109 protein-coding genes and 1 tRNA gene (2 of these 110 running past the window's edge) are annotated in these 115,343 nt (G+C 46.5%); 47 read left to right on the plus strand and 63 right to left on the minus strand.

What is annotated here, in order from left to right; translation table 11 throughout:
- Positions 1-234 carry the beginning of an aldehyde dehydrogenase family protein gene (locus LVJ86_RS06635; protein ID WP_047761799.1) on the minus strand. Its footprint begins 1,110 nt before the window's first position, so the window shows 234 of its 1,344 coding nt (coding positions 1-234); it begins with the start codon at positions 232-234; its stop codon lies off the left edge, out of view.
- 462 nt (positions 235-696) lie between these two features.
- Here LVJ86_RS06635 and LVJ86_RS06640 point away from each other — a divergent pair, with 462 nt between their 5' ends.
- Positions 697-2,721, plus strand: a complete 2,025-nt coding sequence (locus LVJ86_RS06640; protein ID WP_047761785.1) for a site-specific recombinase — start codon at positions 697-699, stop codon at positions 2,719-2,721.
- A gap of 100 nt (positions 2,722-2,821) precedes the next feature.
- On the opposite strand, the gene argB is transcribed toward LVJ86_RS06640, so the two are convergent.
- On the minus strand, positions 2,822-3,712 hold the full coding sequence (argB, locus tag LVJ86_RS06645) for an acetylglutamate kinase (RefSeq protein ID WP_047761784.1): 891 nt from the start codon (positions 3,710-3,712) through the stop codon (positions 2,822-2,824).
- A 365-nt stretch (positions 3,713-4,077) separates the two neighbouring features.
- On the opposite strand from argB, the gene LVJ86_RS06650 reads away from it, so the two are divergent.
- The 4 genes from LVJ86_RS06650 to LVJ86_RS06665 all read left to right on the plus strand — a co-directional run bounded on the left by LVJ86_RS06650 (position 4,078) and on the right by LVJ86_RS06665 (position 8,150).
- Positions 4,078-4,153 (plus strand) — tRNA-Ile (locus tag LVJ86_RS06650).
- 492 nt (positions 4,154-4,645) lie between these two features.
- On the plus strand, positions 4,646-5,983 hold the full coding sequence (locus tag LVJ86_RS06655) for a sodium-dependent transporter (RefSeq protein ID WP_047761783.1): 1,338 nt from the start codon (positions 4,646-4,648) through the stop codon (positions 5,981-5,983).
- A 264-nt stretch (positions 5,984-6,247) separates the two neighbouring features.
- Positions 6,248-6,910, plus strand: coding sequence for an isochorismatase family protein (locus tag LVJ86_RS06660; protein ID WP_047761782.1), 663 nt, complete (start codon positions 6,248-6,250; stop codon positions 6,908-6,910).
- 370 nt (positions 6,911-7,280) lie between these two features.
- Entirely contained in the window at positions 7,281-8,150 is an 870-nt protein-coding gene (locus LVJ86_RS06665; protein WP_047761781.1) for a pirin family protein, read from the plus strand.
- Between the two features lie 92 nt (positions 8,151-8,242).
- On the opposite strand, the gene folB is transcribed toward LVJ86_RS06665, so the two are convergent.
- The gene (gene folB / locus LVJ86_RS06670) at positions 8,243-8,605 is read right to left on the minus strand and encodes a dihydroneopterin aldolase (protein ID WP_047761780.1); all 363 of its coding nucleotides are present in this window, start codon (positions 8,603-8,605) and stop codon (positions 8,243-8,245) included.
- Positions 8,606-8,665: 60 nt separating this feature from the next.
- Between folB and plsY the strand changes: the two genes are divergently transcribed.
- Positions 8,666-9,280, plus strand: coding sequence for a glycerol-3-phosphate 1-O-acyltransferase PlsY (gene plsY, locus LVJ86_RS06675; RefSeq protein WP_152667077.1), 615 nt, complete (start codon positions 8,666-8,668; stop codon positions 9,278-9,280).
- A gap of 132 nt (positions 9,281-9,412) precedes the next feature.
- On the opposite strand, the gene LVJ86_RS06680 is transcribed toward plsY, so the two are convergent.
- The 6 genes from LVJ86_RS06680 to gatC form a co-directional block, all read right to left on the minus strand.
- Positions 9,413-9,838, minus strand: coding sequence for a membrane protein (locus LVJ86_RS06680; protein WP_047761779.1), 426 nt, complete (start codon positions 9,836-9,838; stop codon positions 9,413-9,415).
- A gap of 94 nt (positions 9,839-9,932) precedes the next feature.
- Complete coding sequence (gene holA, locus LVJ86_RS06685) at positions 9,933-10,937, minus strand: DNA polymerase III subunit delta (RefSeq protein ID WP_047761778.1); 1,005 nt, start codon at positions 10,935-10,937, stop codon at positions 9,933-9,935.
- On the minus strand, positions 10,937-11,413 hold the full coding sequence (locus LVJ86_RS06690) for an LPS-assembly lipoprotein LptE (RefSeq protein ID WP_047761777.1): 477 nt from the start codon (positions 11,411-11,413) through the stop codon (positions 10,937-10,939). The genes holA and LVJ86_RS06690 overlap by 1 nt, the downstream gene beginning before the upstream one ends.
- Positions 11,414-11,570: 157 nt before the next feature.
- The gene (gene gatB, locus LVJ86_RS06695) at positions 11,571-13,001 is read right to left on the minus strand and encodes an Asp-tRNA(Asn)/Glu-tRNA(Gln) amidotransferase subunit GatB (protein WP_047761776.1); all 1,431 of its coding nucleotides are present in this window, start codon (positions 12,999-13,001) and stop codon (positions 11,571-11,573) included.
- 196 nt (positions 13,002-13,197) lie between these two features.
- Positions 13,198-14,649, minus strand: coding sequence for an Asp-tRNA(Asn)/Glu-tRNA(Gln) amidotransferase subunit GatA (gene gatA / locus LVJ86_RS06700; RefSeq protein ID WP_047761775.1), 1,452 nt, complete (start codon positions 14,647-14,649; stop codon positions 13,198-13,200).
- A gap of 108 nt (positions 14,650-14,757) precedes the next feature.
- Positions 14,758-15,048, minus strand: coding sequence for an Asp-tRNA(Asn)/Glu-tRNA(Gln) amidotransferase subunit GatC (gatC, locus tag LVJ86_RS06705; RefSeq protein WP_047761774.1), 291 nt, complete (start codon positions 15,046-15,048; stop codon positions 14,758-14,760).
- A gap of 208 nt (positions 15,049-15,256) precedes the next feature.
- On the opposite strand from gatC, the gene LVJ86_RS06710 reads away from it, so the two are divergent.
- From LVJ86_RS06710 to prmB, 7 genes are all read left to right on the plus strand, one after another.
- Positions 15,257-16,297 (plus strand): rod shape-determining protein, encoded by a 1,041-nt coding sequence (locus tag LVJ86_RS06710; protein ID WP_047761773.1) that lies wholly within the window; start codon positions 15,257-15,259, stop codon positions 16,295-16,297.
- Between the two features lie 17 nt (positions 16,298-16,314).
- A complete protein-coding gene (mreC, locus tag LVJ86_RS06715) occupies positions 16,315-17,199 on the plus strand; it encodes a rod shape-determining protein MreC (protein WP_047761772.1) in 885 nt (294 codons plus the stop codon).
- Positions 17,196-17,696: a rod shape-determining protein MreD gene (mreD, locus tag LVJ86_RS06720; RefSeq protein WP_047761771.1), complete on the plus strand. Its 501-nt coding sequence runs from the start codon at positions 17,196-17,198 to the stop codon at positions 17,694-17,696. Before mreC ends, mreD begins: the two co-directional genes overlap by 4 nt.
- Complete coding sequence (gene mrdA, locus LVJ86_RS06725; RefSeq protein ID WP_047761770.1) at positions 17,696-19,738, plus strand: penicillin-binding protein 2; 2,043 nt, start codon at positions 17,696-17,698, stop codon at positions 19,736-19,738. The genes mreD and mrdA overlap by 1 nt, the downstream gene beginning before the upstream one ends.
- Before the next feature lie 32 nt (positions 19,739-19,770).
- Positions 19,771-20,835 (plus strand): rod shape-determining protein RodA, encoded by a 1,065-nt coding sequence (rodA, locus tag LVJ86_RS06730; RefSeq protein WP_047761797.1) that lies wholly within the window; start codon positions 19,771-19,773, stop codon positions 20,833-20,835.
- A gap of 74 nt (positions 20,836-20,909) precedes the next feature.
- Positions 20,910-21,557, plus strand: coding sequence for a MarC family protein (locus LVJ86_RS06735; protein ID WP_047761769.1), 648 nt, complete (start codon positions 20,910-20,912; stop codon positions 21,555-21,557).
- A gap of 117 nt (positions 21,558-21,674) precedes the next feature.
- Complete coding sequence (gene prmB, locus LVJ86_RS06740; protein WP_047761768.1) at positions 21,675-22,574, plus strand: 50S ribosomal protein L3 N(5)-glutamine methyltransferase; 900 nt, start codon at positions 21,675-21,677, stop codon at positions 22,572-22,574.
- A 115-nt stretch (positions 22,575-22,689) separates the two neighbouring features.
- Here prmB and LVJ86_RS06745 read toward each other — a convergent pair whose 3' ends face one another.
- Entirely contained in the window at positions 22,690-23,343 is a 654-nt protein-coding gene (locus tag LVJ86_RS06745) for an IS1595 family transposase (protein ID WP_244702552.1), read from the minus strand.
- Positions 23,344-23,474: 131 nt separating this feature from the next.
- On the minus strand, positions 23,475-24,515 hold the full coding sequence (locus LVJ86_RS06750) for a zinc-dependent alcohol dehydrogenase family protein (RefSeq protein WP_047761573.1): 1,041 nt from the start codon (positions 24,513-24,515) through the stop codon (positions 23,475-23,477).
- A gap of 199 nt (positions 24,516-24,714) precedes the next feature.
- Between LVJ86_RS06750 and mutY the strand changes: the two genes are divergently transcribed.
- On the plus strand, positions 24,715-25,773 hold the full coding sequence (gene mutY, locus LVJ86_RS06755; RefSeq protein ID WP_047761572.1) for an A/G-specific adenine glycosylase: 1,059 nt from the start codon (positions 24,715-24,717) through the stop codon (positions 25,771-25,773).
- A 289-nt stretch (positions 25,774-26,062) separates the two neighbouring features.
- Here the strand turns inward: mutY and LVJ86_RS06760 are convergent, their stop codons facing one another.
- Complete coding sequence (locus tag LVJ86_RS06760; protein WP_047761571.1) at positions 26,063-26,488, minus strand: 2-thiouracil desulfurase family protein; 426 nt, start codon at positions 26,486-26,488, stop codon at positions 26,063-26,065.
- A gap of 144 nt (positions 26,489-26,632) precedes the next feature.
- Entirely contained in the window at positions 26,633-28,636 is a 2,004-nt protein-coding gene (locus tag LVJ86_RS06765) for an LTA synthase family protein (RefSeq protein ID WP_047761579.1), read from the minus strand.
- A 463-nt stretch (positions 28,637-29,099) separates the two neighbouring features.
- On the opposite strand from LVJ86_RS06765, the gene narH reads away from it, so the two are divergent.
- From narH to narI, 3 genes are read left to right on the plus strand one after another with little or no spacing between them, the layout of a single operon-like run.
- Positions 29,100-30,659 carry a nitrate reductase subunit beta gene (narH, locus tag LVJ86_RS06770; protein WP_047761570.1) on the plus strand — a complete coding sequence of 520 codons (1,560 nt, stop codon included), beginning with the start codon at positions 29,100-29,102 and terminating at the stop codon, positions 30,657-30,659.
- A complete protein-coding gene (narJ, locus tag LVJ86_RS06775) occupies positions 30,659-31,327 on the plus strand; it encodes a nitrate reductase molybdenum cofactor assembly chaperone (RefSeq protein ID WP_047761569.1) in 669 nt (222 codons plus the stop codon). Before narH ends, narJ begins: the two co-directional genes overlap by 1 nt.
- A complete protein-coding gene (narI, locus tag LVJ86_RS06780; protein WP_047761568.1) occupies positions 31,324-32,007 on the plus strand; it encodes a respiratory nitrate reductase subunit gamma in 684 nt (227 codons plus the stop codon). The genes narJ and narI overlap by 4 nt, the downstream gene beginning before the upstream one ends.
- Positions 32,008-32,176: 169 nt before the next feature.
- Here narI and clpA read toward each other — a convergent pair whose 3' ends face one another.
- Both clpA and clpS read right to left on the minus strand, forming a co-directional pair.
- A complete protein-coding gene (gene clpA, locus LVJ86_RS06785) occupies positions 32,177-34,459 on the minus strand; it encodes an ATP-dependent Clp protease ATP-binding subunit ClpA (RefSeq protein WP_047761567.1) in 2,283 nt (760 codons plus the stop codon).
- Complete coding sequence (gene clpS, locus LVJ86_RS06790; RefSeq protein ID WP_047761566.1) at positions 34,460-34,777, minus strand: ATP-dependent Clp protease adapter ClpS; 318 nt, start codon at positions 34,775-34,777, stop codon at positions 34,460-34,462. It lies immediately after the preceding gene.
- 253 nt (positions 34,778-35,030) lie between these two features.
- Here clpS and LVJ86_RS06795 point away from each other — a divergent pair, with 253 nt between their 5' ends.
- From LVJ86_RS06795 to LVJ86_RS06835, 9 genes are all read left to right on the plus strand, one after another.
- Positions 35,031-35,234 carry a cold-shock protein gene (locus tag LVJ86_RS06795; RefSeq protein WP_003682902.1) on the plus strand — a complete coding sequence of 68 codons (204 nt, stop codon included), beginning with the start codon at positions 35,031-35,033 and terminating at the stop codon, positions 35,232-35,234.
- 186 nt (positions 35,235-35,420) lie between these two features.
- Positions 35,421-35,642 (plus strand): DUF1653 domain-containing protein, encoded by a 222-nt coding sequence (locus LVJ86_RS06800; RefSeq protein ID WP_047761565.1) that lies wholly within the window; start codon positions 35,421-35,423, stop codon positions 35,640-35,642.
- Between the two features lie 112 nt (positions 35,643-35,754).
- The gene (gene smpB / locus LVJ86_RS06805) at positions 35,755-36,201 is read left to right on the plus strand and encodes an SsrA-binding protein SmpB (RefSeq protein ID WP_047761564.1); all 447 of its coding nucleotides are present in this window, start codon (positions 35,755-35,757) and stop codon (positions 36,199-36,201) included.
- Between the two features lie 119 nt (positions 36,202-36,320).
- Positions 36,321-36,656: a hypothetical protein gene (locus LVJ86_RS06810; RefSeq protein ID WP_047761563.1), complete on the plus strand. Its 336-nt coding sequence runs from the start codon at positions 36,321-36,323 to the stop codon at positions 36,654-36,656.
- A 960-nt stretch (positions 36,657-37,616) separates the two neighbouring features.
- The gene (locus LVJ86_RS06815; protein ID WP_047761562.1) at positions 37,617-37,880 is read left to right on the plus strand and encodes a DUF4212 domain-containing protein; all 264 of its coding nucleotides are present in this window, start codon (positions 37,617-37,619) and stop codon (positions 37,878-37,880) included.
- 3 nt (positions 37,881-37,883) lie between these two features.
- Complete coding sequence (locus LVJ86_RS06820) at positions 37,884-39,653, plus strand: sodium:solute symporter family protein (protein WP_047761561.1); 1,770 nt, start codon at positions 37,884-37,886, stop codon at positions 39,651-39,653.
- A 195-nt stretch (positions 39,654-39,848) separates the two neighbouring features.
- Complete coding sequence (locus LVJ86_RS06825; protein WP_047761560.1) at positions 39,849-40,346, plus strand: hypothetical protein; 498 nt, start codon at positions 39,849-39,851, stop codon at positions 40,344-40,346.
- A gap of 251 nt (positions 40,347-40,597) precedes the next feature.
- On the plus strand, positions 40,598-41,788 hold the full coding sequence (gene coaBC, locus LVJ86_RS06830) for a bifunctional phosphopantothenoylcysteine decarboxylase/phosphopantothenate--cysteine ligase CoaBC (protein WP_047761559.1): 1,191 nt from the start codon (positions 40,598-40,600) through the stop codon (positions 41,786-41,788).
- Between the two features lie 111 nt (positions 41,789-41,899).
- A complete protein-coding gene (locus LVJ86_RS06835) occupies positions 41,900-43,417 on the plus strand; it encodes a phospholipase D family protein (RefSeq protein WP_047761578.1) in 1,518 nt (505 codons plus the stop codon).
- Between the two features lie 215 nt (positions 43,418-43,632).
- Here the strand turns inward: LVJ86_RS06835 and ileS are convergent, their stop codons facing one another.
- Positions 43,633-46,413 (minus strand): isoleucine--tRNA ligase, encoded by a 2,781-nt coding sequence (ileS, locus tag LVJ86_RS06840; RefSeq protein ID WP_047761558.1) that lies wholly within the window; start codon positions 46,411-46,413, stop codon positions 43,633-43,635.
- Between the two features lie 186 nt (positions 46,414-46,599).
- The gene (gene ribF, locus LVJ86_RS06845; protein WP_047761557.1) at positions 46,600-47,529 is read right to left on the minus strand and encodes a bifunctional riboflavin kinase/FAD synthetase; all 930 of its coding nucleotides are present in this window, start codon (positions 47,527-47,529) and stop codon (positions 46,600-46,602) included.
- Between the two features lie 312 nt (positions 47,530-47,841).
- On the opposite strand from ribF, the gene LVJ86_RS06850 reads away from it, so the two are divergent.
- The gene (locus tag LVJ86_RS06850) at positions 47,842-48,591 is read left to right on the plus strand and encodes an amino acid ABC transporter permease (protein WP_047761556.1); all 750 of its coding nucleotides are present in this window, start codon (positions 47,842-47,844) and stop codon (positions 48,589-48,591) included.
- 278 nt (positions 48,592-48,869) lie between these two features.
- On the opposite strand, the gene LVJ86_RS06855 is transcribed toward LVJ86_RS06850, so the two are convergent.
- From LVJ86_RS06855 to LVJ86_RS06875, 5 genes are all read right to left on the minus strand, one after another.
- Entirely contained in the window at positions 48,870-49,898 is a 1,029-nt protein-coding gene (locus LVJ86_RS06855) for a sulfate ABC transporter substrate-binding protein (RefSeq protein WP_082131264.1), read from the minus strand.
- Positions 49,899-50,278: 380 nt separating this feature from the next.
- Positions 50,279-50,770: a hypothetical protein gene (locus LVJ86_RS06860; RefSeq protein WP_047761555.1), complete on the minus strand. Its 492-nt coding sequence runs from the start codon at positions 50,768-50,770 to the stop codon at positions 50,279-50,281.
- 36 nt (positions 50,771-50,806) lie between these two features.
- Positions 50,807-51,994, minus strand: coding sequence for an acetylornithine/succinyldiaminopimelate transaminase (locus tag LVJ86_RS06865; protein ID WP_047761554.1), 1,188 nt, complete (start codon positions 51,992-51,994; stop codon positions 50,807-50,809).
- Positions 51,995-52,201: 207 nt separating this feature from the next.
- Positions 52,202-53,335 carry a glycerate kinase gene (locus LVJ86_RS06870; RefSeq protein ID WP_047761553.1) on the minus strand — a complete coding sequence of 378 codons (1,134 nt, stop codon included), beginning with the start codon at positions 53,333-53,335 and terminating at the stop codon, positions 52,202-52,204.
- A gap of 133 nt (positions 53,336-53,468) precedes the next feature.
- Complete coding sequence (locus LVJ86_RS06875; RefSeq protein WP_047761576.1) at positions 53,469-53,894, minus strand: hypothetical protein; 426 nt, start codon at positions 53,892-53,894, stop codon at positions 53,469-53,471.
- Between the two features lie 89 nt (positions 53,895-53,983).
- Here LVJ86_RS06875 and LVJ86_RS06880 point away from each other — a divergent pair, with 89 nt between their 5' ends.
- Positions 53,984-54,610 (plus strand): 4'-phosphopantetheinyl transferase family protein, encoded by a 627-nt coding sequence (locus tag LVJ86_RS06880; protein ID WP_047761552.1) that lies wholly within the window; start codon positions 53,984-53,986, stop codon positions 54,608-54,610.
- A 67-nt stretch (positions 54,611-54,677) separates the two neighbouring features.
- Here the strand turns inward: LVJ86_RS06880 and LVJ86_RS06885 are convergent, their stop codons facing one another.
- The 18 genes from LVJ86_RS06885 to LVJ86_RS06970 all read right to left on the minus strand — a co-directional run bounded on the left by LVJ86_RS06885 (position 54,678) and on the right by LVJ86_RS06970 (position 70,469).
- The gene (locus tag LVJ86_RS06885; protein WP_047761551.1) at positions 54,678-55,916 is read right to left on the minus strand and encodes a beta-ketoacyl-ACP synthase; all 1,239 of its coding nucleotides are present in this window, start codon (positions 55,914-55,916) and stop codon (positions 54,678-54,680) included.
- Positions 55,910-56,638 carry a 3-oxoacyl-ACP reductase FabG gene (fabG, locus tag LVJ86_RS06890; protein WP_047761550.1) on the minus strand — a complete coding sequence of 243 codons (729 nt, stop codon included), beginning with the start codon at positions 56,636-56,638 and terminating at the stop codon, positions 55,910-55,912. Before fabG ends, LVJ86_RS06885 begins: the two co-directional genes overlap by 7 nt.
- 25 nt (positions 56,639-56,663) lie before the next feature.
- Positions 56,664-57,152 (minus strand): hotdog family protein, encoded by a 489-nt coding sequence (locus LVJ86_RS06895; RefSeq protein ID WP_047761549.1) that lies wholly within the window; start codon positions 57,150-57,152, stop codon positions 56,664-56,666.
- Position 57,153: 1 nt separating this feature from the next.
- Positions 57,154-58,362, minus strand: coding sequence for a beta-ketoacyl-ACP synthase (locus LVJ86_RS06900; protein WP_047761548.1), 1,209 nt, complete (start codon positions 58,360-58,362; stop codon positions 57,154-57,156).
- A 33-nt stretch (positions 58,363-58,395) separates the two neighbouring features.
- Positions 58,396-58,917, minus strand: coding sequence for a hypothetical protein (locus LVJ86_RS06905; protein WP_053008355.1), 522 nt, complete (start codon positions 58,915-58,917; stop codon positions 58,396-58,398).
- Positions 58,918-58,955: 38 nt separating this feature from the next.
- Positions 58,956-60,194 carry an NAD(P)/FAD-dependent oxidoreductase gene (locus LVJ86_RS06910; RefSeq protein ID WP_047761547.1) on the minus strand — a complete coding sequence of 413 codons (1,239 nt, stop codon included), beginning with the start codon at positions 60,192-60,194 and terminating at the stop codon, positions 58,956-58,958.
- A gap of 58 nt (positions 60,195-60,252) precedes the next feature.
- The gene (locus LVJ86_RS06915; protein ID WP_047761546.1) at positions 60,253-62,589 is read right to left on the minus strand and encodes an MMPL family transporter; all 2,337 of its coding nucleotides are present in this window, start codon (positions 62,587-62,589) and stop codon (positions 60,253-60,255) included.
- Positions 62,590-62,713: 124 nt separating this feature from the next.
- A complete protein-coding gene (locus LVJ86_RS06920; RefSeq protein WP_047761545.1) occupies positions 62,714-63,307 on the minus strand; it encodes a LolA family protein in 594 nt (197 codons plus the stop codon).
- A gap of 25 nt (positions 63,308-63,332) precedes the next feature.
- Positions 63,333-63,770, minus strand: coding sequence for an acyl-CoA thioesterase (locus LVJ86_RS06925; protein WP_047761544.1), 438 nt, complete (start codon positions 63,768-63,770; stop codon positions 63,333-63,335).
- Positions 63,763-64,695, minus strand: coding sequence for a lysophospholipid acyltransferase family protein (locus tag LVJ86_RS06930; protein WP_047761543.1), 933 nt, complete (start codon positions 64,693-64,695; stop codon positions 63,763-63,765). The genes LVJ86_RS06925 and LVJ86_RS06930 overlap by 8 nt, the downstream gene beginning before the upstream one ends.
- Positions 64,696-64,700: 5 nt before the next feature.
- Entirely contained in the window at positions 64,701-65,438 is a 738-nt protein-coding gene (locus tag LVJ86_RS06935; protein WP_047761542.1) for a glycosyltransferase family 2 protein, read from the minus strand.
- A gap of 1 nt (position 65,439) precedes the next feature.
- Positions 65,440-67,170: an ApeI family dehydratase gene (locus LVJ86_RS06940; RefSeq protein WP_047761541.1), complete on the minus strand. Its 1,731-nt coding sequence runs from the start codon at positions 67,168-67,170 to the stop codon at positions 65,440-65,442.
- Between the two features lie 271 nt (positions 67,171-67,441).
- A complete protein-coding gene (locus LVJ86_RS06945; protein ID WP_161796061.1) occupies positions 67,442-67,618 on the minus strand; it encodes a hypothetical protein in 177 nt (58 codons plus the stop codon).
- 287 nt (positions 67,619-67,905) lie between these two features.
- Entirely contained in the window at positions 67,906-68,445 is a 540-nt protein-coding gene (locus LVJ86_RS06950) for a COG4648 family protein (protein WP_047761538.1), read from the minus strand.
- Entirely contained in the window at positions 68,446-68,694 is a 249-nt protein-coding gene (locus tag LVJ86_RS06955; RefSeq protein WP_047761537.1) for an acyl carrier protein, read from the minus strand. It lies immediately after the preceding gene.
- 13 nt (positions 68,695-68,707) lie between these two features.
- Complete coding sequence (locus LVJ86_RS06960; protein ID WP_047761536.1) at positions 68,708-68,968, minus strand: phosphopantetheine-binding protein; 261 nt, start codon at positions 68,966-68,968, stop codon at positions 68,708-68,710.
- Entirely contained in the window at positions 68,965-69,723 is a 759-nt protein-coding gene (locus LVJ86_RS06965; protein WP_047761535.1) for a lysophospholipid acyltransferase family protein, read from the minus strand. Before LVJ86_RS06965 ends, LVJ86_RS06960 begins: the two co-directional genes overlap by 4 nt.
- A complete protein-coding gene (locus LVJ86_RS06970) occupies positions 69,723-70,469 on the minus strand; it encodes a beta-ketoacyl synthase chain length factor (RefSeq protein ID WP_047761534.1) in 747 nt (248 codons plus the stop codon). The genes LVJ86_RS06965 and LVJ86_RS06970 overlap by 1 nt, the downstream gene beginning before the upstream one ends.
- A 308-nt stretch (positions 70,470-70,777) precedes the next feature.
- On the opposite strand from LVJ86_RS06970, the gene LVJ86_RS06975 reads away from it, so the two are divergent.
- Positions 70,778-71,845, plus strand: coding sequence for a sulfate ABC transporter substrate-binding protein (locus tag LVJ86_RS06975; protein ID WP_414629264.1), 1,068 nt, complete (start codon positions 70,778-70,780; stop codon positions 71,843-71,845).
- 255 nt (positions 71,846-72,100) lie between these two features.
- Here the strand turns inward: LVJ86_RS06975 and aspS are convergent, their stop codons facing one another.
- From aspS to rpsT, 4 genes are all read right to left on the minus strand, one after another.
- Complete coding sequence (gene aspS / locus LVJ86_RS06980; protein ID WP_047761532.1) at positions 72,101-73,909, minus strand: aspartate--tRNA ligase; 1,809 nt, start codon at positions 73,907-73,909, stop codon at positions 72,101-72,103.
- Positions 73,910-73,993: 84 nt separating this feature from the next.
- Entirely contained in the window at positions 73,994-74,710 is a 717-nt protein-coding gene (locus tag LVJ86_RS06985; protein ID WP_047761531.1) for a DUF502 domain-containing protein, read from the minus strand.
- Positions 74,711-74,855: 145 nt separating this feature from the next.
- The gene (locus tag LVJ86_RS06990) at positions 74,856-76,001 is read right to left on the minus strand and encodes a phospholipase A (protein ID WP_047761530.1); all 1,146 of its coding nucleotides are present in this window, start codon (positions 75,999-76,001) and stop codon (positions 74,856-74,858) included.
- Positions 76,002-76,180: 179 nt separating this feature from the next.
- Positions 76,181-76,444: a 30S ribosomal protein S20 gene (gene rpsT / locus LVJ86_RS06995; RefSeq protein WP_047761529.1), complete on the minus strand. Its 264-nt coding sequence runs from the start codon at positions 76,442-76,444 to the stop codon at positions 76,181-76,183.
- Positions 76,445-76,771: 327 nt separating this feature from the next.
- Here rpsT and LVJ86_RS07000 point away from each other — a divergent pair, with 327 nt between their 5' ends.
- Positions 76,772-77,929, plus strand: coding sequence for an extracellular solute-binding protein (locus LVJ86_RS07000; protein WP_047761528.1), 1,158 nt, complete (start codon positions 76,772-76,774; stop codon positions 77,927-77,929).
- A gap of 142 nt (positions 77,930-78,071) precedes the next feature.
- Here the strand turns inward: LVJ86_RS07000 and LVJ86_RS07005 are convergent, their stop codons facing one another.
- The 3 genes from LVJ86_RS07005 to gyrA all read right to left on the minus strand — a co-directional run bounded on the left by LVJ86_RS07005 (position 78,072) and on the right by gyrA (position 82,525).
- Positions 78,072-78,425 carry a SpoIIAA family protein gene (locus LVJ86_RS07005; protein ID WP_047761527.1) on the minus strand — a complete coding sequence of 118 codons (354 nt, stop codon included), beginning with the start codon at positions 78,423-78,425 and terminating at the stop codon, positions 78,072-78,074.
- 146 nt (positions 78,426-78,571) lie between these two features.
- Complete coding sequence (locus LVJ86_RS07010) at positions 78,572-79,465, minus strand: DMT family transporter (protein WP_047761526.1); 894 nt, start codon at positions 79,463-79,465, stop codon at positions 78,572-78,574.
- 279 nt (positions 79,466-79,744) lie between these two features.
- Positions 79,745-82,525 (minus strand): DNA gyrase subunit A, encoded by a 2,781-nt coding sequence (gene gyrA, locus LVJ86_RS07015; RefSeq protein WP_047761525.1) that lies wholly within the window; start codon positions 82,523-82,525, stop codon positions 79,745-79,747.
- 741 nt (positions 82,526-83,266) lie between these two features.
- Between gyrA and earP the strand changes: the two genes are divergently transcribed.
- Positions 83,267-84,427, plus strand: a complete 1,161-nt coding sequence (gene earP / locus LVJ86_RS07020; protein ID WP_047761574.1) for an elongation factor P maturation arginine rhamnosyltransferase EarP — start codon at positions 83,267-83,269, stop codon at positions 84,425-84,427.
- A gap of 45 nt (positions 84,428-84,472) precedes the next feature.
- Positions 84,473-85,033, plus strand: coding sequence for an elongation factor P (gene efp, locus LVJ86_RS07025; RefSeq protein WP_047761523.1), 561 nt, complete (start codon positions 84,473-84,475; stop codon positions 85,031-85,033).
- 205 nt (positions 85,034-85,238) lie between these two features.
- Here efp and trhA read toward each other — a convergent pair whose 3' ends face one another.
- The 7 genes from trhA to puuE form a co-directional block, all read right to left on the minus strand.
- On the minus strand, positions 85,239-85,865 hold the full coding sequence (trhA, locus tag LVJ86_RS07030; RefSeq protein ID WP_047761522.1) for a PAQR family membrane homeostasis protein TrhA: 627 nt from the start codon (positions 85,863-85,865) through the stop codon (positions 85,239-85,241).
- 112 nt (positions 85,866-85,977) lie between these two features.
- Positions 85,978-86,631: an IS1595 family transposase gene (locus LVJ86_RS07035; RefSeq protein ID WP_244702555.1), complete on the minus strand. Its 654-nt coding sequence runs from the start codon at positions 86,629-86,631 to the stop codon at positions 85,978-85,980.
- 188 nt (positions 86,632-86,819) lie between these two features.
- Positions 86,820-88,307: a nucleobase:cation symporter-2 family protein gene (locus LVJ86_RS07040; protein WP_047761517.1), complete on the minus strand. Its 1,488-nt coding sequence runs from the start codon at positions 88,305-88,307 to the stop codon at positions 86,820-86,822.
- Between the two features lie 252 nt (positions 88,308-88,559).
- Positions 88,560-89,072 carry an ureidoglycolate lyase gene (locus LVJ86_RS07045; RefSeq protein WP_047761516.1) on the minus strand — a complete coding sequence of 171 codons (513 nt, stop codon included), beginning with the start codon at positions 89,070-89,072 and terminating at the stop codon, positions 88,560-88,562.
- Positions 89,073-89,185: 113 nt separating this feature from the next.
- Positions 89,186-90,226 carry an allantoicase gene (gene alc, locus LVJ86_RS07050; RefSeq protein ID WP_047761515.1) on the minus strand — a complete coding sequence of 347 codons (1,041 nt, stop codon included), beginning with the start codon at positions 90,224-90,226 and terminating at the stop codon, positions 89,186-89,188.
- Positions 90,227-90,316: 90 nt separating this feature from the next.
- A complete protein-coding gene (gene uraD / locus LVJ86_RS07055; protein WP_047761514.1) occupies positions 90,317-90,835 on the minus strand; it encodes a 2-oxo-4-hydroxy-4-carboxy-5-ureidoimidazoline decarboxylase in 519 nt (172 codons plus the stop codon).
- A gap of 90 nt (positions 90,836-90,925) precedes the next feature.
- Positions 90,926-91,867, minus strand: coding sequence for an allantoinase PuuE (gene puuE, locus LVJ86_RS07060; RefSeq protein ID WP_047761513.1), 942 nt, complete (start codon positions 91,865-91,867; stop codon positions 90,926-90,928).
- Positions 91,868-92,082: 215 nt separating this feature from the next.
- Between puuE and uraH the strand changes: the two genes are divergently transcribed.
- Positions 92,083-92,436 (plus strand): hydroxyisourate hydrolase, encoded by a 354-nt coding sequence (gene uraH / locus LVJ86_RS07065; RefSeq protein WP_047761512.1) that lies wholly within the window; start codon positions 92,083-92,085, stop codon positions 92,434-92,436.
- A 174-nt stretch (positions 92,437-92,610) separates the two neighbouring features.
- Positions 92,611-93,828, plus strand: coding sequence for a urate hydroxylase PuuD (locus LVJ86_RS07070; protein WP_047761511.1), 1,218 nt, complete (start codon positions 92,611-92,613; stop codon positions 93,826-93,828).
- Between the two features lie 145 nt (positions 93,829-93,973).
- On the opposite strand, the gene LVJ86_RS07075 is transcribed toward LVJ86_RS07070, so the two are convergent.
- Together LVJ86_RS07075 and bioA are read right to left on the minus strand one after the other, a co-directional pair.
- Entirely contained in the window at positions 93,974-94,513 is a 540-nt protein-coding gene (locus LVJ86_RS07075) for an NUDIX hydrolase (RefSeq protein ID WP_047761510.1), read from the minus strand.
- 70 nt (positions 94,514-94,583) lie between these two features.
- The gene (gene bioA / locus LVJ86_RS07080; RefSeq protein WP_047761509.1) at positions 94,584-95,879 is read right to left on the minus strand and encodes an adenosylmethionine--8-amino-7-oxononanoate transaminase; all 1,296 of its coding nucleotides are present in this window, start codon (positions 95,877-95,879) and stop codon (positions 94,584-94,586) included.
- A 140-nt stretch (positions 95,880-96,019) separates the two neighbouring features.
- Between bioA and ygfZ the strand changes: the two genes are divergently transcribed.
- The 5 genes from ygfZ to LVJ86_RS07105 all read left to right on the plus strand — a co-directional run bounded on the left by ygfZ (position 96,020) and on the right by LVJ86_RS07105 (position 100,756).
- Positions 96,020-96,877 (plus strand): CAF17-like 4Fe-4S cluster assembly/insertion protein YgfZ, encoded by an 858-nt coding sequence (ygfZ, locus tag LVJ86_RS07085; protein ID WP_047761508.1) that lies wholly within the window; start codon positions 96,020-96,022, stop codon positions 96,875-96,877.
- 201 nt (positions 96,878-97,078) lie between these two features.
- On the plus strand, positions 97,079-97,570 hold the full coding sequence (locus LVJ86_RS07090; RefSeq protein WP_047761507.1) for a DUF4442 domain-containing protein: 492 nt from the start codon (positions 97,079-97,081) through the stop codon (positions 97,568-97,570).
- A 386-nt stretch (positions 97,571-97,956) separates the two neighbouring features.
- On the plus strand, positions 97,957-99,225 hold the full coding sequence (locus LVJ86_RS07095) for an ATP-binding protein (protein WP_047761506.1): 1,269 nt from the start codon (positions 97,957-97,959) through the stop codon (positions 99,223-99,225).
- 1 nt (position 99,226) lies between these two features.
- A complete protein-coding gene (locus LVJ86_RS07100) occupies positions 99,227-99,757 on the plus strand; it encodes a response regulator transcription factor (protein ID WP_047761505.1) in 531 nt (176 codons plus the stop codon).
- 90 nt (positions 99,758-99,847) lie between these two features.
- The gene (locus tag LVJ86_RS07105; RefSeq protein WP_047761504.1) at positions 99,848-100,756 is read left to right on the plus strand and encodes a Dyp-type peroxidase; all 909 of its coding nucleotides are present in this window, start codon (positions 99,848-99,850) and stop codon (positions 100,754-100,756) included.
- Between the two features lie 362 nt (positions 100,757-101,118).
- Here LVJ86_RS07105 and trpB read toward each other — a convergent pair whose 3' ends face one another.
- The 4 genes from trpB to LVJ86_RS07125 form a co-directional block, all read right to left on the minus strand.
- Positions 101,119-102,321: a tryptophan synthase subunit beta gene (gene trpB, locus LVJ86_RS07110; protein ID WP_047761503.1), complete on the minus strand. Its 1,203-nt coding sequence runs from the start codon at positions 102,319-102,321 to the stop codon at positions 101,119-101,121.
- Positions 102,322-102,461: 140 nt separating this feature from the next.
- Positions 102,462-103,166 carry a phosphoribosylanthranilate isomerase gene (locus LVJ86_RS07115; RefSeq protein ID WP_414629262.1) on the minus strand — a complete coding sequence of 235 codons (705 nt, stop codon included), beginning with the start codon at positions 103,164-103,166 and terminating at the stop codon, positions 102,462-102,464.
- A complete protein-coding gene (truA, locus tag LVJ86_RS07120; RefSeq protein ID WP_047761501.1) occupies positions 103,102-103,932 on the minus strand; it encodes a tRNA pseudouridine(38-40) synthase TruA in 831 nt (276 codons plus the stop codon). The genes LVJ86_RS07115 and truA overlap by 65 nt, the downstream gene beginning before the upstream one ends.
- A gap of 339 nt (positions 103,933-104,271) precedes the next feature.
- On the minus strand, positions 104,272-106,605 hold the full coding sequence (locus LVJ86_RS07125; protein ID WP_047761500.1) for a motility hub landmark protein FimV: 2,334 nt from the start codon (positions 106,603-106,605) through the stop codon (positions 104,272-104,274).
- A 305-nt stretch (positions 106,606-106,910) separates the two neighbouring features.
- Between LVJ86_RS07125 and LVJ86_RS07130 the strand changes: the two genes are divergently transcribed.
- From LVJ86_RS07130 to LVJ86_RS07165, 8 genes are all read left to right on the plus strand, one after another.
- Complete coding sequence (locus LVJ86_RS07130; RefSeq protein ID WP_047761499.1) at positions 106,911-107,444, plus strand: septation protein A; 534 nt, start codon at positions 106,911-106,913, stop codon at positions 107,442-107,444.
- Positions 107,445-107,446: 2 nt separating this feature from the next.
- Positions 107,447-107,737 carry a YciI family protein gene (locus LVJ86_RS07135; RefSeq protein ID WP_047761498.1) on the plus strand — a complete coding sequence of 97 codons (291 nt, stop codon included), beginning with the start codon at positions 107,447-107,449 and terminating at the stop codon, positions 107,735-107,737.
- A 5-nt stretch (positions 107,738-107,742) separates the two neighbouring features.
- Positions 107,743-108,018 (plus strand): BolA family protein, encoded by a 276-nt coding sequence (locus LVJ86_RS07140; protein WP_047761497.1) that lies wholly within the window; start codon positions 107,743-107,745, stop codon positions 108,016-108,018.
- Between the two features lie 23 nt (positions 108,019-108,041).
- Positions 108,042-108,917, plus strand: a complete 876-nt coding sequence (locus tag LVJ86_RS07145; RefSeq protein WP_047761496.1) for a peptidylprolyl isomerase — start codon at positions 108,042-108,044, stop codon at positions 108,915-108,917.
- Between the two features lie 82 nt (positions 108,918-108,999).
- Positions 109,000-109,761, plus strand: coding sequence for a peptidyl-prolyl cis-trans isomerase (locus LVJ86_RS07150; protein ID WP_047761495.1), 762 nt, complete (start codon positions 109,000-109,002; stop codon positions 109,759-109,761).
- 152 nt (positions 109,762-109,913) lie between these two features.
- Positions 109,914-110,663, plus strand: a complete 750-nt coding sequence (gene rlmB, locus LVJ86_RS07155) for a 23S rRNA (guanosine(2251)-2'-O)-methyltransferase RlmB (RefSeq protein WP_047761494.1) — start codon at positions 109,914-109,916, stop codon at positions 110,661-110,663.
- A 333-nt stretch (positions 110,664-110,996) separates the two neighbouring features.
- The gene (locus LVJ86_RS07160) at positions 110,997-111,422 is read left to right on the plus strand and encodes an NfeD family protein (RefSeq protein WP_047761493.1); all 426 of its coding nucleotides are present in this window, start codon (positions 110,997-110,999) and stop codon (positions 111,420-111,422) included.
- A gap of 24 nt (positions 111,423-111,446) precedes the next feature.
- Positions 111,447-112,397, plus strand: a complete 951-nt coding sequence (locus tag LVJ86_RS07165) for an SPFH domain-containing protein (RefSeq protein ID WP_152667066.1) — start codon at positions 111,447-111,449, stop codon at positions 112,395-112,397.
- A gap of 298 nt (positions 112,398-112,695) precedes the next feature.
- Here LVJ86_RS07165 and LVJ86_RS07170 read toward each other — a convergent pair whose 3' ends face one another.
- From LVJ86_RS07170 to pflB, 3 genes are all read right to left on the minus strand, one after another.
- Positions 112,696-113,592, minus strand: coding sequence for a pirin family protein (locus tag LVJ86_RS07170; protein WP_047761491.1), 897 nt, complete (start codon positions 113,590-113,592; stop codon positions 112,696-112,698).
- Positions 113,593-113,769: 177 nt separating this feature from the next.
- Complete coding sequence (gene pflA, locus LVJ86_RS07175) at positions 113,770-114,576, minus strand: pyruvate formate lyase 1-activating protein (protein WP_047761490.1); 807 nt, start codon at positions 114,574-114,576, stop codon at positions 113,770-113,772.
- A gap of 194 nt (positions 114,577-114,770) precedes the next feature.
- On the minus strand, positions 114,771-115,343 hold the 3' end of the coding sequence (gene pflB, locus LVJ86_RS07180) for a formate C-acetyltransferase (protein ID WP_047761489.1). The gene runs 1,710 nt beyond the window's last position; only the last 573 of its 2,283 coding nucleotides appear in the window; its start codon lies off the right edge, out of view; its stop codon occupies positions 114,771-114,773.

Consider the following 115,343-nt stretch of genomic DNA (forward strand, 5'->3'; position numbering starts at 1 on the left):
TTCGCGCAAACAGCGGCCAACTTCTTCACAAATCATTTCCGCCAAACGCTCTCGGTGGCAACTCAGTTTGTCAGCCAACTTCGACAACAAAGCAGTACGCGGCGGCACGGATAAACTTGCATACTCTTGCTGCTTTACACGCAAATGGTGAAACTGCTTGAAAAACGCCTGCCACGTTTGCGGCTCACGCTCAAACAAAACCTCACCACTCACTACATTGATACTGCGAAACACGCCTGCTCCCTTACACAACATAACCGGAAGTCAAGCAATTCCTTCCGGCCCTATTCCCCGCCGTTTTTTTTCTACAGCAACCGGCCATATCAAAATATCCCAATGGTTTAAAAAAAACAGCTTGTAAAAAATTAACTTGTTATTATGAACACTTACTTTAAATATGCAAGTTATCATGATGAAAATCATAGCCAAATGCCGTCTGAAAACTAAAACTGTTGTTTCAGACGGCATTTGGCTATAAAAATACAGCAATCTAAATAATAATATACAAAAAACTTAGTAACAAAATATTTATCAACATACTTTATATTATCTTTTATATTATCTAAAGTGCACTGAATAAATACGTTTATATAACAATAAAACCCTCAGATACGATATAACAGCAGCCCTTAGGGTTGTAAATCATTACCGCCACCCCAATATCACATCAATAGTTTTTAACTTGTTAACCTGCCAATGAAAAAAAACGCATCCGCCCACCTGAAAAACTTATTGGTCGATTCTCTCGCACAACCCGAGTTTGCCGACACCTTGAAACATATAATCAGTTTTCTACGCCGCGGGAAGCCTACACAGGCCAATGAGCGTTTCGACATACTGTTAGAAATTCTGCAAAATAATCACGAAATCGGCACATGCTTCAGCGAACGGTTGCACCAATGGCTGTCAAGTATCCACGTTTATCCGGCCTTAGTCGGCTTGGGTATTTTTTCTCGCAACGGTTTCGGGCGCGAAATGGCGATGCGACTTTACGAACGCTTCTCCCCTTCATTTAAAGACTTGAAAAACCTCAAAGACGTTTTTCTATACCTTTTCCGTTCCGGCGACGATCAATGGTTACAAAATACCGGCTTGCGCCAATGGCTTAATCTTTACACGCTCGTTCATGAAAAAGCCGCCCCCTCACTAATCGAATCCAGCCGGCGCCAAATCACCCAGTCACGGTTGCATGCTTTGGAAATGCTCTCCATTTGGATAGCTGCCGAAGCATTGGAACCCGATCTGATCCGCTTAGAACCTAAGCTGTTGGAAGTTAACTCTGCATTTTTGGCACTTCAACACGAAGTCAACGATTTGATAGACCACTACCAACATAACGACACGCCTTACGATACCGCACATATCGAAGTTATGCTTCAGCAAAGCCGTGATACCGTTGCCCGGCTACGCCGAAAAGGCGCTGGAGCGGGTGCCGGGTCTTCCGTGAAAGTCGCCCACCTGCTTGAGCGTCTGTCCCAAACACTTGACCGCCTCAATCTACTGCTCGGCATTCAAACCCAAACGGATGATAGTAAGCGTATGCGCTTGAGCCTGCAGCTGCTCGACAACCTTACCATTGCAGCCGTAGAGCAGCACAGTACCTCTCTCTTGCGCCGCCGTAGCATCAAAATGCTGGCAAAAAGTATTACCGAAAATACCAGCGGGCGCGGAGAAAACTATATTACGCGCAACCGTAGCGAATATTGGCGGATGCTGCGATCGGCGGCAGGCGGCGGTGTTTTAATCGCTCTGATGGCATTAAATAAAATGCACATCGGCAATATGGGATTCGGTGAATTTACCACCTCGTTTCTGAGCGGCTTGAATTACGGGTTAGGCTTTATGCTGATTCATATGCTGCATTTTACGGTTGCTACCAAACAACCGGCAATGACTGCGGCAAGCTTTGCCGAAGAAGTTGAACGTACTGAAAAAGGCCGGGCAGTCGAACAAAGACTTTCCCGCCTATTGATAGACGTAGGCCGCTCGCAAAGTATCGCCGTATTTGGCAATGTCAGTATTTCTATCATTTTAGCTGCGCTCATCGCGTTTACTTTTGCTAAAACAACAGGCACTGCACTTCTTGATGAAAATGCGGTAGCTTATCAAATCAAGTCGATTCAACCCTTTACCCAGCCGACACTACTTTATGCGGGTATTGCCGGCATTTGGCTTTTCTGCTCGGGTATCATTTCCGGCTTTTTCGATAACCGTGCCAATTATCTTGACTTACGCCGCAGATTGACCGTGCAACCACTATTGCGCAAGCTGCTTCCGTCACGGCCTCGTGCCAAACTGGCCGATTACCTCCACCGCCAATACGGTTCGCTTGCCGGTAACTTTATTTTCGGTATGCTTTTGGGCATGACCGGGTGGGTAGGCCATATTTTAGGCCTCCCGCTAGATATTCGTCATGTGGCCTTTTCTTCAGCCAATATCGGCTATGCCGCTGTCAGCGGCAATATCGGCTTCTTGGCCTTTTTATGGAGCTTATTGGGGGTATTACTAATCGGGGTGGTCAATCTCTGGGTCAGCTTTACTCTCGCATTATGGGTTGCCCTTCGCTCACGAGATGCCAAAATCGACAGCCTTTCCAAATTACTAAAAACCGTTTGGGCCCAAATCAAAGCCAATCCGCTTAACCTTATTTTTCCGGTACATGCTGCAGGGCAACTGGTGAAAAATACCAAACAAGAAAACCATACAGCAGATAAATCTTAAACTAGTAATTACTCCTATGGTTTTCTACCAATCGAAATGCCGTCTGAAAATATATTTTCAGACGGCATTTTCACTTATCACCAATCATTAACCGCAGGTTTTATTCGTCTTGCCCTAAAATCATCGAACCTACACCTTTATCGGTGAAAATTTCCAGCAACAAAGCGTTCAACTCCCGCCCATCAATGATATGTACGGCTTTCACACCATTGGTCGCCGCCTCAATCGCAGAACTGATTTTCGGCAGCATTCCGCCGTAAAGCGTACCATCGGCAACTAAATCATCAATACGTTTCGGAGTCAGATTGGTAAGCAGATTACCTTCTTTATCCATGACACCAGTAATGTTAGTCATCATCACTAATTTTTCAGCATTGAGTTCTTCGGCCAATTTTCCGGCAACTAAGTCGGCATTAATATTGAAAGCCTCACCTTGCCTGCCTACACCAATCGGAGCCACTACCGGAATATATCCGCGCTCTACCATTCCCTTGATCAAAGAGGTATCAATACTCTCGACAATCCCCACTTGGCCAATATCAACACCGTTTCGTTCCGGCGTATTGATAAATAGCTTTTTCGCTTTGATAAAATGATTATCGCGCCCGGTGATACCGACCGCTTTCGCACCATGCTTATTCAGAAGTGAAACGATTTCTTTATTCACATGGCCGCCCAGCACCATTTCGACAATCTCCATTGTTTCCGGATCAGTTACCCGCATACCTTGGACAAACTCCCCTTCCTTGCCCACCCGCTGCAACATATTATTAATCTGCGGCCCGCCTCCGTGCACGATTACCGGATTGATACCGACAAGCTTAAGCAGGGTAACATCTTTTGCAAATCCTTCTTTCAAGTGCTCCTCTGTCATCGCATTACCGCCATATTTAATCACAATGGTACAGCCTGAAAAACGACGGATATATGGTAGGGCTTCTGAAAGAATTGCAGCCTTGGCACTTGGTGAAATATGCTCGCCTTCGCTCATATGTGTGTACTCCTCTTAAGAATAAAAAATGTTGACGGCCAAATCAGTTTCAGCCTAAAAATCTTTGCGATCAAAACAAAAAACGTCATCTAACGATAAAATTTCCTTACTTGATCTCCAAAATATGGTTATCAGCCATAGTAATACCAATACTTATAGGAAACAAGCAGATAAATTATTCTAATTATGCCGCTGCATACCCCGGTACATATCACTTCGATACTACCCTATTATTCTATTTTTTATTTGTATTGTGCCTTCATCGGCTAAAGTGGCTTATTATTTTCTGATATAGAATAACAAAATAACATTGTCGGATTTATTTTTTTATATTATACTAACAGTCTTTAGCGTAAAACTTAAAAGGGTCTGTAGCTCAGGGGTTAGAGCAGGGGACTCATAATCCCTTGGTCGTGGGTTCGAACCCCACCGGACCCACCAAACAAAAACCGCATGAAACTTAGCTTTCAGGCGGTTTGTTTTTTATTTTAGTTTTATTTTTGTTCTAAAACTTTAACTGCGGCCTATAATTTCAAATTCTTTAAAATACTTATCTAAAACTCTTTCCTTCAACTCCCCACTCATATCTTAAACATTCCGGCTATTTTATTTATCACGATATATCCCTCTCTTTTAAAGCGGTCGTCTGAAAACATTCAAGCATCAAACAACAAGCGCCATTAAATAACAAATTTACATAAAAAGCTTACATTTATTTAATCAGTTTGTTACAATTTCAAACTTTTATACCAATAGAAATAACCAAAATAGATATAAAGCCCCTCAGCTGCTTTAAAAAATTCAGGAAAAGCAAAAGCATATAGAATAAAGCAAAACTATTCTATCAAACTACTATGCTCCTCTGACAATTGAGTCTGCTTTATAAAATAACCATACTAATAACAACTTTGAATTTACCCTTTTAATTTAATTATGATGAAATCTGTTTCGTGGTCCTCAAAAATCGGCTTTATATTATCTGCGGCCGGCTCAGCAATCGGCCTAGGTGCCATTTGGAAATTCCCTTATACCGCAGGCACTAACGGTGGTGCGGTATTCTTATTATTATTCTTAATTTTTACCATCTTAATTGGCTTGCCCGTACTATTGGCAGAATTCTATATTGGGCGAAAAAGCGGAAAAAATGCAATTGATGCATTCAAAATGCTTGCTCCAAACAGTATGTGGCCTTGGGTAGGAAGAATAGGAGTAACCGCTTGCTTTATCCTACTCTCTTTTTATAGCGTAGTGGGCGGTTGGGTATTAGCCTATTCTATTCATGCCTTAAGCGGCAATATTGGTGCCAATACAGATTTTGGTCAATTATTCGAACACACTATTACCCACCCAATCGCAGCTCCTGCTTATCAGGCTTTATTTATGCTCATTACCGTATGGGTGGTGCAAAACGGTATTTCAAACGGTATTGAAAAAGCCAACCGCTATCTGATGCCGGCTTTATTTCTTTTGTTTCTCTTGCTGGCAGTACGCTCACTCACCCTACCCGGAGCAATGGAAGGGGTATATTTCCTATTTACCCCGGATTGGCAATACCTTAATCCGCAAACGATGCTTATTGCTCTGGGGCAAGCCTTCTTTGCATTAAGTATCGGCGTATCGGCCATGATTACCTATGCCGCTTATTTGAATGATAAACAAGATACCTTCCGTTCTGCACATAGCATTATGTGGTTGAACCTTTTGGTATCTGTTCTTGCCGGTTTGGTTATTTTTCCTGCCGTATTCGCTTTCGGCTTTAAACCTGATCAAGGCCCCGGTTTGATTTTTATTGTTTTACCTGCCGTATTTCAAAAAATTCCATTCGGAAATATAGCATTTGCCATTTTTATCCTCTTGGTGCTTTTTGCTACCCTCACATCTGCTTTTGCCATGCTAGAAACCGTTATTGCCGCTCTCACCCGTAATGATGAAAGCAAAAGACGCAATACCACCCGCTGGATAGGGGCGGCAATTTACCTCATTGGGATCCCCTCGGCATTGTCGTTCGGCCTGATGAAAGATTGGCAACTTTTCGGTAAAACCATTTTTGATTTATGGGACTACCTGATTACAGCCTTGATTATGCCTTTGGGTGCGCTGCTTATTGCGGTTTTTGTCGGCTGGTTCCAACCCAAATCCGGTGTACTGGCACACATGAAACGCGGCACAACAACCCCCTCTTGGTTAGCTGATCTCTGGCTGGCAATCGTCCGTTTTTTGGCTCCGTTGGCTATTTTATTGGTCTTTGTACATACACTTGGTTGGTTGTAATCTACCAAAAATGAAAAAACAGCAAATCAATTACAAAAGCTTCATGCAAAATGCAAAAAAATTATCATTCATTTCAATAAAATATGAAATATAAAAAAATGCGTTTACAATTGATAGCTATTTGCAATTTTTAGTTATTATTTGTTTAAAAATAATTATTAGAGTAATTGAAATTGTATTGATAATATACCGCTAATCTAAAAAAAATACCGCTAATCAGAATTACTTTAGCAGAATACAATCTTCAAGAGGGACAATCTCATCATGACTATAGTTGCCATTGACATCCAACCACAATGTCGGTTTGCCTGCCAAGCAGCAAACGATATGCCAGCTATTTCACACCCGGAACAAATCGTACCCGAGCTCAACCGCCAAGCGAAATTGGCAGATAAGCGCATTTTGGTAGAAAACCGCTCAAAGTTTCCGGGCACAACTTTATGCGATACCTTGTTGGAGAACTATCACCGCTCCCATCCCTGCCATAACAGCAAAAGCAGTTTCTTTCAGCGCATTTACGAATGCCGCGGTCAAAATTTGTTTCCTGGAATTCCGTGCTCTGCGGATTACGATCAAGTTATTGAAACTCACACTTCGACTACCCGTAGTGCCTGTTTTTATGATGCATTAAAACATCACAATACCGATCTTTTCCTATACCTTATCCGTAGTCGTGCACACACGGTCATCATTGGCGGCCTAGCTACTGAATTCGCCGTACGCAATACCGCATTGGATTTGGCAAAATCAGACCGCTGGCAAGTAATCGTTAACTTATCGGCCTGCAGAGGCTATGCTCCCGATGCAGTTATAGAAACCATTGCCACTTTGCGCCGCCATGGTGTAAAAGTAGTTACAGATACCAATGAGCTGACGCGGCTTTTAGAAAAAAACCAAACTATGCAACAATGTGCTAAAGCTTCTTAAGTTTCCTTCGCAACTAACCTTACCGTTTAGTGTGTGACAAGCCGTTTGTTTCAAACGGCTTTTTTTTATCTTTTTATGATTAGTATCCAATCACAAAACGTTTTTACCAACTGCCTCCAACTATCAATAAGGTTATGAGGCCATCTGTAAAACAGCAGGAAACTTTTACCTGATAAATAACTGTTTTACCACAGTATCATTTTTGTGCGTACTTACCCGATAGAAAACATATTGATACAATTAATTCAACTTCAAAAAGTAATAAATACTGTATAAGAGTGTTTTCATCTCAAATACACAAAATTTAAAAAACATGAACTTAAAAAGCCGCCCGAATTTTCAGACGGCATCTAAAAGAAAGGCTTGAATCATGCGTAATATCCGTTCTATATACAATGCACCTCAAACCCATTGGGTAGGCAACGGCTTTCATGTATCCCCTTTGTTTTCACATATGGGCGAAGACAAACAAACCAGTCCTTTTTTAATGTTCGACTACGCCATGCCTATGGAATTTTCGCCGAATGCCGCCTCTCCCCGCGGTGTGGGCGCTCACCCCCATAAAGGGTTTGAAACCGTTACCATTGCTTATCATGGCGAAGTGGCGCATCGGGACAGTACCGGCGGAGGCGGCGTCATAGCCCAAGGAGACGTACAATGGATGACAGCCGGCTCCGGCATCATCCATGAAGAATTTCACTCAGAGGCATTTAGCCGCCAAGGAGGCGTATTTGAAATGGCCCAACTTTGGGTGAATCTGCCCAAAGCCCATAAAAATACGCCGCCACGCTACCAACACATTCCTGCCGACTCTATCCCGGTAGTAGAACTCGATAACGGTAGCGGCCATATCCGTATCATCGCCGGTGAATATGCCGGCCGGCGGGGTCCGGCAGATACTTTCACCGAAATGAACGTATGGGATATATCACTAAGTGCCAATCACGAAATCACCCTTACCTTGCCCGCACATCATAACCTGATGATTACCGTACGGCGTGGTACAGTGGAATTTAACGGCCGGTATCGCGCTGTCGACACCCAATTAGCCAGCTTTGAAACCGAATCCGGTGATATTAATATCAAGGCCCTGCAAAACAACGCCGAACTTCTGCTACTCAGCGGAGAACCTATTAATGAGCCAATTGCCGCTTACGGTCCTTTCGTGATGAATACCCGTGATGAATTGGTACAAGCAGTCGAAGATTTCAACAATGGAAAATTCGGTGAATTGAAATAAAATATTTGGGGCAAACTCAACATAGTTTGCCCCAAATATTTTTGATTACTATTAAAACCTACCGATTTTTTCAGACGGCCTCGTTTCCATTACTATCCGTTATCTTCAGAAGCTGTCCGCTCTATCTCCACTCCTACTTCGCGCACATCGGCTAGAATTCCCGGCTTTATCACACGCACACGCACACTCAATGCGCCAAAATCTTGTAAAACCAACTCGGCAATGTGCTCCGCCAAAGCTTCCAGCAATAAAAAACGTTGCTCTCTCAAACTCTTGCGGACAGCATTACATACATCACCATAATGAACCGTATCATCAATATGGTCTGAATGCGCCGTTTTTTCCGGCACGCCGATTTCCAAATCAATCGATAATGTTTGCAGCTGCTCGCGCTCCCAATCGTAAACACCGATAAGGGTATCTGCCTTCATACCGTATAAGAAAATTTTATCCATTTTGTTTTTAACCGTTTCACGTTAAAATCTCCGCTTCATTCTAAAACAAAAGTCTTCACTATGCTGCTAAATTTATTTGTAATTCTGGCCGCCTACCTGATCGGTTCACTCTCTTTCGCGGTGATCGTTTCCAAATTCTACGGCATGGACGACCCCCGCACCTATGGCTCCGGCAATCCCGGAGCTACCAACGTCTTGCGCAGCGGTAAGAAAAAAGCAGCCGCACTCACTTTACTGGGAGACGCACTCAAAGGCCTACTCGCCGTATTAGCTGCCCGTTGGCTGCAAGATTCGCTGGAATTAAGCGATACCACTATTGCTGCCGTTGCCGTTGCCGCATTGATCGGACATATGTGGCCGATATTTTTTGGTTTTAAAGGTGGCAAAGGTGTTGCTACCGCCTTAGGCGTTTTACTTGCCCTTTCATGGCCGAGCGCTCTGGTTTGCGCACTTATTTGGCTGGTAATGGCTTTTGGCTTTAAAGTATCCTCACTCGCAGCCTTGGTGGCCACTGTTGCAAGTCCTATTGCCGCCTACTTTCTGATGCCGGCCGGTTCGTGGGTTATCGCTACAGTTATTATTGCCTTGTTAGTGTTGTACCGCCATAAAAGCAATATCCAAAATCTGTTGCAAGGCAAAGAAAGTAAAATTGGCGACAAAGCCAAAAAGGAATAAATCATCCCCACATAACCCAATGATTTTAATAAAACTATATTCGCTAAAATCTCATCCCTATACGGAATTCTGATATAAAAAATAAATGCCGTCTGAAATTTCAGACGGCATTTATTTTAACAACACAAATAATTAACGACGCATGCGGGGCTGACGCATGCCCTTTTGCATCTCACGCATCTGCTGCATTTGTTCTTGTTTTGTCGGGCGTTTTTTAAACATTGCATGAGCCTCCGCAACCGAACATTCCCGAGAAAGACAGATAATGGTAACAGCATCTTTTTGAGCCTGCCCACCGCTATGATACATACGGCGCAGATTTGCTTCGTTCACACGACCGTTTTCAGGATCGATATCAAATTTTTTCAACCGCTCGATAAATTGGCGTTGCTGACGTTTTGAGTACCAAAAGAAACCGGCAGTAGCCGCCCCCATTACCACAATCGCAATCGCAATCGCAATCGGCCATGAATTGGTAAACAATACCAAAATCAAACTTAATACCGCCGTAGCCAAAATAATCAATCCCGCCAAGCGGATTTTGGTTTTTTGATCCATATTTTTATTTCCTTCGTTTTACTTAAAATAGGCCGTCTGAAACCTTGTCAAACAGCCAGAATTTTTGCACACAATATCAAGTGTATATTTTGCTTTAAGCTGCCAATCCACTAACCAGATTTTTAAATTCAGCCCAGGCATTTCCCTCTTCCGCACCTTTAATGATTCTGTCTATTTTGGCACAATCCTGTAATGCGGCCAGCAACCTACCGATATTGATACGCTTTACTGCCATAGGTGCAAGGGTTTGTTTGTCTCCCCACAAACGTAAGCTATTGCGTACCGACTGTACGCTTTGGCCTTGCTTGAGTGCAGCTGTCAGGCGGATAAGGCTACGGATATCCTCGACTACAGCCCACAAAAGCAAAACCGGCTCTTCACCATCTGCTTCCAAACCCTCTAACAGGCGCGAAACCCGCGCGGTGTCACCACTCATCCATGCGCCGGCCAATTGAAATACATCAAAGCGCGCCACATTGGCCACCGCAGCTTCGGCATCTGCCATGTTGACCAAATGCCCGGGAGGGTGCAATAAAGCCAGTTTGTCTATTTCCTGCTTCGCGGCCAGCAAATTACCCTCTACCCGCTCTGCAAACAAGGCCAAAGCATCCGCTTCTATTTCTAAATTCTGCTGCTGTAAACGCCCGCGAATCCAAGGTGCCAGCGCAGCTCCGTTGACGGCTTTAGCCTCTAAAACCACTCCGTGTTGTGCTAAAGCCCCAAACCATTTGGCTTGTGTTTGTACACGCTCTAATTTTGGCAGAACCACAATCACTGTTGTATCTTCAGGAAGATTTTCGGCTAATGTCTGTAAAGCATCACCGCCGTTTTTTCCCGGCTTGCCATTGGGAATATGGATTTCCAATAATTTCAAATCGGCAAACAATCCGACACTACCTGCCGATTGAAGTAATTCGTTCCAATCGAAATTTGCAGAATCAGCAGTATATACCTCACGGTTTAAATAGCCTTGCTGCTTAGCCGCCAAGCGTAAGGTATCCAAAGCCTCTATACGCAGTAAATCCTCTTCACCGTGTATCACATACAAAGGCCTAAGCGGTAAAGAGGAATTAAGTTGGCCGATATCCATCACCGACATCAGTCAGCTTTCAAAAAAGTCAATCGGCGTATAATTTGCTCGGCGGCATCAGTACGCATCTCAGCCCAGATAGTCGCCTCTTCTTCTTGTTTACCGAGTACTTCACTATCGGCATATTCCATAGGGCGTTGGATAACCACTTCGATCGGTTCACCCAATTTCTCACCGTTACGGCTTACTTCTGCCACAACCCGTAGGGCTAGCAAATATTCATTGATTGCAGCCGCTTGCGTGATTGTATAGATATCCTTACGCATATCTACATTCACAATTCTAATCTCTGCTTGTGCATCAGGAGCTGCAACAGGTTTGCCGTCTGCGCGATGCAACGCCGTTTCCAAAACTTGCTGTAATGCACCGCCGTCTACATACCAAGTTTGGTAAGGTAAAGTCGAAGGCATACCAATATGGCCTTTTAGATGAAATCCGCAGGCAGAAAGCATAAAGGCTACAGCAAGCATCAGAATTTTATTCATAACCGTATCTTCAAAGATAAATTGCGCCAATTATAACGCAGCTGATAGCGGATTGTCAGTCAAAGGGTACAGGCCGTCTGAAAATTTCAGACGGCCTGTACGACTACCGTATTAAGTTTGCAGACATCTCTTTCATTACGGTATGCTTTGTGTATGATTATGCCAATTTAGCCTTCATTAGCTCCTGCACTTGTGCCGGATTGGCCTTGCCTTTACTGGCTTTCATCACCTGACCTACCAACGCATTCAAAGCTTTCTCATTACCGCTCTTAAACTGCTCTACGGCTTTTTGGTTATTAGCCAACACTTCATCTATCATGGCTTCAATGGCACCGGTATCGGTAATTTGTTTCAGGCCTTTTGCTTCAATCACCTGTTCGGCACTCACCGCAGTATCCGCCCACATAGCTTCAAATACCTGCTTGGCCAATTTGTTGCTCAACGTACCATCGGCGATTTTTTCAACCAACCCCGCCAAACGCTCAGCCTGAATCGGGCTATCGGCCAATTCGATACCTTCTTTATTTAAGGTAGCGGCCATCTCGCCGTTCATCCAGTTTGCCACTAACTTGCCTTGCTTACTTTTGAGCGCAGCCGTTTCAAAAAAAGCAGCCTGTTGACGGCTTGCTGTCAGCAAACGGGCATCATAATCACTAACACCGTATTCAGCCACAAAACGCGCTGCCATTTCTTTAGGCAACTCAGGCATTTCCGCTTTTGCTTGGTTTAACTGGCCATCTGAAATAATTACGGGAAGCAAATCAGGATCGGGGAAATAGCGGTAATCGTGTGCATCTTCTTTCAAACGCATCACACGGGTTTCACCCTTATCAGGGTCGAACAACATGGTAGCCTGCTGTACCTTACCGCCGTCTTCGATAATTTCGATTTGGCTTTCCACCTCATAATTAATTGCCTGCTCCAAGAAGCGGAACGAATTGAGGTTTTTGATTTCACGACGCGTACCGAACTCAGCTTGGCCTTTCGGGCGTACAGACACGTTCGCATCAATACGGAACGAGCCTTCGGCCATATTACCGTCGCAAATATCCAACCAAGTAACCAAACCGTGCAAGGCTTTGGCATAAGCCACCGCTTCCGCCGCAGAACGCATTTCCGGCTCTGAAACCACTTCAAGCAAAGGCGTACCGGCACGGTTTAAATCAATACCGGTTGCACCGTTTAAACCTTCATGCACCGATTTACCCGCATCTTCCTCCATATGCGCACGGGTAACATTGATGGTTTTCACTTCGTCGCCTACCACGATTTCCAGCTTACCGTGCTCTACAATCGGCAAGTCCAACTGGCTGATTTGATAGCCTTTAGGCAAATCGGGGTAAAAATAATTTTTGCGGTCGAACACGTTTTTTTGATTAATTTTGGCATCCAAGGCCAAGCCTAATTTAATGGCTTTCTCAACCACCTCGCGGTTCATCACCGGCAATACACCCGGTAACGCGCATTCCACCACGCTGGCATGTGCGTTCGGTTCCGCTCCGAAAGCGGTTGACGCACCGCTGAAAATTTTGGATTTGGTGTTTAATTGGACGTGGATTTCCAGTCCGATTACGGTTTCCCAAGTCATAAAAATTCTTTCATTTAAACGCTAAATTAAAGCAAATAGATACTAGTTATTACTAAACCTTTTATTTACAGCTTGATTTTATTCAGCCTAATATATAAAGGCCTAATCGTTTAGTCATAAAAAATTTTTTTAAATACCCTTAACAACAATTCTTAAATATTCAAGATATAGGTTCTTAAAGCTATTTTTATTTACTTTAAAAAGCAGGTGTTTTGGTATGCCAATCACTATTGAGCTGAATTTGATGCGCCACGCCCAGCAATTTGGCCTCTGTAAAATAGTTACCGATCAGCTGCACGCCGACGGGCAGTCCGTCCGAAGAAAATCCGGCGGGCAGACTCATTCCCGGCAAACCAGCAAGGTTGAGCGCAATCGTATAGATATCGCTCAAATACATTTGCACGGGATCATTAATATCGCTACCCAATTTCGGAGCGGCAGTAGGCGCAACAGGGCCTAAGATAATGTCGCATTGTTGCAAGGCCGTCTGAAAATCGTTGGCGACCAAGCGACGCAATTTTTGGGCTTTCAGGTAATAAGCATCGTAATAACCGTGTGAAAGTACATAAGTACCCATCATAATCCGGCGCTTCACTTCGCTTCCGAAACCTTCGGCACGGGTGTTGCTATACATTTCTTCCAAATCGCCGAACTGGGCGGCACGGTGTCCGTAGCGTACGCCGTCGTAACGCGACAGATTGGTACTGGCTTCTGCCGATGCCAAAACATAATAAGCAGGAATGGATAGCTCGGTTTGCGGCAGGCTAACCTCTACCATTTCCGCACCTTGGGCTTGAAGCAAATCGATAATGTTTTGCAAGGCCGTCTGAACGTCGGCACTGTTGTTGGCTCCGAAATACTCTTTGGGCAAACCGACTTTTAAGCCTTTCAATGGCTTGTTCAAATCACGGGTATAATCTTCTTTTTCACGCTCCAAGCTAGTGGAGTCGCGTTCGTCAAAACTGGCCATTGCGTTCAATAGCAACGCACAATCTTCGGCCGTTTGCGCCATAGGGCCGGCTTGATCGAAACTGGAAGCGTAAGCCACCATACCGAAACGGGAAACCACGCCATAGGTAGGCTTCAAACCGGTAATACCGCAATGGGACGCAGGTTGGCGGATAGAACCGCCGGTGTCGCTACCCAAAGCGGCAGGAGCCAATCGGGCCGCCACCACAGCGGCCGAACCGCCTGAAGAACCGCCCGGAACATGCTCGAGATTCCAAGGATTTTTAGTAATGCCGTGAAATGATGTTTCCGTGGTCGAACCCATGGCAAATTCATCCATATTTACCCGGCCAAGAGTTACCATTCCCGCATCTAATAGGTTTTGCACTACGGTTGCAGTATAGGGTGAAACAAAGTTATCCAACACCTTGGAAGAGCAAGCACTACGCCACCCTTGCTGACAAAAAATATCTTTATATGCAACCGGTACCCCCGTCAGCACAGTGGCATCACCGGCTGCAATGCGTGCATCGGCGGCCTTGGCTTCGGCTAATGTCATCTCCGGATTCAAAGCAGTATAACCGTTAATAACGGGATTACGTGCTTCAATAGCAGTTAGATATTCCTGAGCCAATTCGGTAGCGGAAATTTTCTTGGCCGCCAGCATATCAGCGGCCTGTTTCAAAGTGTATGATGTCATAATGTTTTCCGTTGCGTTCAGACGGTATTCATTCAAATCAGATTAAATCTTTTTCATACGGCATACTGATTATTTATTAAGAAGGCCGTCTGAAATCATGTTTCTAATTTATTCTTCAATTACTTGCGGCACGATATATAATCGGTTCCGCACCTCAGGAGCTACCTCCTGATATGCGGCTGCACAATCGGTTTCAATAACGGCATCATTACGCAGACGCAAAGCTACTTCATGCGGATGAGCCATAGGTTCAACGCCTTCTGTGTCAACGCTCTGCATTTTCTCAACCAATGCGAAAACGTCGTTTAACTCTTTCAAACTTTGTTGTTTTTCTTCGTCTGTCAAACTCAAACGCGACAGTTTGGCAATTTTTTCCACGTCGGATAAGGTCAAAGCCATAAAAAATCCTTAAATTTGATTAGCAAAACCCTCAATCTAGGGTATCATTGCACGTTACTTCCAATAAATTTGGAAGATTATAACTGAAAACCAATACCGCGGCATGGCGATTTCAGTGCTTTTATCATACCGATAGCCGTCTGAAACGCCGTGCCCATATCCTTTTTCTATTTTTATTGATTATTTTCTCATTAGGTAGGATTTTTTCATGTTTCGCTTCTTAACCCGCTATTTTTCCAACGACCTCGCCATCGACTTGGGCACAGCCAATACCCTTATTTATATCAAAGGCAAAGGTATTGTTTTGGACGAACCTTCGGTGGTGGCCATGCAAAACGATGTCGCACATGGTAAAAGCGTGATTTTGGCAGTAGGAACGGAAGCTAAAAAAATGCTGGGCAGAACACCGGGCAGCATTCAGGCTATCCGCCCCATGAAAGACGGAGTGATTGCCGATTTCAACGTAACTGAAAAAATGCTCAAACAATTTATCAAAAAAGTAAATAACAGCCGCTTTGCCGCAACGCCCCGTATCGTTATTTGCGTGCCGTGCGGTTCTACCCAAGTAGAACGTAAAGCTATTCGCGACTCTGCTTTGGCAGCCGGCGCCTCTACCGTCAACCTGATTGAAGAACCTATGGCCGCTGCAATCGGCGCGGGCTTGCCGATTGAAGAAGCTACCGGATCTATGGTGGTAGATATCGGTGGCGGCACTACCGAAGTAGGTGTAATTTCATTATCAGGTGTGGTTTACTCCCACTCGATCCGCGTGGGCGGCGACGCGTTTGACGACAGCATCATCAATTATGTACGCCGTAATTACGGCATGCTGATTGGCGAAGCAACCGCCGAAGAAATCAAAAAAACCATCGGCTCCGCCTTCCCGGGCATGGAAGTACGCGAAATCGAAGTCAAAGGCCGCAACTTGGCCGAAGGTATTCCGCGTTCTTTCACTATCAGCTCCAATGAAGTATTGGAAGCACTTACTGAGCCGCTCAACCAAATCGTACAATCTGTTAAAAACGCATTGGAACAAACCCCGCCCGAACTGGGTGCCGATATTGCCGAGCGGGGTTTGGTACTTACCGGTGGCGGTGCCTTGCTCAAAGGCCTAGACCGTCTGCTGGCCGAAGAAACAGGTCTACCGGTGATGATTGCAGAAGATCCCCTTACCTGTGTGGCACGCGGTTCGGGTAAAGCTCTTGATATGATCGGCAAACTAAATTCCGTATTCGTTGTTAACCCGTAACCTGCTTTGCGCGTATCATGGCCGAACAGTCTTTAGATTTTGCCCGCAAAGGCATACGCCCCGCTAGCAAATTGATTCTTCTGTCGATAACCAGCATCGTTCTTATGATGCTGGATACTCGCTATGCGGCAGTTCAACAAATCAAAGGCTATGCAGCTACCCTGCTCTATCCTTTGCAATGGCTGGCTAACCAGCCTGTTCGGCTGTACGACTACACCAGCAGCTTTGTTAATACGCAAACCTCACTGATTTCCGAACAGAAAAAACTGCAAGAAGAAAACAGCCGTCTGAAACTGATTGCCCATCAGACCGAAACCTTACGTTTGGAGCTCAATGAATTAAAAAAACTGGCCGCACTACAAGCCAACGGCATCCAAACCGTTACGTCTGCCGAAGTTATTTCCAACGGCAAGGATCCGCTTTCAGACAAGCTCATCATTAATAAAGGCACCCAGGCCGGCCTGTATAACGGCGATGCTGTCATTGATCAAAACGGCTTGATCGGGCAAATCACCCAAGCACAAGCGCTCAGTGCTGAGCTGACCTTAATTACCAACAGCCAAACCGTGATCCCTGTAATGGTTTCCCGTACCGGTGTGCGCAGCTTGGTGTACGGTACAGGCGGCGCTATCAGTTTGCGTTATTTTCCAGTTGATGCGGATCTCCGCCTGGGCGATATTCTACTCACCTCAGGGTTAGACTCCGTCTATCCACCGGGAATCCCGGTGGCCAAAGTAGAAGACCTGACACGAGCATCCGGCACCCCCTATTACCGTGTTACCTTAGCACCGATGGCCGCCTTCCGCAGCAGTAAATATGTATTGACCCTACCGCAAAAAACCGATCGCCTGATGCCCGAAGCGCAAACAGGCACGCCCCCTTCTCAGCCTGCAGTACAATGACAAACTTCGACGATTTCCACAACCGCGTTTCTAAGCGCCTGATTTCTGCAAGCTTCGCTATTGTAATGCTGCTGGATTTCATGCCCTTTCACGCAGATACCTTTTTTTGGCTGCCAGAATTCAGCGCCATGATGCTGCTCTATTGGGTGATTAACCGCCCACAATCAGTCGGTATAGGCATAGCTTTTATCATCGGTTTACTAGTGGACATAGGCACCGCCGCACCATTAGGGCAACATGCATTGTCATATATGCTGATTACATTTTTAATCCAGCAGCAGCAAAGACAGATAATATTATATAGTTCCGGCTTTCAAGCACTCGCGGTATTGGTTGCGCTCTTAGGCAACCAGATTATTCTTATGCTGGTAAGGCTTATGTACGATCACCGCTATAACGACTGGTTGAGCTTTATTGCTCCTTTCGTCGGTGCTCTGTTATGGCCTCTGTTGAGTAAGATAATGCTCACTATTTTGAATTCGCGACGTTTACGCTAATGAAAACGCCACGCCAATATCCGCTTTCCAATCAGGATCAAAATATCAGCAAGCGTGATTACATTCTACGCTTGCTGGTAGCACTTGGCCTGATTATCGTATGTTTCGCTATCCTTACCGCACGCTTTGTTTACCTGCAAATCATCAAGCATGATGAATTTGCAGCCCGAGCTACCACTAACCGAATTTCATTAATCCCGACCCCACCTATACGCGGCGAAGTCGTTGATATCAACGGTGTGGTTTTAGCCCATAACTACCCGGCTTATTCGCTTGAGTTGGTTCCCAGCAATTTGGAAGGCAAAATCGACGATACTATCGAAGCCTTGCGCAGCTATGTAGATATTAGCGAAGCAGACTTACGCCGCTTTCGGAAATTCCGTGCGGAATTCCGCTCCTACGAAAAAATCCCTCTCAAACTTAAACTCACTCCTGATGAAGCCGGGCGTTTGGCGGCACAGCTTTATCGCTTTAAAGGGGTAGAAATCAACGCCCGAACTTTTCGTGAATACCCTTACGGCCAGCTAACGGCGCATTTTCTCGGTTATATCGGCCGCATCAGTGATAGAGATCAAAAAAAGCTGGATGAGGAGTCTCTTACCGCTTTATATCGCGGTAGCACCCACATTGGCAAATCAGGGTTGGAAAGTTATTACGAACGCCAACTGCATGGATTTCCCGGCTACCAAGAAGTAGAAAAAGATGCTTACGGTAATGTAGTGCGTATCTTAAAAACCGTGCCGGCAAAAACAGGACAGACACTGCGTTTGGCTATGGATATCCGTCTCCAACAAGAAGCGGATCGTTTAATGAACGGCCGCCGCGGTGCGATGGTGGCGATTGATCCGCAAACCGGCGGGGTACTGGCTTTTATATCCAAACCCTCGTTCGACCCCAATCTGTTTATCGACGGCATTGATACGGAAACATGGAAAAGTCTGAATGAAGATTGGCAGCGCCCTTTAATTAATCGGGTAACACAAGGCCTTTATCCTCCGGGCTCAACCTTCAAACCGTTTATGGGTATGGCTTTGCTTGAAAGTGGAAAAATTACCCAAAATACAGTTATTCCGGCTCCCGGCGCATGGAGCATACCCGGCTCACGCCACCTATTCCGTGATTCGGTACGCAGCGGACACGGCTCGGCAAATCTCAGCAAAGCCATTCAGGTATCTTCGGATACTTTTTTCTATCGCTTAGGCTATGAAATGGGGATTGATAAAACCGCCCCCTACCTGGCTGAATTTGGCCTCGGTGAACAAACCGGTATCGATTTGCCCAATGAATACCGCGGTGTCCTACCTACTCGAGAGTGGAAAGCACAACGCTTTGCCAAATCGAAAAACCCCGCAGCCCGTGAATGGAAAGCCTCCGAAATGGTGTCTATCAGTATCGGCCAAGGTTATAACACTTACACTCCTCTGCAAATGGCCCATGCGACAGCCTCCTTAGCCAATAACGGTGTGGTTTACCGCCCGCACATGGTCAAAGAGCTGCTGGATCACGAACGCCGCCAAATTACGCTGATAGACCCCAAGCCTACGCGCTCTATTCCTTTTAGCCGAAGCAATTTCGAGTATGTCAAACAAAGTATGGTCAAGGTATTACGTCCCGGCGGTACTGCATGGAGCATCGGCAGCGGACTGCAATACAGTATGGGCGGAAAAACCGGTACGGCTCAAGTCGTACAAATCAAGCAAGGGCAAACCTATAATGCCGCTGCTTTGGCCGAACAACACCGCGACCATGCTTGGTTCATTTCTTTCGCTCCGGTAGAAAACCCCAAAATCGCCGTGGCTGTTATTTTGGAAAACGGCGGTTGGGGTGCAAGTGCCGCCCCTCTTGCACGGCAGCTTTCCGACTTTTATCTGTTGAAACTAAAAGGCGGCAAAGATAACAATCTGCCCCCTGCTACGGGTGGCAAACAAACTGTCGAAAACCCTTTATTAACAGTCGATGAGCCGCCGAAAAAAAATATTTCATCGCCTTTTCAAAAGGCATTTGAAGCCGCACACGAAAATATTTCGGGAGTTTCTCAGTGACCAGTGAAACCCTTTTTCAAAAAATCAAGCGCATGATCTGGCAACCGATGGATGCTTGGCTGTTTTACGCCATGTTGATCATCTACATCATGAGCTTGTTTTTATTGTATTCTGCAGACGGCCAAGAAATCGGCCAACTGGAAAATAAAACCTTGCATACCGTACTCGGTTTTGCTTTGCTCTGGACCATCGCCCGTATTCGTCCTCAGATTTTGGCAAACTTCGCTCCTCCGGCTTATATTGCAGGCGTTATCTTACTCTTGGGCGTGCACTTTTTCGGCATCACGGTAAACGGTTCCACCCGTTGGCTCAATATAGGTATTGGTCGAATCCAGCCGTCTGAAATCATGAAAATCGCCCTGCCGATGATGGTAGCTTGGTATTTGCAAAAATATGAATTATCACTGCGCTGGTATCATTATATCGGTGCGATTGCCATTGTTATCATTCCCGGGGCACTGATTTTGAAACAGCCAGACTTGGGAACGGCAACCTTGATTATGGCTTCCGGACTGTTTGTTATCTTCTTTGCCGGTTTACCTTGGAAGGTAATTTTTGCTGCCATTATCAGCTTTGCCGCAGCACTGCCTCTGATTTGGAATTATGGAATGCACCCTTATCAGAAAACCCGTGTGATGACACTCCTAGACCCGACCAAAGACCCACTCGGAGCCGGTTATCACATTATTCAATCTATGATCGCCATCGGTTCGGGGGGAATCTGGGGCAAAGGCTGGCTAAATGGCACGCAAACGCATTTGGACTATATCCCGGAATCTACTACCGACTTTATTTTTGCCGTTTATGGAGAAGAGTTCGGCTTTATCGGCAATATTTTGCTGCTGATCATTTATTTGGTAATCCTCGGGCGCGGCTTATACATTGCCGGACAAGCGCCGACACTCTACAGCCGCACTCTGGCAGGCGCACTCACAATGACTTTCTTCTGCTACGCATTTGTCAATATGGGTATGGTGAGCGGCATTTTACCGGTGGTAGGTGTACCGTTGCCGTTGGTCAGCTACGGAGGCACCGCCACATTGTCGATTATGGTGATTTTGGCTTTATTAATGGGTATATCCAACCAGCGCCGTTAAACCACAACCACACATTGTCTTTTCGAAAATCTAAAAATATTCTGTATCCGACTAATACTTAAGGAGCCGCCCTAATGGGCATGGAAATTTCCAAAATCATTTTGGCATTCATGGTATTGATTAATCCTTTCGGAGCTTTATCAATTTTCCTAGACCTCACCCGTTACCACAGTACCCGCGAGCGGCGTAAAGTCGCCCAAATCGCCACTTTCAGCGTATTCGTTGTAATTTGCCTGTTTACGCTAAGCGGCAATATGTTACTGAAACTGCTTGGTATCAGCGTTGGTTCGTTCCAAGTAGGCGGAGGTATTTTGGTTTTTTTGATTGCCATTTCCATGATGAGCGGCAATGATAATCCGGCCAAACCCACACTCGATACAAATTCAGAAGAACTGGCCCATGCACGACGCCAGAAGCCCGGCACCATCGCCGTCGTACCCCTGGCTATTCCGATGATGATCGGCCCCGGCGGGATTTCCAGTGTGATCATTTATACTTCTACGGCACGAGGCTATCAGGATACGCTTTCTATTTTAGCCGCCGGCCTGATTATCAGCCTGATATGCTATATAACGCTTATGGCAGCAGCCCGCATCAGTAAATTTCTGGGCGATACGGGGCTAACTATTCTTAACCGGGTGATGGGTATGCTTTTGGCCGCCGTATCGGTAGAAATCATCGTATCAGGCCTAAAAGCACTATTCCCTGATTTGGCTGCATAACCAAAGTAATTTTCTCTTGAATGCCGTCTGAAATTTTCAGACGGCATCTTTCCATAATTCCCCTTCTTCGGAAGTGCTATAATTCCCACCTTAATTTAATACACTTGGAACACCAATATGTTTGCCCAAGCCGCAAAAGAACTTTCCACCGTGCGCGATATCCTGCGTTTTGCCGTCAGCCGTTTCAACGAAGCCGGATTGTTTTTCGGACACGGCAGTGACAATGCCCATGACGAAGCCGCGTATCTGATATTACACACCCTTAACCTGCCTCTTGATACGCTCGAGCCTTATTTGGATGCAAAATTGCTTGCATCTGAAAAAACCGAGGTGCTGGATTTAATCGAACGCCGCGTAACCGAACGCCTTCCGGTCGCCTATCTGACCCATCAGGCTTGGCAAGGTGATTTTGATTTTTATGTAGATGAGCGCGTTATCATACCCCGCTCGTTTATTTACGAATTGCTCGGCGATGCACTATCGCCTTGGATCGAATATCCCGAATTGGTACACCGCGCATTAGATTTATGCACCGGAAGCGGCTGTTTGGCCATTCAGATGGCACACCACTATCCGGCTGCCGAAATCGATGCCGTAGATTTGAGCTTGGATGCCCTCGAAGTTGCCGCTATTAATGTCGAAGAATATGGATTGAAAGAACGCATCAATCTGATTCATACCGATTTATTCGAAGGTATCGAAGAAACTTACGACTTGATCGTTTCCAATCCGCCCTATGTAGATGCCGAATCGGTCGAAGCCCTGCCTGAAGAATATTTGCATGAACCTGAACTTGCCCTTGGTAGCGGTGAAGACGGTTTGGATGCAACCCGCCAAATTATTTTGCAAGCTGCCAAATACCTCAATCCAAAGGGTGTATTGTTGGTAGAAATCGGCCATAACCGCGAAGTATTGGAAGCAGCATACCCGGAATTACCGTTTACTTGGCTGGAAACCAGCGGCGGCGACGGTTTTGTATTCCTGCTGACCCGTGAACAATTACTCGGTGAAGAATAAAACTGTTTTGATACAATTGGATTAAAAATCTCAATGTTACCGTATTAATGCCGTCTGAAAAATTTTCAGACGGCATTAATCTTTATAAAAACTTTGGGGCTGTATTAGATTAGCCTTAAATATCACACCAAATTCGCAAGATTTTAAGTTGCTCTTTTGGTGTACCAAAGTTAAAACGAAATTCGCATTCTTTCAAGAATAAAGGGAAAGATTTTCGGTCAATTCCATTGTACTTTCGTAGAACGCGCTTTGCCTGATTCCAGAAGTTTTCAATACCGTTGATATGGTTTTGACGGTCGACAAAAAGCTCTGAATGATTGATTCTGTGATGCGTAAATTCACTCACATCTAGCACATCATAGCTTTTGTAATAGTCCGTATAAACAATGCTATCAGGCATTATTTTTCGTTTAATAACAGGTAGTAAAGTATCTTGTTTGGTATTTTTAACGACAACAGTATAAACCTTGCCTTGACGTTTCAAAATACCAAATACCGCTACTTTCCCAGCCGCTCCGCGACCGCGTTTGCCTTTTCGTTGTCCACCAAAATAACTCTCATCAAGCTCGATTGAACCATCAAAGATTTCATCAGCTTGAAGCTCTAAATGATAGGCAATGACTTGGCGAATTTTACGGTAAAACAGAGCTGCTGAATTGGGGTTAATATCCAATAAATTGGCAGCAGAACGGGCGGTTACCTCAAGTACAAAAAATTCAAGCAACTTTTTTTGTAATTTTTTAGATAGTTTACAGTGTGTTATCTTCATTTTTAAAGGGTAACATAACTGCCAATCTAATACAGCCCCAAAACTTTTTCTTAAATATAAAAACAGGATACCCAAAAAGATATCCTGTTGAGCAACTAATATATATGTTTTAAAACAGCTTTATCGTACTATTACTCGTTAACCAACACTACTTTCATTGCACCGTTTTCAGCCGCATGCTTAAACACTTCATAAGCCTTATCCAGCTCGCTCAGTTTAAAACGATGCGTCAGCATTTTGGTCAGATCAACAGAGCTGGTAGAAATGGCTTTTAGCAGCATTTCAGTCGTATTGGCATTCACCAAACCTGTGGTAATGGTTAGATTCTTAATCCATAAACGCTCCAGATTAAAATCAACCGATTGTCCGTATACACCTACCACAGCGATATGCCCACCGGGTTTGACCACGTCTTGACACAAAGACCACGTCGCCGGCAAACCAACTGCCTCAATCGCACAATCCACACCGTCTTTACCCACAATTTCGGCTACCCGGGCCGCAACGTTTCCGGAAACTGGATTTATCGTGTGCGTCGCACCCAGTTCTTTCGCCAGTTTCAAACGGTTTTCATCCATATCACATACGATAATCACGGAAGGACTGTAAAACTGGGCCGTCAATAAAGCCGACATACCAACGGGACCTGCACCCGCGATAAATACCGCATCACCCGGTTTTACATCACCATATTGCACACCGATTTCATGCGCTGTGGGCAGTACATCGCTCAACAACAAAGCCACTTCGTCATTCACACCTTCAGGCAGCGGAATCAGGCTGTTATCAGCATAAGGCGTACGCACATACTCGGCCTGCGTACCATCAATCATGTAGCCGAGAATCCAGCCGCCGTTACGGCATTGGGAATAAAGCTGTTTTTTACAGTTGTCGCAAGTACAGCACTTGCTGACACAAGAAATAATCACTTTATCCCCAACCTTGATATTACGCACGCCCGAACCAACTTCTTCCACAATGCCCACGCCTTCATGCCCGAGAATACGGCCATCGGCAACTTCAGGATTTTTACCTTTCCAAATACCCAAATCGGTACCGCAAATCGTCGTTTTTACAATCCGTACAATCGCATCGGTTGCCTCTAAAATCTGAGGTTTCGGTTTGTCTTCCAAACGAATATCATTAGCTGCATGATAAACCATTGCTTTCATTGCAAACTTCCTTTCTTGATAAAAATATAACGAATAAAATCTTTATCCACATTGTAAGCATATCTCCTGAATGTGCAGCTTTTATTAAAGGAATTATTTACCCATATCAAACAACAAAATCATTACACAGCAAGCCATGCGAAAGCATGTCTAATTCGGGTAAAATATAGAATTTAATTTTTCAACCGACAACTGCCGCATGAGTCCTACCCTCGATTTTTCAACCCGCCTTATCCGCTGGCAACGCAGCCACGGTCGCAACAATCTGCCTTGGCAGGTAACTGATCCGTACCGCGTATGGCTTTCCGAAATCATGCTGCAACAAACCCAAGTTAGCACCGTATTGGATTACTACCCCCGCTTTATCGAACGGTTTCCCAACATACAAACACTCGCCCATGCTCCTCAAGATGAAGTATTAAGCCTGTGGCAAGGTTTGGGCTATTACAGCCGTGCCCGCAACCTACACAAAGCCGCCCAACAAGTTATACAAGACTTTGGCGGTACGTTTCCCCAAACAAGACTTGAATTACAGCAACTATGCGGGGTTGGCCGCAGTACTGCCGCTGCCATTTCCGCTTTCTCATTCCGACAGCGGGAAACCATCCTTGATGGCAATGTCAAACGCGTACTTTGCAGGGTGTTCGCATTAGACGGTGACCCCACAGACAAAAAATTCGAAAACAGCCTGTGGGCTTTAGCAGAAAGCCTGCTACCCGAAAAAGCCGATGATATGCCTGCCTATACACAAGGCCTGATGGATTTGGGCGCAACCTGCTGCAAACGCAGCACCCCCTTATGCCACCAATGCCCGATGGCTGATATCTGCCAGGCAAAAGCACAAAACCGTACACACGAGCTACCGCGCAAAAAAAACACAACCACAGTCAAAAACCTGCCGCTTTACTGGCTGATACTCGAACAGGCAGACCGCTCTCTTTTTCTGCAAAAGCGCCCTAGCAGCGGCATTTGGGGCGGGCTTTATTGCGTGCCATGTTTTGAAGACTTGCACAGCTTATACCGATTTGCCGAACAATGCGGCATATCCGCTGATGAATTGGAAGAGCAGGCCGCCATCACCCATCGCCTTACTCACCGCCTGCTGCTGATCACTCCTTTCAAAGCCCTGACAACCGATGCAGCTTTACCTTCCGAACTTTCAGACGGCATCTGGGTAAATCCTAGCCATTTACAAAACTATGGCATCCCTAAGCCTATGAATGATTATCTCAAACAAAAACAATACAAACTTTTTTAAGTTTCCTATCTCAAAACACCCCGTTAAACACCCCGTTTAGCTTATTCTTTTATGCTCCAAACCCTATTTTTCAAAACCAAAATATAATTGCAATTTTTATAAATCATAGTTAAAAAATAAAAAGCATATAAAAAGGCCGTCTGAAAATATATTTTCAGACGGCCGTTTTATATTTGCCCTATATATGAAGAAACTTATAAATAAAAAATGATACAAGGCGGCAGCAACTACCGTGTACAAACAGCACATAAGGAAGCAGACAACGATATATTTTTCTTAATTTAACCGGCTACAAATCAGCAACATCTATAACGGAATAGTTCTGTTTTTTCAACTCCTGCGCAAATAAGCCGCTACCTGAAATCAATTTACCCGTAAATGTTCCATCGTATATTTGATTGACACCACATGTTGGACTGCGCGACTGCAATACCACTGCTTCCACTTGTTCTTGTGCCAAAATAGCCATCGCCTTATCTACACCAGCTTGATAAACATTATGTACATCTTTACCTGATTGCTCAGTAACCCGCGCATTAACCATTTCAGCGCTTGGGCGTGGCGTAGGCAAACCAGCTAATTGTTCAGGACAAATAGGTAAAACTTTTTTATCCAACAAAAACAACATCACTTTATCATTTAAATTATTTTTGCCATTGTATTTACAATTTTCTCCCAACAAACATGCACTCACCACAACACATTGCTCAATCATGTTGACCCCACATTTCAACCTTTCAGGCAACCTGAAAATCTTACTCTTGATCTTTATTCTCTTTTGGCGTAGGTGCCTCAAGCCGTTCTTTCCAAAAGTATTCTTTTTCGGTTACTTGTTTATGAAAACCTCTCCAATACCAGACTACTCAGTTGTCACGATACGGTTAATCTGCCAATTCAAGAAAGGGGTATAAGATCGGGCTTTGTTAATTTGCGCCATACTCTCCGCCCCGGGCTGTACAGCTTGCGTATCGGCAGATAAAGCTCCTTGCCCATTCCACAAACGGAATTCCTGACTACCCTGATGATAGAAACCTTCGTTAGTAAGAATAACTTCCGTATTGTAACCATAACCGCACCACGGAGAAGCAGGTTCTTTAGCTGTTAAGTTGCAGCCGGTTTGATAATAATGTGCTTGAGAGAGGCTCAACTCATAAAGCGTAGGCAATATATCTTTGTGCGATCCTGCACGCTCTGGGTGGTAAACCGCCTCATTTCTGTAAGCCTGAGGTACATACAGATAGAACGGCACCGCATGCCCCAAAGCGGCTTCCGCAGCTTCTGGATAACCGACGGCACGCATATTATGATCACCCGTGGCAGCAACAATCGTATCGGGCGCTTCTTTTTTCACTGAGGAAACAAACCGCCCCAATTGATCGTTGCTATAGCGGAACGTATTCAATATTTCATTTAATTCACCGCTTTTTTCCAGCCCTGCCAAACGTTTGCGCTCGGTTTCATCCAACGTGAAATTCATTCTCGGCTGCCCCTCCGGCAAAAGATAAGGCGGATGGTTGGTAACGGAAAGCATCATAATAAATACCGGTTTGCCTGTTACCTGAGCCTGCTTGAGTTCGTCTGCAGCATAACGGAACATAAATTCATCCGGTACGCCCCAAGTGTCCGACTTGGCTTCAGGGTATCTTTTTTTCAAAGTATTTTCGTCTACAAATTCCGTTACGCCCAAATGGCGCAAAAACTGATCGAAATCACGCCACCCTCCGTTACCCGCCGTGATATATACGACTTTATAACCCGCATCCAAGTATGGTTTAAACATATTAGTCGGGAAGTTTTTGTTTTTGGCAGTTGATTGGCTCAAATCCAATCTCGGGCTTCGCACAAAAAAACGGTGCAAACTGTCGCTGGTGCCGTCCCCCTCCGAAACGAATTTCAAATAAACCCAATCCTCTTTCCAATGCGGCCTGAGCGAACCCAATAAATCACGGTTTTCTTTATCAAAACCAAGCAGATGCGTTCCCATGCTTTCCATAACCGCAAATACGACATTCGGTTTATGCCGTTCAACTGCGGGATTTTTAGACGTGATGCTGTCAAACTGCTTCAAATCGGCGGAAGCCGGCCGGTTGAGTAGCCGGCTGATAATTTCTATGCCTTCTTCATCCGACACTGCCTCAAAATGGCTGCTGTTGCGATATTCTTTAACCGCCCAATCCAAAGATACCAAAGCATTAGGTACTAATTTATTGATTTCAGGAGTCGCAGAAACCTGTGCGGCTGATTTGCGCAAAGGAAATTTCCCTAGTGATCCCCGCGAACCCGCTGCCAATAAGAGAATTGGCAATAAAATCAAAACCAACCATCCTGCTTTACCCAAAGGAATATCGTCATTCTTGACAAAGCGGATGCGCGTTATCAGTTTACCAAACAAATATCCTGCTGCTACTACGGCCAAACCACCCGAAATCACCGGATAATCCGACCATATCGTATGCAATACCGCTTTTGTATCTTCATCAAACAATCCGAAAACAAACACATCAAACTGATTGCCATACACGCCAAAATAAAACCAATTTCCAGCTACAAACCCGCACACCAAGGCGAATAAAATGGCGAGCAAAACCGGTTGCACTTTAGAATAAAGCTGCAAAGTCTTGGTATGTATCAAACTGAACAAACCAAGTAGAAAAGGCAATATAGTTAAAATAGAAGCGATTTTGATATCAAACAAACCGCCCTTTAAAAATAATGCCGGCAAATCACCGCTATATTGTTTTCTGATGCCATCTGAAACAAACCACCATAAAAAAGCAGCTCGTTCAAGCATAAACAAAGCAAAAGCCGCACACCAAAAAATCAAGCAGTTTTTAAGAATATTTTTATAATAAAGCCAACGCATCAAACGAAATCCCCCAACCGCATTAATATTTAAACGCCAAAGTTTAATACCTGCGAAAAGTGAAATCAAATAAATACTTTTTAGGCCGAATTAAATAGGCCGTCTGAAAAATATTATTTAAAAATAAAATTTTATTTTTTTAAGCAACTAAACAATCTACCATCGGCATGGTCCAGAAGCCGAATATAAGGGTGCTATTGGCCAGGCCGCCCTTTTTGTCTCGGCAGTTTTATTCCTCACCCTATCGTATAACGCTCCCCTCCTCCTAAAGAATTATTTTTTACTAAGCTATTCGCCTACGCCTCCCCCTCACTTTGCCCTTAGCCGCTGCGCTTTTGACGCATATGTTTATCGCACCCGCTCCTTTAATATCCTAGCCATAAAAATCCATTTCTCCTTTCAAACGTTTTTTATACCAAACAAATAAAATCCGTTTGAGAACAAAATACATAAGGAACGCACCATGAAAATCAGAGCACAAGTCGGCATGGTTCTGAACCTCGACAAATGTATCGGCTGCCATACTTGCTCAGTTACCTGCAAAAACGTATGGACATCGCGCGACGGTGTCGAATACGCGTGGTTCAACAACGTCGAAACCAAACCCGGCATCGGTTTCCCGAAAAACTGGGAAGACCAAGAAAAATGGAACGGCGGCTGGGTGCGCAAGCCCGACGGCAAACTGGTACCCAAACAAGGCGGAAAACTGAAAATTCTCGCCAACATCTTTGCCAACCCCAACATGCCGCAGATAGACGACTACTACGAGCCGTTTACCTTTGATTACGAACATCTGCAAAACGCACCGGAAATGACTACACCGCCTACCGCCCGCCCGGTATCGGTGCTAACCGGTAAAAAGATGGACAAAATCGAATGGGGCCCGAACTGGGAAGATGATTTGGCGGGCGAATTTGAAAAACGCGGTCGCGACGTATTGTTCGAAGGCATACAAAAAGAAATGCATGCCGCGTTCGAACAAACCTTCATGATGTACCTTCCGCGCCTGTGCGAGCACTGTCTCAACCCTACCTGTATCGCCTCTTGCCCTTCAGGCAGCATCTACAAACGCGAAGACGACGGTATCGTACTCATCGACCAAGACAAATGCCGCGGCTGGCGAATGTGCGTATCCGGCTGCCCGTATAAAAAAATCTACTACAACTGGACTTCAGGCAAAGCCGAAAAATGTACTTTCTGTTATCCGCGTATCGAAAGCGGCCAGCCGACCGTGTGTTCAGAAACCTGCGTAGGCCGTATCCGCTATCTGGGCGTCCTGCTGTATGACGCCGATAAAATCGAGCAAGCCGCTTCCGTAGAAAATCCTCAAGACCTATACGAACAGCAACTGGGCGTGTTCCTAAACCCGCATGATCCGGAAGTACAACGCGAGGCTCTAAAACAAGGTATCAGCCAAAGCTGGCTGGATGCCGCTAAAAAATCACCCGTATACAAAATGGCGATGGAATGGAAAGTCGCCTTCCCGCTGCACCCTGAATACCGCACACTCCCCATGGTTTGGTACATCCCGCCACTCTCACCCATTCAATCTGCTATTGAAAACGGTTTGGTCGGTGAAAACGGCATCATTCCGAGCGTGGACGAAATGCGCATTCCCTTGCGCTATCTCGCCAACCTGCTGACCGCCGGCAAAGTAGAGCCGATTAAAGAAGCATTAGAACGCATGATCGCCATGCGCCGTTACAAACGCGGCCAAACCGTTCACGGTGAAACCTTGGAAGAAACCTTGTCGGGTACAGGACTTACGCCCGCAATGGTAGAGGATATGTATCAGATTATGGCGATTGCCAATTACGAAGACCGCTTTGTCGTACCTTCTTCCCACAAAGAATTGGTTGAAAACAGTTTTGACGACAAAGCCAGCTGCGGCTTTACCTTCGGCAACGGCTGCTCGGGCGGCTCCACTGACGAAAGCCTGTTCGGCAAACGAAAAGGTACGCCGATAGTATTCCACGACCGCCGAGAGTTTCTCAAAAACAACCGCGATAAAGGAGTACGCTGATGCCCAACCGCGAATACCAATGGTTTTCGGTGCTGTTGTGCTATCCCGAAGCCGAACTCATCAACGCCTTACCCGAGTTTCAGACGGCCTTGTCGGAAACGCCTGCACTGGCAGCACAGCCCCAGCTACAAAATTTTCTGGATTACCTGCGTAACAATACGTTGATTGAACTGCAACAAAACTATGTGCGCACATTTGACCAAAACCGTAATCATGCGCTGTATATCTTCGAACATGTTTACGGAGAAGACCGCGGCCGCGGATCGGCTATGGTGGATTTACTGGAAGAATACCGCAACGGCGGTTTCACGCTCGAGAGCAACGAACTACCCGACTACCTTCCCGTTTTATTGGAATTCTTCGCTCATATCGAAGCCGATAAAGCACAAAAACTACTGGGTGACGCCGTGCACGTTATTGCCCATATCGGCAAAAAGCTCGAGGCTTCGGGTTCTCCTTACGCCGTGCTATTGCAGGCCTTAAGTGCACTCAGCCCGGTAGCGCCACAACCGCTTATCGAACCGCCCGTACGCGACATGGACGAAGCCATGGAAACCTTCGGCCCCGATATCAGCGGACAGGAACCATTACTGAAACCCGCCACCGACACCATACAGTTTTACCCCAAATCTGCGTATACCGCCGCAGCCAAAGGAGCAGTATCATGAATACGCTGAACCAATTCTTATTCGGTATCTACCCTTATATCTGTCTGGCTATTTTCTTTCTGGGCAGTCTTATCCGTTTCGACCGCGAACAATACACTTGGAAAAGCGATTCCAGCCAATTACTCTATGCAGGGCAGCTTCGCTTAGGCAATATTTTGTTTCACGTCGGTATTTTGGCAGTTTTTTTCGGCCACCTGTTCGGCCTGCTCACGCCCTTATGGTTTTGGGATTTTATCGGTGTCAGCCATGGTGCCAAACAAATTTTCGCCATGCTGATGGGCGGTATCTTCGGCCTTACCGCATTAGCAGGCTTGATTATCCTAATCAACCGCCGCTTCAAGTGTGATCGTTTGGCCGCCAACTCAAACTGGCGCGACAAACTGGTATTAATCTGGATTTTAGTCACTCTTTTGCTTGGTTTGTGCACGATTTTCGTGAGCATGCAGCATACCGACGGTCATGAAATGGTCTTACTGATGAAATGGGCCCAGCATATCGTTACTTTCCGCGGAGCGGCTGCCGATTACATCGCTGATGCCAATTTCCTATTTAAAGCGCATATCTTTATGGGGATGACTTTCTTCGCCATCTTCCCTTTCACGCGTATGGTTCATGTTTGGAGCGGCTTTGCCAGCGTAACCTATCTTACCCGCGCATGGCAGCTGGTACGTCGCCGCTAAACCCGATATACCTTCCGGTATAAACAAAACGCCGTCTGAAAATATTTCAGACGGCGTTGTTTTAATAAAAACATATAATTGACAAACATCACTTACAAATTACTCAGTATCCGAAAGACCCATATTCCAGACGGCCTTATTTTCCTACCAAGCGAAGCCTGCAATCATTTCATACTGCGGCGGTTTCGGCTTTTTTACGGGCAGGCCTTTTAAACTTCAGCACCACTTCTTCTTTTTTGGCATTCCAATCAATACTCACATAACCGCCTTCAGTCAAACGGCCGAACAGCAATTCATCTGCCAACGCTTTGCGGATTTTCTCCTGAATCAAGCGGTTCATCGGTCTTGCGCCCATTTGCGGATCAAAACCTTTTTCTGCCAGATATACACGCAATGCTGGGGTAAACTCCGCCTCCACTTTTCGTTCCAACAACTGTTGTTCAAGCTGAAGCAGAAATTTATCCACCACTTTGGCAATCACAGACTCGGTAAGTGGTGCAAACGGAATCACAGCATCCAAGCGGTTGCGGAATTCAGGCGTAAAGAGCTTATTGATCGCCTGCATTTCATCACCACGCTCACGCTTGCCGGTAAAACCAACGGTAGGCTTACTTAGCCCCTCTGCCCCTGCATTGGTGGTCATAATCAATACCACATTGCGGAAATCAGCACTCTTGCCGTTGTTATCGGTTAACTTTCCGTGATCCATTACCTGCAAAAGTACATTGAAAATATCAGGATGCGCTTTTTCAATTTCGTCCAACAGCAATACGCAATAGGGTTGCTTATTAACGGCTTCCGTCAACAAACCGCCCTGCTCGAATCCGACATAACCGGGAGGCGAACCGATCAAACGCGACACTGCATGGCGTTCCATATATTCCGACATATCAAAGCGTTGCAAAGGTATGCCCAACGAAAAAGCCAACTGCTTCGCCACTTCGGTTTTACCCACACCCGTAGGACCCGAGAATAAAAAACTACCGATCGGCTTATCAGGCAATCCCAAGCCGGAACGGGACATTTTAACCGCCGAAGCCAAAGCATCGATTGCGGCATCCTGCCCGAATACCATATTTTTCAGATCACGGGCAAGAAACTGTAAAACCTGCTTGTCATCATGAGAAACGGTTTTTTCGGGAACACGTGCCACTTTGGCAATCACGGCTTCAATCTGTGTCTTACCGATTACTTTTTTCTGCTTTGATTTGGGCAAAATACGTTGTGCCGCCCCTGCTTCGTCCATGACATCAATCGCCTTATCCGGCAAAAAACGCTCGTTGATATAGCGGGCCGACAATTCTGCGGCGGCTTCTAAGGCAGATTGGGTATAGCGCACTTGGTGAAAATCTTCAAACATCGGCTTCAACCCGCGCAAAATCTGCACCGTTTCAGGTACAGTCGGTTCGGCAATATCGATTTTTTGAAAACGGCGGCTTAGCGCATGGTCTTTGTCGAAAATAGTGCGGTATTCATCATAAGTGGTTGCTCCGATACAGCGCAACTGGCCTTTAGCCAATGCCGGCTTCAATAAATTGGAAGCATCCATCGTACCGCCCGATACGCTGCCCGCCCCGATAATAGTATGAATTTCATCAACAAACAAAACCGCATGCTCTATCGACGCCAAAGCCTTCAATACGGCTTTAATGCGCGATTCGAAATCACCCCGGTATTTTGTTCCCGCCAACAAAGCGCCCATATCCAGCGCAAACACAACGGCGCCTTTAAGCGTCTCCGGCACTTGTCCGTGTACAATCTGATAGGCCAAGCCTTCGGCCAAAGCTGTTTTCCCCACACCGGCCTCACCAACCAATAAGGGATTGTTCTTACGGCGACGACACAATACCTGTACCAACCGTTCCATTTCATGCTTACGGCCGATTAAGGGATCTATTCTTCCTGCCAAGGCTTCGGCATTTAAGTTCAAGGTATAGTTTGAAAGTGCATCGGCTTGATTCTGCTCTTTGTCGTCATCCGAATGTGCGCTATCCCCGCCACGATACGCGGGACCTTCACTAGGACCATGTGCAATCGCACTCAAAATATCGTAACGGTTTACCGACTGCAGATTCAAAAAATACACAGCCGGACTATCGTTCTCACTCATCAACGCCACTAGGATATCCAGGGGATAAACCTCACGCTTATCGGCCGCTTGCGCATGCACAAGCGCGCGTTGTAAAACACGTTGGAAACCGATTGTAGGCTGAGTTTCGGTCGTTTCTATCAAGCCTTCGGGCAGCACCGGTGTATTTTCAACCATACTGCTGATTAATTGCTCAGAGAGCAGCTCGCAATTTACCCCGCATTGGCGCAGCAGGCCGCCGACATCTTCGCTTTGCTCCAGCAACACCAACAGCAAATGCTCCAACCCGATCAATTCATACTTCCGGGCACGCGCATCTGCATAAACATGCTGCAAAATGCGTTCTAACTCCGCTGAAATCATTCAAACCTCCTCTACCGTGCACATTAAGGGGTATTCCTCACGACGCGCACGCTGCATTACCTGCTGTTTTTTGGTTTCCGCAATATCACGGGTGTAAACGCCGCAAAGGCCTTTGCCTTCATGATGTACCATCAACATAATGGCAACCGCCCGATTTTCGGCCAAAAGAAAAACCTCTGTCAAAATTTTCACCACGAAATCCATCGGGGTGTAATCATCGTTCACTAAAAAAACCCCGTATTTCTTCGGCGGCGTGAGCTTGGCATCGGCATCTTTGACTTGAGGCGTGCCTTGACCGGACGTACGTATTTGTCCCATATATGAAATCTTTTCCAACAAATTTAAAGTGGTTTATGTTGTATTTTTTGCCATTTTAATAAAATTCGAGCTTTTTCCCAAACATTACTTGACTATCCCCATTAACAAAGGTAAAACGTGAAGTACGCAGAAACAAGGCATGCAGTACAAAGCATAATAGTTTATAGTTTGGGAGAAACTCGAAACTTTTACGTTGGTCAGCCTTGCCGCATTTTGCTGTATTTTGTTAATTTTTTTAGTATAGGGAAGTTCAATGGCAACCGGTATTGTTAAATGGTTTAACGACGCTAAAGGTTTTGGTTTTATCACTCCGGACGAAGGCGGCGAAGATTTGTTCGCTCATTTCTCTGCAATCAATATGGATGGTTTCAAAACCCTGAAAGAAGGCCAACGCGTATCTTTCGACGTAACCACCGGCCCTAAAGGCAAACAAGCTGCTAACATTCAAGCTGCTTAATATATATTGAGTCGGTTCTGCCGATTGCAAGCATCATGGCAGGTTTTCCAACCTGCCATTTTACATTTTCAGACGTCTATTTCGTTTTATTAATTAACCAATACTACAGCATTACCTCTTCCCAACTGCCTGCTCGGCAGATAGTTACCGTCCGACCTTCCTCCGTTCCAAGCAACCTATTTATCTATGAATCACAGCATCCGTCCCGGCATCTACCGCCACTACAAAGGTCAATTATATGAAGTGATCGGCACAGCCCGACATTCCGAAAACGAAGAAATCATGGTGATTTATCGTGCGCTTTACGGCGAATACGGACTTTGGATACGCCCTTTGGCCATGTTCGCCGAAAATATCACCCACGAAGGCCTTGTTACCCCGCGTTTTGCGTGCATCAAAACTTTTTAAGGCCTATTCGGGCTAACAGATTTTATCTATTCACCTCTATCCGCATTCTCTTCTGTTTCAGACGGCTATTTCTGCTAAAATAGCCGTCTGAAATATTGATAAGTCATCAAAAATGAGCATCGCCAATAACAAAAAAGCCTTCCACGATTATTTCATCGAAGAACAAATCCAAGCCGGCCTTGTGTTGGAAGGCTGGGAAGTTAAAGCCATACGCGCAGGACGGGTACAACTAAAAGAAAGTTATATCCATTGGAAACGTGGGGCATTTTATCTGGTCGGTTGCCATATTACCGCACTGCTCACCGCCTCTACCCACGTTAAACCCGACCCGGTACGCCAACGGAAACTCCTACTTAACCAATCTGAAATCAATAAATTAATAGGCAAAACCGAGCGCGCGGGTTACACCATTGTGCCATTAAATATGCATTACCACCGCGGCAATATCAAAATGGATATTGGCTTGGCCAAAGGTAAAAAACAACATGACAAACGTCAGAGCATGAAAGAGGCTGATTGGAAGCGCGAGAAACAGCGGTTAATGAAAAATGTGCGCTAATCTGCCACATTTGTCGTAAGCAAAAGTAAAAACGCGCAATACCCGGCATTTTTTCTTTTCAGGTGGCTTTCGCCTGATAATAATAAGGCCGTCTGAAATCTTGCCCTCGGATCACAATAATGCCTCAGCCATCTTTATTTTTTCCCTTGTTTCTAATCATTGCCGGCGCTCTTTGGTTTTTAAAAACTACCGGTATCCTACCTGCCACCACTACTTTGGTTGCGATGGCTTTGGCTTTAGCCGGCATTATTGTTCTCATCATGGACGGTATCAACAAACAATCTATCGTAGCAGGCCCGCTCTTGGTTTATATCGGTATTGCCGTTTATATAAAAAGTCATTATTTACTTTCATATTCTCCGCTGGTTGCCTTGGGTATGATGCTACTGGGCTGTCTGTTACTACTTTCACGAAGCAGCCTGATTCCTTATAAAATGCCGAAGCAGATTCAGTAAAATCACCCATATTTATTATCCTGATCCTTGTAAGGCTGCCTAAATTCAACATGGGCAGCCTTAAATATTTATCACTCCTACCAAATAACTTATATATTCTTGATACATTCTTTATCCTTTATCTAAATACGGATTAAGCAAGAATGTTATTAAGCACAAATCAAGCTCATGTTTATGATTAACCATCAAGAGAGGCCGTCTGAAAATTTCAGACGGCCTCTCTTGATTACTTTGGCACAATGGCGGTAATGTGCTGCTAAACCCTGCCTAGCCAATCCCGAAACAATAAAATATTCGTGATATTTCCAACCTTACCCATCAACAAATGAAAAATTTTTTCATTTTTTCAAACACTGTATTTATACCTTAACAATTCAAATCTTTTTTTATTCCGCCAAAAACACTTCTACAACCATACTATCAACAGCCAACTTCTGCATATATTGATAACCTAAGTACAGCTTTCCCACCAACTATAGCTTTTTTTATGTGACACACACTATCCCCATCTTTCTTAAAATTTTTAAGTATATGGTTTATTTAATTTTTTTAATAAATCATCTTACCTAATACCCTTTCTAAATGATTTATGTATCGCAATTTGCAACCTGTAATATGACACGCCAACATATTAACGTTTTTTCACAATAATGCCTTACGCAGGCCATCTGAAATTCTGATTTATGCGATACGAAAAATTATTCAAACTTTATCATCATGATTTTTAAGAATTAGATTGATACATTTTCTAGAGCAAAATTTCACTTTCAAGCTTTACATTTCATTGCAAAGTAAAAAAATTATGTTATTCTGAATTTAGTGTTCTCAATATCAAGAAAGCTGAGGATCACTGATAAAACAGGCTTATCCTTACAATTTACCGTTTTTTGCTTCATTTCGGTAAACAGAAGGCCGTCTGAAAACATAAATACTACATTACAATTACAAAGGAGATAAATCATGTCGACACACCAACATGACGCATCCGGTTACTGGAAAGCAAATCTCCGGATTATCGTCATTTGCCTGATAATCTGGGCTTTGTGCTCTTACGGATTTGGTATCGTATTACGTCCTCTTCTCTCCGGCATTCAAATCGGCGGGACAGATTTGGGATTCTGGTTTGCCCAACAAGGGTCAATTTTGGCCTTCATCGGAATCATTTTCTTCTACTCTTGGCGTATGAACAAACTAGATGAAGAATTCGGCGTTAGCGAGGAATAAACCATGAGTCAATTTGTCATCAATCTTATTTTCGTGGGGGCCTCTTTCGCGCTTTACTTCGGTATCGCTATTTGGGCGCGGGCAGGTTCTACCAAAGAATTTTATGTGGCGGGCGGCGGGGTTCATCCCGTATTGAACGGTATGGCAACCGCTGCCGACTGGATGAGTGCTGCTTCATTCATTTCAATGGCGGGTCTGCTGGCTATGAACGGTTATGCGGCGTCAGCCTATCTGATGGGCTGGACAGGCGGCTACGTACTGCTGGCATTGCTGTTGGCTCCCTACCTGCGTAAATTCGGTAAATTTACCGTACCGGACTTTATCGGAGACCGTTTTTACAGCCGTACTGCGCGCTTAGTAGCCGTAGCCTGTTTGATTATGGCTTCAACCACTTATGTAATCGGTCAAATGACAGGCGCCGGCGTGGCTTTCTCACGCTTTTTAGAAGTAGACAGCACGACAGGACTGATTATCGCGGCAGTAGTAGTACTGTTTTATGCGGTATTAGGCGGTATGAAAGGGATTACCTACACCCAAGTGGCCCAGTACGTCGTATTGATTATCGCGTATACCATCCCTGCCGTATTTATTTCCCTGCAACTGACCGGCAATCCGATTCCTCCTTTGGGATTATTCAGCAATGAGTCGGCTTCAGGCATGCCGCTTCTGCAAAAACTGGATGCAGTTGTCACCGACTTGGGCTTTACCTCTTACACTGCAGACATTCCAAACAAATTAAACATGTTCCTGTTTACTTTGTCGCTAATGATCGGTACTGCAGGTTTGCCGCATGTAATCATTCGTTTCTTCACCGTACCTAAAGTATCCGATGCACGCTCTTCGGCAGGTTGGGCATTGGTATTTATCGCCCTGCTCTATACTACTGCTCCGGCAGTCGGTTCTATGGCACGTATCAACTTGGTAGATACCATTTACCCGCAAGGTACGCAGTCAGCACCAATCGATTACACCGCACGCCCGGGTTGGATGGAAACTTGGGAACACACCGGCCTGCTTAAATTTGAGGATAAAAACGGCGACGGCAAAATCCAGTATTACAACGATAAATCCGAAGCTTTCTCTGCCGTGGCAAAAGAACGCGGCTGGCAAGGCAACGAGTTGACCGTAAACAACGATATCTTGGTACTGGCCAATCCCGAAATTGCCAATCTTCCGGGTTGGGTTATCGGCCTGATTGCCGCCGGTGGTTTGGCAGCTGCACTTTCTACCGCCGCCGGTTTGCTGTTGGCCATCTCTTCGGCTATTTCCCACGACTTAATCAAGAAAACCCTCAAACCCGACATCAGCGAAAAAGGCGAACTATTGGCTGCCCGCGTATCAATGACGATTGCGATTGTGGTTGCCACTTGGTTGGGTATCAACCCGCCGGGCTTTGCCGCACAAGTAGTCGCACTTGCCTTCGGTATTGCAGCCGCATCAATTTTCCCCGCATTGATGATGGGTATTTTCTCAAAACGCATCAACGACAAAGGTGCAACCGCCGGTATGTTGGCAGGTTTGATTTCCACCAGTGTTTACATTTTCCTGTATCTGGGCTGGTTCTTTATTCCAGGCACCAATACCTTTGAAAATGTAGAAGCCAATTGGCTGTTCGAAATTTCGCCACTGTCGTTTGGCGCAGTAGGGGCATTGATTAACTTTGCTGTGGCATTTGTGGTATCCATGATGGGTAAAGAGCCGCCGCAAGAGGTTCAAGACTTGGTAGAAAGCGTACGCTATCCGCGCGGCGCCGGCCAAGCCATCGACCACTAATCCCATGTTTGGGCTTCCCAATCAAGGAAGCCCAAACTATTTACCTCGAAAAACAGTCGTTCAAAATAAAAGTGATGCACCGTAACCAAACCTTTAGAATGCCTCTTTTTTATTTTGGGTATCTGCCTTAACACGATCGCAGGCGTATCAAAAAACGCCAATTAATGAAAGTTTCAAACCAAAAAAGGGAAACGCATGATTTGGGAATTTATTGCCACATTATCTGCCGCACTTGGCGCTGCCGGGCTAGTAATGCTGCTGAAACTGGTATTCAAACGGCTGCCTAAGTGGTCCGTCCCCGCCGCTGCCGGCTTGGGTATGCTGGCTTTTCAAGTGCATAGCGAATACACCTGGTTTGCCCATACCCGCGCTCTTCTACCGGGAACCGCACAAGTGGTCGCCGAAGTACCTGAAACTGCATTTTACAAGCCGTGGTCGTATATCCGCCCTCAAGTGCTGAAGTTCATTGCGCTGGATAGTGCTAAAACTGAAATTATTGATAAGCAAATTCCGGTAATACAAACCAATCTTTATTTTTTCGAACGCCGCATGAGTGCCCATACTTTGCCCGTATGGGTAAATTGCCGTACCAGAATGCTTACCCTGAACTTGCCTGAGAATAAATCAGGTGATATAGAATGGGGTAAAACCCCGTATAGCGAAAAAACTGCAAATGCCGTTTGCCCTGCCTGATTTGCAGTTGGAACAAAAAGCCGTCTGAAATATTTTCAGACGGCATATTTTTCGTTTCTCCCGCCCCTTACAAAATACACTTGATTTCCCCTATCTGCCGTTTAAGCAGAATAAACCGCCAAAAGCAGTAATTTCTGTTATATTTGAAGCCGTCTGAAAACAAATACAAACGGCATGCAACCTTAACCAAACACGCACTCCATACCAACATAGAAAGCGGCATTCGGTTGCAGTTCATTCCATTACCCAATATGAAAAAACATATTTTACTCGGTATTTCCGGCGGCATTGCCGCCTACAAATCCTGCGAATTGGTACGCTTGCTGAAAAAGCAAGGACACAAAGTTACCGTAGCCATGAGCCAAGCGGCAGCAGAATTTGTTACGCCTCTAACCTTTCAAGCCCTAAGCGGCAATCCTGTTTTGGCCGATACCCATTCAGGAGAATCGGGCGGTAACGGTATGGCACACATCAACCTCACCCGAAATGCCGATGTATTCCTCATCGCTCCGGCCAGTGCCAACACCTTGGCTAAAATCGCCAACGGCATTGCCGACAACCTGCTTACCAATCTTGCCGCCGCACGCAAATGCCCGCTGGCTATCGCCCCTGCAATGAATGTGGAAATGTGGTTCAACCCCGCTAACCAACGCAATATCCGCCAACTGCAAGCAGACGGTATCACCATTTTCCAACCGACCGAAGGCGAACAGGCTTGCGGCGAAACCGGTATCGGCCGGATGCCCGAAGCGGCGGATCTAGCAGATTTGATTCCCGATCTCTGGACTCCCAAAATATTGGCGGGTAAAAAAATCCTGATCACTACCGGTGCAACTTTCGAGGCGATCGATCCCGTGCGCGGCATCACCAATATTTCCAGCGGCCAAATGGGAATCGCCCTAGCACGCGCATGTCGCGCCGCCGGTGCGCAAGTCAGCCTAATTCATGGCCAGCTACAAACCGCCTTACCTTCCGGTATGGTCGAAACCATACAGGCCGTTAGTGCCCAAGCCATGTATGAAGCCGTACACAGCCGTATATCTGCTCAAGACGTTTTCATTTCTGTTGCAGCCGTTGCCGACTACAAAGTGAAAAACAGCAGTGTCCAAAAATTAAAAAAAGACGGCAGTGGCCTGCCTCCCGTTATTGAGTTGGCCGAGAACCCCGATATTTTGGCGTCGGTATCCGCTCTTCCCAACGCTCCCTTCTGCGTAGGATTTGCAGCCGAAAGCGAAAATGTTTTGCCGTATGCCCGTGCAAAACGCCTGAAAAAAAGTATTCCGATGATCGTTGCCAACGAAGTTTCCAAAGCTATGGGAAAAGCTACCAATCAAATCACCATTATTGATGAATACGATGAAACCTCCCTGCCGGAAACTGATAAAAACGAAGCCGCAGCCGCCATTGTCGAACGATTGGCGCAAGTGTTAAAAGCCCAATAAAACCGCCATATCGTGTTGAAATATTATTTACCCGAATATTTATCAGCGCTATTTTTTCAGACGGCCTCGAATCAAAAAAGGCCGTCTGAAAATATTAATCGTAAATCCGGATTGCTCTATACGGCATACTTGATTTGCGGTATTGCCCTTACCGGCTGCCAAAGCCTGCCTTCATTAGAAGGGCGCAGTGAAAGCCATTATCTTGATATCCCGGCCGCCCCCGCTATCGAAACCGTATTAAGCCCAAAACACTCCGGCACCGAATCCGACCTCTCCGGCATTTATCTGCTCGAAGATGCCCATGATGCCTTTGTTGCGCGGGCCACCCTGATTAATTCCGCCCAATACACACTTGATCTGCAATACTATATCTGGCACAACGATATCTCGGGCAAGCTGCTGTTCAATATGTTGCACCGTGCAGCGGAACGCGGCGTCCGCATACGCCTGCTATTGGATGACAACAATACCGGTAAGCTAGATAACTTATTAGCAGCCTTAAACCAACATCCTAATATCGAAATCCGCCTTTTCAATCCCTTTACCACACGTCGGCTGCGGGCGCTCGGCTACCTAACCGATTTCCCCCGCCTCAACCGCCGAATGCACAACAAATCCCTTACGGCAGATAATAAAGCCACCATCATCGGCGGCCGCAATATAGGGGATGAATACTTCAATATTGCCGGCGATACCGTATTTGCGGATCTAGACATTCTCGCCACCGGCAGCGTTGTCACTGATGTTTCACGCGATTTCGACCGTTATTGGGCGAGTAAATCATCCTACCCTCTCGAACGTATTATCCCTCACGCTGATATCGCTCAAGGACTAAGTGAACTCGAACAAAGTGATGAGGGTAACCAAATCATGCAGCGTTATCGGGCGGATCTGGCACACTCGCCCCTACAAACCGCTATCGAATCAAACCGCGTGCCGTGGCAATATACCAAAGCCCAATTGATCAGCGATAATCCGGGTAAAGGCTTGAACCGCGACCGCAACAAACCCTCCATAGCCGAAAAAATTTCTAATTCGCTCAAGTCTCCACAGCATGAAATTTATTTGGTTTCCCCGTATTTTGTGCCAACCAAGGCAGGCATGGAGGCTATCCGAAAATTACGCGGGAATAATGTAGCGGTAACCGTGTTAACCAATTCGCTACAAGCTACCGATGTTGCAGCAGTACATTCCGGCTACAGCCGCTACCGTAAACCCCTGCTCGAATCAGGCGTAGCGCTCTATGAGCTTAAACCCAACCATGCCGTACCTTCCACACGCGACCGCGGCCTAACGGGTAGCTCCGCAACCAGTTTGCACGCCAAAACCTTTATCGTAGACAAACAACGCGTATTTATCGGCTCTCTCAATCTTGACCCCCGCTCCGCGCGCTTGAATACGGAAATGGGTGTCGTCTTAGAAAGCCCGCAAATCGCATCGGCCATGCAACGTACCTTGGTCGACACCACCCCTGAATATGCCTATAAAGTTACTTTAAACCAATACGGCAAACTGCAATGGCATGATCCCGAAAGTGGCCAAACCCTTAATAAAGAGCCTGAAGCCGGATTTTGGCGGCGTTTGGGTGTAAAGATTTTATCTATACTGCCTATCGAAGGACTGTTGTAAATAAAACCCTAGCTGCCGAATTCCATAATGCAGAATAATAAATCTGTTCGTTCAAACTTTATCTCAATCAGATAATGACAATTTTCATAGGATTAGCATTCAATTTCTCCATCCCCAACTTTTTCAACATATGGGTTTATCTTTCTAATCTACCAAATATAGAAAAGGCCGTCTGAAAATATTTCAGACGGCCTTTTAAACCATACATCACTTAATTAAGCGTAATGGCGCGATTCACCTTTACCCTCAATATTGTCGGCACAGCGGCCACAAATAGTCGGATGAGCGGCTACCGAACCGATATCATCGGTATAGTGCCAGCAACGTTCACATTTTTCACCGCTGCTTACACGGGCGGTAACGGCCAATTCATCACCTTTTACAACCGTAGCTTTTGATACCAATAAAACAAAGCGTAATTCTTCATCCAAAGTTTTCAGGTATCCGGCTACTTCTTCCGGCGCAGTAATCTGTACTTCAGCCTGCAATGAAGAACCGATGCTCTTATCCGCACGCAGCGGTTCGATTGCAGCCGTTACAGCTTCCCGAACACTACGGACGGTTTGCCATTTTTTCAATAATTCGGCTTCGCTCTTTTCGTTCATTGAAGGGAATTCGTGCCAAGTGTGGAACAAAACGCTGTCTTCTTCGCCACCGCCGATAAAATCCCAAGCTTCTTCGCCGGTAAAGCACAAAATCGGTGAAATCAACAACACCAAACTACGGGTAATGTGATACAGCGCAGTTTGCGCACTACGGCGGGCATGGCTGTCCGCTTGGGTGGTATAGAGGCGGTCTTTCAAGATATCGAGATAGAAAGCGCCCAAATCTTCCGAGCAGAAGCTGACAATGTCTTTTACCGCATAATGGAACGCATAACGCGGATAATAATCACCGGCCAAACGCTCTTGCAGCTGACGTGCCAATACCATGGCATAACGGTCAATTTCCAGCATTTGGTCTTGCGGCACGGCATGTTCGATCGGTGAGAAGTCGCTCAAGTTGGCAAACAAAAAACTCAACGTATTACGGATACGGCGGTAGCTTTCGGTAACGCGCTTGAGAATCTCTTTAGAAATTGCCAACTCGCCGCTGTAATCCGTAGAAGCCGTCCACAAACGTAAAATATCAGCACCGAATTCGTTATACACTTCTTGCGGAGCAACCACATTGCCGAGTGATTTCGACATCTTACGGCCGTTTTGATCCACCACAAAACCGTGTGTCAGCAACTGTTTGTATGGGGCGCGGCCTACGGCAGCACAGCCGATCAGCATAGATGATTGAAACCAACCACGGTGCTGGTCGCTGCCCTCCAAATACAAATCGGCAGGCCAAGCCAATTCTTCACGCTGTTTCAATACGGAAAAGTGCGTACTGCCCGAATCAAACCATACGTCAAGCGTATCGCTGAGTTTTTCATAATCTGCGGCCTCGGCACCTAGCAATTCCGCAGCATCTAAGGCAAACCAGGCTTCAATGCCTTTTTCTTCGATGCGCTTGGCAACTTCTTCCAACAGTTCCGCACTGCGCGGGTGCAGCTCGCCGGTTTCTTTGTGTACGAAGAAAGTCATCGGCGTGCCCCAGTAACGTTGGCGGCTAACCACCCAGTCCGGACGGCCTTCAATCATTGCTTCCAAACGCGCACGGCCCCAAGCAGGGAAAAACTCGGTGGCATCCACCGCCTTCATAGCTTTATTGCGTAAAGTTTGGCCGTCTGTACCGTTTTTGTCCATGCCGATAAACCATTGGCCGGTAGCTCGGTAAATCAATGGTGTTTTGTGGCGCCAACAGTGTGCGTAGCTATGTTCGATTTTTGCCGAAGCCAGCAACCGGTTATTCTCGGTTAACCATTCGATAATGACAGGATTTGCCTCCCACACGCTTAAACCGGCCACTCGCGGTACGTCGCTGCGGTAGCGGCCTTCGCTGTTTACCGGATTATCCAACGCGATACCGTATTGAATACAGACAAAATAGTCTTCCAAACCGTGAGCCGGAGCCGTATGTACCAAACCAGTACCGGCATCCGTAGTAACGTGATCGCCATTGAGCATCGGAATATCACGTTCTAAAAACGGATGGCTCATATGCAGGCTTTCCAACTTGCTACCGTTGGTTTCGGCTAAAACGGTTGTATTCTCGAAGCCGTAGCGTTTCAGGGTTTCTTCGGCCAAATCTTTAGCCAACACCAGCTTGCCTTTGGGCGTATCGATAAGTTGGTACACCACTTCGGCACCCGCACTAACTGCTTGGCTGGCCGGCAGAGTCCACGGCGTAGTCGTCCAGATAACGGCATAAGCTTCACCGCTGATTTCAGGCAAGCCGAATGCTTTGGCCAAAGCCGTATTGTCTTTAAACGGATAAGCTACATCGATAGCTGGCGAAATTTTGTCTTTATACTCCACCTCGGCTTCCGCTAAAGAAGAGCCGCAGTCCAAGCAAAATTGAACCGGTTTTTCACCACGGTAGAGGTAACCGGCTTTATAGATTTCGCCCAAGGCGCGCACAGTATCGGCTTCGGTTTTGAAATCCATGGTGAGGTAAGGATTTTCCCAATCACCCATCACACCCAAGCGGATAAAGTCTTTTTTCTGACGGGCAATCTGCTCTTTGGCGTATTCGCGGCAAAGCTCGCGAAAGCGTGCGGGCGGAATATCTTTACCGTGCAATTTCTCAACCATCAATTCTATAGGCAAGCCATGACAATCCCAACCGGGTACATAGGGAGCATCAAAACCGGCCAGGGTTTTGCTGCGTAAGATAATGTCTTTCAGGATTTTGTTGGCAGCATGACCAATATGGATATCGCCGTTGGCATAAGGAGGGCCGTCGTGCAGGATAAATTTAGGACGGCCTTTGGCGATTTCACGCAGCTTTTGGTAACGTTTGAGTTCATACCAGCTTTTCAGCCAGCCGCCTTCTCGTTTGGCAAGGTTGCCGCGCATCGGAAACGGGCTTTCAAGCAGATTTACGGTTTTGCTGTAATCGGTCATTTTCTTTTCTCGTACTTCGTTGGTATAGCTTCAGACGGCCCCAATATTCATAATGAATAAAAAGGCCGTCTGAAAATAAATTTCTCAAAGGGTATATTGTATCGGAATTATATGGTTTTTATAAGTTTTTACGCTTCATCGGCAGCAATAATTTAATTTATCTAGACTGCCCCGACCATATGATTTTTATTCTGCCCGCCAATTTCGGGCTACATCCATATCATCCCAAATCTGTTTTTTCAGGTCTTCCAAACTGTCAAATTTCTCTTCGTCACGTAATTTATGCAAAAAACGGACATGTATCCGCTTTCCATACAGATCCTCTGAAAAATCAAATATGTGAACTTCAAGCTTTTGCTTAAGCGTAGAAGAGACGGTGGGATTGGTACCAAAGCTGGCCACACCACGACGTTTACCAAAAAAACCTTCCACTTCTACCACAAAGACACCGCTGAGCGCGTAATGATGTTGCGCCAATTGTACGTTTGCCGTCGGACAACCAATAGTACGCCCCAATTTGGCGCCGTGTTTCACATGGCCGCAAAGTGTGTAATCGTGACCGAGGATTTTCCCGGCATAAGCCAGATTACCACTCGAAAGTGCTTGCCGCACAGCCGTACTGCTTGCACGGATATTTTCCACCAACACCGAAGGTGTCCGTTCGGTTACCATACCTTCTTGCTGTTGCAGTGTTTCGAAACTGCCTTCCCGCCCGGCTCCGAAACGGAAATCATCTCCGATCAGCAGATATTTGGTATTCAATCCGCGGCGCAGTAAGCGATCAATAAATTCTTGTGCAGAAATATCGGCAAATGCTTGATTAAAACGCAATACCCATACGGCATCCAGACAGCCGGTTTCACGCAAAAGCCTCAACTTGCTCCGCAGCGGCGTTAAGCGGTAGGGCTGCTCCCGCCCATGCTTGCGTGCGAAAAACTCTTGCGGCTGAGGCTCGAAAACCACGGCTACAGCCGGTAATCCGCGGCTTTTCGCTTCAGCTTTCAATCTTTGCAATATGTGAAGATGCCCCAAGTGCACACCATCAAAATTACCGATGGTTACCGCCGCACCCTGAGGAAAATTTGGGGCTTGGTTTTGCCCGAACCAAATGTTCATGAAGTAATTTTTTTACGTTTGGATAACGTGCTATTGTAAACGCAATCGGCGTTTTAATAAACCTTAACAGAAAACACGCTCACACCTGATTTAAAAACCATCCGCCGGCAAAACACAGCAGCCGCCAACAGTGTTTAAAATCATATTAGGCACAACACCCTGTACCTGTCGGATCAGTATGTGGAAATTAGGGAAGTTATCTGTAAATTTAAACGCCCAATCATGTTTTTTTTATTGTAAAATGACGAGTTTTACGGCAAATATACTGCCTGTTTCCTTATCCGTCCAACCACCTGAATTAAAGAAGCCGATATGGATTTCCGTTTTGACATTATTTACGAATATCGCGAGATGTTCTTTTACGGCGCGCTCACCACGCTCGGATTAACCGTAGCCGCCACTTTAGGCGGTACAGTATTAGGCTTGATCGGTGCTTTAAGCCGAATCATCCGCTTTGAAAAAGGCAACGCCCTGATGCGCGCCGTAGCTTGGCTGTTGCGCACTTTCTCGCTGATTTATGTCACCTTGTTCCGTGGTACGCCCCTATTCGTACAAATTTTTATTTGGTACTTTATCTGGGCGGTCGCTTTGATTAATCCTACTGATGGCTGGCTTATCAGCGGTGATTTGGCACAAGAATTACGCCGCAACTACGGCGCGCTGATTGCCGGTACTTTGGCACTCACCGCCAATGCCGGCGCTTATATTACCGAAATTATCCGTGCGGGTATCCAATCTATCGACAAAGGCCAAATCGAAGCGGCCCGCTCCCTCGGTCTCACCTATCCCCAAGCCATGCGCCATGTGATTCTGCCCCAAGCATTCCGCCGTATGCTGCCGCCTTTGGCTAATGAATTCATCACCTTGTTGAAAGACAGTTCGTTGCTTTCCGCCATTGCAGTTGCAGAGCTGGCCTATATCCAGCGTACTATTTCGGGCCGCTTTTCAATTTACGAAGAGCCGCTCTATACCATCGCGCTGATTTATTTGCTGATGACTATGTGCTTAAGCTGGTTTTTTGCTTGGCTGGAAAAACGTTACAACACCAAAGGCCAACGATAAAATCTATTTTTACCACCGTCTGAAATATGAAATATAAGCCCGCACATAATGCGGGCTTTTTTACCAAATGCCGTCTGAACATTTCAGACGGCCTGTTTTTTTTATGATTCCAACCGTTTGCCTCTTTGTTATCTTGATATTTTCCGCCTTGATAACCATACGCAATCGGCTTGCCAGCTTAAGCACATAGCGGCCTAACCGTCTCCACAAAATATGAAACTTCACAGCAACAACCGCCACAACATTTTGTAATATTACAGCGACTCCGGCCACAAAAATCAATGTTTATAGATACGATCAAATACACCCCCGTCAGCAAAAAAACGCTGTTGGGCTTTCTCCCAGCCGCCGAACTCCTCATCAATCTTGACCAAACTGATGACCGGAAAAGCATCGGCAAACTCAGCTCGTACTTTTTTATTCACCGGGCGGTAAAAGTTTTTGGCGATAATGCGTTGGGCTTCTTCGCTGTACAAATGGCGCAAATATTCGCTTGCTACTTCCCTCGTGCCTTTTTCATCAACATTTGCATCCACCACAGCAACCGAAGGTTCGCATAAAATCGATAATGAAGGAATGATAATTTCATAAGCTCCGCCCGACTGCCGCACTGCCAAATGCGCTTCATTTTCCCAAGCCAAAAGCACATCGCCCAAGCCGCGCTGGGTAAAGGAAATGGTCGAAGCCCTCGCTCCCGCATCCATCACCGGCACACGTTGATAAAGCTTTCGGACAAACTCTTCGGCTTTGGCATCACTACCTCCCGGCTGGTGTTTGGCATAAGCCCATGCCGCCAAAAAGTTCCAACGTGCCCCGCCTGATGTTTTCGGATTAGGCGTGAGCACCGCAACATCATCTTTTACCAAATCGCCCCAATCGCGGATATTTTTCGGATTGCGTTTACGCACCAGAAATACCACGGTAGATGTATAAGGCGCACTGTTATCAGGGAAAGCCTGCTGCCACTTGGGATTGACCAAAGGTTTGATTTTGTTTAACGCATCGATATCATGCGCTAAAGCCAATGTAACCACATCTGCTTTCAAGCCGTTCATCACCGCTAAAGACTGTTTGCCCGAACCACCGTTCGACTGTTGTACGGTTACTTCCTGGCCTGTCTTTTCACGCCAATATTTTTGAAACAGCGGATTGTATTCCAAATAAAGCTCACGGGTAGGATCGTAAGAAACATTCAATATCGATACAGATGAAGCCGCGCCCTCAGCTCCTACCTTACCACTTCCGGGACTGCAAGCCGCCAATACCGGAGCCAACAAAAATACCTGCCATAAAGATTTGATGCCCATCACCTGCTCCTACTGTCAAAATTAGCCTGCAAGCAATATAGCAAGCGGTATTTACGGCAGGAAATATTGTTTTTTCATTTGTTTATAACTAATTTACCTTCAAATAAAAATATGCCGTCTGAAACACTCATATTTTCAGACGGCATAATTGGTTTACGAGCCTAAACTATAATATATAACCAATTGCCAATACTATATTACAGCATCTATACATTCAGTCACAAACAGCCTTATTTTCCGAGCTCTGTCATAAATTTGACACACCCTATCAGAACGAAAATTTAAGTATCTGCTTTTATGCGGAGGTTTAAGTTTTCATTTTTATATAGCTATAGAAAAAATTAAATCCCAATTATAAATTATAATTGGGATTTAATTTTTTAGCTTAAATGGAATTCAAATGATTTTTTTATTTTTACATTTTTGCTATTAATAACTTTTAAAATACGAAAGGTATCAATATTATTCAACTCTCTGTAGATAAGCTCGCCATTCTCCTCATTATCTTTTTCATTACTTTCATAAATTGTATAGGTTAATTTTTCTAACCATATAACTTCAGAACCTTTTTTGGCAGCATAACGATTTAATACTTCGCACGTAGCACCTTTGGTTCTAGTTGCAGAGATAGCAATATCAGGTTTATGTTTATCAAAAAAAGCACAATTATCTTTTAAGATGGGACAAGTATCACCACCTGTTGCTATACAAATTTTTTTACCTTGATATCGTACACAGCAAAGCTGATCTTTAGAGGTGCTGCCTTTTTGAGAATCAATCTCTTTCCCAACACTTTTTAGCTGTTCTATCACTTGATTTAGTGTAGTAGTTTTCCCGCTATGTGAGCTACCGAATAATCCTATTACTACCATGTTATAACTCCTCGTTTTAAATTGTAAAAAATTTTCTTAAACTTGTTCCAGCCAGCTTTTTAATGCCGCACGCAAACGTTGCAATGCCGCATCCAAATCTTCATCATTCAGCAGCAAGCTAGGCGCCATCCGCACGACATCGCCGCCAGCCACCAATATCATCAAACCGTGTGCCAAGGCATGCTGCACGATTTCGGCGGCGCGGCCCGCATACTGCTCCGCCAACACGCATCCAACCAGCAAGCCCATACCGCGTACCTGTCGGAATACGCCCGTTTCCTCGCCCAATACCCGTAAAGCCGCTTGTAGCTTTTCACCTTGCCGGCACACATGCGCCAAAGTTTCGGGAGACTGGATAATATCAAACGCACGCCCCGCCACCGCACAGGCTAACGGATTACCGCCGAAAGTCGAACCGTGCGTACCCGGGCCGAAACTGGGGGCAACTTTATCGGTAGTCAGCATCGCACCGATTGGGAAACCACTGCCCAGTGCCTTCGCGCTGGAAAGAATATCCGGCACAATACCGTAATGTTCGTAAGCAAACAATTTTCCGGTACGGCCCATACCGGTTTGCACCTCGTCAAAAACCAACAACGCGCCATGGGTATCGCAAACCCGCCGCGCTGTTTCCAAAAACACCTTATCCGCCGGCAAAACACCACTTTCACCTTGAACCGGTTCGATAATCACCGCGCAGGTTTGTGAGTCAACTGCCGCTTCCAATGCTGCGGCATCATTGTAAGGTATATGGGTAATCGCAGGCGGCAACGGGGCAAAATCGCGGCTGTATTTGGGTTGCCCGCCCACTGAAACGGTAAAGAGGGTACGCCCGTGAAAACCGTTTATACAGGCAACAATCTCATTTTTACTTTCGCCGTAATGGTCGCGGGCATATTTGCGCGCCAGCTTCAACGCGGCCTCGTTAGCCTCCGCGCCCGAATTGCAGAAAAACACTTTGTCTGCGAAAGTATGCGCTACCAGTTTTTGCGCCAAATCCTGCGCCGCTTTGGTCGTATAGATATTGGAAATATGCCATAACTTTTGTGCCTGTTCGGTCAGTGCTTCAACCAAAGCTGGATGGCAATGCCCCAAAGCATTCACCGCAATGCCCCCTGCCAAATCGATATATTCGCGCCCTTCACCGTCCCAAACACGGCTGCCCGCGCCCCGTTCCGGAATCATCGGCGCAAATGAAAAATTGGGGGTAAGGTAGTTTTGCATATCGTTATCCTTGCTGAAAAAGCACATCAGAAATTACGGAAAATGTATTGCCAACGCTGATTATAGCGATAAAACTTATCCGTATGCTTGATTATTTCCCTTTGATGAAAACGAAGTTTGTATTTATCGGATAATTTTCAGACGGCCTCGGATCGAGGCCGTCTGAAATATTGCCATCTACCTGAAAATGTAAAAGGCCAAATCCTTTTATCGAGGCAGGTTATAAAGCCGGGCGATATTTACCGCTGCCGACAACAAATTATCATAGCCGTTTTGCAAGGCTTCTTCCAAGCTGCCCGGACTGCGGATAATCGGGAAAACCGCATCGATACCATATTCGTATACAGCCTCATAACCCTGCCCTATACTACCTACCACCGCAATAACAGGTTTTCCCAATTTTTTTGCCGCAAGCGCCACGCCCACGGGTGTTTTGCCGCGGATACTCTGACTGTCCATACGCCCTTCTCCGGTCAACACCAAATCGGCATCACGTATTTTTTCTTCCAACCTCACCGCGTCCATCACAATCTGCACACCAGATTGCAGCATTACATCAGGCAACAGCAATACACCTCCGCCCATACCGCCCGCTGCGCCGGCTCCTTCGTGGTTAAGGATATTAATACCCGTATCACGCAATACAATATCGGCAAAACGGCTAAGCGCACCATCCAGCAATCCTACCATAGCCAGCGTCGCTCCTTTTTGCGGGCCGAAAACCGCCGAAGCGCCTTGCTCACCGCATAAAGAGTTACGCACATCACACGCTACCCGTATCGAAACATTTGCCAAGCGGGTATCCAAACCGCTTAAGTCCACATATTCCAAATTCGCAAGACAGCCTCCGCCGTAACCCAAAGATACGGCGTGCTTATCGGATAATTTGACGCCTAATGCCTGCAACATCCCTGCACCGCCATCATTTGTCGCGCTGCCGCCTATGCCAAGAATAATATTTGTGACTCCTTGGTCCAAAGCTGCTGAAATCAATTCACCCGTACCATAGCTGGTGGTATAGAGCGGGTTTCTGCGTGCCGGCGGAACCAAATGCAAACCCGAAGCGGCGGCCATTTCGATAACCGCCGTTTTGCCATCCCCCGAAATACCGTATACCGCTTGTATTCTTCCGCCCAACGGATCGGTTACTTCTGCCTGCATCATCCTGCCTGCCGTAGCTTCAATCAACGACTGCACCGTTCCCTCGCCCCCGTCTGCCATCGGAACTTTCACATATTCGGCATGGGGAAACACCGTTTTCCATCCGGCTTCAAGCGCATCAGCCACTTGCAGCGCGCTCAAACTTTCCTTAAACGAATCGGGAGCAATAACAATTTTCACAAGATTTCCTTTTGTTGTGATAAATCACGAGGCCGTCTGAAAATCAATATTTCAAACCAATAAAAACACAAAATAATAAAAAACGGCCCGCAGGTAAAGCACCTGTCAGACCGTTTTCAATATTGCGCAGCAATCAATTAGCCAAATCGCCTTTCAAAGCCACACCGGCAATCACCGCACCCACATGGCATTCATATTCCTTAGTGCTGCTAAACGTATTACGTTTGTAGTAACTTACTAAATTAACCACCCGCGAAGCACCGCTTGCTTTAGCCGAATCTTGAAACTGTTTTACAGCCGATAAAAACGCCCATTGGCAAGCTTTCTCATCCGATTTGCCAACCGCATTGGTTTTTTTGTTGCTCACCAATCCCTGCTTCACAATTTTACCGCCGCCGGAAGCAAAAGACACCTTGATAGAAGGATCCAATACCTTTTCCGCCTCGGGAGAACTCATAGCCTCCTGAATCGACAGCTTCAGCTGGGTGTCTCGGGCTTGGGCGGTAAATGCCAACGAAGCCAATACGGCACCCAATAATAATCCTGTTGCTTTTTTCATCGTTTTCTCCATAAGATTAACCGGTTCGGCAGCTACTTGAAAAATCGTGCGCACCGAAGTTTTAAAGATTGTACTGGATTTCTTGCCAAATGAATACAAAATACGGCCATACTATCAACATACTACTTGCCGGAGCAGACTGTGCTTTCCGATATCAAGGCCAAAATCTGGATGAAGCGGATCAAATGCGCCTGAGCCGAAATCCCGCTTTAAAGCAACGCCCTGATTGGCAGACCAGCCGTTTTCTCAAACAAGAAAGCCGCCTGAACATCTTATCGCTTTCGCACAGCAAAGGTGCCGCCGTGCTGGCCGATGCCGCCATAGAGCTGCCGATCGGTGTAGATATCGAATATATACGCACGCGTGATTTTCCAAACTTGGCCGCTTATTCATGCAGCGGACAAGAGCAAACATGGTTGGCTGCACGGGGTTGGCTGGCTGTTGATTTTTATCGGCTCTGGACACTAAAAGAATCACTTATCAAAGCCGCCGCTTTGGATTTTCCGGCCGACATGGCCAAAGTCGGCATAGACATACAGACAGACGGCAATCCGAAAATTAAAAATCTCGGCGGATATTCATGGCATGGCATTTCGGCCTTGTGCGGCAATTGGGCTCTTGCCTGTGTATGGCGGGGCGAACCGAACCTTGCCCCCCAATGGCATATTTTCGGTAATTTGGGAACAAAAGGCTTACAAGATATTTGGTTGCTGTGAAACACAGCTAAAAAGCCACCAAAACAAAAATGCCGTCCGAATAGTTTTCAGACGGCATTTTTTACATTCACATTCCGCGCCAGCGTTTGAATATCAATGAAGTATTAACTCCGCCGAAAGCAAAATTATTATTCATCACATAATCTGTTTCGATATATCTACCCGTGCCGCGAATATAATCCACTTTACCGCAACGGGGATCGATTTCATCCAAATTAATAGTCGGTGCAAACCAACCGCAATTCATCATCTCGATTGAAAACCATGATTCCAACGCACCGCATGCCCCTAAAGTATGCCCAAAATAACTTTTTTGCGAACTCATCGGAATACGGTTGCCGAAAACGGCCTCGGTCGCCAGCGTTTCGGCAATATCGCCCTGTTCTGTTGCCGTACCGTGGCCGTTGACATAACCGATGGCGGCAGCTTCAATGGCGGCGTCTTTCAAGGCCAACTCCATACAACGCTGCATGGTCTCTTTTTGGGGACGGGTAACATGACTGCCATCGCTGTTGGCTCCGTAGCCGACAATCTCTGCATAAATCTTCGCGCCGCGTGCTAAAGCGTGCTCCAATTCTTCCAGTACAAAAATACCCGCACCTTCGCCAATGACCAATCCGTCCCGCCCCGCATCATAAGGGCGCGGTGTTTTTTCCGGCTCGGCATTGCGGCGGCTCGCAGCATAAAGCGAATCGAACACATACACTTCCGATGGGCAGAACTCCTCTCCTCCGCCGGCCAGCATCATCGGAATCATGCCGTATTTAATGGCCTCATACGCATAGCCGATGCCCTGGCTGCCTGAAGAGCAGGCGCTCGATGTCGGAATAATGCGCCCGGTCAGCCCGAAAAATATACCAATATTGGCCGCGGTGGTATGCGGCATCATCCGCACATAAGTGTTGGCGCTGAAATTCTGCGAAGTACCCGTTATCAGTAATTCGCCCACATCTCGGATATCTTTGGTACTGCCGGTAGACGAGCCGCACGCCACCCCCATACGTCCATCACAAATTTCGCTGTTACCCAGCAAGCCCGAGTCGGCCAATGCCTGTTCGGCCGCATCGACACATAAATAAGATACCCGCCCCATACTGCGCAACTGCTTACGAGTCCAATGAGCAGGCGGTGCGTATCCCTCAATAGGCGCCCCCAATCTCGCCTCTAAATCCGGATATTGCTGCTCCTGCCAATCCATCGCCCGAACGGCATTTTTACCTTGCTCGAAAGCCCTACGGATACTTGCCCAATCTCGCCCGAATGCGGTAATACCGCCTATTCCCGTTACCACTACCCGTTTCAACACAAACCTCCGTTCACCGCAATCACTTGTCTGGTAATATACGCCGCTTTTTCGTCCATCAGAAAACGTACGGCATGTGCCACCTCTTCGGGGCTACCCATACGCTGAGCCGGAATCATTTTTAAAATTTCGCCTACCGGCGTGTTTTCATCTAAAATATCCGTATCAATCAAGCCCGGCGCAACACAGTTGACGGTAATCTTGCGCTTGGCAAGCTCAATTGCCAAAGCTTTGGCCGCACCGATCAAGCCCGCTTTCGAAGCGCTATAGTTCACTTGGCCGCGGTTACCTATAAGACCTGATACAGAAGCCATACACACAATCCGCCCGGGCTTGCGCCGCCGTATCATCGGCATGCAAACCGGATGCAACACGTTGTAAAATCCGTCTAAATTCGTACGCAGTACATGATCCCAGTCATCGTCTTCCAATGCAGGAAAAGCATTATCGCGGGTCAGCCCTGCATTCAACACCACACCGTAATATGCGCCGTTTGCTTCGATATCGGCAGTTAGCGTCTCACGACAGGCGGCACGGTCGGACACATCAAACTGCAATACCCGTGCTTGCCGCCCCAATGCACGCACTTGTTCCGCAACGGCTTCAGCCTCCTCTCGGCGGCTGCGACAATGTACGACAATATCATAACCATCTTGTGCCAAAGCTAATGCCACTGCCTTACCGATACCTCGGTTAGAGCCTGTGATTAAAATCGTTTCACTCATACGTTTCCCTTATTTTCAATATGTTTCAGACGGCCTGATTATCTTTTGGGCTAAATACATTCAATGCTGCCCGTATCAAAAGGCCATCGGAAGGCAGGTTTGCTTTGGCATCCTCCGATGCATCCGTCCAGCGGAGTTCGCAATCAAACACACCGAAACCGCCCGCATCCTGAGTAGAAGCACGCACATGGATTGACAACCGCGTACCTACAGGTACGCTCTCGGCAAACAAATTCAGCTTGCGCGTGCCCAACAAAAAACCCAAACGTACCGGCTCGCCGGCATTGCGGGCATGACACCCCGCCAATGCCGCAATCCCTTGCGCCATGACTTCCATGCCTGCCAACAGCGGCAAAACACCGTTTTGCAGCAGTATATGCTTTTCGCCAACCTGGGCTTCGGCATAAAGATAATCCTCGCCGTATTCGGTAATGACATCCAAAAGCACCATATGGCCGCTATGCGGCAGCAAAGGGGCAACTTCGTAGATAGGGCAAGTTAATTTTTGCTGCATCTCACATGCCCTCACCAATCACCACTACTGCATTGCTGCCGCCAAAGGCAAATGACGAACTTGCGCCGATACGGGTTTCAGACGGCCAAAACCTTTCGTTATCCGTCAGCGAGATTACGGGTAAGGCGGTATCCTGTATGCCGTCCCACAATTGCGGCGGCAGCCTGCCGTGCGGGTTGTGGCAACGACTGACCATGCCCCATAAGAAAGCCGCCTCTAATGCACCGGCTGCTCCCAGCGTATGGCCAGTAAGCGGTTTGGTTGATGTACAAGCGGTATGGCTTCCGAATACTTTGTTTACCGCGATGCTTTCCATGCTGTCGTTATGTACCGTTCCCGTACCGTGCAGATTAATCCAGCCGATTGCGTCAGGCGGTAAATCCGCGCTTTTCAGTGCGGCTTCGAAAGCCATGATTGCTCCTAACCCGTCGGGACGTGGTGAAGACATATGGTAAGCGTCGCTACTGCTGCCGAAGCCTAACAAAGGCAGGCTTTCGGCAAAATCCGCTTCACGAGTCATTACAAAAGCAGCGGCGGCCTCACCTATATTAATGCCGTTGCGGTTATGTGAAAACGGGTTGGCTATGCCGTCTGAAAGTACTTCCAACGAAGCAAAACCGTTAATCGTCAGAGGCGACAGCGTATCCACGCCGCCGCATATAACGGCATCACATAAGCCCGCCCGTAAGAGACGAGCCGCGCTTATCAAAGCCCGTGCACCCGATGTGCAAGCGGTGGAAACGCTATAACAAAGGTTTTGCAGCCCATACACGGCGGCTGTGAAATCAGCAGGGGCAGATAAGGTTTGCTGCTGCTGGTTGAACGATACCTCCTCCCAACTACCGCCTGCGGCAATATGTCGAAACATGGGTAGGTTTTCATCCACGCCACTAGTGGATGTACCGATCACGACGGCAATACGGTTGGCGCCGAAGCGTTGTTTGGCCGCCTCGATATCACCCTCGATTTGTGACAATGCATGCCACAGCAATTGGTTATTACGGCTTTTATGGCCGTCTGAAAGTGTTTCGGGAAAAGCCCTCAGCATTTCATTAACCGCACCAAAAGCATAATTTTTTCCGGCTACCCATTGATCGGACAATGTCAGGGGAGATGATAGCGGAGGTCGTAGCAATACATCTATATGGTGTTGTAAACCGCTGCCTAGTGCGCTGGTAACGGCGGGGGTAGTGAGATAAACAGGTTGCATTTTTATTTTTCTTAAAAAATTCACACAACAAAATTAAGGCTCAATCTGGCTGACACGCCATTGTTTGCCATCAGGAAAAAGAATATCCGTATGGCCGTCTGAAACCCGAATACGCCATAATTCCCGGTTACCCGAGAGATATAAGGTTTCCCCATCATCACGGCGGATTTGCTGTTGCGGATACAAGGTGTCATCCGATTGGATCAATAACGGCAGCATCGCACCGAATAAGCGGCGCGACTCCCGATTTGGCGGAACGAAGCCTTCGTTTATCCATCCTTGGCGGTCTAATATCTGGCGCGACACCGGCGCGCCCAATGCATCGGTTTGTACAAACCTGATATTTTCCGCTTCGGGCTGTACCGCCAATAGGCTGGTTTGCGCCACATTACCCGCCGGATCCAAAAGCTCAAGCCGAAACCATTGGGTTTCGCTGCTTTTCCATTGCGGCCAGCTTTGCAAACGGGGAATGTCGCCTGAAAAAGCACAAGCCGCCAAACACAACACCGCAGATGATACGGCTGCTTTTCTTAACAGAAAAAATATTTTCATCATTTCAGACGGCCTCTTCCGCTGCTTTAAACCAAACCTAATCAATCTTGTGAAGCCCGGCCGACAAGTTCGGCCAATGCATTCAACCGGCGTTCTGATTTTTCCACATAAGGATTGTTTTCATCCCAAGCGTAACCCGCCAAAATCGAACTGAGCATCCTGCTGATATCGGGATTGCGGTTTTTAGCATAAATCACATCCTGAAAACGGCCGTCATACCAACCGTTTACATAGGTTCGGAATGCATTTACCCCCACCATCAGCGGCTCCGCAAACTCGGCCTGCCAATCGGCACAACCGCCCTTCAACTGCTTCTCCAACAGATCCGCAGCTAATTTGGCCGAATGCAACGCAATGGTTACGCCCGATGAAAATACCGGATCCAAAAATTCGGCCGCATTACCTAACAAGGCAAAATTTTTACCGTGTAACGCTTTGACGTTTGCCGAATATCCCTGAATGCTGCGAAATGGAAATTCGTTATCCCACACCGCATCGGCCAACACATCGGCCAACATCGGACACTCGAGCGCAAACTTTTTCAATACGGTTTCGGAATCGCCGGCCAGCTTTTCGGGAGTACCGACAACGCCGATAGAGCAGCGTCCGTCTCCAAACGGAATCGTCCATAACCACACATCCCGATGTTCCGGATGTGTGGTTATCAAAATTTTATTACGGTCGAATTTCGTGCTGGTAATGTTGTCATCGATATGGGTAAAGTGCGCCATACGCGGCGGCAGTTCGGACGGCGTTTCCAAATCCAACAAGCGCGGCAGCACACGGCCGTAACCGCTCGCATCCAATACAAATTTAGCATTCAGAGAGTAGCTCTCCCCTTTATCGGTTTCTACCCGAAGCAATACCTCGCTTCCGCTATTGTCAAAAGCCATTACACCGTGACCGAAGCGGACTTCCACTCCCTGCTTGGCCGCTTCGTCAATCAAAATTTTATCGAACAGCGCACGGCGTACTTGAAACGTAGTACCCGGCCCAGCGGTAAATTTGTCGGTAAAGTCAAAATAGGTGTAACGGTTGCCCCAAGTAAACGCGGCACCGTTTTTAAATTGAAAGCTGGGTTCAGCCGTCACCGCCTCAGTAAAGCCCGCTTCTTCCAAGATTTCCATACAGTGCGGCAACAAGCTTTCACCAATCACGAAGCGCGGAAAATGCTGTTTTTCCAACACGCATACTTTAAAACCCTTTTTATGCAGCAAAGCCGCCGCCGCCGAGCCTGCCGGCCCTGCACCGATAATCGCAACATCAACAGAATGATTCATTTTTGGCTTTCAATCATTTAACTTTAAAAGATAATCTTATGCTTCCGGGTGATGTTGATTAAAACTTCTTGTTTTCCATATCCAACAGCCACGAAGCAAACAGCAAATTAAATACCACGCCCACCGCCACGCTGATACCGAATGCGGCAACGGCGGGCGTACTGCTCGTTGCCAACAATACAAATGAAATGCCGGTAGTGAGTGCGGCTAGCAGCATTCCACCCAACCTAGCTTCCGCCGTCTCATGTACGGCACCTGCATAAACAGCATAATCCACGCCGATGGCCGATACCAGCAGCAAACCGAACATCGCAAACAGGCTGACCGGCAAACCGATCCAACCCAATACGGCAACGGTACATAAAGCTGATGCCAGGGGTACGGCCAAAACCAACATGCCGCGCCATATCCCAAATATTTTCCACAACACCAGCAATGCCAAAGCATAAGAAGCCAGCTTCAACCAAGCGGCCTGATTTCGGGTGTGGTGGAACAACTCGTTGAGGTGTGCGCGCTTATCCGCCCAATGTGTTCCGCTGATTCCGGTTACCACCGCTTTTACCGCAGAAACATCATGCACGCCGTTTAACCTCACTACAGCAGCCCAACGACCCGGTATAACTTCTCCCAGATACAAAGGCTGCCAAGCCTCGGCCAAAGGCGTTTGCAAGCTTTGCGATAATGTTACGGTTGGAGCCGAAGCCGCCTGCTCCAGCGCACTTTTCATGGTTTGGCGCGGTACGCCGATTTCACGCATAGAAGCCCAAGCGCGCGGAGTCAAAGCTAAATTTTTCAAGTGTGTTCTCAAAGTTTGCTGGTCGGCGGTATTTTGTATCCATTGGTTAAGCGATTGCACGCCATCCAATTTTTTATCTGCTATCAACGGTTGCAAAGCCGCCTCTACCCGCGCGCTTTGAAGCAATAGCCCGTCTTCGTCTGCCGCCTCCACCACTATATATTGCCCTCCGAAATCGGCACCGCTCAAGTGACCGATGGCTTGCGCCTCTGCCAACATTTCAGGCTGGACGGCTACCCATTGGCGGATATCGTCGTGCCAATCGCTGCGCCATAAACCTATGGCCAGCAATATACCTGCCAATATCACCCAACCGCGCTTTTGCAAACGTTTTTTCAGACGGCCCGCCAAAGGGTAGAGCTTATCCGTCAATGTTGCAAAAGGAACGCTTTTATTTTGGTAGCGCACAAACAAAAGCGGCAACCAGCACACGGTTGCTCCGAATGCGCCAAGTAAAGCGAAGCCTGAAAAAACAGCTGTTTGGCGCAATATCGGCAACGGTGTAAACCACAGTAACGCGTAACCCGCCACCGTAATGACCAAACTAACGGCAAAAGTCGGCAACACATGCTTCATTGCCCGCTCTGCCTGCCAAATACGCCCTTTAGCGGAAAAAACCGAGGGCGTCAGCCAATGCAGGGGAAAATCGACCAACATACCGATCAGGCTGGTGCCGATAACAATTGTCAGAATATGAATTTGTCCGAACACAGCTAATACGGCGGCCAACCCGGCCAACATCCCAGCCAAAAGCGGTAAGACCAAAACCAGCACCCTGCCGCTACGGAACACCCAAAGCAGCAAAGCCAAAGTCAGCCCCAAACCTGCCGTGCTCATCAGACGGCTTTCTCTTTCGGCATCCTTTTTTGCAGTGGCCGCAAAAACCGCGCCGCCGGCACTTAAAACCTCTGCCTGCTGTTTTGCCGCCAAAGCCCGACTCTCTTTCAACAGCTTCGGCAAATCGGCACTGGCATTAGCAATATCATTGTTTTTCGGCAAGCGGCCTCGCAACCATACCCAAGTTTTTCCGTCTTCACCTTCGGTAAACAGCATTCCGCTGGCCGCATGCCATTGTAAACGGCTCTGCGGCGCGGCCTGAGTCATCGTAAAGCGGCCAAAGCCTAGCCAATCCTCATCTAAAGGCAAAGGTGAAGGAGCCGCGAAAGGATTAACCGCATCTTGTGCGCGCTCTTTAAAATAAGCTTTCGGATCGTCAAACAGCAAACGGCGGACATGAAGCGGTAATACGGCCAAGCCTAATTTGGCTGTATCGCTGCGCACTTGCTCCAAATCCGGTGTGATTTCACTGTCTACCGTCTCAAATATGCCGCTGCTGCGCCACGCTTGCGCCAGTTCGGAGGCCGTCTGAAAAGCTTTATCGGCGTCACTGCTGCCTACCAGCAATACAACCTGCCCGTTTAGTTGGGCTTCGCTCACCCGATCCGCTGCCTGCAGTAAAACGTCTTGAGCCTGCTCCTGCGGCAGCAATGCGGTCAAATCGGTTTGCAACCACGAACGCGCCGCCAACATATAGGTTAAAAATACGGCGGCAGCGGCCATCGCTATACAATAAAGAATATGGGACGGCTTTTTCATCATAATCGGTTAATCTGCTTCAATAAGCGGGAATCGGCAAATCCGCACTGATTAGAGTATCGGCTGCAAGCTACTGCATACTAGCAAACCTCTTCAGCACAGATATTCATACAGCATTGAGATAAACTTATTGCAACGCTGCTTGCGCAAAAGCATCCAATGCCTGATTGGTATTGATACCGTTAAATGTCATAACGGTGCGATCTCCCTGTTTTTCATTCAGTTCGATTTTACGTACAACGCTGTCACCACTGATGTCGATCCGGGTAAAAACCTGTTTCATCACAACGGTTTTCGGAATCAGGCGCAATGTCCACTGACGTTCATTTCCCGAAAGTTGCAAATCAAACTGCTGCTGCAAGCCCGCCGTATTACCGCCCAGCAAATCCAAAAACAACTTAATCTGCTGTGACTGCGCACTTTTACTGCCTGATGCTGCTGCCCAATTTTTACCATTCCACTGCATAATGCCGTCCGAGCGCACGCGCAAGCGGTTTTCAAAAGGTTTTTGCATCTGCCAAAGCAAGCCGCGGCGCGGTTGTAAAACGAAGCGGCCTTGGGTCGTCATCGGTTTGGACAATGATTTCAAATAGCGTTGCTGTACAAAGCTGCCTTGCACGTTCTGCGGTTTTTGCAGTGTTTGCGCCAATTCGGCAGTGTCGAAGGCCCATAAAAGCGGGCTGCACACGGTCAATACCACGCCTATCATCCATCTTTTCATCTTGATCAATCCTTTCACTATTATTTCAGGCCGTCTGAAAACTCCGGTGCCGCTTAACCGCCTCCAGCCAGCTTGAAGGCGTTTGAAACTGCATTTCTCCGTTTTCCAATGAAACGGCCACCTGTGTAGTCGATGCCTTGGTCAGTTTCTGCCCGCTCTCCGAATCCACTAGGGTGTAGTCAATTCGCAAACAGCTCTCTATTTCCACAACGGCCAAATCCACACGGATTTTTTGGCCGAAACGGGCAGGCTTCACATATTTCAAATTCAATTGTACAACCGGCCAGCTATAACCGTTTTTTCCCATTTCGTTATAGTCATAACCGATAGAAGATAAAAACGCGCAACGGGCAACTTCCAAGTATTTCACGTAATGGCCGTGCCATACGATATGCATGGCATCTACATCAAAAAACGGCACTTCAATTTCAATACTGTGCCGGCAATAAATATGTTTAGCCATTATCTTCGTCTTTCCAAAAATCGTAAAAATTAAACCATTGCAAAGGATTTTCCGCGCATTCCACGGCCAGGCGGTCTGCAAACTTTTGGGCCGCTTCGGCCACCGCCGCGCTACGATTGCCGCGCGTCCATTGTGCCGCATCGGCAAAACGATGTAATTTCAAATGGTAACGACCGTTATGCCAAACACAAAACAAAGTGTTTAATCTCGTTTTCAGCAGACTGGCCAGCAACCATGCACCTTGCGGCATTTCAGCACTTGCCCCGAGAAAATCCACGGTTACCGTTTTTTCACCGCGTACCGGGATACGGTCGGCGGCAATGGCAATCCACTCACCCTCATCCAATCTGCGGCTGAGCTCCATCATCAAAGCCGCATCCAAATCGGTTACCTGTATTAATTGGATACGGTCGGCTCCCGCCCTTACCAGGGCATCATTAAACGCCTGTGCGTGACGGCTGTGTACCAATACATTGAGTTTAAACCCTTGATGGTGCGACACTAACGCCCGACAGATTTCTACATTGCCCACATGCGAGCATACGAAAATCTGCCCGCGCCGTCCTGTCTGGTGCATATCAGCATAAATATTATCCAGGTCGTGCAACACCAAATCTTCGTAACGTAATTTACGCTGCCAAACGGCAAAACGGTCACACACCGCCCTGCCAAAAGCTACAAACTGCTTCAAAACCGGAAATCTTTTAGGCAGCGGCGCATCGGGAAACGACTCTTTCAACCGTAACTGATACCGGCTAATGTTGCGTCTTGGTTTTGGAGCGGTCAGATAAAAATATAATACGACAAACCAAATGCACGGGTTCATTAAAAAAGGCGGCAGATAGCGTACCATCAAAGTGGTAATACGGAGAAACAGTCGGTTTCCCCGTTCTTGTTGCTGCGCCCAATGATTCGACTGATTCATGGTTTTCAGACGGCCTTATTCCGTTTGTTCGACATATTGCCTAACCTCCTTTTCAGCATTTCAAAAAACAAGCGGGCATGCATTTTGCTGATGCGCACATTATCCGCCCATGCGTCAAAGTGGGAAATGCCGTCTGAAGCATATCTTACGGGTGTTTTTATCCAAACGGTTTTCACGCCGCGCCAATGAAGGCGTACTAAAATTTCGGTATCAAAATCCATACGGTCACCGACACATTCCTGCCGTATCACGGCTAATACCGGATCCACGGGATACAGCCGGAAGCCGCACATTCCGTCTTTAATATCGGTAGATGCCGTATTAACCATATTCCAAAAGTCGGTGATTTTCCGACCGTATAGTCTTGCTTTTGGCGCATCGCTACCATACTGCGGCCAACCGCATACCACTGCCGAAGGCTGCTCCCTTGCAGCGGCCAATAATTTTTCAGTATCGGGAAAATGATGTTGTGCATCCGCATCCACCTGCAAAACATGGCTGAAGCCTTGTTGTTCGGCATATTTCAGCCCACACTTCACCGCTGCTCCCTTCCCCCCGTTAAGCGGACGGTACAGGACGTCAATACCCTCTTGGGCAGCCAATGTTTCTAAAGTACGGAGGCTCTCCTCACCCGAACCATCGTCTACAATCAACACAGGCAAATCAAAACCACGCATCGCAAGCGCCACATCACCCACCGTATCGGGGTGTTTGTAATGCGGTATCAGCACCAATACTTTCATTTCAGAAGGCCTCCTGAGAAAAACTGCCGAATACAATGCGCCCTGATGCACAAACCGCTTCTTGGTTTTCCAGCTTAAATGTCAGCTTGTTTTTCGCACCATCATATTTCAATGAGAGTTTTATCGAATCGTGCGGCCGCAAAAACTGTTGGTATTTCAAATTTTCTACGCATACAACAGCCTGTCGGCCCCAATCGAAACGTGCAGCTGCATCCCGTACCCACTGCAACTCCACCACACCGGGTACCAATGGGAAATTAGCGAAATGGCCGCCGAAATAAACCAAATCCAACGGTACCCGACTTTCGAGCAGCCATTCGTTATCTGAAATCTGCTTCATTTCGGACGGCCACACAGGGGTGGTTTGGCTATCTGTAAAAGCCGTCTGAAAATCTGCGGCGGCAATTTTAGCTTGGGTATTGCGTGGCAATATATCAGCAAACCGCCAATAACGCGGCACGGCAATCATATCCTGAGCCGCCGAAGTATGCCGTTTCAGACGGCTGACTATTACCGCGCGCCCATGTTCACGCAATGCCGCAATACCCATTTCACTCAACGCCACCCAAACAGCCAGCCGTTTGTATTTCGGATGTATGCCGCAATAAGCATCAGCTACCCATTCATGCATCAGCAAATCTTGTTCGATTTGTGCCAATGAAACGCGCTTGTCTTCAAATTTGATGATACGGTCACTCCGTCCCAGCAATAAAAAACCGCCTTCTTGTTTTTCAACCACATCGGCAGTCTGTTGCTTTCCGTCACTCCACGGTGACTGCACCCACAAAGCACCCTCCCCCGCACTTTGGCCAAACGCTACTCCCGGTAAAGGCCGCCACGGCTGCGAGCCATAACGCGAAGCGATAACGCCGGTTTCGGTGCTACCGTAAATTTCCAACGGCAGCATAAGATGCCGCTCAAGTAATTCTGCTGTCGAATAGGGTAATGCACCGCCTGCGGAGACGATACCGGACAACTTCGGCCTAACCGCCTCCCAATTCCGCTCCTCTCCCATACGGTTTAGCAAAGCCGGACTGGTAATCCAAACAGTACGCACGCATGCCGACGTTTCCGCCAGCAAATTTTCAGGATATACGCTCTGTTTGCGTGAAATGGGCAAACCCGCACTAAGCGGCAATGCAAAACGGAAAGTAAAGCCATACAAATGCTGCGGACTAACGCTGCCCATAACCACAGCACCCTTATCAGCAAACAAGGGCAACTGAGCCAACACTTTTGCTTCGGCTTGTATCTGAGCCAATGTTTTCACTACTACTTGGGCTTTGCCGCTGGAACCCGAAGTTTTTAAATAAACCTCTGCCTGTTCATTTAAAAAATCGGTTTGCATCGCCGTAATACTATCGGGCTCCATTGCGTGAAAACAATCCGGCAACACAAAAGTAGAATGCTTCGAAATATCTGCCGCCGCCAATTGGTCTACAACATCGGTTAACCATACGTCTGCCTCGCTATCTGCCCATCTTGTATTGTCGTACGCAAGATTCGGCGGCAAGATTACCCTCGCCCCTGCATGCCATACCGACAAAACGGCACATGCGAACAATGCCGCATCATCAAACCACAACGCGGCACTTTTTACACCTGCGGCTTTCAGACGGCCTGAAAGATAAAAAACCGTACGGTTAAAATCCGCACGTTTCCAATCCGGAGAAACGGCAATCAAATCGTCGCCAAACAAATTTTCAGAAAAGATCTGAGATAAACTATACATAACAAAACTACCGTTACCCTATGCGCAAAGCAAAGACGCAATAATGTTGATTAACGGATATCACAACTTGCATCAAAAATCTTTTTATACTTTTCCGTTTTCAGCCTTTTTAATGCAAAGTGCATTGTTTCCGGCAAAGTAACTAACGGCAACAAAAGTAATGCTAATAGCAATATAATAATTGGCAATAACCAAAAATCATAAATTCTATATTCAAACCCAAAGGCGAGCATATATATCGTTAATAGGGAAATTAAAATAGGACTAAAAGCTATCCAGCCCCAATATTCTTGTTTAATAAATCTATTGAGCCTTTCTCTTTTAAAAAATAATTTTTCTTCATATCTATGCTCGGCCTCATTCCACTTAATCGCCGCCCCCCTACCAAACCGCCTTTAGCAAATACCACATCCAAAATACCGTTCAAATCAATTTCTTTTTCCAACAAAAAATCCAATTCCTCTACCGAGAGTTCCTTTAAATAAGGAATTTTTTCTGCTCGATTTGGCGCATTAAAAAACCGCAGTAATCGTTTTTCATATGCTTGTTTCTTGTATCGGAAAAATACACGCTTGTTAAAAACCGCCTGATCTTGTCTAGCTCATCTTCCGTTGGCTCTAATTCGCCATGTACATATTTTTTTAGATTTTTTCTGCTACAAGACGCAAGGATATTTTGCAAAATGTGATTTATATTCCCCATAGTACATATCCGTTATTCACAATAATCCAGCCATTACAAACGTAAAACCATCTTCCTATACAGCCATTCGCCGCCCAATAGCATGCCCATTAAAACGTAGGAAATGATACCGGTATAAAAAGCCCACCATTCATACTGTTCCGCACACACCAAAACAGCGGCGGCTAATGCATTTAATATAAAAAACACGCACCATATTTGTGTTACTTTGCGGGTATAGCGCACTCCCTCAGGCGGCAAATCCGGATTCTGCAAACGTGCCAACCGCTCAATCACACTCTGCTTGGCAAACAAGCTACCGCCAAATACAGCCAGCATCAACAAACTCACGCCCACCGGATACCAATACATAGTTTGCGGTAAACGCAACCACAACACTATGGCAAAAAAAGCAGCCACAATTACAGCTACCGTACGTTGGCTATTTTCTCGGCTGAAAAAGGCCCTCAAAAGCCACAAGCCGCACATCAATCCCGCAAGCCAATAAAAAGCGCCGTTGTCGCGCCCCCAATACCACAACAGCGGATAGGCCACGCTCAACAGCGCCAATATTATCTGCCAAACGGTACGCACTTATTCTGCCGCACCTTTACGCAACACAGCCTGTACGACATCTTCAACTGTACGTACGCTACGAAAATCTTCAGCCAACAATTTATGCCCTGTCTGTCGCTTGATATGATCGATTAAATCGATGGCATCGATACTGTCTATTTCCAAATCTTCATAAAGATTAGTTTCCGGCTTGATGCGCTCAGGCTCGATTTCGAAAAGATTTACCAAAGCATCACTTAGAATTTTTCGGATTTCTTGTTCAGTCATTTTTTATCCCCAATTATTGTGCCTGTTGGGTACGCACGAAGTCTGCTAAGGTTTTTACACTAGTAAAATGATCGCGCAAATTTTGGTTTTCTCCGTCCATTTGAAAACCGAATGCTTTTTGAACTGCCAAACCAAGCTCCAGAGCATCCACTGAATCCAACCCCAACCCTTCGTCGCCAAACAAAGGCATATCGGTTTCAATATCGGAAACAGTTATGTCCTCAAGCCCTAAACTGTCAATAATTAATTGTTTGATCTGATTTTCCAAATTCATGTTGTTTCCCGTATAAAATAATCTTGCAAATAAGCATTCAACCTTCTGGCTGCAATCGGTAACGGTTTTTCAGCAAGCCAGCTTTGCGGATCAATATCTTCACCGACATTAATCTCATAGTGAACTTTTCGGGATGGGATTTTATACCATGGCTGGCCTTTTTTAAAATTAGGAGGTGTCATTTTTATGACTACCGGCGTAATCACTGTAGCACTACGCAAACCGATCGATACCGCTCCCCGATTTAATTTAACCTGCCCATCCCAGCCGGTACGCGTTCCCTCCGGGAAAACCAACAAAGATTGCCCACCTTTTAAAACCGCATCAACCTCTTCCAACATTTCCATCGATTCATCGTTCGGAATATAGCCGGTTGCCAGAATCGGGCTCTTCATGGCCAGATGGTTTAATAAATCCTTTTTAACAATACAGTTCATACGCGGTTCGTGGCTAATTAGTAAGACGACATCCAATAAAGAAGGATGATTGGCCAACACCAACTGCCCAGGTCGTCCTAGCTTTTCCAAGCCGTTAAACTTTACGCTCAACACACCGGAAACAAGCAGGTAACGTACAAAAAAATACCAAATACCACCTACCAACCTGCGTGCTTGCAATTGACGTTTTAACTGCCCACGAGTGCTATTCAACGTATATGGCAGCAGCACCAATTTAAATAAAACACCCACTACTCCAAATAGTACGAATCCAAACAAAGTAGCCAAAAAACGGCGGCTATAATCCAAATACCTCATTATTTTTTCTGCCACAACCAACGACGTATACCGTAATCCTGTATATGCTCCTCGGCATCAGAATGTAAGAATTTCAACCAATCCAAGGCACCTTCATATACGGGTAAATCGCTCTTTGCCTTTGGTGCAGCCGGAAGCATACTGAAAACATATTCGTTCCCTTCTTCCACCATCATCGCCATCGCATAGGCAAAAGGGGCTCGTGTTGCCACAACCGGGTATTCTTTCCTAAGCGGATCATCTGCCACAACAACAAGTACTCGGGAATGCCCCTCACCCAGCAGTACATAGGCTTCTGCCAAAGCTGTTTCCAAGCCATCACAACATACCGATAATGCGGTATTTTCGCTCATATCACCACGCAGCATCGACCATTGGCCTGGCAAGGCATTATGTACGGACAAGCCGAAAGAGGTAGGAGAAACCGTACCTTCACGCAACAATGCCAGCCATAATTCGAAACTGCGGTTCAACTCACCATCGTGAGAGACAAACACCAAAGGAATATTGGAATATTGTTCCACCAGCGGCCAAGCCGCATCAAAAGCCAAACGGGCTGCGATACCGAGGCGGCGACGTTGCATTGCAGGTAAGAAAGCAAGGAGCGGCTTATACTCGACATCAAGATTAATCCGCCCTTCTTGCCCCCATAAACGCCATGCCTCATCATCCGAGAAATAAGGGCAAACGGCACGAAACTGAGTAATTTTTATAGAAAAACAACACGCCGTATCAGCCCGATTCATAGCAACTTTCAAAACTTTACAAAATGAACGTATTTTAACCTATTTACCATATTTTAACCAGCAACAACCCTATTTCTTCCAGCTCATATTTCTATGTGAAATACATAGGCTTAATATAGTTTTGAGAGGCAGGCTACACTTCATCCATAACCATAATCAACCAGGCTTAACAATGCCTTGTATCTTTATATAACCAAACCCTATTTAGATACAACCAGCCGTTCTTTCCCTTTTCAGACGGCCTATATTAAAGTAAAGCAATCCATAAATCCCTATCGTTCCAAGGAGAAACAACAATGTCTGCAGCTATCCGTACATTTAGGATTGCTACCTTATTGGGTATAGTAGTAACACTTGGTGCCTGCTCGCCCTCTAGCTCCAATGAGGCAGCTAACGAACCCTCCTCCCAAACTACCAATGGAGCCACAGCATCAAGCCAATCGGTCAAACTGCTGAATGTATCTTACGATGTAGCACGAGATTTCTACAAAGATTACAACCCTCTATTTAAAAAAGAGTATGAAACCAAACACAGCGGCAGCAGTATTGATATTCAGCAATCACACGGCGGTTCCAGCAAACAAGCTTTGGCGGTAGCCAACGGATTACAGGCTGACGTCGTCAGTATGAATCAAACTTCAGACATCGAATTACTACAAGACAAAGGTCTGGTGGCTCAAGATTGGGCAGGCCGGTTGCCAAACCAATCGGTACCCTTTACCAGCACAACCGTTTTTTTGGTACGCAAAGGCAACCCTAAACAAATCCGCGATTGGTCTGACTTAACCAAAGATAATCTTCAAATCGTTATTGCCAATCCCAAAACCACCGGCAACGGCCGCTATGCATTTTTAGGAGCATACGGCTATGCCCTGAAAACCAATAATGGTGATGAAAGCAAAGCCAATGAATTTACGCGTAAACTGTTGGCCAATGCTCCCGTTTTTGAAAACGGCGGTCGGGCGGCAACCACTACCTTTACCCAACGAAATATCGGTGACGTGCTGATTACTTTTGAAAATGAGGCAAATCATGTCAGCAGGGTATTAGCACCCAATCAGTTTGATATTGTTTATCCGAGCTACACGATTCTTTCCGAAAGCCCGGTAGCGGTAGTCGATAGTGTGGTGGATAAAAAAGGAAGCCGTGATGCGGCTAATGAATACCTGCAATATCTATGGAGCAAGCCGGCACAAGAGTTGGCAGCCAAGCTCTATCTACGCCCAAGTGATAAAGAAGTTTTGGCCGCCCACAAAGCAGATTTTCCCGATATAGAAACTTTCCGCCCGAATGATAAATTCGGCAGCTGGCCCGAAATTATGAAAAAATACTTTGCAGACGGCGGCCTTGTTGACCAACTCAGTCCAAAACAATAACCACTTTATTTCTATAATGATAAATATGCCGTCTGAAAATTTTCAGACGGCATATTTATTCAAACCAATCAAAAGTTTTATAAACTTAAAATATATAGTCTACCAACCGCATTTTGCGGCTTTAAAACGGCTCTTACTATTACCTTTATTGCTCTTACTCCCATCCTAACTAAAATAAATACGGCACGATATCGCACAACTTTATGCGTCAATATCGTACCGTACCTTACTTTACACCCGACTGCTAAAACGCCATCAGGCTTCTTTAGTTTCCGCAGCTTTTTGGCGCAAACGCAAGCCCAGTTCGCGCAATTGCTTCTCATCTACATTATTCGGAGCATCTACCAACAAATCTTGGGCGCGTTGGGTTTTCGGGAAAGCAATCACATCGCGGATAGATTCTGCTCCAGCCATTAAAGTTACCAACCGGTCAAGGCCGAAAGCCAAACCACCGTGCGGAGGTGCGCCGAATTTCAAATTATCCAAGAGAAAGCCAAATTTATTTTGCTGCTCTTCCGGACTGATTTTTAATGCGGCAAATACTTTTGCCTGAACATCCGCACGATGGATACGGATAGAACCTCCACCGATTTCCCAGCCGTTCAATACCATATCATAAGCACGTGCCAAACAATTCTCCGGGTCGGTTTCCATCAAATCTTCATGTCCCGGCTTGGGTGAAGTAAATGGATGATGTACTGCGGCATAACGGTTGTTTTCTTCATCATATTCAAACATCGGGAAGTCAACGACCCACAGCGGACGCCATTCATTGGAGAAATAGCCGTTTTCCGCACCATGCTCATGGCCGATTTTAATACGTAATGCACCAATGGCTTCATTCACAACCTTAGCCTTATCCGCACCAAAGAAGATGATGTCGCCATTTTGGGCACCCGTTTGGGCAATGATTTCTTTCAACGCGTTTTCAGACAAGAACTTCACGATCGGCGATTGCAAGCCGCTGTCTTCTCCGTTAGAAAGATTGCTGATATCGTTTACTTTGATATACGCCAAGCCTTTAGCACCATAGATACCGACAAACTTGGTATATTCGTCAATATCTTTACGGCTCAATTTCGCACCGTTAGGAACACGCAAGGCAACTACCCGGCCTCCTTTCATATCCGCTGCGGCACGGAAGACTTTGAACTCCTCCGTTTTCATCAAGTCGGTCAGCTCTGTAAATTTAAGGTCCACACGCAAATCGGGCTTATCCGAACCGTAATAATACATAGCCTCGCTATAAGGCATGCGCGGGAAATTACCAAGATCTACACCTAAAGCATCTTTAAACACTTTTTTGGCCATACCTTCGGTAATGTCCATAATTTCATCTTCACCCAAAAACGAAGTTTCCAAGTCGATTTGGGTAAATTCAGGCTGGCGGTCGGCACGCAAGTCTTCGTCGCGGAAGCATTTGGTGATTTGGTAGTAACGATCAAAACCGGCCACCATCAACAATTGCTTGAAAAGTTGGGGAGATTGCGGCAATGCGAAAAACTCGCCCGGATGTACCCGGCTGGGAACAAGATAGTCACGCGCACCCTCGGGAGTGGAGCGTGTCAACATAGGAGTTTCAATGTCAATGAAACCTTGCTCGTCCAAATAGCGGCGTACACCCATAGCAACTTTATAGCGCAATTTCAAATTATTTTGCATTACCGGGCGGCGTAAGTCGATAACACGGTTTTGCAAGCGTACATTCTCGCTGATATTTTCATCATCAATTTGGAAAGGTGGCGTTGCAGCAGTATTCAAAACCTCGATTTCTTTAGCCAAAATTTCAATTTTGCCGGAAACCATTTTATCGTTAGAAGTGCCTTCGGGACGATTACGCACCCGACCGGTAATACTCAATACGAATTCGTTACGAGAAGAATCAGCCTGTGCAAAAGCTTCAGGCGTATCAGGATCCACCACTACCTGAACGATGCCTTCCCGATCACGTAAGTCGATAAAAATTACCCCCCCGTGGTCGCGCCGGCGGTGCACCCAGCCTTTAACGGTAACGGTTTGGTCAAGATACTGCTCGTTAATCAAGCCACAATAATTGGTACGCATAAAGATATAATCCCTTTGACAATCGGATTTAAATTCAAATAAATATTTCTCGAAATTGTTTGCTAACGGCTATTTTGCCGATACTTATTCGAGGCCGTCTGAAACATTACTCTTGGATTCAGACGGTAGGTTTTCAGGCAAGGCAGCCGAGTTATTCTGAATATTTGCCTCAGGCAAAACCATTCCCAAGGAAATAACATACTTCAACGCATCGTCTACACTCATATCCAATTCACGGATATCGGTGCGCTTTACCATAATGTAATAACCACCGGTCGGATTAGGTGTTGTCGGCACGTATACGGATACATATTCCTCACCATGTCCCAAAGCCTGTTGCACAGCGGTAGGTATATTTCCCGATACAAACGCCAAAGTCCAAATATTAGGTTGCGGGAAAGGCACCAATACTGGTGTTTTAAACGATTGGCGAGAATCCGAAAGCAACGATTCGGATACTTTTTTCACACTCGAATAAATTGATTTCACTACCGGAATCCGGCCAAGCAAAGCATCCCAGGCAGCGATGATACGCTTTCCCAGCACATTGGCACCAAACAACCCGGTTACAAATAATACGACTACCGCAACAATCACCCCCAAGCCGGGAATGTTAAACCCTAAAAAATGCTTGGGCTGCCAATGTTGCGGCAACAGATTAATTAGCTGATCAGATGCAGAAACAATATAGGTAATCACCCATACCGTAACGGCTATCGGCAGCCATACCAAAACACCTGTAATCAGGTATTTTTTTAGGGCCTTGGAAATTCCGCCGCTTTCTGCTGAGTTTTTTACCATGCTATTTTATCCGTAAGCGTATTTTTGCCAAATCCGACATTATACGCCTTCAACCTGAGGGGAATGAAAATATTTTAATGCCTCTTGCAGATTGGTCTGCTGTTTTCAGACGGCTTCCCCAAATAGTTTGGGGGGTTAGTTTTATTTAGAAACCATCCCAATCATTTAACATCAGGCCAAAACCAATGCTGTTTTGTTTATGGTTGTAATCCAGCAAACTTTCGCCATAGCCATGATAGCCTTGAATATAGCCTTTGAGCTTTCCTTTGATTGGAAATGTGTAACCAAGTTGCACTCCGCCATAACCGCTTTTAGGGTTATATCGCAAAGTAGTGGCTACCGTTTGCATATCATTGAAACGGTATTGTAGTTTCAAATCGCCATATCCCATATAGTTGGAAATATCAGCGTTATCATCTTCCTCACCACTTTGATCAAATGCCCTCATCCATACACGCGGCATCACCGTTAATTTACCCCATTCCATCCCCGCCATACCATAGATACGGTTCCACGACCGTGACAGCGGGCGGCTTTTGCCGTTAGATTGATGTACGAAACCCAACCCAACCATCCGCAACTTACCGCCTCCCGGCAAATCGGCCTTTACCGGCTGGGTAATGAATACCTCGGGGCTATAATCATTGTTTCTAAACGGAGCAGATTCCTTTCCTTGGTTCCATACCTGCCAATTCGATACTTGGGTATAACCGAACCAAAGGTCGGCACGCGTTTTGAATAAGTCTTCCATCAACTTGGTTTTGAAGGAAACCTGCATTTTTGACTCAAGCCGCTTTTGCTGTTGCGAGACGTCGTCATCCGAAATTCCACGCGTAGTGGTTACCGGATATCGGTTGGGGCTACTGTTATACCATACAGGCATCAAATACATCGGATTATGCTCACGCACCGAAAGAATACCGCGCGGGTCATTCTGGTCCAAATCGTACATTACGCTTAAAGGCGTATAAGCTTCCGCCGCCTCACGTAAAGCTTCCGTAGGCTCAGTATCTTCTGCCGTAGGCCGATCAAAAACAATCGTTGCCTGTTGGTTAGCCAAGCTGGCATCCACCGTACGAACCAAATCCACTGATTTAGACTCGACGGCAGCTGTCGTATCCGGCAATGCTTTTGGCGGAAACTGAGCCGCATAAATAGCATCAAAACAAGCCAAGCGCATGGCATTATCCTGCACTAGCGTACACTGCAAAGCCACATCTTCCGCCGCTGCCGCAAAAGGAACGCCCAAAGCCAACCCTGCACCCAAAACCACCCAATATCGCATTAACATTCCCAAATTCTAAATACCACACAACGCCTGCGCCGGCATTTTATTTCCAACAAGTAGCGTTCGTACCGAAAACACTATCTAAAAATGAAAACACTATCTAAAAATAAAGCAATGCCCCCGAAGAACAAGCAACTTGTCCGTTCGCGGGGCATCTACGCCGCAACGTTATCAGGCAGAAATTAAGCCAAAGCTTTAATTTTTGCAGACAGACGGCTTTTATGACGTGCCGCTTTGTTTTTGTGGAAAACGCCTTTATCGGCAATACGGTCCATTACTTTTACAGACTCGCGGTATACAGATTGGGCAGCAGCTTTGTCACCTGATTCAACGGCTTTCAATACTTTTTTAACCGCAGTACGGAAAGCGGTACGCAAGCTGGCGTTGTGGGCGCGGTTTTTGATTGCTTGGCGGGCACGTTTACGGGCTTGTGCGCTATTGGCCATAGATTGTCTCCTGATATAAAAATCAAATTTCGTAAACGTGTAATTTTAAATAATAGCCAACACAAACGCAAGTATTTTAGTAAGTTTTTAAGATTTACAGCCTCCATGGTATGCGGATGCGACACCTCTGCACACTCGGCACATCGGTTCAAATCCTTTTCACAACACCTCTTTCCATATCACTTTGATTTTTATAATTCATTCGGTTACAATAACAAATGAAAACCGCACTACCCAGCTCCAACCGGCCGGTCTTGCGGTTTTTCCGTTCGTTATACACACTTTCGTATCAATAAATTAAATATCCAACATCAGGAATCCGTTTTTATGAAAAAATCCGTATTGAGCGCGCTCACCCTGCTGGCATTGGCAGCTTGCGGCGGCAACAGCGAGACTGCCACCACCCCGACCACTCCGGCAAGCGGTGGGGATGCAAGTGCCGTTACAACCTCTGCCCTGCCCGAAACAGACACCCTCAATATCTATAACTGGTCAAACTATGTTGACGAAAGCACCGTAGAAGACTTCAAAAAAGCCAATAACTTGAAGCTAACCTACGATCTGTATGAAAACAACGAAACACTTGAAGCCAAAATACTGACCGGAAAATCAGGTTATGACCTAGTGGTTCCAGGTATCGCCTTCCTGCCCCGCCAGATTGGCGCAGGTGCCTACCAAAAAATTAATAAAGATCTGATTCCTAATTATAAAAATATCGATCCGAAGCTTTTGGAAATGATGCAGGTTGCCGACCCCGGTAACGAATATGCCGTTCCTTATTTCTCGGGCGTAAACACTTTGGCTATTACCGCCAAAGGTAAAGAAGCTTTAGGCGGACAATTGCCTGAAAACGGCTGGGATCTGCTTTTCAAACCGGAATACACCAGCAAACTCAAAGGCTGTGGCATCGCTTTATGGGATACTCCTAGCGAGATGTTCCCCATCGTGCTGAACTATCTCGGCAAAGATCCGAAAGGCAGCAATGCGGATGATATCAAAGCAGCAGCTGAGGTATTGCAAGCCATTCGCCCGGATATCAAACGTTTCAGCCCTTCGGTTATTGATGAATTGGCCCGTGGTGATGTGTGCTTGGCAGCAGGAAACGGCGGTGACCTGAATATGGCAAAAGCACGCTCGGAAGAAGTAAAAAATAATGTAGGCATTGAAGTATTGACGCCGAAAGGCATGGGCTTCTGGATTGAATCCTGGCTGATTCCCGCAGATGCAAAAAACGTAGCGAATGCGCATAAATATATTAACTATACATTAGATGCCGATATTGCTGCCAAAAACGGTAATTTTGTAACTTTCGCTCCTGCAAGTCTTCCTGCCCGCGAAAAAATGGATCCGGCTCTCGTTGCCACCCGCTCTATTTTCCCTAACGAGCAAGATATGAAAGATGGTTTCGTTATGCCGCAAATGAGCGATGATGCGAAAAAACTGACCGTAAACCTGTGGCAAAAAATTAAAGTGGGCACCCACTAACCTTTTGCCTAAGTAGCATAAAAAACGACTGCCTAAAATGCAGTCGTTTTTTTATTTTCGCTTATTTTACGGCATTTGCCTCATAAAAGCATGGCCATACCTAAATCATTAAAATACCAATCAAAGGCCATCTGAAAATATTTTATGAGCGTGCCTCCATTAACCATTTTTGCGCTTCGGCAGCATCATCAAAATACTTGGGATGACTTTGGGTAATCAAGCTCGACAAGCGCGTACCTAACTTAATCCATACATCATCCACAACAACGGCAATACGCCCGAAGTCATTTTCATGATCACGCATGAAACGCAACTGCTCGATAGCCATATCCACTGTAAAATCTTTCAGCATGGAAAGGTCCATCAGCATATCCGGGCGGTGGATTCGTTCAGCACATTTCAATGCCGCATTTTCAAATTCATGAAAATCTTCTAAGGTAAATTCATTATATAAAGCCACATTCAAACCGTATGACTGTTCTCTAATTGAAATCATCACCTACCTCTACTTCATAAAATAATATTTATTAACGGGTATAGAGTTTTTCGTGTATTCAGATGATTACCCGAAAATCTCATCTGCCTGTCATTCTCCATTCTACTTTAATATAGCGAAATTTCAATCGACTCTAAGCAGGAGGCTTACCCACTTCGTTTACGCAAAAATTTTCGGTAATCTACACTACTGAGCAAACCGCTAGCCACAATCAACACCATACCGAATATTTCCTGCCAACCGATTGCGTCACCCAGCATCCATACACCGACAAAAGTAGAAAACACAACAGTTAAATAAGAAAGCGCAGCCACAGTCAACTTGTCTCCTACTTTATAAGCCCTTGTCAAACATAATTGGGCTACCAATGCCGAAGCGCCAATACCTATCAAATATGGCGCCGCCTGCCAACTTACCCTATGCCAACCAGTCACACTAGCCCATACCGCCCCCATCAGCATACCCACCAAAGACAGATAAAAAACCACCCTCCATCCCGGCTCACCCAATAGCGATAACTCTCTTACTTCCATATAAGCCCAGCCGGCAAACAATCCACCCAGCAAGCCAATAAGAGCCGGCCATTCCTGACCACTGCCTACGGAAGGTTTCAACAACACCATCACTCCTAAAAAACCCAATACCAACATAGCCTGCTTGTATTTGGATAATTTTTCACGCAATACCAGCATCGACAACAATGCCAAGAATATCGATGAGGTATAACTCAACGTTACTCCGGTAGCCAACGGTAAATGTACTATTGCATAAAAAATAAAAAACATACCCAACGTACCCGACACGCTGCGCCTCATATGTGCGCGCCAATGCGGCGTAGCAAATGTTTTACCTTGTGCCTTGGCTAAAATACCAAGCACAAAAGCAGAAAAGCCCATACGCCAAAAAACCAATTCTCCCGAGCCGAATTCGAAACGGTTACCTGCCTCTTTTACCCACCAGTTCATCAAGGTAAAACTTAAAGCCGCAATAATCATCCAGCCTGAACCGAGCGGATCTTTTTTTAATTGGATATCAAACATAACTGTTATATTTTCAGACGGCCTCTACCGCATATCCCTACAATTTAAATCATCAAGCGGCAAATTTATTTTGCAGACACAAAACACGAGCAGCTAAAGCAAAAACAAAACCATATTTTTCAAAATAATATGATAATCAATGTCAAACATTAAATCATCTTTTAAGGTTTATTATCCGTACAATAATTTTTAAAACAATATAAATATAATAAAAAGGCCGTCTGAAAATAATCATGATTTCAGACGGCCTTTATCAACAATTCAGATTAAGCGCATTATTTATTCTTGATCACTGTTATTTCCAACGGTATCCGCCGTATCAGCAGCAAGAGCTTCACCGGCACTCGCGGCTTCTTCGTCAGTTTCTTCCGGTTCAGCCACTCGTTCCAAGCTCACCAACGTTTCGCCCTCATCCAAATTAATCAAGCGCACACCTGCTGCGGCACGGCCGGTTTCACGGATTTCTTCCACTTTAGTACGGATCAACACACCGCCACTGGTAATCAGCATCAGATCATCACTTTGAGCCACCAATGTCGCTGCCACCAATTCGCCGTTACGTTCTCCCGTATTAATTGCAATATTTCCTTGTCCGCCCTTACCTTTGCGGCTGTAATCTGCAATCGGCGTACGCTTGCCGTAACCATTAGCCGTAGCAGTCAATACTTGCAATTCTTGCTGTTTTTCACATTCGGGAGCAAAAGTAATCAAGCTCACGATACGGCCGTCTTCCGGCAAACGCATACCACGCAAACCACCGCTGCCACGACCAGATGGGCGAACACCTTTGTTGGTTCGAGGAGCGGCACTCTCAATACCTTCCTCGTTATCTTGGGCTTCACCGTCAATATCACTTTCAATATCGTCTTCAGCTTCTTCACTGTCTGCACCACCCTCCCAATACTCGTTAAAACGAATGGCCTTACCGAGATTTGAGAACAGCATGATGTCATCGCTGCCGCCGGTACGCGCCACACCGACCAAGCTGTCACCTTCCTTCAGAGCAATGGCTTTTATGCCTTGGGCCCGTACATTTTTAAATGCGCTCAATTGTACTTTTTTCACCATACCTTGCGCAGTTGCGAAGAAAACGTACTCGGTCTCAGGGAAGTCGCGCACCGCTAAGATTGCGCTGACTTTTTCACCGTCATCCAATTGGATAACATTATTAATCGGACGGCCACGGCTATTGCGCCCGCCTTCCGGCAACTTGTAAACCTTAATCCAATGACATTTACCAAAATTAGTAAAGCACATCAGATAGTCATGGGTATTTGCCACAAACAGGCTTTCAATGAAGTCTTCGTCTTTAGTAGCAGTAGCTTGTTTACCTCTACCGCCGCGACGCTGTGCCTGATAATCGCTTACCGGTTGGGTTTTAATGTAACCGCCATGCGTTAGCGTCACCACCATATCACGCGGAGGAATCAAATCTTCATCGGCAATATCACCGCCAAACGGGTTAATTTCACTACGCCGCTCATCACCAAACTGGCTTTTTACCTCCTCCAGCTCATTATGAATGATGGCGGTAATACGCTCAGGCTTGGCTAAGATATCCAGAAAATCAATAATCTGAGCCATGATATTTTTATAATCACCGATAATGCTGTCTTGATCCAAGCCAGTGAGGTTACGCAGGCTCATACGCAAAATTGCATCCGCCTGAATCTCACTTAAAAAATATCCCTCGCCTCGCAAACCAAGATCAACAGGCAATCCCTCCGGACGTGCCATACTCAGATCTAAATCGGCACGGTTCAGCATATCTTCAACCAAAGCCGAACGCCACGGACGCGCCAATAAGCGCTCTTTAGCCTGCGAAGCATCAGCAGAAGTTTTGATTAACTCGATCATTTCGTCGATATTAGACAAAGCAACCGCCTTACCTTCGGCAATATGGCCTTCATGGCGCGCTTTTTTCAAGCGGAAAAGCGTGCGGCGGGTTACCACTTCACGACGGTGGCGCAAAAACTCGCTTAAGATCTGCTTCAAATTCAGCAAACGCGGTTGACCGTCAACCAGCGCCACCATATTGATGCCGAAACTGTCTTGCAACTGGGTCAGTTTGTAAAGCTGGTTCAACACCACTTCGGCATTTTCATTGCGTTTCAGCTCGATAACGACGCGCATACCGGATTTATCCGATTCGTCACGCAGATCGGAAATACCTTCCAATACTTTGTCCCGAACCAATTCACCGATTTTTTCAACTAGCTTGGCTTTATTAACCTGATAAGGAATTTCATCGATAATAATGGCTTCGCGCTCGCCGTTTTTACCAATTTGTTCGATATGGGTTTTACCGCGCATTACGACACGACCGCGGCCGGTTTTATAACCCTCCCTCACACCGCCCAAACCGTAAATAGTTGCCCCTGTCGGGAAATCGGGAGCAGGCATATGCTGGATAAGCTCCTCTATACTCATCGCAGGATTATGCAGCAAGGCTACACAGGCATTAATGGTTTCGGTCAGATTATGCGGCGGGATATTGGTAGCCATTCCGACCGCAATGCCCGACGATCCGTTTACCAGCAACGAAGGAAATTTGGCCGGCAAAACCAACGGTTCGCTTTCGCTTCCATCATAGTTCGGCCCGAAATTTACTGTTTCTTCTTCGATATCCGCCAACATTTCATGGGCAATCCTAGACATGCGGATTTCGGTATAACGCATTGCCGCAGCACCGTCACCGTCAACGGAACCAAAGTTTCCCTGGCCGTCTACCAACATGTAGCGCAATGAAAAATCCTGGGCCATACGCACAATGGTATCGTATACCGCACTGTCGCCATGTGGGTGGTATTTACCGATAACGTCGCCCACAATACGGGCAGATTTCTTATAAGCACTGTTCCAGTTATTTTTCAGCTCGTGCATGGCAAAAAGCACGCGGCGGTGTACCGGCTTCAAGCCGTCACGCACATCAGGAAGCGCACGGCCTACGATTACGCTCATCGCGTAATCCAAATAGCTGCGGCGCATCTCGTCTTCTAAACTGATGGGGATGGTTTCTTTGGCAAAATGATGGTCGTTTCGTACGGTTGCGTCGGTCATGATTTATCTGACATTCTTTACAAAAAACTATCCGCCATTCTAACACAAAACCATGCTTCTTGCGTTGCCGCCCCACTCGAAACATCTCTTGCAACCATGCATTTTTATCTTAGCCACAACTATAAACACGATATTTTTCCCATACTCTGATAACAAATAAAAAAGAAGTTTCAGACGGCCTATTTTTCAATTTGCTTTCACACTGAGACAAAGCAACTAAATGATTTATGCTGATATCAACATTCAATTCAAACAATCTAAATATTCCAGCAACAATCTGTATGCAATCTACATGCGAAATATTATCGTTTATTTAATATGCAAAATAAATACTCTGCCTGTTCATTTGAGTAGAAAACCATTCTTTCCTGAAAACCTGCCTTTTAAAATTTTGCAATGCCAAAATCATAAAACAAGGCAGAACAAGGCTTTTCAGATTTACACACAAAAGCTGTGGATAACTTTGTGGACAGCATGTGGGATTTTGGGATTTTTCCCGAGAAATCAGGCATTGCACCAATATTGCACAAAAATTAAGCCAAAACAAATTTTATATAATTTTCATATAGTTATATATTTCAAAAAGTTGTCAAGCAATTAAATTAAAGTTTTTCTTAGTAAACGGGCCGGATTATTTGCCAATGTGGATAAGCAATTTTATTGCACGCCCGGCACTTGACAAAAATGTAGATGAGCGTAAAACCTTCACCCTTCTCAATTTTTATCCGTATCCCTTTTAAAATGTCCCTAATACCTTCCGCCCAACCCGTATGCTGGCTGTTTTGCAACGTAATCGACAATTATGGTGACATCGGCGTTGCTTGGCGGCTCGCCCAAGGCCTGACGCACGAACTTGGCTGGCAGGTTTATCTTTGGTTGGATGATGAAACAGCCCTGCGCACACTCTGCCCTACTTTGCCTTCTTTACCTTGCCAATATGAAAATATCCGTATCCAGAAATGGCAGCCGGCCATTCATGCCGAAGGTCTTACCAATACCCCACCGCCTACTGTAGCCATCGAAACATTCGCTTGTGATTTACCACCCGAGGTTTGCCAAATTATCCGGAAACATAATGCGTTATGGTTGAATTGGGAGTATTTGAGTGCGGAGGAAAGTAACGAACGCTTGCACGGCCTTTCTTCGCTACAAACCGACGGCAGACAAAAATACTTCTGGTTTATGGGCTTTAGTGAAAAAAGCGGTGGCCTATTACGCGAAAAGAATTATGCCGAATCCAAATACATGGTAGCCGACAATATGCGCCGCCAACTCCTTTTGCCTGTTAAAAAAACACCCGAATGGCTTTGGTTCGGCTATAAAAGCGAAGTGTGGGCCAAATGGCTGGATACGCTCAGATATCTTTCCAGCCCTGTCACCCTATTGCTGGCCGGCAACCAAATCATTGAAAGCCTTAAAGAAAGCAAACACATACCTCAAAACGCTCTGCAATACGACGGCGATACATTTCAGATGGCCTCTGTAACATTGGTCAAAATCCCCTTTATTCCGCAAAAAGATTTCGACCATTTACTGCACATGGTAGACAGTGCGATCGTACGCGGGGAAGACAGCTTCGTACGAGCACAATTTTCCGGCAAGCCTTTTTTATGGCATATCTATCCCCAACAGGAAAATATCCATCTCGACAAACTGAGCGCTTTTTGGCAGCGTGCTTACGCCTATTATCCGACCGACATTATCCATGCCCACAATGCTTTGTCAGACGAACTCAACGGCGCGCGCCAGCTAAACAACACACAACGCCTTGCAGCATGGCAAGAGCTGATCGGGCAGATGCCACGATGGCACGTTGCAACATCTGCCTGGCAGCAGACCTTATTCAAGCAACCGAGTGCTTTCGAAAAACTAGCCAAATTTGCAGAAGATAAGCTAAAATAACGCGTTTATTTTTGCCATAATTTTTTAATTGACTGGAAACACATAATGAAAACCGCACAAGAATTACGCTCTGGTAACGTATTTATGGTCGGCAACGATCCGATGGTGGTTCAAAAAACCGAATACATCAAAGGCGGCCGCAGCTCTGCCAAAGTCAGCATGAAGCTGAAAAACCTACTGACCGGTGCCGCCACCGAAACCATCTACAAAGCCGATGACAAATTCGACGTTGTTATTTTGGCACGCAAAAACTGTACTTACAGCTACTTTGCCGATCCTATGTATGTATTTATGGATGAAGAATTCAACCAATACGAAATCGAAGCCGAAAACATCGGTGACAATCTGAAATTTATCGTAGACGGCATGGAAGACGTATGCGAAGTAACCTTCTACGAAGGTAACCCGATTTCTGTAGAATTGCCCACCATTATCGTTCGCGAAGTAGAATACACCGAGCCTGCCGTTAAAGGTGATACCTCAGGTAAAGTGATGAAAACCGCACGTTTGGTCGGCGGCACCGAAATCCAAGTAATGTCTTACATTGAAAACGGCGACAAAGTAGAAATCGACACCCGTACCGGTGAATTCCGAAAACGCGCTTAAATATTCTAATGTTATAAACATGCCGTCTGAAAATTTTCAGACGGCATGTTTATTTTTGTTTATTTCAATAAATAAAATACTAAAACCGCTACTCTCAGCCACCTTAGTGAATCAGAGGATACCAGCCTTGTTTAAACCTACTATAAGGTAAACATAGAAGTAGCTGTCTCCCAAAGCCACCTAAAAGCACATGCGCCATTTTTCTCTATATCACATAAAAATATACACAAATAAACTGTGCTAAACTGCCGCCTAGCACAAACATATGCCAAATACCGTGCCCATGGCGGATTTTAGTATCGTTGATAAACCAATAAATACCACCACTATAAAGCAATCCACCCAATACCAACCAGAATAATCCGGCTCCCGACAATGTCTTAATCAACGGATAAATCGCCACTACAATCAGCCACCCCATTACCACATAGAGAATCATCGAAAGCAGACGCTTTTCACTTTTTCTACTAATGGTCAATTCCTGAACAATTCCAAATAACGCCAATCCCCAGGATACGCCGAATAAAGACCACCCCCACACTCCATGTAACGTCACCAAGGTAAAAGGCGTATAACTGCCTGCAATCAGCAAATAAATCGCACAATGGTCAAATTTCTGCAATACTCCTTTTGCCCCGGGATGGCTGGTACTATGATAAATAGTCGAGCCCACATACAGCACAATCAAGCATGTACCGTAAACCGCCGAACTAATAATTTTATAAATCTCTTGAGTTTGTGCCGCTTTAACCAATAACAACACCATACCCGCCATCGCCAATATGGCGCCCACCAAATGACTACAAGCATTAAAACGCTCACCTGGATACATAATCAACCTATTTAATAATTATTTCTATTTAATAGTGTACTCTATTTTTCAGACGGCCATGCTTTTATAGCAGTTAAATCAGGATAAAAATAGGGGCTGTATTAGATTAGCCTTAAATATCACACCAAATTCGCAAGATTTTAAGTTGCTCTTTTGGTGTACCAAAGTTAAAACGAAATTCGCATTCTTTCAAGAATAAAGGGAAAGATTTTCGGTCAATTCCATTGTACTTTCGTAGAACGCGCTTTGCCTGATTCCAGAAGTTTTCAATACCGTTGATATGGTTTTGACGGTCGACAAAAAGCTCTGAATGATTGATTCTGTGATGCGTAAATTCACTCACATCTAGCACATCATAGCTTTTGTAATAGTCCGTATAAACAATGCTATCAGGCATTATTTTTCGTTTAATAACAGGTAGTAAAGTATCTTGTTTGGTATTTTTAACGACAACAGTATAAACCTTGCCTTGACGTTTCAAAATACCAAATACCGCTACTTTCCCAGCCGCTCCGCGACCGCGTTTGCCTTTTCGTTGTCCACCAAAATAACTCTCATCAAGCTCGATTGAACCATCAAAGATTTCATCAGCTTGAAGCTCTAAATGATAGGCAATGACTTGGCGAATTTTACGGTAAAACAGAGCTGCTGAATTGGGGTTAATATCCAATAAATTGGCAGCAGAACGGGCGGTTACCTCAAGTGCAAAAAATTCAAGCAACTTTTTTTGTACTTTTTTAGATAGTTTACAGTGTGTTATCTTCATTTTTAAAGGGTAACATAACTGCCAATCTAATACAGCCCCTAAAAATATACTGTCACAAGAAAACCTGAAGCGAACAAAATTTCCTCAGGTAGAAAATGCTATGTGAATTTTATCGCCGGCCAACAAAAAACGGGCGATATCCATAGTCGCCCGTTTACCAAAATATTCATACGTAATGTATGGGAAAATTAACCTGCATCTGCCTCTTTTGCCGCAGCAATAGCTGCTTTTTCATCACCGTTGGCACCGTTGAAGAATACGTTCAACACCAATGCGCAAATTGATGCCAATACGATACCTGATTCAATCAACGGATGGATAGAATGCGGAATCCACTGAGAATACTTAGGAGCCACCAGCGGAATCATGCCTACGCCGATAGAAACGGCTACAATCAAACTGTTGTAGTGGTTATTTTTATAATCCACATTTGCCAAAATCCGCACACCGGTAGCAGCCACCATACCAAACATGACAATACCGGCTCCCCCCAAAACTACAGTAGGTACCGATTCAACCAAAGCACTCATCTTCGGCAGCAGCCCCAACACCAGCAGAATGATACCGCCGGCAATACATACATAGCGGCTGCGTACTCCGGTAACCGCTACCAAGCCCACATTTTGTGAAAAGCTGGTATAAGGAAACGCATTGAAAATACCGCCAATCAATGTACCTAAGCCATCGGTACGCAAACCGCGAGTAAGATCGTCTCGCTCGATTTTCCGTCCAGTCATTTCACCCAAAGCCAAAAACATACCAGTAGATTCAATCATCACCACAATCATAACCAGCGTCATGGTTAAAATCATGATCGGGTCGAATTTAGGCATGCCGAACTGGAAAGGCGTAACAAAGTCAAACCAAGGCGCTTCACCTACTTTGTCGAAGTGCATCAAACCCAACGTAGTAGCAATCAAACAGCCGATAACAATACCCAACAATACCGAGATATTAGACAAGAATCCGCGGGTAAATTTCACGATAAACAAGATCACCAGCATGACCGCAGCCGAAACCCCCATGCCCTGCAAAGTAGCATAACGCGGGTTATCCAAAGTTGGTGCCAACTTCAAACCTTCCGGCAGAGGCGTGGCAACGGCGCCGGTAGCGGCATCCAACCAAGCCGCATGAACCGGGTCAACAATTTGCGGTGCAGTCGGGCCTACCGGATTACCAAAAATCCAGTTGATGCCCACACGCATCAGGCTGATACCAATAACGGTAATAATCGTACCCGTAACCACTGGCGGGAAAAATTTCAACATACGGCTCACTAAGGGTGCCAACAGCATCGACAAAATACCGGCACCGATAATCGAACCGAAAATATACTGAGCGCCGATATGCCCCGGATTGGCGTTACCCATAGCCACCATCGGACCTACGGCCGCAAAAGTTACGCCCATCATTACCGGCAATTTAATACCAAACCACCGAGTAGCACCGGCAGCCTGAATCAGGGTAACAATACCGCAGCAAAAAAGGTCGGCCGAAATCAACACCGCCACTTCGTGCGGCGTAAGTTGCAATGCACGCCCTACGATTAATGGCACGGCCACAGCGCCGGCATACATCACCAGCACATGCTGCAAGCCTAATGCGAATAATTTCCCGTTAGGTAGGCGTTCATCCACCGGATGAACTTTACTTGATTCTGAAACTGACGCAGCCATAGAAACTCCAAAACTCCAATTGTTATGTTATTTGTTGTTAAATTTATAACAGAATTTGTAGAAAAATAAAAATATTTTGCAAACAAACCAGCTAAAAATACAAAAAATATTTGTTTTACTTAATTATTATTGGATAAAAGCATCTCTGATTGCCAACAAATCAACACATACTGTTAACAATTAAATAAGGGCTACCGCCAAAAAGGCCGTCTGAATTTTCAGACGGCCTTTTAAATAACAAAAGCATAAAAATCAATTTTTATCCGGTAAACCTGCTACCAACCAGCGCTCCTCAAAAAACACTTCGTCACAGTTGGGTGCACTACCAGCCCGGTCAACTACAATAAATTCGCCACGGGTACGAAAACTCATTAGCGGATGGTGCCAAGTACCCAGATGGTAATTTACCCCCTGATTACCTTCTGCATAAAACGCACGCATCCGGCTAGTATCCGGGCGGTCATCAATACCGTTTGGCGCAACCACTACCACAAAAGGGGTTCGGTTGAACGGAATCCATGCCTGCGATCCCAAAGGATGGCGCTCCAGCATACAGATTTCAATCGGCGTATCAAACGCATCTCCGCGCGCCAAACTGATTACCGGTTTGCCATCGCTGCCTTCAATCTGAACATCCCCCAAACGGTGGTAACGCTCGGTAGTTCCGTTGTTGATATGAAACCAGCTACTGCCCTCGATTTCAATCACATCGCCGAAAGGTGCAAAAGCTTCTTTAGTTAAGGGTTCAACAGGTAAGGTTTTCACAGACTTCCTTTTAAACAGTTGGCAGAATATCCCAGCCGTCTGAAAATATATCAAGATGCCACAGCCGAATTTTGGAAATCTCTGTGCCGCTGCGACAACGATTTAACGGAAATTTAGCGGACAGGCTTGCCCCACACACGCAAGCGGCTAACGCCACCATCGGGGTGGATATTCAATTTGATATGAGTGACAGCGCCCAAATCATTGAAATCCGCTTGGGTATAGAAATGCTGCTTGTCCATTTCGGTTTTGGTTTGTGGCAACAAAGTCTGCCAAAACATAGATTGGGTTACTAGAGATTCATCAGTACCAAAAGTCACATCTGCCGCTTGAATGCTGACGGTATCCGGATAGTTACCCTTGAAATGTGCAGTATCCACTTCGATTTTTTCAATCAGGGTTTTGGTGCCCAATTCGATAATACACCATTCATTACCCGGCACTCGGCGGCGGGCAGTTTCCCAACCATCACCCATATTAATACCGCGCCCGGGCATGTTCAGGCGGAACGGTACACCGTAATGAGCATTAGACACGGCAACAATACGGCCGCCGTTTTCCACTGCCGAAGTTTCATAAACTTCATCTTTAGGCAGCGCATCCCAGTCTACTTTCGGCAAGCCGTATACACGCAAACGGGCTATACCGCCATCCGGATAAGTATTAAGGCGCACATGCGTCCATTCGCGCTCATCATCCACTTCTACGAAGCGGTGGGAATCACCTTGCAAAGAAACGGCTTCCACCAAAGTTACCCACTCGGTTGACTCATCGGGAACGCCCGTACAACGGCAAGCATCCAGTGAAGCAGCAGGCGGGAAATTACCCGTAAAGTGGCTGGTATCGATATCCACACCTTTGATCACACCGGGCAAACCGAGTTTTACGATCGCATGATCATAACCTTCATAACGTTTACGGCGAGTTTCCCAACCGTCCATCCACTTGCCGTGATCGTCAAACTTACCCACTACGAATACCGGCGGCGCGGTTTGCAACATACGGTTGGCTGCGGCGAACCACTCGTCCGAACAGCTCAAAACTTCGGCACCGAAATCAGCCGAAGCCAAATTAACGAAACGGGTAGCAAAATCAGGCAGCTCCACCGCCTTGGCCTGAACTACGTAACCATCGGGCAAATACGTTTGCGACATAAAAACTCTCTTTCTCTATTGAAGACAGACAAAACCTTGCCTTTTATGTTTTCAGTGATAAAAAAGCCGCACCAAATTAATATGGCAGCCTTATTCTTCGATCAAATCCTGCAAGCGGAACAAACCGATACGGTAAATCTGGCGCAGGCTTTCCTGCTGCTCTTCCTGTACATTCAGTTCAATTCTGCGGCGGAATTCGCCGATAATGCTTTGGCGGTTATGGCCGCGCACAGCCAAAATAAATGGAAAGCCGAATTTTTCGCCATAACGGGCATTCAATCCGGTAAGTTCCTCAAACTCTTCGGGTGAGCATTGGTTCAAACCCGCTCCCGCCTGCTCTTGCGTTGACTCAGCAGTTAATTCACCGCGTACCGCAAGTTTTCCTCCCAACTCAGGATGGGCGCGTATCAACTTTAATTGAGCCTCTTCTCCCGCTGCTTCTATTTTCTGCACCATTGTACGGTGCAAAGCTTCGATATCCGCAAACGGACGGCTCGCCGCGGCCTGTTCGGCCACCCAAGGAGAATGTTCGAAGATTCCGCCCAAAGCCGCAACAAAATCGGCGGCAGGCATACTGTTTAATTCGGATAAACGGATTTTAGCGTTCATTATCGGTTTTCCTTGCTTGAATGAATCATTAGAAGGCCGTCTGAAAGACTCGCGCCTTTAACTGACTTAGCTACCGGATTAGTTGTAAGCTCAATCTTGGTAAGGATGCTTTTCCGCCCAGTGCCGGGCGATGTCGGCACGGGTAGCAACCCATACGCGATCATGTTGCTGGATATAATCCAAAAATTTAACCAATCCCATAAACCGTCCCGGACGGCCGATGAGGCGGCAATGTAAGCCGATGCTCAGCATCTTCGGACGTGTTTCGCCTTCGGCATATAAAACATCGAAAGCATCTTTCAGATAATGGAAGAAATCATCGCCGTTAACAAAACCATGCCCGTTCGCAAAGCGCATATCATTGCTATCCAACGTATAGGGGACGACCAACTGGGGATGTTTCGTTCCGTCGCTTTTTTCAACCAGCTGCCAAAACGGCAAGTCGTCGCCGTAATAATCCGAGTGATAGAGGAACTGCCCGTCATCAGCCACCAAGCGCGCGGTATTCGGACTGTCGCGGCCGGTATACCAACCTTCCGGATGACGTCCGAGCAAACGAGTAAACAGCGCTACGCATTTCTGCATATGCTCGCGCTCCTCTTCTTCGGATTTATTTTGATAGTGAATCCAACGGTAACCGTGGCATGCCAACTCATGGCCGCCGTCTATAAATGCTTGAGTGACTTCGGGATGGCGTTCCAAGGCCATTCCGACACCAAAGATCGTCAGCGGAAAACCACGTTTCTCAAATTCATTAAGAATACGCCATACTCCGGCACGCGAACCGTATTCATAAACCGATTCCATACTCATATGACGGGCGGGATACGCTGCCGCGCCGATGATTTCCGATAAAAACTGCTCTGAAGCGGGATCGCCGTGCAACACACAGTTTTCACCGCCCTCTTCGTAGTTCAAAACAAACTGAAGGGCGATTTTCGCCTCTCCCGGCCATTGTGCATGCGGCACGTTACGGCCATAACCGATTAAATCACGTGGATAATTTTCAAACATCGCACAACCTTTCGCCATTTCATTAGACAGCCTGCCTCAAACACTATTATGCGCAAAGCCAGCAGAAAACCGATAATAAATTGTTGACAATTATGCAAAACAACAGGCAGAATTGTCAATATCCTAACATTTTTTAAAAAATATTGATGTACTATCCGTATAAATTTACCTGAAACGGCCGATTTCGGATAAAGTGCACCAAAGAGCAAATATACAAATATAAAGGTGATGATATGGGTAAACTTTCCACACACGTTCTCGATACCATGCACGGTAAACCCGCCCAAGGCGTGGAGATCCGCCTTTACCGCATCTCGGCGGCAGGTAGCGAATTAATTAAAACCGCACACACCAACCACGACGGCCGTTGCGACGAACCATTGTTGCAGGGCAAAGAATTGCTGCCTGGCCGCTACGAGCTTGTTTTTGCCGCAGGTGATTACTTTGCCCGCCTCGGCGTACAAAATATCGAAAACCGTTTTTTAGACGAAATCCCCATCCGCTTCGGTATCGCCTCTGCCGATGAAAACTATCATGTTCCATTAGTTATGACACCTTGGACTTATTCCACCTACCGCGGTAGCTGATACATTTTTTCAGACGGCCTCAAGCAATATTCAGGCCGCCTGAAAATACTTTTCATTTATTTCACGTTTACGTTGGGTAATACGGCGGCTCCCTTCAGGGATTCTGCCTGCTGCCAAACGTAGAACCGTTCGATTTAGAGAGATCATTATCTATATAGAGAGGGACGCCGAATCATGAGCGCATACCTGCTTGACTTCACCAATCTGCTCTTTCGCTGGCTGCACGTAATTGCAGCCATTGCTTGGGTTGGGGAATCGATTTACTTCGTGATGCTCGACAACAGCCTGAAAAAACCCGAATCCGAAGCAGACCGTAACAAAGGCGTAGCCGGAGAAATGTGGGCGGTACACGGCGGCGGCTTTTATCACAACCAAAAATACCAAACCAGCCCTGAAAAACTGCCCGATGATCTGCATTGGTCGTTTTGGAAGTCCTACACAACCTGGCTAACCGGTTTCGGGCTGTTCTGCGTCCTTTATCTGAGCAATCCCTCGATGAATTTGGTTGATCCTTCCGCCGATTGGCAGTGGGCAGCCAAAATGACAGGCGGCGAAGCTACCTTTATGGCACTGCTGTTCTTATTTGGCGGTTGGATGGTTTACAACAAACTGTGCAAACTCATCAGCCCGAATATGACGCGCGACGGCTGGTTGAGTGTAGCCGTGGCAGTGATGATGGTAGTGGTTTCCTATTTGGCCACGCATATTTTTGCAGGCAAAGCCGCTTTCCTGATTATCGGCGCGGTGATGGCTACCTGTATGAGCGCCAACGTATTTTTCTGGATTATTCCCGGCCAACGCCGTATGGTTGCCGCTATGAAAGCCGGTGAGGCTCCCAACCCGCTCGACGGCAAACGCGGCAAACAGCGTTCGGTACATAACACGTACTTCACCCTGCCCGTAGTTTTCCTAATGCTCTCCAACCACTATGCCGCCACATACGGCGCCGATTGGTCGTGGTTGATTGCAGTATTGTTTATTTTTGCAGGTGCTTCTATCCGCCAATTCTTTGTAGTGATGCACCAAGGCAAAAAACAATACGGCTATTGGGCATTCGGTATTGTCTGCCTGCTCTTTGCAGCGCTGTTGGCCGCACCGAAATCCGCACCGCCTGCTCCCGTTTCGGATAACGGTACTCCCCAGGCTGAAGTTTCCATTGATCAGGTTATGATGATCTCGCATCAACGCTGTACCGCATGCCATGCGGCCAAACCTGATACCAAATATGGTTTTGCCGCTCCGCCCTTGGGCTTGAAACTGGAAACTGCCGAGGAAATCCGGGCGGCCGCAGACAAAATCAAATTGCGTGTTGGCAACCATACCATGCCTATCGGTAATCTGACCCAGATGACCGAAGAGGAACGCGCCTTGATCGCCCGCTGGCAACCTTAGCAATCAAAAAAACGCAGGATCGCCTCTTGCGGTTTTTTTATTAAGATATCAAAGCTTTTAAAGTTTACGTTACCTGCCCATCCGGCAAATATGCCGTCTGAAAAAATTTCAGACGGCATATTTTAATTTCCGAGTAAGCTTTCAATCACTGGTCGTTCAGAAGCCAGTATTGCAAGCCAATCAACGTTTTAGCATCGGCAATCTCATCATTTAATAATGCAGCGCGCACTTCCTCGCGGCTCATCAATACGGTTTCGGTAAACTCATCTTCATCCGTTTCCAATTCGCTGCCCTCACGCACACCTTCTGCCAGATACAGATACATTTTTTCATCGCAAAACCCCGGCGCGGTATAAAACGTATGCAGCAATTTCACTCGCTCGGCAGTATAAGGCGTTTCTTCCGCTAATTCGCGCAAAGCGCATTCCGCAGGATCTTCACCCGCAATATCCAATTTGCCTGCAGGCAGTTCCAACAAAGGTTTGCCAACGGCATAACGCCATTGGCGCACCAATACCGCTTTATCTTCCGCCGTTACCGCCAATACGCAAGCAGCCCCGGGATGGCGCACAACCACACGCTCGCTTTGCTTGCCGTTGGGTAAACGAATGCTGTCGCGGCTAATTTTGAGAAATGAAGTTTCGACAATAGATTCTGAATCCAAGCAGGTTTCTGTTAAGTCCATGATTGTATCCTTATTAATTTGAAAGCCTTACGCCTGTAAAGGCCGTCTGAAAAAAATCAGCGGCCTATATTTATGAAACCGCAAACAATGTAGTATCCGCAACGGCAACGGCAACCGCATCCGTCAGCTGCCGTAATTGTTCGGCATCGACAATATAAGGCGGCATCAGGTAAACCAATCTGCCGAAAGGCCGTATCCATACGCCTTGTTTCACAAAAAACGCCTGCATCGCCGCCATATCCACAGGGCGGCGCGTTTCGACCACGCCGATTGCGCCGACAACACGTACATCGGCTACGTTTTCCAAATTGCGCAAAGGCATCAGAGTATCTCTGAAATGCGCTTCTATAGCAGACACCTGCGCTTGCCATTCGTTGCGTGCCAAAATCCGCATATTGGCTTCGGCTACGGCGCAAGCCAACGGGTTGCCCATAAAGGTCGGTCCGTGCATAAATACGCCCGCTTCGCCGCTGCAAACGGTTTCTGCAACTTTTCGGGTAACGGCCGTAGCCGATAAAGTCATCATGCCGCCCGTAAGCGCTTTACCGATACAGATGATATCCGGTGAAATATCCGCATGTTCACAGGCAAACATTTTGCCCGTGCGCCCGAAACCGGTAGCGATTTCATCCAAAATCAGCAATATTCCGTATTGGTCGCATAAGGTACGTACTTGCCGCAGATATTCGGGATGGTAAATCCTCATGCCGCCGGCTCCCTGTACCACCGGTTCCAAAATCACGGCGGCAATCTCATGCCGGTGGGTTTCCAAGGCCGTCTGAAACGCCTCTATATCATCTGCCAACCATTCACCGTCAAAACGGCTTTTCGGAGCAGCCACAAAAATATGCTCGGGCAGAAAACGGCTATATAGGCTGTGCATAGAGTTTTTTGGATCACACACACTCATCGCGCCAAAGGTATCGCCGTGATAGCCGCGCTCCAAAGTTAAAAACTTAGTGCGCGGGTCGCCTTTGGCATGCCAATATTGCAGTGCCATTTTTAATGATACTTCTACCGCTACAGAACCGGAGTCGGCCAAAAAAATACATTCCAAAGATTGTGGCAGAAAGCCCCGCAAACTGTTGCACAAGCGTATGGCCGGTTCGTGGGTGATACCACCGAACATCACATGGGGCATAGTATCTAGCTGCCGCTTTGCCGCCGCAACTAATTCAGGATGATTGTAACCGTGCTGTGCGCACCACCACGAAGACATACCATCTACCAACCGTCGGCCATCGGCAATCTCGAGATACACACCCTCGCTACGCACAACGGGATATACGGGCAGAGGATTAATCATAGAAGTATAAGGATGCCAAATATGGCGGCGGTCGAATTCGAGATCTTGCGGACTGAACATAACAGATTTGGGCCGTCTGAAAAGCTTCATTATAACGGAAAAGCCCGCAACCTTTCTCTCGTGCTTTCAGACGGCCTTTGCACCGTCTTGCCAATCGGCGTTAAAATGACCGCAACAACAACACACCGTCAGGAATATCCATGCAAACCCGATTGCCATTTTTTGGAGTTGTCCGCGTTCACGGCGAAGATGCCGCCGCTTTTTTACACGGCCAGCTTTCCAACGATATCCAAAACCTTGCTGCCGGCCAAGCCTGTTACGCTACTTACAATACTCCCAAAGGTCGCGTAATCGCCAATATGCTGGTATTAAACCGCGGCAATGATTTTCTGCTGGTCATGGCTGCCGACCTAACCGAAGCCGTTACCAAACGGCTGAGAATGTTCGTTTTGCGTGCCAAAGCAGTATTCGAAGCGCTGCCGGATGAAGCAGTAGCCGCGCAACTCAACGATAACGCAGCCCCGTTACCCGCACAAACTCCCTCTTTGGCATTCTCTGCCGAAGAAGAAAACGGTATCTGGCATATTACCCTACCGCATCAAGGACGCATCAGTATCGGCAACGTATCCGCTCTTCCTGAATATGATGCCGCCGCCGAGAACGCTTGGAATACGCATGAAATCCGTAGCGGCTATCCGTGGATTTGCGCGGCTACCAGCGAAGCCGCCGTTGCCCAAATGCTCAACCAACACACCATCGGCGGAGTGCATTTCAAAAAAGGCTGTTATCCCGGCCAAGAAATCATTGCGCGCGCCCAATACCGCGGCCAAGTGAAACGCGGTTTGGCGGTTTTATCCTCAACCACTCCTGAAGCCGCGGGTATTACCGTACACCAATCAGATGAAGAGGCCGGCATAATACTCAACAGCGCGCTAACGGCGGAAGGCAGTATTAATCTTGCCGTAATCAAACACGGTGCCGCCCAAGCAGCCTTAAGCGATGCCGACGGCAATCCGCTACACCGGCAAACGCTTTTCTTCCAAACGGAAACCGATTAATCGAGCCTACACTCTAAGGCAAAATCCGCAAAACAGCGGAAATATGTTTAAATCAGGCGGCGCAATGTTTTAAACTTTGCGCCGCACTTGTATTCAAAATACTATTTTACGAAAAAGGCCGTCTGAAATATTCTGCCTGTCAAACCCGGCGGCCTTGCTTGCGGCGACGGGTAAAAATCTCTAATTAATTAAAGAAATACCATGAGAAACTGGATACTTAAAAATTCAAACCGTGTACGCCACATTCTAAACTTGTGGCCGCCCTTTCTCTTTAGCGGCATACGCATCACCGAAATCAGCCCCGATTACCGCCGCTGCCGCGCCGAATTGAAAAACTGGCCCGGCACGCGCAATGCCAACGGTAGCCAATTCGGTGGCAGCCTGTTTTCAATGACCGATCCTGTTTATTCACTGATGCTGATGGGGCTTTTAGGCGAACGTTATTTTATTTGGGATAAATCCGCCCACATCGACTTTATCAAACCCGGGCGCAGCAAAATATTTCTCGAATGTATGATTGGTGATGATTTGCTGCACGATATCCGTACCCACACCGCAAACGGTGAAAAGTATCTGCCGGAAATCGAAATGATATTGACCGATGAAAAAGGCGATATCATCGCTAAAGTCAAACGTACACTGTATATCCGTCTCAAACCTGCATTCAGGCCGTCTGAACATTCAGCCTCTTGATTTCTATTGACTGCAAAAAGCCGCGCGAAAACCACGCGGCTTTTTTATTTTTGGAAAAGAGGGTTTTCAAGATAATTTCGCTTTATGAAGGTACGGTTATATTGCTTGGAATCTGAAAACCTAAAACCCTATCATTGGTAGAATAACCGCACCGTTTTGATGTGCCGAAAGGGAAAGCACGGCCTACTAGCTTTAGGTTTTCAGAAGCTGATCTTTTTACTAAGCCATATTCGTCTGGCAATGCGGCAAATTGTCGCAGTCCCCTACTTTTCAGGCGGCACGGAGATTGTTTGTTCCTCCGCTTTAGGCTACATTGCAAAGTTAGGCAAGAACATCGCATCACGCCCTATAAAATACGCCGCCTGAAATACTTGCAAAAGAAACTGATGAACAGCTCATCCCAACCTTTTACCCGACAAGCCTACCCTACCGCCGTTCGCTTGACCTTATGGTTAAGAATAGGCATGGCCGCCTTATGCCTGCTGATACTCTTTTGGGCCCAAGCAGCCGGGCAAAATTGGCCTTTTATCCCTCTTTACGCCGCTATACTGACACTCACTGTTGCAAACGGCGTATTGACCTATTATTACCGTATCGGGCAAATCAAAAGGCTGCTGGAGTGGGGGTTATGTGCCGACATGTTGGTTTTAAGCGAGATACTCTATTTCAGCGGCGGCGTAGCCAACCCTTTAGTTTCCCTTTATCTGCCGCCTCTTCTCCTGGGAGCGCTTTTGTGCCCGCCCCGCTTTACTTGGTCTCTCACAGCCTTTTCTGTGGCAGCCTATCTGCTTTTGCTCCGCTTTCACCAGCCGTTTCCATTAGAAAGTTCTGCAGAACAGCTGTTTCAAATCCATATCGGCGGTATGTGGTTAACCTTTGTTTTATCAGCCATTCTGATTACCGCAGGTATTACCCGCTTGGTTCATGTTCTCAACCGGCAAAGCACTGCTCTGGCCCAAGCACATGCCCGCCAGCAGCAAAACGAACAAATCCTCAGCATGGGGATGGAGGCGGCCCATCTGGCCCATCGGCTTTCCACACCGTTAAACAGTCTGTTTCTACTACATGAAGAATGGCGGCAGCGGCAAGATTGGCCGCATGAGTTACAAGAAGACCTTACTCTGATGGAAAAACTATTACACCAAAGCCGCGATACGCTTTGGCAACTCAAGCCCAAACAGCCCGGCCATACTGCCGCAGCCCCCCAAATGCTTTACCAAACCCTACAAACACATTTGCAACAATGGCATAACCTTCGCCCCGATGCCGTTTATCGTTGGCAAAAACCTGCCGAAGAAGATATCTGCGTACAACTGGATCCTTTATTCTGGTCGGCACTGCTCAACCTCTTAAATAATGCTGCCGATGCCGGCGAAGGAGAAATCACTCTTGATACGTACCGCCAAGGTAACGAATGGCATATCGGTATACGCAACCGCAACGGCTGTTTGAACCCAGGCCAATTACAGGCGGCCGGATTAGATGCCCAAACCTCAACCAAACCGGCCGGATTAGGTGTGGGCGTATTACTTTCACATGCAACCTTTTCACGCATGGGCGGCAGCCTCAGCCTGCAAAACCACCCGGCCGGGGGCGTTTATGCTGAAATCCGCATCCCGCTTTACTTATATACCTCTTCCGACAAGGCCGTCTGAAATGCAACATTTCCTTTTAATCGATGACGACGAAACATTCTCTTCACTGCTCCAACGCCGCTTTAAAAGCCAAGGGCTGATACTTGATTATGTTGCCAACGAAGTTTCTCTATCGGCCTATTCAGGGCAACCTCAAGGCATTATTTTGGATTTGAATCTCGGCAACAACAGCGGGTTGCAGCTATTACCTGCTTTGCGCCACCGCTTTCCCCATGCCAAAATCATCGTACTGACTGGCTATGCCAGCATCAGTACCGCTGTTTCGGCAGTCAAACTCGGCGCATGGCAATACCTGCCCAAACCTGCCGGCGTCGAAACCATTCTCCAAGCTTTTAATAACCAAAGTGAAACCAATGCCCATACGGAAACCGCACCACCCGACACCATGCCCTCATTGCAAAGGTTAAAATGGGAGCATATCCAATTCGTACTGCAACAGCACGACGGCAATATTTCAGCCACTGCCCGTGCCTTAAATATGCACCGCCGCACACTGCAACGGATACTGGCCAAATATCCGGCAAAGCGTTAAAGCACCACTATTTTTCAGACGGCCTCAACAATACCGTTAAAAACGTTATAATCACCGATAACAACCATTCCCATATAATAAGGAAACAGTATGTCTACCCCTCAAAGCGCTATTCTACCCGATCACTGCAAAGCCGGTATTTTTATTGAAGCCGACGTCGTTCCCACCCAAGAAGCACATCTTAAAAAAGCCGCGCCCGAAGCTCTTGATGCTTTGGCAAAACTGCAAACTCAATATCCGGAAGCAGCCCTTGGCCTAACCATTGCCTTTGGCAGTGATTTATGGAAAAGCTTCGGTCACTCCGGCGAAGGCAGCGAAATCAAACCTTTCCGCCCTCTCGGTAATGGCTTGGCTCCGGCTACCCAACATGATGTGATGTTCCATATCCAATCTCTGCGCCCCGATGTTAACTTTTCTTTAGCCATGTCGCTTTTGGAGATTTTCGGCGACAGTATCAAAGTAGCGGATGAAACACATGGTTTCCGCTGGATTGAAGAACGCGGTTTAGAAGGCTTTATCGACGGCACGGAAAACCCTCAAGGCGACGAAGAAATCACCCAGGTCGGCACGATCGCTACCGAAGAGCCCGGCGGCGGCGGCAGTTATGTCTTACTGCAAAAATACCGCCACGACTTAAAAAAATGGAATACATTCGACCTCAACCTACAAGAAGACTGCGTAGGCCGAAGCAAAGCTGAAAATGAAGAATTCGAAGGAGAAAAACTCAACCCGCGTGCCCACATTGCCCGAACCAATCTGAAAGAAAACGGAGTAGGCTTGAAAATCGTACGCCGCAGTCTGCCCTATGGCACTGCCTCAGGCGAACACGGCCTGATGTTTATCGCCTATTGCGGCCGGCTATACAATATCGAAGCTCAATTACTGAGTATGTTTGGAGAAACCGACGGCAAAACCGACCTACTATTGGAACACGTTACTACCGCTGTATCCGGTGCTTATTATTACGCACCAAGCGTAGAACGCATGCGTAATCTGTAAAACATTTGCCTCCAAAAGGAAATCATGCCGTCTGAAAAGTTTTCGGACGGCATGATTTCTAGTCAGTTTTTTTGCAATAATTAAAAAATATCTACCTTATCCGAAAGCAGTAAGCCGCTGCTTTGAACGGATAGGTAAGCCATATCCGGAAAATGTACTTTAAAACTGCCGTTCAAATACCTAAGCCTGATAACTCCGTCTTTATTTGGATTAGTAATTCAAAATATCAAAAAAATAGTCACCTTCTATCTTTTAGAAAACGGACACGGCACACATAACAAAGGCCGTCTGAAAACAGCACCTCCAAGGTAAGTTTTCAGACGGCCCCTAAATATTCAACTGCTATCTTGAAAATCTAAAGTTTACAAATTAATACCATCTAATTTGGCAACGGTGTTGATATCTTTATCCCCGCGGCCGGACAAATTAACCAAAATCACTTTCTCGGGCGACATTTTCGGTGCTTCGGCAATTGCCCATGCTAACGCATGGCTGCTTTCCAAGGCCGGAATAATACCTTCGTAATGACATAAATCGTGGAAGGCATCCATAGCCGCTTTGTCGTCTGCCGCACAGTATTCCACGCGCCCCAAATCGGCCAAATGGCTGTGCTCGGGGCCGATACCGGGATAATCCAAGCCTGCCGATACGGAGTGTGTCCCCAATACTTGGCCGTTTTCATCCTGCATCAGATAGCTGCGAAAACCGTGCAATACACCGATAGGAGATTTTGAAGAAATCGGCGCCGCATGATTCTGTGTCTGCAAACCCAAGCCGCCGGCTTCCACACCCACCAAACGGACATTCTCTTCGGCGATATAAGGGTAAAACAAACCGATCGCATTGGAACCACCTCCCACACAAGCAACCGCTACATCAGGCTGGCGGCCTATGGCCTCCAACATTTGCTCTTTGGCCTCTTCGCCAATCACACATTGGAAATCACGCACCATTTCAGGATAAGGAGCCGGGCCCGCTGCCGTGCCGATAATGTAAAAAGTATCATCCACACGGGCAACCCATTCACGCATGGCTTCGTTCATGGCATCTTTCAATGTGCGCGAACCGCTGGTCACGCCGACTACATTTGCGCCCAACAACTTCATACGGTACACATTCGGAGCCTGACGCTGGATATCATCCGCCCCCATATAAACATGGCACTCCATACCGAAGCGGGCCGCAACCGTAGCCGAAGCGACGCCGTGCTGCCCGGCTCCAGTTTCGGCGATCACCCGTTTTTTACCCATGCGCCGTGCCAGCAAAGCCTGCCCGATCGTATTATTTACCTTGTGCGCACCAGTATGGTTCAAATCTTCACGTTTCAACCAGATTTGCGCTCCGCCCAACTTTTCACTCAACCGCTTGGCATGATAAACAGGGCTGGGGCGGCCTACATAATGTTTCAAATCATGACGGTATTCTTCCCAGAAAGCAGGATCGTTTTTGGCATCTTTATAAGCTTCCGCCAATTCTTGCAAAGCCGGAATCAGGGTTTCCGATACATACACCCCGCCGTGTTCGCCAAAAAAGCCGTACTCATCAGGAAATTGATAATCTTTCATTATAGTATCCTTAAAATCATGCTACCTTCTGGAAATATCCTTGTTCATCCCCAAGGCCGTCTGAAACATTCGGACCACCGCTAAAACTTTTAGCTGTCTATCCCAATCAATAACAAAAATTCTCATTAATTTTTAATACGCTATAATTGCGCATTAGCAATAAACGCCCTTACTTTCTCTTTGGATTTAATGCCTGGTACAAGTTCCACACCACTTGAAACATCTACTGCCAGCGCCCCGGTCAACTTAACGGCTTGAGTCACATTCTCCGGTGATAAGCCGCCCGATAAAATCCAATGATGGTTAATTTTTTCGGGCAGCAACTGCCAATCAAAACTCAAACCCGTACCGCCATACTCACCCTCAATATGGGCATCAAACAAAATACCGCGCGCATCAGGATACGCCTGGGCGGCATCTAGAATATCCTGCGTATTACGTACACGCACCGCTTTCAGGTAGGGCCGCCCGAAACTACGGCAAAAATCCGCAGTTTCATCGCCGTGGAACTGAAGCACATCTATCGGTACTGCCGCCAATACCTCCTGAATCCGCACTTGGCTTGCGTTAACAAATAAAGCCACCACACTGACAAACGGCGGTAATGCGCGTACTACCGTTTGAGCAGTTGCAATATCTACAAAGCGTTTGCTTTTTTCATAGAATACCAACCCTATCGCATCGGCTCCCGCCTCCGCAACCATATATGCATCTTCTGGGCTGGTAATGCCACAGATTTTAGTACGAACCTGATTCATAAATTTTTCCGTGTTGTTCCGGTTACTTTTCGCCCCACAACCAATCGGGTAAGGGCGGTGTTTCAACGCCCCATTGTTTTGGATAATCCACTCCGGTCAGATAAAGGCCGTCCGGCATAAATGTAGGAGGTGCTTTCAGGCGGCTTTTTTCGGCAAGCAACTCAGCAAAACCCTCTACGCTTAGACGTCCGCAACCAACGTAGACTAATGCGCCGACAATATTACGAACCATATGGTGCAAAAACGCATTGCCATGCAAATCAAGAGTCATAAACCTGTCCGTGCCCCTTAAAGCCACGTCATATAATGTTTTCACCGGTGATTTGGCTTGGCATTCTGCCGCACGAAAACTGGAAAAATCATGCTCTCCTACCAATAAATCTGCTGCACGCTGCATTAAAGCCATGTTCAAAGGCAAATGCGTCCACCCCACCCTTCCCGCCAATAATGGCGGGCGAACAGGCGAAGAGTTCAATATATAACGATAACGCCTTCCGCAAGCATCAAAACGTGCATGAAACCGTGCATCAACCTGCCGAGCCTTCCACACCGCAACCCCTTCGGGCAAATGCGCATTCACACCGCGAATCCAAGCCTGCTCCCCCCTCATAGCAGAGGTATCAAAATGTACCACTTGTGCAGTAGCATGCACACCCGTATCCGTACGACCAGCGGCAATTGTCGAAATAGGCTCATTAGCAATTCGACCAAGTGCATATTCTAATGCAGCCTGCACGGTATTAATGCCTTCAGCTTGCTTTTGCCAACCGTAAAAATGGCTGCCATCATATGACAAAGTTAAAGCCCAACGCTGCAGTGCGGATTCTGTGTGGTTTAATAATTCAGACGGCATCGCGTTTGATTCTGTAAAAATAAATTATTATAGCAATAAGCGCCTTTCAATGCCGTCTGAAAGCCAGATTTATTTTCTAAACAATATATCGATATTAAGTGAATATCAAAACCGTTATTTATGTAAACTACAGTTTAGAGCGAATGAAATATCGTTTGAATATTCATTGAAAAATAAACCGCTTTAAATTATCCAAGCATTCCGATGCTCTAATTACGCCCTAAAATGAATTTTGAGTAAAATAAAAAAGTTGGCAATTCATACTTACTCAATCACCGAATCATTTTTCCGAAACAAAACAGCCCGGGCCTAATTGCCCGGGCTGCTCATACGAGAGTTTTAATTACCCAACTCTTTCAGCAAAGCCTCCGCTTTACTGAGGATATTACCGTCAGACTCTTCCATCAACTCCATCAACGTATCTCGTGCTGCATCGGGGTCGCCAATTTCGATATACATCTTAGCCAATTCGTATTTGGCCTCTAACGGAGCGGTCATCCCTACAGATTCAGACAAGAATCCGTTACCTTCCTCCGAAACATTGGCAGCCGTCGAAGTAATCGAACTCTCATCAAAATGGATACTATCATCCCATTCGATAGTGGAATCCGCAACAGATTCAGCCGGAATATCCTTCAACCAATCATCGGCATCCTGAACCGCAATCTCACCCTCTGCAACCACAGCTTCGGCTGTCTCCATCTTAGACGGCCACTCAACAGCTTCTCCAACCGGTACGGCTGCCTCTACTACAGGTTCCGATATCGGCGCATCAAATTCAAGTGCCGGCAGCTCTTCTGTTTCATGCTTTTTCTCAGACTCCACGAACTCCGGCACTTCGGGTTCGTCGACTGTCCACTCCAAAGGTTCTGCTTTGGGTGCGACCTGCACAGTGGTTTCTGCCACAGGCTCTACCACAGGCATGGCCGGCACAGTGGCTTCTACCACAGGCTCTACTGCAGACATAGCCGGCATAGTGGTTTCTGCCACAGATTCTACCGATGCAAACTCTTCAGCAAATGATACGTTTTCGGCCAAGTCGCTTGGGGCGTCAGTCAACTCCGCAATATGATTGAAGCTGCTATCTTCAGGTTCATATACGCTTTCGGTTGATTCAATTCGATCCCAATCGGCATTTTTGCGTTTTTGAGTTTCCTCATCCAAAGTAACCGCGCCCGAAACAATACCACTTTGCTGGCTGTCGATATTGCCTAAGTCCAAACGGAAATTATCCGCTTTAGGTACTTCGGTTTCAGTGACTTCCGTAAAGAAGATGTCATCTTCAAAATCATCTTCTACACTTAGCTCATCCTCTGCTTTAGCCTTGGATTGCTTGCCGGAAGCTGCTTTAGCTGCAGTCAACGTAGCAGCAGCTTCGGCACGGGTCAGGGGCGCCGTATTGCTGGGACGGACAATAGGCTGATGAGTACGAATACCCTCATCTGCCGAAGCTCTTTCTTCTTTTACCGCGACTTCGACCGGAGTTGTCTCTTCAACATCAAATGTACCATCCTCCGCATTCGGAGTGGCAACAACTGCCTTTTTACGATTGCCGAGAGATTTGCCCACCAGCCACAGTGCCAAAGCACCTGCGCCAGCCAATAATAGCCAACGCCACCAAGAACCCGAAGCCGTATCATCAACTGCCGGCATTGCCGATGCTTCTGCAGGTTTAGCCTCTGAAGAAGCCATAGGCTCCGAAACAGCAGTTTCAGAAGAAGCTGCGGCCACAGCCACATCAGAAGCAGGCATATCCGATGCCATAGATACAGGCGCGGAAGCAGCTGTATCAGCCTGAGTAACCACAGGCATACTTGCTGCGGCAGAAGCCATATCCGTAGCGGCTTCAGAAGCTGCTTGTGCGGTTGTTGCAGGCGTTGTAGTTACAGCCGGCGTTTCAGACGGCATAGCTGCGGGCTGCTGCGCCAAACGGCGTAACTGTGCGGCGGAAGGAATATTTAATACATTACCCGGCCAAATTTGATCGGCATTGCCGTTTGTAAATAAATTGGGGTTAGCTGTAACCAAAGCTTGAACGGTTTGGTATGTAGTCATACCGTTCGGGCGCACTCGGGCAGCAATTCCAGTAAGTGTTTCGCCTTGACGAACAGTATAATTTCCCGACATAGCTCGACGAGGCTCTGTTCGGGTCTGAGTATGTTCCGTATTTTTTGCGGTTTTAATCTTTTTATCTGTGGAATGAGCAGCGGCTTGAGACGGTGCCGTTTTTTTACCGTCCGAGATATTGCTTCCGCCGACGACAGCCGCAACGCGGTCTCGGGCGGCTTTAGGATCAAACGGAGATACCGAGCGACCGCCGTTATTCGAACCATAACCCGGAGGATCGATAATTGCCGTATATTGGCGTGATTGTGTTCCTACTCCTAATTGAAACACCAATACAGGATCTTGTACGGCTGATTTTGAACGAATGCTGACAACAGCATTATCACCCGATTTACGCACACTACTGCCCAAACGGTTGTCTGAAAGGTTCACTTTTCCGCCGTTGAGCAAGATGCGTGCTTCTTCTCCGGTTACCGTCACCGTACCCGAGAAGGGCTCACCCAAATTTGATTGGACATTCAAACCGCCCAATCCTGCAAACGAACCGAATGATGTCATCAATGCCACAGATGCGGCAATAAGCTTGAGCTTGGTATTATTCTTCAAAACTTAGATCCCCTGTTGATTGCAGCATATCTTACGGCTGCTATAATTTCAGCACAGCCTACATGATATATGCGAATCAGTTTCTCTGCAAAGCGGCGGTGCTAATTTATGTAAAAACATTTTGTACGTTGCAGCTTTATAACCACGGAATACCGCCGTTTCACAATAATTTCCACTGAAAATTAAAGTTAAACTAATTATTTCGCAACATACAAATATGTCGGCAATGATGTAAAATCTTACGTTCTTCCGTATGATAATCATTTATACTGAAATCTTTTATATACCACACACTGCTATCCGTTATGAAAATACTTAGCGATTTTATCGCCGTCATCCTCTTTTTCACGACATACATTCTTACTAAAAACATTATTTGGGCCACAGCCGTTGCCGTTGTCATAGGCGTTTTACAGGCGGCCTTCACTTGGATGAAATATAAAAAGCTCGATACCATGCAATGGGTCAGCTTGATTCTTATCGTCGTATTCGGCGGCGCCACCATCATATTCAAAAACCCGCGCTTCATCATGTGGAAACCGACTTTACTATTTTGGTTCGGCATGTTGGCATTGGCCTCAAGCCATCTGCTGGGTAAAAACGGACTCAAAGCATTAATGGGCAAAGAACTCTCTTTATCCGATAGTGTCTGGCAGAAGCTTACCTACGCCTGGCTGACCTTTTTATTTATAATGGGTGTAATAAACTTGATCGTTGCCTATACCTTTAGCGAAGAAGTTTGGGCTTATTACAAATTTATCGGGTCAACCGCCCTAATGCTTGTTTTCTTTCTCGGCCAAGGTATCTACCTCAGCCGCCACTTACCGCAGGAGAAATAACTATGGAATATTATATGCTGCTGGCTACGGATGCCAATGATACCCATGAGGCTCGCGCAGCCGCCCGCCCGGCACATCTCCAACGCCTAGAGGCTTTGAAAGCGGAAGGCCGCCTGCTTACTGCCGGCCCGACTCCTCTACCGGATAACCCCGAGCGCGTGTCAGGCAGCCTGATTATCGCAAGCTTTGCATCTTTAGATGATGCGCAAAGCTGGGCAGAGCAAGACCCTTATGTGGATGCCGGCGTATATGACGAAATCCTGATCAAACCTTTCAAAGCAGTGTTTAAATAAAGCCGATGAAAACTATGCAATCGAATATCGAAAATCGCCTTCAGGTTTTAAAACCGTTGGTATTCGAATTTCATGACGACAGCCATCTTCATGCCGGCCATGCGGGTAACCGTGGCGGCGGGCATTACTCGATTTTGGTGGTCAGCGAAGAATTTACCGGCATTTCCCGCATCAACCGGCAGCGTATGGTCAATGCGCCCCTGCAAGACCTTTTTTCAGACGGCCTGATTCATGCTTTAAGCATAAAAGCATTAACACCTGAAGAATATTTCAATTCATAATCCATTTTCCGAAAGATTACACGATGAAAACAATCAAGCTCACTTCCATGTTGGTATTGGTAGCCCTTTCCGGCAGCCTGGCTGCACAAACTTTGGTAACCGTAAACGGTACTAAAATCGACAGTAAAGATATCGATGCACAAGTAAAAATGCTGCAAAGCCAAAGCAACGGCCAAATCCAAGATTCCCCCCAATTACGCGACAACCTGACCCGTCGCCAAATTACAGGTATCATCATCGGTCAAGAAGCCAAGCGCTTGAAGCTGCACGAGAGTACCGAATACAAACAAGCTATCGAACAAGCGCGTGCTGCGGCGAAGGAACAAGGGGCAGACAAGAAGCCGAATTTCAAACAAGAATGGGCAGCTTATGAAAATGATCTGCTTAGCCAAGCCTACGTTGCACATATCGTACGCAGCAATCCGGTTACCGAAGCCGATGTAAAAACAGCCTATAATGATTTCAGCAACTTTTACAAAGGCTCTTCCGAAATACAATTAGGCGAGATCATAAACCGTGACAATACTGTTATCCAAAAAGCCCTTGGCGAACTGAAAAACAAAAAAAGCTTTAAAACCGTAGCCGGCCAATACAGTGCGGACCCGCAAGCCAAACAAACCGGCGGCATCAGCTCGGGTTATCTCAACTTGAAAGATTTGGAACAAGGCGCACCTGTTGTTTACAATGCCGTTAAAGATTTGCGCAAAGGCAGCTATACCGATGTTATGCAAAGCCAAGACGGCCTTTACGCTATTTTCTACGTAAACGACAAGCGTGCCGCGAAAATCCCCTCCCTTGATGAGGTAAAAGAATCTTTAGGGCGTGATTTACAGGCAGCCCGTATTGATCAGGCCATACAAGCCCTTTACGGAAAAGCGGATGTCAAGCCGGCCAAATAATACCGACAAAAGCCGCCCTCATGAAAATGAAAGGCGGCCGAACACTTTTCAGTACAACATATAATAACCAACGGAAATCAATATGAAATTAAAACATTCCGCTCTATCCGGCGCATTGGCATTGGTACTTGCAGGCGTCGCCCTAGCCGCTCAAGCTCCCCAAATTGACAGCGGACGCATTGACAGTATGGTCAATCAGGTTTTGAAGCAGGTTGAAAATAATCCCAAAGCAGCCCAACAGCAAGACGGCAAACTTATCCGTGAAAATGTAATCAAGCAGCTGCAAAGTTTTGAAATCCTAAAAAATGAAGCCATTAAAATCGGTTTGGATAAAGATGCCGACATACAAAATCAATTGAAAAACCTAGAGGCTGAATTTTATGCCAACCAATATATCGCACACTTGGAACGAAGCACCGAAGTAAGTGAAGCAGATATCTATCGTGCCTACCAAGAACAAACCCGAATGGTACAAATCCAGCAAGTTCACTTCGATAGCGAAGCACAAGCCCGTGAAGCGCAAGCGCTGCTTTTGAAAGGTCTGAGTTTCGAACAGCTGATGCAACGTTATCCCAATCCGGAGCAAGACTTCAAAGACTTTGTTTCGCCACAACAGTTAGCACCAGAAATCGGCCAAAAAGTTGCACAGATGACCCGCGGAGAAGTCAGCCGTGATCCGCTTATGTTTAACGGGAAATACTATTTATTAAAAGTATCGGCAGACGAACGCAACCCGAATGCTCCTCCGTATGCCGAAGCCAAGCAACAAATCGAGCAGCAAGTAAAACGGCAGCGCGTACAAGAAAAGATTACTTCCATACTGAATGCAAATGGTTTGAAATAAAGCGATACCGCTTAAACTCAGCATGTATAAAGAACCTCTGTATTACCTACAGAGGTTTTTCTTTCAAATACTTCGGCGAAAACAGGGATAAATACGCCCTACTTACAATAACGCTGTATAATGCCGTCTGAAATCATTCTCAAATATCCGATATGTCCAACCAAAGATTAATATACGGTTTTCATGCCGTTAACGCCCGCCTGTGGCAAAATTCCAAAAGCATTACCGAACTCTACATTCAAGAAGGCAAAAACGATGCCCGTACACGCGAAGTTCTTGAAAAAGCGGCCGGTGAAAACGTACGTATCCATTTTGTAGATCAAGCCAGACTCGACAACTTGACCAAAGGAGCACGCCACCAAGGTGTGGCGGGCTTTATTGATGCCTCAAAAAACCATGTTCATTTGGAAGACGTATTGGAAAATCTCAGCGAACCGCCCCTTCTGCTGGTATTAGACGGCATCACTGATCCCCATAATCTGGGGGCGTGCTTACGCACCGCAGATGCCATGGGCGTACATGCAGTTATCGCACCGAAAGACAAGAGTGCGGGACTCAACGCAACGGTTAGCAAAGTAGCTTGCGGCGCCGCCGAAACCGTACCTTATATTACCGTAACCAATCTGGCTCGTACCTTACGTGAACTAAAAGAGTACGGAATTTGGATTATTGGCACCGATATGGGCGGCGATGCAGACTTATTTCACTGCGATTTACCCGCAAGTACCGCTTGGGTGATGGGAAACGAAGGAGAAGGTATGCGCCGCCTCACTCGCGAACACTGTGATATGCTGGTTTCCATCCCGATGTTCGGTACGGTAGAAAGTATGAATGTATCCGTATCTGCCGGCATGGTACTCAGCGAAACACGCCGTCAGCGTACCTTAAAATCAGAAAATTGAATTGATTCCGAGATACCTGATATTTTAAGGTAATACAGCTAAATGTTCATGCCGTCTGAAAACTATTCAGACGGCTCCTTTGTTATAAAACCCTAATTATCCGTTCCTTTTTCAGTCATATTTTTCTGAGGTTCCTGTTTGCCACACCTCAAGCAATAGTGGCCGGAAACTGTCAGAAAATTGACACCTCCACCGGTATCTTCTGTTATCATCTTGTAAATATCAAAAAAATCACAATATTGCATACAAATAAAAATAACTGCCTATTGGTGTTTATACGTTATTTGCAATGCCCTGACTGAAACCGTTATACCCCGTCTGAAGGATATGCTCATGCTCACGTGGTTTATTGCCGCCGCTCTGATTTTAATTTTTGAATTATTTGTCGGAACGATCTATTTGTTAGTTGTCAGCGCTGCCCTTTTCGGCGCAGGTTTGGCCGAACTTTTATTTGCCAATACATCTATCAGCGTACTAACCGCAGCAATTTTATCGGGTATCGGTATTTGGTGGGTCCGCGGCTGGATACGCCGAAAGCGTCGCTCTCCCGAAATCGAAACCGCCCGCAGTGATTTGGATGTCGGCCAAACCGTACGAATTCTGCGCCATTTGCATACCAACCGCTATGAAGTTTTTTATCGGGGCACTCAGTGGCAGGCAGAGGCTGTTAACGAACATACTGTCTCCGCAGCCCAAACCGGCACCATTACAGGTAAAAACGGTAATATTCTTTTAATCCAACTTCACCCAACACATTAATTTTCAGGAGAACTCATGGAATTTATCAGCTTCCCCATTCTTATCTTGATGGCCGTGATTATTTTCGGCTTCAAGGCCTTTACCGTTGTACCACAACAAGAAGCTTATGTAGTCGAACGCTTAGGCCGTTTTTACAAAGTACTGAAGCCGGGTTTGAATATCCTTATTCCTTTCATCGATCGCATTGCCTACAAGCATACGTTGAAGGAAATTCCGTTGGATGTTCCCAGCCAAGTCTGCATTACCCGTGACAACACCCAACTAACCGTTGACGGTATTATCTATTTTCAAGTAACCGACCCCAAGCTGGCTTCGTATGGCTCTAGCAACTACATTATGGCGATTACGCAATTGGCTCAAACCACCCTGCGTTCGGTGATCGGCCGTATGGAGTTGGATAAAACTTTTGAGGAACGCGACGAAATCAACAGTATCGTTGTTTCCGCTTTAGATGAAGCTGCCATATCGTGGGGCGTAAAAGTTTTACGATATGAAATCAAAGATTTAGTTCCACCCCAAGAAATCTTGCGCGCTATGCAGGCGCAGATCACAGCCGAACGCGAAAAACGCGCCCGAATCGCCGAATCCGAAGGCCGTAAGATTGAGCAAATCAATTTGGCCAGCGGTCAACGGGAAGCCGAAATCCAACAGTCCGAAGGTGAAATGCAAGCTGCCATCAATGCTTCACGTGGTGAAAAAGAAGCCCAAATCAACCGTGCCGAAGGTGAGGCGCAAGCCTTGCGTTTGGTGGCCGAAGCCAATGCCGACGCTATCCGCGCGGTAGCGCAAGCACTTCAAACCGAAGGGGGTAGTGAGGCAGTAAACCTGAAGGTAGCCGAACAATATGTAGAAGCCTTCAGCAAACTGGCGAAAACCAACAATACCCTGATTATGCCTGCTAATGTAGCTGATATCGGTTCATTGGTTTCCGCAGGATTGAAGATTGTCGAAGGCAATAAAAATACCGCCAAATAAAATACGAATACCCAATAAACTTACCTAAAAATATGCCGTCTGAAATGCTTTTTCAGACGGCATATTTTTTCTGAGTCCAACTACAGGCCTAAAGTAAGTATTTGCCGATATACCCGGTAATCTTATTTGAAGAACTGGCAAACGTGTTATCAAAATATTATCAGCCCCGAAAGCTCATAAAATATTGCTCAACCATCCAGCAGTATTTTTAATACCTTCGGCAGCAAACAATAAACCATCACCTATTACCAAACGCAGGCATATCATTGTATAAACACGCTTAGCTTATCGGAAAGGCTCAGCGTAATTTAGCCGGTACGGAAGGCGCAGGCAGCCGTTTTAACCCCGTACCTGCTAAATCAATATGGCCGAAACGCGAATGACCTTGGTTCCAATCTTCTACTGCAAGGCACAAAGATTCCCTGCTGTCGGCAACAAAATTCCACCAAATTAGCGTAGGATACGGCAACGGTTCGCCACCCAAAAGCATCACATGGCAATCAGTTTCCGCATGCAGCAGAAGGCTTGACGCGCCGTTAAGCTCGATAAAGGCCAATTCATTTTCGACAAATACCTGCCCAGCAACCTGCAAGCTGCCAGAGATGATCAAAACACCGTATTCCCAACCGGAATTTAATGCTACAACATTTTCACCACCTGCTTTTAAGCGTATATCCAATCCAAGCAGCGGGCTGTATTGCCGCGTAGGAGCGGTATGGCCACCGTAACTGCCTGTGGTTAAGGTATAATCCGCCCCGTTTTCCGTCCATGCGGGTAATTTGGGATAATGCTCAAACGAAGGTTCGATTTCTTGATTCAATGGTAGCGCAATCCAAAGCTGTACGGCATGCAGATGTTTTATACCCTCAGGAGTTTGCTCGGTATGACTGATACCTCGGGCATCACCGGTACCGGCAGTCATCAGATTAACTTGGCCGGGACAGATTAATTGCTTGTATCCCAAACTATCTTGATGCCACATTTCCCCCTGAATCATCCAAGTAAAAGTTTGCAGGTTAGTATGCGGATGAGCGCCAACCTGCATACCATCTGAACCCGGGCCGAATACGGCAGGCCCTGCATGATCTAAAAAACACCATGCGCCAATTGTGCGGCGGCCACTTTGCGGTATCAGGCGTGCAACCGGTATGCCGCCTACATCTTTCAACCGCGCGCTGACTTTGTCTACCTGCATGAATCTTCCTTTTGATTAGCTATATCGACTCGTTATTTAGCTATGTTTGCTATCTTTTCAAATCCTGCTTGTCATTCAGTATAATGGCTTTCAGGTAAACCTAACAGATAGCTTCACCACAGTGTTTTTTACGTACAGGCCGTTTGAAAACTTACCGGCTGATATTTCAGACGGCATTCAGTAAATAATTTTTTTTCCGTATCCCTCTAAAATTTCTTTAATTCCCAATACGGTTTCCCGCGCAGGCGGGTGTATACCTTCGAGCTTGTAAGTATCGCCGCATAATGCCCACTTATGTGCGCCCAATTCGTGATACGGCAACAATTCCACCGTATCGATATTACCCATATCGCCGATGAACTCACCTAACAGATGAGCCGACCTTTCGTCGTCGGTATAACCCGGCACAATCACAAAACGTACCCTTACCGCTTGATTGCGTTCCGCCAAATAACGGGCGAAATTCAAAGTTTTGGTATTGGCTATACCGACTAATGTCTTGTGGATTTCCGGATCTATCTGTTTCAAGTCGAGCATGACCAAATCGGTATTATCCAGCAGCTCTTCCAATATATTGTCATAATGCAAAGCATAGCCGTTGGTATCCAAGCAGGTGTGGATATCATGAGTGCGGCAGGCTTTAAACCAATTGCGGATAAATTCGTATTGCAGCAACGGTTCGCCGCCTGTTGCCGTTACACCGCCGCCCGTTGCTTTCAAATAATGGCGGTAAGAGAGTACCTGCTTCATCACCTCTTCTACGCTTAATTCCAAAGCCTTATCGGTATGCATGTCCCAAGTATCACGGTTGTGACAATAAAGGCAACGCATCAGACAACCTTGCATAAATAAAACAAAGCGCAAACCAGGGCCGTCTACCGTTCCGCAACTTTCGATAGAGTGCACGATGCCTTTGCCTTGGTAATGGCGGCTTCCGGCTTGGGATACCGCTACTTTTGAGCGGATAATCGGTATATTTTTCATTTTTCGAATATTTGTGATTATTTCTTCAGACGGCCTGTCATACCCTAAAGCAGAACATTTTTAAAAATCATACTTACAGGCCGTCTGAAAACCAAAGTAAACATATTGACTGCCCTGACTATTTATTTGCCATCCGCATGAAAAGTGCCGGAAATACTCCGGCACTTGCATCTTCAGAGATCGGCTACAGTGTTTTACATACTGGCCGTAAAGGTACGGGTGATGACGTCTTGTTGCTGCTCTTTTGTGAGCGAGTTAAAACGCACGGCATATCCCGAAACACGGATAGTCAACTGCGGATACAACTCTGGATCGTTCATAGCTTCAAGCAGCATTTCACGATTGAGTACGTTCACATTCAAATGCTGTCCGCCTTCAATACCTTCTTCATGATGGAAATAACCATCCATCAAACCGGCCAAGTTTTTCTCGCGGGATTCGCCGTCTTTACCCAATGCGCCCGGCACAATCGAGAAAGTATAGGAAATACCATCTTTGGCAAACTCAAACGGCAGTTTGGCTACAGAGCTGAGCGAAGCCACCGCACCATTGACATCACGCCCGTGCATCGGATTCGCCCCCGGGCCAAACGGCGCACCGGCGCGGCGGCCATCGGGTGTATTACCGGTTTTTTTACCGTATACCACGTTGGAAGTGATGGTCAGCACGGATTGGGTGGGGAGGGCATTGCGATACATTTTATGGTTGGCCACTTTTTTCATAAACCGCTCTACCAAATCGCAAGCAATGCTATCGACCCGATCATC

It is taken from the genome of Neisseria arctica (assembly GCF_022870905.1).
In the GTDB taxonomy this organism is placed as follows: Bacteria; Pseudomonadota; Gammaproteobacteria; order Burkholderiales; family Neisseriaceae; genus Neisseria; species Neisseria arctica.

Excerpts from the sequence above, each read along its gene's own strand:
- LVJ86_RS06990 (WP_047761530.1), bottom strand. The coding sequence starts at position 76,001 with ATGTTAATGCGATATTGGGTGGTTTTGGGTGCAGGGTTGGCTTTGGGC.
- LVJ86_RS07170 (WP_047761491.1), bottom strand. The coding sequence starts at position 113,592 with ATGCAGGTAGACAAAGTCAGCGCGCGGTTGAAAGATGTAGGCGGCATA.
- LVJ86_RS07100 (WP_047761505.1), top strand. The coding sequence starts at position 99,227 with ATGCAACATTTCCTTTTAATCGATGACGACGAAACATTCTCTTCACTG.
- LVJ86_RS06825 (WP_047761560.1), top strand. The coding sequence starts at position 39,849 with ATGATTTGGGAATTTATTGCCACATTATCTGCCGCACTTGGCGCTGCC.
- LVJ86_RS06865 (WP_047761554.1), bottom strand. The coding sequence starts at position 51,994 with ATGCAAAACTACCTTACCCCCAATTTTTCATTTGCGCCGATGATTCCG.
- LVJ86_RS06960 (WP_047761536.1), bottom strand. The coding sequence starts at position 68,968 with ATGAATTTGGAAAATCAGATCAAACAATTAATTATTGACAGTTTAGGG.
- folB (WP_047761780.1), bottom strand. The coding sequence starts at position 8,605 with ATGGATAAAATTTTCTTATACGGTATGAAGGCAGATACCCTTATCGGT.
- narH (WP_047761570.1), top strand. The coding sequence starts at position 29,100 with ATGAAAATCAGAGCACAAGTCGGCATGGTTCTGAACCTCGACAAATGT.
- LVJ86_RS06965 (WP_047761535.1), bottom strand. The coding sequence starts at position 69,723 with ATGAGGTATTTGGATTATAGCCGCCGTTTTTTGGCTACTTTGTTTGGA.
- coaBC (WP_047761559.1), top strand. The coding sequence starts at position 40,598 with ATGAAAAAACATATTTTACTCGGTATTTCCGGCGGCATTGCCGCCTAC.
- efp (WP_047761523.1), top strand. The coding sequence starts at position 84,473 with ATGAAAACCGCACAAGAATTACGCTCTGGTAACGTATTTATGGTCGGC.
- LVJ86_RS07145 (WP_047761496.1), top strand. The coding sequence starts at position 108,042 with ATGAAAACAATCAAGCTCACTTCCATGTTGGTATTGGTAGCCCTTTCC.
- mreD (WP_047761771.1), top strand. The coding sequence starts at position 17,196 with ATGACAAACTTCGACGATTTCCACAACCGCGTTTCTAAGCGCCTGATT.
- LVJ86_RS07160 (WP_047761493.1), top strand. The coding sequence starts at position 110,997 with ATGCTCACGTGGTTTATTGCCGCCGCTCTGATTTTAATTTTTGAATTA.
- mutY (WP_047761572.1), top strand. The coding sequence starts at position 24,715 with ATGAGTCCTACCCTCGATTTTTCAACCCGCCTTATCCGCTGGCAACGC.
- LVJ86_RS07035 (WP_244702555.1), bottom strand. The coding sequence starts at position 86,631 with ATGAAGATAACACACTGTAAACTATCTAAAAAAGTACAAAAAAAGTTG.
- ribF (WP_047761557.1), bottom strand. The coding sequence starts at position 47,529 with ATGAACATTTGGTTCGGGCAAAACCAAGCCCCAAATTTTCCTCAGGGT.
- fabG (WP_047761550.1), bottom strand. The coding sequence starts at position 56,638 with ATGAGTGAAACGATTTTAATCACAGGCTCTAACCGAGGTATCGGTAAG.
- LVJ86_RS07005 (WP_047761527.1), bottom strand. The coding sequence starts at position 78,425 with ATGATTTCAATTAGAGAACAGTCATACGGTTTGAATGTGGCTTTATAT.
- mrdA (WP_047761770.1), top strand. The coding sequence starts at position 17,696 with ATGAAAACGCCACGCCAATATCCGCTTTCCAATCAGGATCAAAATATC.
- gatC (WP_047761774.1), bottom strand. The coding sequence starts at position 15,048 with ATGGCTTTGACCTTATCCGACGTGGAAAAAATTGCCAAACTGTCGCGT.
- gyrA (WP_047761525.1), bottom strand. The coding sequence starts at position 82,525 with ATGACCGACGCAACCGTACGAAACGACCATCATTTTGCCAAAGAAACC.
- LVJ86_RS06875 (WP_047761576.1), bottom strand. The coding sequence starts at position 53,894 with ATGAAAAAAGCAACAGGATTATTATTGGGTGCCGTATTGGCTTCGTTG.
- LVJ86_RS06765 (WP_047761579.1), bottom strand. The coding sequence starts at position 28,636 with ATGCGTTGGCTTTATTATAAAAATATTCTTAAAAACTGCTTGATTTTT.
- alc (WP_047761515.1), bottom strand. The coding sequence starts at position 90,226 with ATGTCGCAAACGTATTTGCCCGATGGTTACGTAGTTCAGGCCAAGGCG.
- ygfZ (WP_047761508.1), top strand. The coding sequence starts at position 96,020 with ATGCAAACCCGATTGCCATTTTTTGGAGTTGTCCGCGTTCACGGCGAA.
- LVJ86_RS06710 (WP_047761773.1), top strand. The coding sequence starts at position 15,257 with ATGTTTCGCTTCTTAACCCGCTATTTTTCCAACGACCTCGCCATCGAC.
- LVJ86_RS06795 (WP_003682902.1), top strand. The coding sequence starts at position 35,031 with ATGGCAACCGGTATTGTTAAATGGTTTAACGACGCTAAAGGTTTTGGT.
- LVJ86_RS06655 (WP_047761783.1), top strand. The coding sequence starts at position 4,646 with ATGATGAAATCTGTTTCGTGGTCCTCAAAAATCGGCTTTATATTATCT.
- LVJ86_RS06735 (WP_047761769.1), top strand. The coding sequence starts at position 20,910 with ATGGGCATGGAAATTTCCAAAATCATTTTGGCATTCATGGTATTGATT.
- clpS (WP_047761566.1), bottom strand. The coding sequence starts at position 34,777 with ATGGGACAAATACGTACGTCCGGTCAAGGCACGCCTCAAGTCAAAGAT.
- truA (WP_047761501.1), bottom strand. The coding sequence starts at position 103,932 with ATGCCGTCTGAATTATTAAACCACACAGAATCCGCACTGCAGCGTTGG.
- narJ (WP_047761569.1), top strand. The coding sequence starts at position 30,659 with ATGCCCAACCGCGAATACCAATGGTTTTCGGTGCTGTTGTGCTATCCC.
- LVJ86_RS06800 (WP_047761565.1), top strand. The coding sequence starts at position 35,421 with ATGAATCACAGCATCCGTCCCGGCATCTACCGCCACTACAAAGGTCAA.
- uraH (WP_047761512.1), top strand. The coding sequence starts at position 92,083 with ATGGGTAAACTTTCCACACACGTTCTCGATACCATGCACGGTAAACCC.
- LVJ86_RS07105 (WP_047761504.1), top strand. The coding sequence starts at position 99,848 with ATGTCTACCCCTCAAAGCGCTATTCTACCCGATCACTGCAAAGCCGGT.
- pflA (WP_047761490.1), bottom strand. The coding sequence starts at position 114,576 with ATGAAAAATATACCGATTATCCGCTCAAAAGTAGCGGTATCCCAAGCC.
- rodA (WP_047761797.1), top strand. The coding sequence starts at position 19,771 with ATGATCTGGCAACCGATGGATGCTTGGCTGTTTTACGCCATGTTGATC.
- LVJ86_RS07135 (WP_047761498.1), top strand. The coding sequence starts at position 107,447 with ATGGAATATTATATGCTGCTGGCTACGGATGCCAATGATACCCATGAG.
- trhA (WP_047761522.1), bottom strand. The coding sequence starts at position 85,865 with ATGTATCCAGGTGAGCGTTTTAATGCTTGTAGTCATTTGGTGGGCGCC.
- LVJ86_RS06810 (WP_047761563.1), top strand. The coding sequence starts at position 36,321 with ATGCCTCAGCCATCTTTATTTTTTCCCTTGTTTCTAATCATTGCCGGC.
- LVJ86_RS06640 (WP_047761785.1), top strand. The coding sequence starts at position 697 with ATGAAAAAAAACGCATCCGCCCACCTGAAAAACTTATTGGTCGATTCT.
- LVJ86_RS06850 (WP_047761556.1), top strand. The coding sequence starts at position 47,842 with ATGGATTTCCGTTTTGACATTATTTACGAATATCGCGAGATGTTCTTT.
- LVJ86_RS07140 (WP_047761497.1), top strand. The coding sequence starts at position 107,743 with ATGAAAACTATGCAATCGAATATCGAAAATCGCCTTCAGGTTTTAAAA.
- LVJ86_RS06665 (WP_047761781.1), top strand. The coding sequence starts at position 7,281 with ATGCGTAATATCCGTTCTATATACAATGCACCTCAAACCCATTGGGTA.
- gatB (WP_047761776.1), bottom strand. The coding sequence starts at position 13,001 with ATGACTTGGGAAACCGTAATCGGACTGGAAATCCACGTCCAATTAAAC.
- LVJ86_RS07000 (WP_047761528.1), top strand. The coding sequence starts at position 76,772 with ATGAAAAAATCCGTATTGAGCGCGCTCACCCTGCTGGCATTGGCAGCT.
- LVJ86_RS07075 (WP_047761510.1), bottom strand. The coding sequence starts at position 94,513 with ATGGACTTAACAGAAACCTGCTTGGATTCAGAATCTATTGTCGAAACT.
- LVJ86_RS07040 (WP_047761517.1), bottom strand. The coding sequence starts at position 88,307 with ATGGCTGCGTCAGTTTCAGAATCAAGTAAAGTTCATCCGGTGGATGAA.
- LVJ86_RS06680 (WP_047761779.1), bottom strand. The coding sequence starts at position 9,838 with ATGGATCAAAAAACCAAAATCCGCTTGGCGGGATTGATTATTTTGGCT.
- LVJ86_RS06985 (WP_047761531.1), bottom strand. The coding sequence starts at position 74,710 with ATGGTAAAAAACTCAGCAGAAAGCGGCGGAATTTCCAAGGCCCTAAAA.
- smpB (WP_047761564.1), top strand. The coding sequence starts at position 35,755 with ATGAGCATCGCCAATAACAAAAAAGCCTTCCACGATTATTTCATCGAA.
- LVJ86_RS06920 (WP_047761545.1), bottom strand. The coding sequence starts at position 63,307 with ATGAAAAGATGGATGATAGGCGTGGTATTGACCGTGTGCAGCCCGCTT.
- clpA (WP_047761567.1), bottom strand. The coding sequence starts at position 34,459 with ATGATTTCAGCGGAGTTAGAACGCATTTTGCAGCATGTTTATGCAGAT.
- earP (WP_047761574.1), top strand. The coding sequence starts at position 83,267 with ATGTCCCTAATACCTTCCGCCCAACCCGTATGCTGGCTGTTTTGCAAC.
- LVJ86_RS06880 (WP_047761552.1), top strand. The coding sequence starts at position 53,984 with ATGAATACAAAATACGGCCATACTATCAACATACTACTTGCCGGAGCA.
- rpsT (WP_047761529.1), bottom strand. The coding sequence starts at position 76,444 with ATGGCCAATAGCGCACAAGCCCGTAAACGTGCCCGCCAAGCAATCAAA.
- LVJ86_RS06750 (WP_047761573.1), bottom strand. The coding sequence starts at position 24,515 with ATGAAAGCAATGGTTTATCATGCAGCTAATGATATTCGTTTGGAAGAC.
- rlmB (WP_047761494.1), top strand. The coding sequence starts at position 109,914 with ATGTCCAACCAAAGATTAATATACGGTTTTCATGCCGTTAACGCCCGC.
- ileS (WP_047761558.1), bottom strand. The coding sequence starts at position 46,413 with ATGACCGATTACAGCAAAACCGTAAATCTGCTTGAAAGCCCGTTTCCG.
- LVJ86_RS06940 (WP_047761541.1), bottom strand. The coding sequence starts at position 67,170 with ATGTATAGTTTATCTCAGATCTTTTCTGAAAATTTGTTTGGCGACGAT.
- LVJ86_RS06905 (WP_053008355.1), bottom strand. The coding sequence starts at position 58,917 with ATGATGAAAATATTTTTTCTGTTAAGAAAAGCAGCCGTATCATCTGCG.
- LVJ86_RS06760 (WP_047761571.1), bottom strand. The coding sequence starts at position 26,488 with ATGATTGAGCAATGTGTTGTGGTGAGTGCATGTTTGTTGGGAGAAAAT.
- LVJ86_RS06855 (WP_082131264.1), bottom strand. The coding sequence starts at position 49,898 with ATGGGCATCAAATCTTTATGGCAGGTATTTTTGTTGGCTCCGGTATTG.
- aspS (WP_047761532.1), bottom strand. The coding sequence starts at position 73,909 with ATGCGTACCAATTATTGTGGCTTGATTAACGAGCAGTATCTTGACCAA.
- LVJ86_RS06935 (WP_047761542.1), bottom strand. The coding sequence starts at position 65,438 with ATGAAAGTATTGGTGCTGATACCGCATTACAAACACCCCGATACGGTG.
- LVJ86_RS06915 (WP_047761546.1), bottom strand. The coding sequence starts at position 62,589 with ATGATGAAAAAGCCGTCCCATATTCTTTATTGTATAGCGATGGCCGCT.
- LVJ86_RS06970 (WP_047761534.1), bottom strand. The coding sequence starts at position 70,469 with ATGAATCGGGCTGATACGGCGTGTTGTTTTTCTATAAAAATTACTCAG.
- mreC (WP_047761772.1), top strand. The coding sequence starts at position 16,315 with ATGGCCGAACAGTCTTTAGATTTTGCCCGCAAAGGCATACGCCCCGCT.
- LVJ86_RS06930 (WP_047761543.1), bottom strand. The coding sequence starts at position 64,695 with ATGAATCAGTCGAATCATTGGGCGCAGCAACAAGAACGGGGAAACCGA.
- narI (WP_047761568.1), top strand. The coding sequence starts at position 31,324 with ATGAATACGCTGAACCAATTCTTATTCGGTATCTACCCTTATATCTGT.
- LVJ86_RS06955 (WP_047761537.1), bottom strand. The coding sequence starts at position 68,694 with ATGACTGAACAAGAAATCCGAAAAATTCTAAGTGATGCTTTGGTAAAT.
- bioA (WP_047761509.1), bottom strand. The coding sequence starts at position 95,879 with ATGTTCAGTCCGCAAGATCTCGAATTCGACCGCCGCCATATTTGGCAT.
- LVJ86_RS06815 (WP_047761562.1), top strand. The coding sequence starts at position 37,617 with ATGTCGACACACCAACATGACGCATCCGGTTACTGGAAAGCAAATCTC.
- LVJ86_RS06745 (WP_244702552.1), bottom strand. The coding sequence starts at position 23,343 with ATGAAGATAACACACTGTAAACTATCTAAAAAATTACAAAAAAAGTTG.
- argB (WP_047761784.1), bottom strand. The coding sequence starts at position 3,712 with ATGAGCGAAGGCGAGCATATTTCACCAAGTGCCAAGGCTGCAATTCTT.
- LVJ86_RS07010 (WP_047761526.1), bottom strand. The coding sequence starts at position 79,465 with ATGTTTGATATCCAATTAAAAAAAGATCCGCTCGGTTCAGGCTGGATG.
- uraD (WP_047761514.1), bottom strand. The coding sequence starts at position 90,835 with ATGAACGCTAAAATCCGTTTATCCGAATTAAACAGTATGCCTGCCGCC.
- LVJ86_RS07150 (WP_047761495.1), top strand. The coding sequence starts at position 109,000 with ATGAAATTAAAACATTCCGCTCTATCCGGCGCATTGGCATTGGTACTT.
- LVJ86_RS06910 (WP_047761547.1), bottom strand. The coding sequence starts at position 60,194 with ATGAATCATTCTGTTGATGTTGCGATTATCGGTGCAGGGCCGGCAGGC.
- LVJ86_RS06660 (WP_047761782.1), top strand. The coding sequence starts at position 6,248 with ATGACTATAGTTGCCATTGACATCCAACCACAATGTCGGTTTGCCTGC.
- LVJ86_RS06895 (WP_047761549.1), bottom strand. The coding sequence starts at position 57,152 with ATGCAGCAAAAATTAACTTGCCCTATCTACGAAGTTGCCCCTTTGCTG.
- plsY (WP_152667077.1), top strand. The coding sequence starts at position 8,666 with ATGCTGCTAAATTTATTTGTAATTCTGGCCGCCTACCTGATCGGTTCA.
- prmB (WP_047761768.1), top strand. The coding sequence starts at position 21,675 with ATGTTTGCCCAAGCCGCAAAAGAACTTTCCACCGTGCGCGATATCCTG.
- LVJ86_RS06925 (WP_047761544.1), bottom strand. The coding sequence starts at position 63,770 with ATGGCTAAACATATTTATTGCCGGCACAGTATTGAAATTGAAGTGCCG.
- LVJ86_RS07095 (WP_047761506.1), top strand. The coding sequence starts at position 97,957 with ATGAACAGCTCATCCCAACCTTTTACCCGACAAGCCTACCCTACCGCC.
- LVJ86_RS07090 (WP_047761507.1), top strand. The coding sequence starts at position 97,079 with ATGAGAAACTGGATACTTAAAAATTCAAACCGTGTACGCCACATTCTA.
- LVJ86_RS06820 (WP_047761561.1), top strand. The coding sequence starts at position 37,884 with ATGAGTCAATTTGTCATCAATCTTATTTTCGTGGGGGCCTCTTTCGCG.
- LVJ86_RS07070 (WP_047761511.1), top strand. The coding sequence starts at position 92,611 with ATGAGCGCATACCTGCTTGACTTCACCAATCTGCTCTTTCGCTGGCTG.
- LVJ86_RS06690 (WP_047761777.1), bottom strand. The coding sequence starts at position 11,413 with ATGAATAAAATTCTGATGCTTGCTGTAGCCTTTATGCTTTCTGCCTGC.
- puuE (WP_047761513.1), bottom strand. The coding sequence starts at position 91,867 with ATGGCGAAAGGTTGTGCGATGTTTGAAAATTATCCACGTGATTTAATC.
- holA (WP_047761778.1), bottom strand. The coding sequence starts at position 10,937 with ATGTCGGTGATGGATATCGGCCAACTTAATTCCTCTTTACCGCTTAGG.
- trpB (WP_047761503.1), bottom strand. The coding sequence starts at position 102,321 with ATGAAAGATTATCAATTTCCTGATGAGTACGGCTTTTTTGGCGAACAC.
- LVJ86_RS06900 (WP_047761548.1), bottom strand. The coding sequence starts at position 58,362 with ATGCAACCTGTTTATCTCACTACCCCCGCCGTTACCAGCGCACTAGGC.
- LVJ86_RS07130 (WP_047761499.1), top strand. The coding sequence starts at position 106,911 with ATGAAAATACTTAGCGATTTTATCGCCGTCATCCTCTTTTTCACGACA.
- gatA (WP_047761775.1), bottom strand. The coding sequence starts at position 14,649 with ATGACATCATACACTTTGAAACAGGCCGCTGATATGCTGGCGGCCAAG.
- LVJ86_RS06860 (WP_047761555.1), bottom strand. The coding sequence starts at position 50,770 with ATGGTAGTAATAGGATTATTCGGTAGCTCACATAGCGGGAAAACTACT.